The following is a 115,343-nucleotide window of genomic DNA, read 5'->3' as shown; positions in this document are numbered from 1 at the left end:
CTTCCTAAAGCTAATAACGAATCAGAATTTATATTTGTTAACCATACACCTTCAATATTTTGAATGATTTTATTAGAAATGAGATCGTAAATGGCTAAGTAAGGTTTGTCATCATTATAAAAAACAGCCAATTGATTATTATTAATTAATCTTATGTTTTTTATAGGAGTACTATTATTAAGATTCAAGGATTTAACAAACTCAAAGTTAATACTATTGTGGATTAGAATTTGTCCATAGGTGTCACAAGAAAAGAGTTCATCAGTTACATCGTTTATAATGACGTCTGTAATCGTTCCTTCATGATACTGTTTGAGTTTTAACTCATAATCTTTTATGTTTTGTGCAAAAGAAATAAATGAAAATAACAGGAAAATATAACTTATGTTTTTACTCATACTATTTTTTTTCGGAATTAGACTAACAAAATAAAGCTACTATTTATATCTATTTAAACAGCTAGCTAACAATTATAAAAAATCTCTTCTCTAAGAGGAGTTTAAAGTTAATTGTTATCAATTTTTATTCCAAGTAATCCTAACTAAAAAAATAAAGTTTGCAATAATAATTGGTAATACAGAAATAAAATAGACTTTATTGAATACTACAAATACATAAATAACTAACATCAACAGAATTAACCATTTTACTCTTTTGGCTTTAATTACATTATTTCTGTTGTGAAAATATAGAAAGACCAAATAAAAAGGATTGAAAAGTAACACATTGTAATTCCAAAGTACTTCTTCGTGGAAAGAATACAGTCCGATAAAAGTAAAGAATAATCCAAGTAATCCTAATAAGATAAAATAAATTGAAGTTACTTTTCTATTGTTTAGTAAAACGATAATTCCAAGCACTACAATTACTAAATAAATAGAATCAAAGAAATTAAAAGGAGCTTTTTCTTGTTGTGCTTCAAAAATGGTGGTTGTTTCTTTTACTAAAGGTTTTTCGTTGTATGTAATAGTTTTCAGCTCTTGCATCAAATCTAAAGGAAGAAACAGTTTAGAAGCCTCTTGATCTACTTTAGTGCCAAAAATAATATTGATGCCTAATTGTTGTAAAAAATGTTCGTTTGCATAAGGAAATAAAACACTTCTATAGGTCTTTTCTTGAGGCTTTTGAAAATCGATGACATTATCACCTAACGCTTCATTGACTTTATCAATAACCATTGTAGTACAATTTTTATCGATAAATTTATAGGTGTAAAAGCGTTCGTCTGATGTTAAAGAGTTATTTATTTCTGTATATAAAGTTCTGATTTTGTCAATGGGTAAATCAAGAACTTGTTCGTAAATACTTCGGTTTTCGTATCTGTAACTGTATTCAAATTCGGCATAAGTATTACTCGTTACAAAATATTGCAAATCACCTTTTACAAAACGCAACATGAAATTTGGAGTATCGAAGTCAAAAGCACCATAGTTGAAAACTACATCAAGATGGTTAGCATTATCTTTAAAACGAATGCCTGTATGCCCATACAAAGCATAAGAAGGAGCAGCAGTTCCAATGGTTATAATAGAAACTTTTGCATTTTCAGAAAGCTGTACACTTTGAGAAAATCCTTGAAAAAAAACAAGTAAAAATAAAAAAGAAAGTAATTTTTTACCCATAACAATTTACTATTTTAACAGATAACAGATAACAGATAACAGATAACAGACAACAGACAACAAAAAAGACTATCTACTAAAAATATCCAAGTCTACTTTCAAAGAAAAAATATTAGAATACAAAGCAGCACTTTGGTCACCTAAATCGGTCAAGGCATAATCCACTTGAATGCCTTTGTATTTAAAACCAACTCCAATATTGGGTTGAAAGCTCAATTTTTTTGAATCATCAATTTGGGTAATTTGTTGAAAGTTACCCACACCAGCTCGTAAGAAAACCAAATCCGTATAACCCCATTCAAAACCTAAGGCAGGATCAATACTCACGGCTTTTGTTGAGATAATATCATTAGTTTGTGCAAATTGCATATTCAGGTTTCCAGCAGCCAAAAGACTCATTTCGTTATGGAATTCAAACTTTTTAGAAAGTCCTAATTGTGCTTTAGGTAACGTAATTTCACTAGTTTCCGGTAACTCTTGATTTTCACCCGGAACAGCATCTTGAATTTTTTGATACTCTTCTTCGTTGATGGTCCAAGTGTTGTATGTAGTTGTAATATCTCTTAGCATCAATCCAATTTTCCATTCATTATCACTTTCAAATTGAATACCTAAATCAAAACCAAATCCCCATGAATTAGCAAAATCTCCAATAATTCTACGAACAACTTTAGCATTTACACCATAATTAAAACCTTCTATAGGTAAAGCTCTAGCATAAGAAACGGTTAAAGCATAATCAGCTGTTGAAAATAAAGAGATTCTATTGTAGTCTATGTTTCCTTGGCTGTCAATTAACTGGGTAGTGTTTAAAATGTCATCCACACCAAAACGAATTAATGAAATTCCGAAAGCACTTCGGTCATCAATAGGCATTCCGAAAGCTGCATAATCATACTGTGCAATATTTGCAAAATAACTAGCATGCATTACAGCTACTTGCTTACCTTCTAATTTCAATAAACCCGCTGGATTCCAATACCCAGAATTTACATCACTCGTACTTGCCACAACTGCATTACTCATCCCCAATGCAGCAGCGTCAACACCTATGCTCAAAAATTCATTTGAATATTTTCGCACAGCTTGACTCCATACCAATACTGGAAGTAATAGGAGGATAATTACAACTAACTTTTTCAATGCAATTGATTTTTTTACAAATATCGAATAAAATTCTTAATTACTAAACTCTAAAAGTATTAACTTATTGTATTACATTTGCTATAAATATGAGTAAACGATTATGGAAATTAAAAAACACCTACCTAATTTTATTACATTACTAAACTTATCGAGTGGTTTATTAGCCGTCATTGCCATTTTTAAAGGCTATTATGACGAAGCTTTTATCTTTGTTTGTTTAGGGATTTTCTTTGATTTTTGGGATGGCTTTTTTGCTAGAAAATTAGGGGTTTCAGGAGAGTTAGGACTTCAATTAGACTCTTTAGCCGATATGGTTACCAGTGGAGTGGTGCCAGGTTTGATGATGTTTCGCTTGATCGAAACCATCCAAATTTCACAACCCCAATATCAAGTAACGGAAGACACCATTTATATGGGAATGATTCCTTATTTTGGTTTTCTCATTACTATTGCTTCAGCGTATCGATTAGCTAAATTCAATATAGATAAACGTCAAATAGATTCATTTATTGGTTTGCCAACTCCAGCAAATGCTCTTTTTATCATGAGTATTCCCATGATTCAATATATAAATGCTTATGAATGGGTAACCAATTTACTGAGCAATCCCTTTGTATTGATGTTTCTAACAATTCTAAGTGCTTATTTTTTGAATGCCAATATTCCCTTGTTTTCGCTCAAACTGAAATCATTTGCATGGAAAGATGCTAAATTGCAGTATTTTTTCATGGGATTTGCAGTACTTTTATTTTTCTTACTTGATTTTATCTCTATTCCAATTATAGTGGTAACTTATGTACTTTTATCAGTACTAATTAATTCAAAATCGAAACCTGCAATTGGCTAAAAAGAGAACAACCACTAAGCGATCTAAAAAAAAGAAAGGAACATCACTACCCAAATTAGTGGTGTTTTCTGTTTTAGCGTTGTTAGTAGTGGTGGTTGCTGTATTTGTATATGAATATAGAGATGGCGTTTTGTATTATTTAGGATATAAATCAAAACATTCCCAAGTTTTATCTCCAAAAGATAGAGAAGTACACGATATTCGAATTTATGAAGTTTTATCAACGTATAAAGAAAAAACTATCGGAATAGATGTCTCTCAATATCAAGGTGTTATTGATTGGTCAGCATTGAAGAAGGTCAACAATGACTTTGTAGTTGATTTTGTAATTATTCGTTCCACAGCAGGAAAAGATAAAGTAGACGAAAAGTTTAAATACAATTGGAAAAATACCAAAGGGAAATACATTCGTGGAGCTTATCATTATTATCGTCCTAATGAAAATTCGTTACTACAAGCAGAAAATTTCATTAAAACGGTTAAGTTGTCTAAAGGAGATTTGCCACCTATTTTAGATATTGAAAAATTACCAGAAACTCAATCCATTGATAGCTTAAAAGTAGGATTAAAACGTTGGTTGACAAAAATTGAAAAACATTATAAAGTAAAACCCATTATTTATTCAGGAGAAAGTTATTATAATGATTTCTTGAAAGAGGAGTTTTTAGCATACACTTTTTGGATTGCCAATTATAACTTTTGGAGAAAAGAAATGGATAAGGATTGGCTTCTATGGCAATTTACAGAAAAAGCACAAGTCAACGGCATTAATGGTTTAGTTGATGTAAACGTTTTTGATGGAATAAAATTGGAACTAATGGATCAATGTGTTAAGTAAGATTTTTGGAACACAGATCTTAGAAATTAGAGAAATTAAAAAAATATTGTAACATCAAAAGCTAAATCGAAACCAATCCTATAACCTATAACCTATAACCTATAACCTATAACCTATAACCAAAAAACTAAAACTCCAACTTCTTCTTACGCAACTCAAAATTCTGTCCTAAATACACTCTCCTAACCATTTCGTCTTCCACTAATTCTTCTGGAATTCCAGCTTTTAGAATTCCTCCTTCAAACATCAAATAGGTTTTATCCGTAATTGCTAAAGTTTCTTGAACGTTGTGATCTGTAATTAAAATTCCGATATTCTTATTTTTTAATTGGGCTACAATTCTTTGAATATCTTCTACCGCAACAGGGTCAACCCCAGCAAAAGGTTCGTCTAAAAGAATGAATTTTGGATCAGTTGCCAAACATCTTGCAATTTCAGTACGACGACGTTCCCCACCAGACAGTAAATCCCCACGATTTGTTCTAATATGTTCCAAAGAAAACTCAGCAATCAACTCTTCCATTTTTGCTACTTGTTCCTCTTTGGTTTTATTGGTTAACTGAAGTACACTTAAAATGTTATCTTCAATACTTAATTTTCTAAAAACAGAAGCTTCTTGAGCCAAGTAACCGATTCCGTTTTGTGCACGTTTGTACATAGGGAAATCCGTAATATCCATATCATCAAGATAGATATTTCCACTATTTGGTTTTACTAAACCTACAATCATATAAAAAGAAGTTGTTTTTCCAGCACCATTGGGACCCAGAAGTCCTACAATTTCACCTTGATTCACTTCTACAGAAATCCCTTTTACAACACTTCTTTTCTTATAGGTTTTGACTAAATTTTCTGCTCTAAGTTTCATATTTAGGTTTTGCGTTTAAAAGGTTATGCGTTTAAAAGGCAATGAGCTACAAATAAACAAATAAACAATTTAAGAGTTAAACGAATTAACAATAATTTATTTTCTAGTCGACATAAAACCGCGACTGTGACTGCACATTATAAACTGATTACTGACCACTTTCTTCCAAAGCTTCCCAAAATTCATAAGCTCTTCTTAAATGAGGAATTACAATGGTTCCACCCACTAAAGTAGCAATTCCCATGGCTTCCATCATTTCTTCTTTGTTGATTCCGTTTTTATAAGCCGTTTCCAAGTGGTATTTGATACAATCATCACAACGCAAAACTGTTGAAGCTACTAAACCTAATAATTCTTTTGTTTTAACATCCAAAGCTCCTTCTGCGTAAGCATTCGTATCTAAATTAAAAATACGTTTTACGATTTTATTATTGTCTGCCAATAATTTTTCATTCATTTTAGAACGATACTCATTAAATTCTTGTACTACATTTGCCATTTCTATACTTGTTTAAGTTCTCTTTTTACTACCACACCACTAATCAAAATACTAATTTCATACAACAACATAATTGGAATAGCTACAATAATTTGGCTAATAATATCAGGAGGTGTAATAATTGCTGAAAGTATAAGTACAATAATTAAGGTGTATTTTCTATATTTTCGAAGAGATTCTGGTGTAACTAATCCTAACTTGGTTAAAAAGTAAATTAAAATAGGTAATTCAAAAATCAATCCACACGCTAGAACAGATGTTTTTATCATTCCAGTGTAGGATTCCAAATTAAATTCGTTGACAATTTCTGGACTGGCTGAAAAAGAACCAAAGAAATAAACCGATAAAGGGGTTATGACAAAGTAGCCAAATAAAACTCCTGCAAAGAATAATAATGAAGAAACTACAATGAAAAGAACAGCATATTTTTTCTCTTTTTCATACAAAGCTGGACTGATAAATTTCCATATTTCCCATAAAATGAAAGGAAATCCAACTATAAATCCAACAGTGATACAAGTCCAAATCATAAACGAAACTTGTCCACCCATATCTGTGTTTTGAATGATGAAAGGCATTTCTGCATTACAAATTCCAGAATCTTCAAATCCAAAAGAATTGGAAATTTTACAAAAAAATTGATAGGTAATAAATTTTGGGTTTTTTGGGCCAAATAATATTTCACTATAAATATAATCGATACAAAAGTAAGAAGCACCTGCAAATACTAAAATAGCAATGGTACTTCGTATCAATAACCATCTTAATTCTTCAAGATGATCTAAAAATGACATTTCTGCAATATTCTTTTTTGCCATTATACAATTCCTTCTTTAAGAATATCGTGTAAGTGAATAATTCCTTTATATTGACCTTCATCAATCACAACTAATTGCGTAATAGCATTGTTTTCCAAAACATTTAAAGCTTCACTCACTAAAATTGAAGATGAAATGTTTTTCGGATCTTTCGTCATAATATCTTTCGCAACTAAGTCGGCAAAAGTATCTCTATCATTCAACATTCTACGAATATCACCATCTGTTATAATGCCAATTACTTGACTGTTTTCTACAACAGCTGTGACACCCAATCGTTTTTCAGAAATTTCCATAATTACTTTCTTGATAGAAGCATCAGGGTTAACTTGTGGTGTATGGGTTGTGTCTAACATGTCTTTTACACGAAGTAATAATTTTTTACCTAATGCACCACCAGGATGATAAATAGCAAAATCTTCACTTTTAAAGTTTCGCATTTCCATCAAACAAACAGCTAACGCATCCCCTAAAACCAATTGAGCCGTGGTTGAATTTGTTGGTGCTAAATTATTTGGACAAGCTTCAGCATCAACATGAGCATGCAAAACATGATGCGATTCTTTACCTAAAAACGAATTTAAGTCGGCTGTCATTCCTATTAAAGTGTTGCCAAAACGTTTTAATAAAGGAACTAAAACTTTTATTTCTGGACTATTTCCGCTTTTAGAAATACATATAATGATATCATCTTTCAATAACATTCCCAAATCACCATGTACCGCTTCTGAGGCATGAAGAAACATTGAAGGAGTTCCTGTTGAATTTAAAGTGGCCACTATTTTTTGAGCAATAATAGCACTTTTGCCTATTCCTGTTATGATTACTCTACCTTTGCAATTAAAAATTTTCTCAACACTTTGAGCAAAATCATCAGTCAAATAATTTACTAATAATGCAATGCTTTCGCTTTCAGCTAGTATCGTTTTTTTTGCGTTAAATAAGATGGTTTCGGTTGTGTTCAAAATTTATTATTTAATTTTTTTTGGTTTTTTAAAGAAAGTTGTATATTTATAATTGCAAATTTAGGCAAAATCATATTAATACGTAAGAAATAGTTAGGTATAAAATTTACTTAATTTTTTTGCGAAAATCAATATGAGTGTCCTTCAAAAAATTAAATGCACATATAAGAATGAAATCAACCGAAATAGATTTGCATAAAGAATTAAAAAAGTATTTTGGATTTAATCAATTTAAAGGATTACAAGAAGGTGTTGTAAAAAGTATTATTACTGGAAACAATACGTTTGTAATAATGCCAACTGGTGGGGGAAAATCGTTATGTTATCAACTGCCTGCTTTGGTTTTAGAAGGAACTGCTATTGTGGTTTCTCCTTTGATTGCGTTGATGAAAAATCAAGTAGATGCCATGCGAAGTATAAGTTCAGAACATGGAATTGCACACGTTTTAAACTCTTCATTGACTAAAACAGAAATCAATCAAGTAAAAAGTGATATACGATCAGGTGTAACCAAATTATTATATGTTGCACCAGAATCTTTAGCTAAAGAAGACTACATTCAGTTTTTCAATGAGGTTCCTGTTTCATTTGTAGCTATTGATGAAGCGCACTGTATTTCGGAATGGGGACACGATTTTAGACCAGAATATAGAAATCTTAGAAATATAATTAAACTTTTAGGAGATATTCCTATCATAGGATTAACAGCAACTGCTACTCCAAAAGTACAAGAAGACATTTTGAAAAATCTTGAAATGTCTAATGCTAATGTTTTTAAAGCGTCATTTAATAGACCTAATCTATTTTATGAAATACGAACAAAAACAAAAAATGTTGAGTCAGACATTATTCGGTTCATCAAACAGCACAAAGGAAAATCAGGTGTAATTTATTGCTTAAGTCGAAAAAAAGTGGAAGAAATTGCACAAGTGCTACAAGTAAACGGAATTTCTGCTGTGCCTTATCATGCTGGTTTAGATGCTAAAACTAGAGCTAAACATCAAGACATGTTTTTGATGGAAGATGTTGAGGTTGTTGTAGCTACCATCGCTTTTGGAATGGGCATTGACAAACCCGATGTTCGATTTGTCATTCACCATGATATTCCGAAATCGTTAGAAAGTTACTACCAAGAAACAGGTCGTGCAGGTCGAGATGGAGGAGAAGGTCATTGTTTGGCTTACTATTCCTACAAAGACATTGAAAAATTAGAAAAATTCATGTCAGGTAAACCTGTTGCCGAACAAGAAGTTGGATTTGCTTTGTTACAAGAAGTTGTAGCTTATGCAGAAACATCCATGAGTCGTAGAAAATTCTTGTTGCATTATTTTGGAGAAGAATTTGACGATGTAAATGGAGAAGGAGCCGATATGGATGATAATGTTCGCAATCCAAAGAAAAAAGTAGAGGCACAAGACCAAGTGGTTATTTTACTAAATATGGTAAAAGATACCAAACAAATATTCAAATCAAAAGAATTGATTTTTGCTTTAGTCGGAAAAGTCAATGCAGTTATTAAAGCCCAAAAAATCGATGCACAATCTTATTTTGGAAAAGGAAAAGCCTTTGATGAAAAATATTGGATGGCATTAATTCGTCAAGTTTTAGTAGATGGATTATTGCATAAAGACATTGAGAGTTATGGAGTTTTAAAACTGAGTTCAAAAGGAGAAGCTTATTTGAAAAAACCAACTTCATTTATGATGTCAGAAGATCATGAATACAATGAAGTTGAAGACGATGCAATTGTAACGGCTTCAAAATCATCAGGAACAGCAGATGAAGCTTTAATGTCTATGTTAAAAGACCTTCGTAAAAAAGAAGCTAAAAAATTAGGTGTTCCACCATTTGTAATTTTTCAAGATCCTTCTTTGGAAGATATGGCTTTAAAATATCCAATTTCTATTGAAGAATTGAGTAATATTCATGGAGTTGGAGAAGGAAAAGCAAAAAAATACGGAAGTCCGTTTGTTTCTTTGATAAACCGATATGTTGAAGACAACGATATTATTCGTCCGGATGATTTAGTAGTGAAATCTACTGGAGCCAATTCAGGTTTAAAGCTTTATATTATTCAGAATGTCGATAGAAAGTTGGCTTTGGATGATATTGCAAAAGCCAAAGGATTATCGATGGATGATTTGCTGAAAGAAATGGAACAAATCGTCTATTCAGGAACCAAATTAAACATAAAATACTGGGTAGATGATATTTTAGATGACGAACAACAAGAGGAAATTCACGAATACTTTATGGAGTCAGAATCTGATAAAATCGATGCAGCCTTAAAAGAATTTGATGGTGATTACGATACCGAAGAATTACGTTTAATGCGAATTAAGTTTATAAGTGAGGTTGCTAATTAGCCTCTAATACTAATCATAAAATAAAAATCCTTGCAATTATATTTCAAGGATTTATTTATTTGGTATAATTTTTAAATAAATAAATCCATATTATTCGAGATAATTTGATGTTGAATCTTGTCAATGCAATAATTACAATTGCAATGATTGTAATTATTCTTAAGTCAAAGTTCTTATCAAAAAAAAGCGAAGCAATTAAGTATGTAATTATTGCTTCAGCAACTCCAATAGCATAACTTACGAACATAGCTCCAAAGAAAAAACCAGGTTCTTTTTCAAATTTAGTCTGACAATGGTTGCATTTTTTATGCATTTTAGGAAAGCTAAAACTAAAGTGAAATAAGTTGTGTTTGAAAATATCACCATTGTGACAATTCGGACATTTGTTTTTTAGAATATTTAAGGTATTGTTAAACATGTTGACTATTTTTATTGCAAAATTATTGTTTTGTATGTTCTTTAAAGTTTAGTATATTCGCTTATTATGGTATAATAAAGACATGGGTTGTGAGTAATGTTTATAAAATAAATAATTTTAAGGAAAATTCATTTCATAGTAATCTCTATGTTAACACTTTTAAAAAACATTTAGAGCAACATAGTTTTATTGAAAGTTTGCATCGTCATGATTTTTATGTTCTGGTTTTGTTTACTAAAGGATCAGGAACACATAAAATAGACTTTGATGCTTTTGAAATTAAAGCAGGAAGTCTGTTTTTAATGCAGCCTGGTCAAATTCATTCTTGGGAACTGTCTTTGGATATTGAAGGATATATTGTTTTTTACTCGCAAGAAATTTATAATCTTCATTTTGGAATGAAAAAAATTGAATCCTATTTGTTTTATCAATCTTCCAAAAATAATCCTGAAATTATTTTGAATGCATTAGATATGAAAAGCATTATTCCTTATTTTGAATTTATGATTGATGAAAATAAAACTAACAAAACACAAAAAAAGGACAAAATTCTAAATCTTTTGGATTGTATACATATTGAAATTTTGAGAATTTATAATCTTACAAACGAGCATAAAACACATGTTTACAATTATAAATTAAAAGAATTTGAACTGTTATTAGAGAAAAATTTTAGAACAGAAAAGGCACCTTCTTTCTATGCTACTAGCATGGCAATTTCACTAAAACATTTGAATAGAATTTCTAAAATAGTTTTAAATAAAACGATAACTGAATTAATAGCCAATCGAGTAATATTGGAAAGTAAGCGTATTTTAGTTGAACAGAAAAAAACAATAGCTCAAGTTGCTAATGAATTAGGTTATGATGATTATTCCTATTTTACAAAATTATTTAAAAAACATACGGGAATAACCCCTAAAGTATTTTTAAATCAAATTAAATAACATATACTTCTCCACGATGAGGTTTCAAAGCATCACGAACTATTATCTTAATAAAGAAAAATGTCCTTTTATAATTTTTCCATTCTCAAATTCTAAGAGATACCAATAATCAGTAGCTGGAAGTGTTTGCCCGTTGTATTTTCCATCCCAACCCTTGTTTTTGGGATTAAATTGATAAAGTAATTTGCCATATCTGTCAAAAATGGTTGTGTTAACAATTCTTCTGCTAGGGTCATAGTTTGTAATTGTCCAATAGTCATTTATTCCGTCTTGATTTGGAGTAAAGAATTTAGGAACTCCCATTACATAAATAGTTTGAAAAGCAACATCACATCCGTTCAAATCTTTTACAAATAGAGTATGAGCACCCACTGAAACATTTGTAAAAAGAGGAGAACTTTGATAATTTGTACCCTCCAAACTATACAGATAATCTCCTAATCCAGAAGCGTGAACATAGATTGTATTGTTATTAGAAAAGTCGTTTATTTCTACAGCATGAATTGTAGCACTATTTGATGCAATTACTTCAATTGTTCTTGTGCTAAAACACCCAGCATTTGATCTTACTTCTACAGTATATGTTCCTGCTGTATCAACAGTAAGGTTGTATTGTGATGCGTTATTAATTAAAGCACCATTCAAATACCAAGTATAGGTATAATTAGAACTATTAGATTCGTCTAACAAACCAGCATTAATATTTTCTGTAAAAATTAGGTTATTGCTGCAAATAATTATTTTAGCTGTATTAATAATTTCAGGCAATTCTTCTACCATTAATGTTATGTGATGACCAAAACCTAAACATTCATTGTTTACTTTATTTTCGACTCTTACATAAATATTTTGAGAATTTGGATAACCAATATTAGCATAATTTGAAGGATTTGTTATGGGATTGGATTCTGTTAAAGCATCTGTGATATTTTTATAGTAATTGATTTCTAATTGTTGTCCAGTTGGATATAAAGCTTCTATTTCTGCTGTGACACTGCTAAAATCAAAATTTGAAATTCCATCAGTTGTTGATCCTGAAGCATTATCATCACATGCTGTAAATAATCTTTGAAATGAAACAGGGATCAGCGTTGTAGAAACATATAAGTTTACTTGAACCACTTTAAAGCATCCATAACTGTTTTCAACTCTCACATAAATGATGTCGTTACTAACGATTTGATTTTCATAGTTAACAAAAGAATTAATTTTATTTGTATTGTTTTGAGCATCAAAATCCGTTTCAAAATAGCTAAAGTCTAAATTAGCAGTTGTTGAGATAAGCGCATTTGCTTCCGTTAAATTGAATGAACTGAAACCATCATTGTCATCATCACATTGACTTAAAATAACAGGATTATTTAATACTGGAAGACTGATAACTTCAATTTGGAATGAAGAAACTACAAAACAATCTGTATTTGAAATGGAAGAAATTTTCACATAAATAGTTTCTGAAGGATTTGTATTTATGTAAGATGATGGAGTTAGTATTTGATTTAAATAGCCACTATCTGAGTAATAATCAACTAAAAAGTCAGAAGTTGATTGTCCGTTTAAGATAGCAGCTTCATTTTGAGTCAAGTCAAAAATAATTTTTCCATCATCATCAGAACCAAAAGAAGTATTGTCACAAGCTTTTAAATCATCAATTGACGTTGGAGCAATTGGTACTTGCGAAATATGAATGTCAAAATTAACAATAGCATTGCAATCTGAATTTGATAAATTACTGACTTCAGCTATAATGTTTTGCGAATTAAAAGCCACTTCATTAACATAATTGCTTGGGTTTTCGATAGGTAGATTAGAGTCATAATCAGCTAGAGAAGCATAATAAAGAACTTGAAATTGACTTGTAGATTGACCATTTAAAACAGTATTATCTTGTTGGGTTAAATCAAAGCTTTCAAAACCATCGCTGTCTGTGTCACATAAAGAAATCGCATTAGGTTGTGTAGCATTAGGAACTTCAGAAATTGTTATCATTTTAGTTTTTGTAACAGTCCCAAAAGGGCTTGAGGCCGTAACAGTAACAGTAAAGTTTCCTAAAGCTGAATAGGTATGTGAAGGATTTAACAAGTTAGATGTTGAGCCATCTCCAAAATCCCAATTTGCACTTGTAGTTGATGAATCGTTTAATTGAAATGAAGTTAGTTCTCCAAGACATTCGTTTTCAACCAATATTAGAGGGTTATATGGAAGGCTTATAGTAAAGACAGGTAATCCAGTTCCGCAAATTTTACCTTCTAAATCTACTGCTTCATTTATAAATTCACTTCCAATCCCTAATAAATTAGGGTTTTTTATAGCACCAATATATTGTTTTCCTGGAATAGCAACATATATTTTTCCATCAGGTCCTAATTGTAATGCTCCAATGTTAATGGATAAATCAGATTCTTCATAAATGGTAATTTTGGAACTACCCATATTAGAGGCATTTAAATCATATTGATAAATTGCTGAATTATCATTTATAAAATTTACACTAATATATAGCATTAAACCATTAGGAGAAAATTCGATTCCATAAGGTTTATAATCAGAAGTGCTTATATTAATGTGATTTGATAAAATTCCTGTTGATTTATCAAAATCAAACATTTCAACATAACTATTAGAAGGAGTGCTCACTGAATGACACATAGCAATCTTTGAACCATCAGGTGAAAATTTCATAGAACCTATTGCGTAAAGATTTCCTATGAATGCTCCAATATTGTTTGTTACGGGTGAAGTGCTTAACCCAGTTGAAGTTAATAAATGACAATAAAAAGTATTTGAAAAAACTCCGTGAGAGACTATCCAGTAATCAACATTGTTAGCATGTTTAACTACTGAAACTTTTTCTGTGGAAGGAGTGTATATTAGCTGGTTTTTTGTTTGAGCAACTGCGCCTAAACCGTTATTTAAGTTTAAATCAACAATAGAATATCTAAATCCATTAGAGCCAGATTGCGCATCTAAAGTAAATATGTAATACAAATGATTAGAGCCAGGAAGCGGAACTATTGTTGCAGAAAGTGTCGTGGAAACGTGTCCCATTAATCCTGTACCATTGGGCATGATGTCATGGTTTTTGTTATAAACGGTTACTCCATTCGTATAAAACAATAATTGTCCACTTGCATCAGATAATGTAGCACAACCTTCTTGAGTAATCATTTCACTATCAGTTAATGCCTGAGGGCTACCATTATTAAATGTGATACCGGCCTTTGAACCAAAATACCAATTATTAGCCTCTCCTTGTGCAAAGACAGAAGCAGATAATATAATAAAGAAAAAAAATATTATTTTATTGCTAGTTTTCAAGGGGTGCTTTTTGGTTTAGATGTTTATTTAAATTTTTTATAAATATATGAAAAATAAACAACTAAATAATTGATAGTAAATTAGTAAACTTCTCCACGATGTGGTTTTAGAGCATCTCGAACAGCAATCATATCTTTTTCTTCTACAACCATAAAGGCTATTGAATGCATTTCGTTTTGAATTTCAAAACCTGTAAAATTTAAAGCTAATTTTTCAGCTTCTATAAATTCTTTCAAATGAATTTCATGATGTTCGGCAGTTTTAGCAGCCACTTCACCTCTAAAATCCCATATCAACTTTATTTTTCGCATACTTAAATTTTCAAAAACTCAAATTTACAAAGTCAAAAATCAAATCACTATTTTTGTAGCATTAATTTTCAATAAACTACTATTTGAAAATCCAAAAACGAAAAAAATGAAATTTACACCACTTTTTCTTTTCTTATTAGTTCAAACGCTTTTTGCACAAGAATTGACTATAGAACAAGCCAATCATTTGGCAACATTACCAATAAAATGCATGCAGCAAGAGTATCCTAATAAGCTAAATCAAATGTTGATTGACGAAACCGAAATTCAATCTCCAAAAGAGTTGCATCCTGCTTTTTATGGTTGTTTTGATTGGCATTCTTCTGTTCATGGACATTGGAGTTTACTTTATTTGTTGAATAATTTTAACGATCTAAATAATAAAGAAGAGATTATTCAGAAACTTAAGATCAATCTTTCTTCGGAAAATATTACACAAGAAATAGCATATTTCAACAAACCACATGAAAAATCTTATGAGCGTACTTATGGATGGAATTGGTTATTAAAATTACAACACGAATTAGAGCTTTCAAAAGAACCATTTGCTAAAGAATTAGCGGACAACCTACTTCCTCTATCTAATTTAATAATTGAAAGATATTTAGATTTTTTGCCTAAGCTGAGATATCCAATTCGTGCAGGAACCCATTCCAATACTGCATTTGGATTATCAAATGCTTGGGATTACGCAGTTTTTACCAAAAACATAGCGTTACAAGAAAGTATTAAAGAAAACGGCAAAAGAATGTTTTTTAATGATGAAAATTGCCCTTTTGCATGGGAGCCAAGTGGAACCGATTTTCTTTCTCCATGTATGGAAGAGTTGGGTTTAATGAGTAAAATATTAGATAAAAAAGAGTTTCTTGCATGGGCGACAAAATTTGCTCCAGTTTTATTTAAAAAATCTTATGATTGGGAAGTTGCACAAGTTTCTGATAGAACAGATGGGCATTTAGTGCATTTAGATGGGTTGAATTTTAGTCGTGCTTGGAATATGTATGCTTTGATTGCACAATATCCAAACGAACTTTCACATCTAATGAAATTGGCAGATACGCATTTGCAATTTTCATTACCTTCTATAGTTGATGGAAATTATGAAGGAGAGCATTGGTTGGCTTCTTTTGCTTTAAGAGCATTTGAAGAAAAAAGTAAAAACAAATAAGTACATTTGTACAAATATTTAAAAATATATAATTTCAAAATCTGACTGTCCACATAATGCCAAAAGAATTCCAATTTCAAGTTGCACCAGAAGTAGCGTCAAATGATAGTTTGTTGCAACAAGCAGTGGCTAAACAATTGCAAATTTCTGTAAAAGATATTCAGAAAGTAATCGTTCAAAAACGTTCCATCGATGCTCGTCAAAAAGCGATTAAATTTAATGTTAAAGGACAAGTTTATTTACAAAATGAATCTTTTGAAGAAGCTGAAATTCAGTTGCCTAATTATCCAAATGTTTCTAACAAGCAAGAAGTTGTTGTTGTAGGTGCAGGTCCAGCTGGTTTGTTTGCAGCTTTGCAATTGATTGAAATTGGGTTAAAACCAATTGTAATTGAAAGAGGAAAAGATGTGCGTGGTAGAAGGAGAGATTTGAGAGCCATAAATGTAGATGGAATTGTAAATGAAGATTCCAATTATTGTTTTGGAGAAGGTGGAGCAGGAACGTATTCTGACGGAAAACTATACACACGTTCTAAAAAACGTGGTGATGTTGACAGAATATTAAAACTTTTGGTAGCTTTTGGAGCAACACCAGAAATTTTAGTTGAAGCACATCCGCACATAGGAACCAATAAATTGCCACAAATCATTCAAGATATTCGTGAAAAAATTATAGCATGTGAAGGACAAGTTTTGTTTGAAAAAAGAGTCACAGATTTCACTATAAAAAACAATGAAATTCAAGGAGTAGTTTTGCATGATGGAACTACAATTGAAACGAATAAAGTCATTTTAGCAACAGGACATTCAGCCAGAGATATTTTTGAATTATTACATCAAAAAGAAATTTTTATTGAAGCGAAGCCTTTTGCATTAGGAGTGAGAGCTGAACATCCGCAAGAGTTGATTGATAAAATTCAATATTCCTGTGATTTTCGTGGTGAATTTTTGCCACCAGCACCTTATTCTATTGTAAAACAAGTGGCAGGTCGAGGCATGTATTCATTTTGCATGTGTCCAGGTGGTGTAATTGCTCCATGTGCTACAAGTCCAGGTGAAGTAGTTACTAACGGATGGTCACCATCCAAAAGAGATCAAGCCACTGCTAATTCAGGAATTGTGGTTGAATTAAAATTAGAAGATTTTCAACCTTATAAAAAATTTGGTGCTTTAGCAGGAATGGAATTTCAAAAAGCTATTGAACAAAAAGCTTGGCAATTGGCTGGAGAAACCCAAAAAGTTCCGGCTCAACGCATGATTGATTTTACACAAAAGAAAGTCTCATCGTCAATACCAAAAACATCTTACGTTCCTGGAACAACTGCAGTAGAACTAGGAGAAGTTTTTCCAAATTTCTTAACGCAAACTATGCGAGAAGGTTTTGCTCATTTTGGAAAATCTATGAAAGGTTATTTTACCAATGAAGCTATTTTGCATGCTCCGGAAAGCAGAACATCTTCACCGGTTCGTATTCCTAGAGACCATCAAACATTGGAACATGTGCAAATTAAAGGACTTTATCCATGTGGAGAGGGAGCAGGTTATGCTGGAGGAATTATTTCGGCAGCTATTGATGGTGAAAAATGTGCTTTAAAAATTGCTGAAACGTTACAGTTATAATTCAACAGCCGTTAAACTTTTACTAAAAAAAAATTCAAGCTTAAAAATGCGACTTTTTTCGTATTTTTGAAGGGAATTAAAAATTATGATTGAAGAAAAAGTAATATTAGTTGATACCAATGATGAACCTTTGGGGTTGATGGAAAAAATGGCTGCGCATGAACAAGCCTTATTGCATCGAGCATTTTCGGTTTTTGTTCTTAATGATAAAAATGAAGTCATGTTACAACAACGTGCATCAAACAAATACCATTCCCCACTTTTGTGGACAAATACCTGTTGTAGTCATCAACGTGCTGGAGAATCAAATATTCAAGCTGGAAAAAGACGTTTGAAAGAGGAAATGGGTTTTGAAACCGAATTGAAAGAACTGTTTCATTTTATCTATAAAGCACCTTTTGATAACGGTTTAACCGAACACGAATTAGATCATGTAATGATTGGTTATTCTAATAAAGCTCCAAAAATTAACAAAGAAGAAGTTGAAAATTGGAAATGGATGAAAATTGAAGATATCAAAAAAGATATGGAAATTCATCCTCAAATTTACACGGTTTGGTTCAAAATCATCTTTGATAAATTCTATCATTATTTAGAAGAGCATAAAATTTAAAACTTCAACAATCAAAAATCATAATGAGAGTAACCGTTTCTAGAAAAGCACATTTTAACGCAGCACATCGATTGTATCGAAAAGATTGGACTATGGAAAAAAACGATGCTGTTTTTGGAAAATGCAACAACCCTAATTTTCACGGACATAATTACGAATTAGTTGTTAGTGTTACAGGAGAAATTGATAATGAAACTGGTTTTGTTGTAGATGTCAAAATACTTTCAGACTTGATTAAAGAACATATTGAAAAAGCATTTGATCATAAAAATTTAAATATTGAAGTGTCAGAATTTCAAGATTTAAATCCAACAGCTGAAAATATTGCTGTTGTAATTTGGAATAAATTGCGACCTCATATTGAATCAAAAAATGATTTAGAAGTTGTTTTGTATGAAACACCACGAAACTTTGTAACCTATAAAGGAAATTAAAATGGGATTAAAAGAAGGAGATATAATTCCAAATTTCAAAGCAAAAACCCAATCTGGTGAAAAATTTGAGTTGTCAAATTATATTGGAAAGCCTTTAGTGATTTACTTTTATCCAAAAGACAACACTCCAGGTTGTACTACACAAGCTTGTAGTTTTAGAGATCAATATCAAGATTTTCAAGATTTAGGTGCAGAAGTAATAGGAATAAGCGGTGATTCTGAAGAATCGCATGAAAAATTTGCCCAAAAGCATAATTTACCATTTATTTTATTGTCAGATGGGAAAAGAAAATTGAGAACATTATTTGGTGTTCCAACGCATTTTTTTGGCTTATTACCAGGTAGGGTTACCTATATTATTGATAAAGAAGGAAAAGTTGTTTCTGTTTTTAATAGTGTAAAAGCAAATATTCATATTGAGCATGCGTTGAAGATTGTCCGTAATATGAAATAGTTAATCCTCATTAATACTTTATTCGTCTATTTAGCCAAGCTATTTGTCGAAGAATATATGACTACTAGGTAAGTTTTATAGATATTTGTATTGAAAATAAAAATCCACATGAAATTTTATCCCTTAACATTTGAACCCATTCTAAAGGAACGTATTTGGGGTGGTACAAAATTAAAAACCTATTTAAACAAACCTACCACTTCTGATTTCACAGGAGAAAGTTGGGAGTTATCAACCGTTCCAAACGACATTAGTATTGTCAAAAATGGTATTTTGAAAGGTAAAAATGTCAATGAGTTAATTGAACTATATCCAACTGAATTTTTAGGTTCAGAAACAATTGCTCGTTTTGGAACTGAATTTCCTTTATTGTTTAAATTTTTAGATGCCAAGCAAGACTTATCCATTCAATTGCATCCTAATGATGAATTAGCTAAAAAACGTCACAATTCTTTTGGGAAAACCGAAATGTGGTATGTAATGCAAGCTGATGAAAACGCTCGTTTGATTGTTGGCTTCAAAGAAAATTCAAATCCTGATGAATATAAAAATGCTTTAAATAATAAGAATTTAGTTTCTATTCTAAATGAAGTTAAAGTTAAGGCAGGTGATGTTTTCTTTTTAGAAACAGGAACAATTCACGCAATTGGAGCTGGAATTGTAATTGCAGAAATACAACAAACAAGTGATGTTACTTATAGGGTTTATGACTTTGACAGAGTAGATGCTAACGGGAATTATAGAGAGTTGCACACAGAACTAGCTTTAGATGCTTTAAATTATAACACTACAGAAGCTCAGGTTTCTTATGATACTACTATAAATTCAAGCAATAAGGTAGTGCATTGCGATTATTTTAAAACAAATATTATTCCATTAGTTGAAAAATATCAATGGAAGAAAACTAAAGAAGCTTTTACGGTTTTAATGTGTACTCAAGGTATGTTTGAAATTGAATTTGATGATAAAATAATTCAGTATAAAATGGGTGATACAGTTTTACTACCTGCTGTTTTAGATAAACTTACCATAACAGGAAATGCTACATTGTTAGAAATTTCTATTTAATTTGCTGTTTGACAAATATATTATGTAATTTTGCATCAAATTTTAAAATAAGAAAAAATGGCAAGCGTTAAAAACTTGAAAAAAGAAATCAACTACGTTTTAGGTGATATTGTAAACATCGTTTACGTTTGGGAAATGACTAATGGTGGAAAACCAACTGAAGAGTCAGATAAATTAATAGATAGTATCTATGAAAAATTTGACGGATTGATGTCTAAAGCTAATGTTAAGAACGTAGAAAACAAAAAAGCACATTTCAAACAAATTCGTTCAGAATACGAAGAAGCTGCAAATCAGTTTGTTGCTCAAGTAAACGAATTAAAATAAAAAAAAAATACAAAAAAAGTGTAATTTTTGTTTGGAAATTAAAAATACAAACCTATATTTGCACTCGAAATTTGAGTTGCCAGCGTAGCTCAGCTGGCTAGAGCAGCTGATTTGTAATCAGCAGGTCGTGGGTTCGAGTCCCTCCGCCGGCTCAAATGTAAAGAGGAAAACGAAAGTTTTCCTCTTTTTTGTTTTTGTGAAGTTTTGATTATTAGCTTTAGCTTTAAAAAATAAAAAAAGCACTTAAACTGAAAATAATTTAAGTGCTTTTCTTTACTGGGATTATTTTTTTAATCTTTAGTTTCTAACTTCTTTCTTTCTTCAATATATAATTTCAACATCTTTCCGTATTTAGATTTTGCAACTTCTGAATTCATTTTTGACCCAATAGTGTCTAAATATCTTATGTTGATATCAGCAATCTCTGAAAGTGCTAAATAAGGGGCGATTTCTTTATCTGCATGAGTAGTTGCAAAATTAGCTATGTATAAATATTTTTTACGAATCAGTTTGCTGTTAACATCCGCAATACTATCAGCGTTTTTATAAGTATTTGAAGAGAAATTTTCCAATTCTTTTTCAACTAGATCCATATTTTTTTCATTGAATTTGCTTTTCATAGTAGAAAATTCAACGTACAAATCATGGTTTTTAGAACCTGTAATTTTTGCATCAGCAAAAAACGATTCTAAAGTTGTTTCAATATTCATTTCACCTGGTTCAGCGAAGAAAGGTAAATTATTGTCAATAGAATTGGTTTGACCTCTATCTAAAAATAAATACAGCATTTCTGGACTCTCAATATTTAAATAAGTATCAAATTTTGAACCTCCTTTTATTATGATACTATCCAAAACAACTAAACTTGAATCTTGTACTTGTTGAATGTATAATTTTCCTTGGCTTAAGCCTTTAATATTTCCGGTTAAATGTAGATTTTTACCTTCATTGTCATTTTTATTACATGAAACAAGACTGATGATAACAAGAGCTAAAGCAATAATTTTTTTTGTCATTTTATGATTTGATTTAATTTTTCAAAAGTACTAGTTTTTTTTGATTTTAAGAGATGAGATTTTTAGACATATTAAGGTATTTATACATTTCCACAAATTCTTTTAACCTACTAAACTCATAACATTTTTAACCTATTTTTAAAATTATTTAGGAGATGCAACTTCCATTAAGTAAGCACAAAATATAGCTCCATAAGTCCCCACAACATATCCAAAAATAGCTAATAGAACTCCAACACTTGCTAATGAAGGATGGAAAGCGGAAGCAACAACTGGTGCAGAAGCCGCTCCACCAACATTAGCTTGACTTCCTACAGCGATAAAGAAATAAGGTGCTCTAATCAGTTTTGCTACTCCAAAAATGATGATGAAATGAATTAACATCCAAACAATTCCGACAACAATTAATCCTGGATTATCCATTACTGATCCTAAATCCATTTTCATTCCTATTGAAGCTACTAAAATATAGATGAATATACTTCCAATTTTTCCTGCTCCAGCTCCATCATAAGATTTTAAAGGTGTGAATGATAATGAAATCCCGATAATAGTAGCAATGGTAATCATCCAAAAGAATTCACCTCCAAAAGTTGAAGCAAAGCTTTTAATATCATTTACGCTTTCAAAATTATTTTTGAAGAATGTACTTAAAACTCCAGCTCCAAAGTGGGACAAGGCAACAGCAAAAAAAGCAATAGCTAGAATAATCATGTAATCGTTTAGAGATGGATTTCGTTTTACACTTTCTTGATAATTAGAAACTTTGTCTTGTAACTCTTGCACAGAAGAATTATCCGCTTTTAACCATTTATTGATGAATTCTTTTTTGCCAATTCCATATAATAAAAACGCCATTCCAAGATTTGCAACTACGATATCAACTAGAACCATAGCTCCATATTTTTGGGAATTATATTTAAAAATTTCCAACATAGCGGCTTGATTGGCTCCACCACCAATCCAACTTCCTGCAATCGTTGAAAGCCCTCTCCAAACTGCATCTGGGCCAGCTCCTCCAACAGTTTCTGGTGAAACGATTGATATTAAAAGAATTGCAATTGGACCACCCAAAACAATCCCAATGGTTCCTGCAAAAAAGATAGCTAAGGCTTTTGGTCCAAGATTTAATAAAGCTTTTAAATCAATGCTTAAAGTCATTAAAACTAAAGCAGCCGGCAATAAATAGCGACTAGCTATAAAATATACATTAGAACTTTTTTCAATTTCTTCACCAGTTTCGTTTATAGTTATCCATTCTGGTGAAATTATATTGAATGAATTTAAAATTGCAGGTAATAAATAGCACATTAAAAGAGCAGGGACAACTCCGTAGAATTTTTTCCAAAACCCTTCTTCTTTGGCAGATGTGTAAAACACCAAACCCAATAAAAGCATTAAAATTCCAAAAACTATAGTGTCATCTGTAAAAAAAGGTGCGTTTCTCATTTGTTTAATTTAAGTCACGAAAATAAACAAAAAATCCTCAAAATACGATGTAAATTGAGGATTTAGTGTGTAAAATAAATTTAGAATTTAGACTCTGAATTGAATTTACAGTGGCAAAAATTGAAGATTAACCTTTTAACCAAGCTTCGCGTAAAGCTTTTTTACTATCATCAGTTGCCATATAACCTTCCTTGATTTCTTTAGGCATAACTATTTTACCTTTGATGTCTATTTCTTTTCCATCACGTTTGATTTTCATTGTAATAGCATCACCATCTTTCCAATTAAAAGCTCCAATGACTGTTTGATTGATGTTTTCTAGGTTTTGTTTTTCTCCGTTTATTTCTAAGATGATATCATTATTTTTTAGTCCTAATTCTTTCATAAATGAATTGATTTCAATTTCTGGCAAAAAGAAAAACTCCTTAGTATCAGGGTTGTATGAAATAATAGGTTGGTTTCCACCTACTAAAAACGGATTTCCTGTAGCTTCCACTTTAGCTTCAGTAACACCCATTTTTGCAAAATAATCTGTGTAAGGAATTGGCGTTTCACCAGCAACATATTTGTTTAAAAAATCACCTACAGAAGGGTACGTCAATTCCGTTATTTTAGCAAACAATTCTTCATCTTTAAAGGCTTTTTTAGTTCCATATTCATTAGATAAATCTTGCATTAATTGTAAAATACCTTTTTGACCATTACTTTTTTCTCTAATTTCAATATCTAAACACATTGCAATTAAAGCTCCTTTTTGATACACATTGATGTATTGATCTTTATAAGGCTCTTCTAAAACGTTTTTACTCATTTTGGTAAAACTCATTTTATCATTCATGTTTGCAGCTTGAGCAATTTTATCAGCCATTCTTTCGTAAAAAGCATCTTCTTCAATTAGCCCTTGATTTACTTGAAATAAGTTGGCAAAGTATTCAGTTACACCTTCATACATCCATAAATGTTCTGACATTTGAGGTTTATTAAAATCAAAATATTGAATCTCGTTTGAGTGAACCGTTAAAGGAGTTACAATGTGAAAAAATTCGTGTGAAACCACATCTTTTAATTGCTCTTGAAGCATTTCTAATCCCATAACTTCTGGCATTACAACTGTTGTAGAAGTTGGGTGTTCTAGAGCTCCAAAACCTTTTGCATCTGTAGGAGACATGCTAGAAAGGTATAATAAGATTGCATATTTTTTTGTTGCGTCAAATTTTCCTAAAAATTTCTTCTGGGCACGCATCATGTTTTCCATATAAGGAGTTATTTCTTTAGCGGTATATTTTCCTGTTGGAGAATATACTGAAATGATGATTTCCATATCATCGACCATGAATGACGTAAAATCAGGTTTAGAATACATGATAGGCATTTCTACTAGTGTTGCATATTTAGAAGCCATGAAAACATCTTTACTGTCTGATGCATCTATATCATTCATTGCAGAAACTCCTAATAAAGTTGTAGGATGATTTACTGTAAGCTTATAAGGTGTTTCTTCTTTAGTGGTAAAGTAACCCACAAAGCCATGTAAATTTAGCATGAAGTTTTTTCCTGCATCAATGTTTGTACCAGCTGGAGAAAATACATCATCACTTTCGCCAAAACCACCACCTTTTTCTATATCATAAGTATCATTTACTAGATAAGTAATCTTATGAAGTTTAGTGGCATTTCCAATGGTGTATGAATTAACATCTAATTTGGCTACTGTTAAAGCATTACCTTTTGCGTCGAAAGCTTTTACGTCTTCAATATATTTTCCATAATCATCATCAGAATAAGTTCCTGGAACAATTTTAGGAATATTGAAAGTTGCTGTTTGAGTTGTAAAAGTTGGTGGCAAAATACTAACTAAAACTTTGTCGTTCTTTACGTTAATTAAGTCAATAGTTACATCTACTTCATTTTGTTTAGCAGTTGTTGTAGAAGCAGTTTTGCAACCGAATAGAAAACTTGCTAAAGCAAGCGTCAAAAATATTTTTTTCATTTTTAGTTAATTATGCAATTAAAAATTATTTGATTGTTTTTGGTTTATGAATATAAGTATGTGTAAGTCTTGAAATGTTACAAGTGGAATAAAAAAAAACGCTTGTGAAACAAGCGTTAAGGTTTAATCAAATTTATTTTTAATATAATATTTAGAATCTAAATCATCATCTTCAATAATGTTAAATTTCATGGGTTTTGGTTTTGGTTTTCCAGCAACAGCTTTCTTCTTCCACAACTCAAAATTTTCTTTGTTGAGTTTTTTACGCATTAATTCATTTACGTCATTTTCAACAATACCAAATTCTTCTTTTATGACTTCATAAGGTTTTTTTTCTTCTTGAGCCATACTAACAATTCTCTCTAAAGTTTCATTGTCTAATTCCGAAATCTTTCTTTTTTTCATTTTTATGAAAATTAATTCACATTTTATTAAAGGTTATCTATTACAATATTAACAAAAAATGTGCTAATTATTAAAAGTACTTTTATTTTTAACATTTTGATAAAGTATTTATAAGATATATCTTGATTATTGAAAATTTTTTAAAGAATTATTCGAAACGTTAAATTTATTCTAGGTTTTTTAGGGCTACTTGCTTTTGGAATTTGATGTTTGTAATGGATTTGACTGCCTTCTTTCATTAAAATTAAACTACCATGTTTTAAAATTAAGTTTTGTTTTGCTTCTTTTTTAAAATTGTGTTTCAATTGAAAAGTTCGTTCTTCACCCAAACTAATAGATGCAATAATAGGATTTCTTCCTAATTCTTTTTCATTATCAGCATGCCATCCGTTGCTGTCTTTTTCGTTTCTATATAAATTAGCCAAAACAGTTGTAAAGTTATGATTGGCTTTCTCTTCTACTAATTCTTTTATATAAATTAATGTGGCATTCCAAGCTTGAGGATACATAATTATATTAGAATATTTATAAGGTTTACCTTCATTACCATACAAAGCAGTTAACCTTGGTTGTAAGTGGTTTTTCCCATAAACTGTAATAATATCTTGCTTCCAAGGAGTATTTTCATATAATAAATTGTATAACTCGTCTGCTTTTTCTTTAGAAAAGAAGTTAGGATAATACTCAAAAATAGCATCTGGTAATTCTAAAATTATTTTTTCTTGTGGAAATAAGTTAAGCATGATTTTATAGATATTGATAAGCCCAATAAATTAATACAAACTGCAAAGGAAGTCTCAAAATCAAAGCCCATTTTGGCATTCCTAAACTTGCTTTTTTATTTTGTAACATATAGATATGTGTGGCAAAAAATCCAATTAATAAAACTATTATTCCAACAGCAGCAATTGGAGCTAATGATTTAAATAAAAACAAAATTCCAAATACAATTTCTAAAAACCCACTTACTTTATTCACTAATGAAGCATTAGGAATATATGGAGGAATTATTTTAAGATATAATTTTGGTACTCTAAAATGATTTATACCAGCAATGATATAAATAACTGCCATAACATATTGATGCCAAGGTAAATTCATGGTTTTTTTACGAATGTAAGAAAATCAATTATTTATTTCCTCTTTTTTTAAATTTTATATTCATAATGACAATTGCCAATACAATTAATATTACTCCTATCCATTGGGAAATAATTACCGTTTCGTTTAAGATAAAATAAGCCATCATTACAGAAACTGGCAATTCTAAAGAAGAAACAATACTACCTAATCCTAAACCAGTATGCGGAAAACCAGAGTTCATTAACATGGGAGGAATAATTGTTCCAAAAAGTGCTAAAACAATTCCCCACTTCATAAAAATTTCAAAGTTGAATGGTGTTGTTTGGGTAAATAAAGCAAATCCAGCTACGATAACTGCACCTCCTAAAAGCATGTATAAACTTCTTTGGGCAGATGAAATTCCTAAAGCCACTTTGTTTGCTGTAAACATTGTTGTTGTAAATGAGCAAGCCGCTAACATACCAAAAACTAAACCTCTCCAATCAATTTCTACTGTTGAGTTTAATAGATTTGTTGCTAATAATGTTCCAAAAAGAACTATTGCAACTGCAATTATTTTTTGCTTTGAAGGTGCTTTTTTATCTAAAAACCATTCCAATAAAACTCCAATCCAAACCGTTTGCATTAAGAGCACAATGGCAATAGAAACATCAATATATTTCACACATAAATAATAGAAAACACTAGTCATTCCTAATGAAGTTCCGGCTAACATTAGTTGAAAAATATTTTTTTTGGATGCTTTAATTACATCAGTTTTAGCTTGTTGTTTTTGAAATAAATTGATGATTAAAATTCCAATGATTCCATATATAAATTGCGCTGAAGTTACTTCTGCAGTAGTAAAATTTTCTTGATAAGCCAGTTTAACGAAAGTCGCTAACATACCATAACTTGTGGCACCTAATCCTACTAAAAAAACTCCTTTTACAATGTTGTTATTCGACATTTTCTAAATTTTAAAAAGCCTGCAAAGATAGGTTTTATAATTTAGTTTTTAGAACAACTCAGTTAAGGAATTGTTTTTTATTCCGATATTTTTCGGATCAAAACTTAATTTATTTTCTAATAACGAACTATAGACACTTCTAAAATCAATTTCGTATTTCAAGTCGCCATTGTCTAAATCTTCTAAATTAGGATTGTTTCCAATTATAGTTCCTTTGTTGTTTCCACCAATAATGAACATTGGCGCTGCTGTTCCATGATCGGTTCCGTTTCCGTTGTCTTTGACTCTTCTACCAAATTCGGAAAAAACTACAATGGTAATGTTTTGCAATAAATTAGCTTCTTTCAAATCTTGATAAAAACTGTAAACAGCATCATTTAATTCGCCTAAAACTCTAGCATGCGAATTGATTTGATTATCATGAGTGTCAAATCCGTTTAAGGAAGTGTAATATACTTTTGAGTTTAAATTGCCTTTAATTAAACGAGCCATCCATTCTAAATTCTTTGATAATCCCGATTTTGGATAAGTAATTTCAGATTTTGAATTTTTTAAAGCTTTCTGAATTTCATCGGAACCTTCAGTAACCGAATGGGCTATTTTTCTAACAAAATCTAACTGTGGATTTTCCGATAATTTTTGAGTTTCCTCTGAATCTTTTCGAACTTTAAAACGATTTGGGTCTTTAACAGTAATAGAATTAGGCTGTTTTCCTTTCAGTGATAAATTATCAATAGCATCCAAATTAATTCCTGCAGTTGGTTGATGTTCGTGGCAATGAATGTCTAAATATCTACCTAACCAACCTTCACTTAAATACTCATTTGTGTTTGAAGCGGTTTGCCAAATTTCTTGACTTCTAAAATGCGATCGATTTGGTTCAGGATAACCTACATTTTGAATTATAGACAAATGTCCGTTTTGTTGAATAGTTGCAAAATCTTTCAACGCAGGATTAAAGCCCATTCCTTTGGTTTTTCCAATGACATTGTCTTTTGCAATTCCAATATTTGGACGCAAATCATAATACAAAGGATTGTCAAACGGAATAAAGGTGTTTAAACCATCATTTCCACCATTTAATTGAATAAAAACCACACATTCTTCACCAGTTATAATTTGATTTGATGTTCCAAAAGCATGTAAAAAATTAGGTAACAATAAAGTTCCACCTGTAAATGTTCCTGTTAAGGATAAAAAATTTCTTCTATTCATTTTCTTCCGTTTTAGGTGTTAAATTAATTGATATTCAGGTGATTTTGTGATGTAATTAAACAATCGTAAAACTGCATTATCAGCACCTTCGCTTTTTAAATCAAAATCATATTTTAAAAGAGCTTCCATATCTTTTTGCATTTCATCACTAACTTCAAAAAGCAATCTATCAGTCAATTCTTTTATAATTGATAGGTTGTTTCCTGTTTTTTTCCAATTTAGTTTCGTGTTTAATTTTTCTAAATCTAATTTTGCATTTGCATTTTGATTTCCAATTTGATTCAATGATTTTCGACTTAAATTCAAACCATTACACCACAAATCAGATAAATTATTTCGATTTAAATAAATTTGAGAACTCAACCAAGAATTTCCTCCATCCCAACCTTTAACATTAGGCTGATTCATTAAATCCATTCCTTGTTGAATTAAAAAAAATGTGATTAAAGTTTTGTTTTCTTGCTCAATATTTAATTCATGCATCAATTGTAAAATATAAGTCAAAGGATCTTTTATTTTAGAACCAGCATTATCTTTTTGATATTCTTCAGTAAATATTTTAGTTAATAAAGGTTGGATTTCGAAGTTGACTTTTTTGAAATAATTTCCGTAATAAGTCACCAAATCTTCCGAAGGATTATCATAAATAAACCATTTTAGAATTTTTCGAGTAATTAAAAAAGCAATGTTTGGTTGCTCAAAAATGATATCAATTAAATCATCAACTTTAAAATTTCCTGTTTTTCCTAAATAGGTAATTGTGTCATTGTCTTGTTGAAATCTTCTGTAAACGGCTCCGTTTTCACCTAAATTTAATCCTGCTAAAGCTTTGGCACCATTCTTAATATCTTCTTCAGTATAATTTCCAATTTCAAGAGTAAAAAGCTCTAATAATTCTCGACTCAAATTTTCGTTTAATTTCCCTTTTTTATTGTCCACATTATCTAAATAACGAACCATTGCGTTGGTTTTGATGATTTCTTTAGTTAACGTTTTAAAGTTTCTAAAAGCGTTATTACGCAATATCATATTATGTTGGTAAATCCAATAATTGACTTTGACTTTTTTAGTTGTAGCAACAAAATGATTGTGCCAAAAACAAACCATTTTTTCCCTTAAAGGAAACTCTTCGTGTTGTATTTTAGCAATCCACCGGTTTTTTAAATCTACGGATTTTTTGACTTGCGATTTTATAATTTCAGTTTGTTCTTCTTGTGAAGCATTTTTGATTTTTTCTCTAGTAGCTTTTAAATCTTCAATAGTTTTGGGTTCGTCTTCTAAAAAATAAGGTAATTTAGAATCATAAGTTGCCTTGAAAGATTGGGTTAAAAATTTTTCTAAACCTAATTTTTCAATATCCAAAGCTTGTTGGTTTGAAAATCCCAAGCGCAACGACCAAAGTGATGCTTTATTCATAAAACTATTTATTAGAATAACGAAAAGTTATACTAATTAGATATAATTTTCTGAAAAAGGTTTAATTTTAAAAAAAAATCCATCACAATTAAGTAATGGATTTTGAGAATTTATAAGTTGAATTTCATTATAAAAAGTTTTTAAAAGGCATTTACAATAGCCAAGAAGTCATCAGCTTTTAAAGCAGCCCCCCCAATTAAACCACCATCTACATCTGGGTTTGAGAAAATCTCTTTTGCATTGTCTGGTTTTACACTTCCACCATACAGAATTGAAACATTTTCAGCTACTTCTTGTCCATATACTTTATCGATTAATGTTCGAATAAATTTATGCATTTCTTGTGCTTGAGCTGGAGAAGCCGTTTCTCCTGTTCCGATGGCCCAAACAGGTTCGTAAGCTAAAACGATTTTAGACCAATCACTTTTTTCTAAATGAAAAAGAGCATCACGCAGTTGATATTCAACTACATTAAAATGATTGTCTATTTGTCTGTCTTTTAATTCTTCACCAAAGCAAAAAATTATACGCATTTCATGTTTCAATGCTGTATCAACTTTAAGTGCTAATAAGGCATCATTTTCATGAAAATAAGCACGTCTTTCACTATGACCAAGAATCACAGTGTTTACACCAATTGATGTCAACATATTTGCCGAAATTTCACCTGTAAAAGCACCACCTTCTGCTTGATGCATGTTTTGAGCTGCAACCGTAATTCCTTTTCCATTTGTAGTTTCAACAGCCGTCAAAAGATTTACAAATGTTGGAGCAACTACTATTTCAGTATTATTTGTAGCTTTTTTTGATATAATTTCTTCAAGAAGAGCAGTTGTTTCTTGATTGTTTTTGTGCATTTTCCAGTTTCCTGCTACTATGTGTTTTCTCATTTTGAAATGGTTATAAGTTTATAAGGTTATAAGGTTAAAAGTGTTGATTGTTAAAAAGTTATCCGAAAATCTATTTTAGTTTCTCCAATGTTTCAATCAACTTCTCATCATCAGCTTCAATTACTTTGAATAAAGCAATTTTTCCTGTTTTATCAACTACCATGTATCTTGGAATCCAATCCAATTTTATAGATTTTCCAAAAACGCCTTTCATTCCGTCAGAAGTTAGATAATGTTCACCTTGTACGTCATATTTTTCAATTCCATTTATCCAAGCGTCAAAGTTTTTATCCATAGAGATGAATAAATAAGTCACATCAGGATATTTTTCTTGTAGAGCTTTTACTTTTGGCATTCCTTTGATACAATCGCTACACCAAGAAGCCCAAACGTCTATTACAATTGTTTTTCCTTCATGTTTTCTTATAATATCTTGAAAAGTTATATCTTGGTTTTCAATACTTTTCATTGTGTTTAGTAACGCTTCTTCTTTAAATTCTGTTTGTTGTGCTTGCGAACAAGAAGCAAAACAAATAGCGATTACAAGTAATGCAAATATTTTTTTCATAATTTATTTTTTAATTTTCGAATACGGAAGTTTCACCATTTTTTCTAATTCTTTACCGTTAAATTGATTGGCATCAATACCATCATACATTTTTATCTTATTTCCATTCCATAAGTATAAAACTCCTGGAGTATTTCTATTATCACCTAATTCATTCCAAAACGGAATAATTTCGATGACTTTATAAGGATAAGTAGCTTCAGCGATTTTAAAAAATTCAGGAATTTTAAAAGCTTCTTCATTCATGAAAATGATTTTTACTTCTGGAAAATTCTTGTCTTTTTTTCGCATAGCTGTTAATTCTTTTGCGGCATGTTGGCAATGATCACAACCTGGTGCAAAAAAAGCAAGTATTTTTTTGTCTTTATCTATATCCGGATAAAATTTGGCATAACCTGATTTTGTTGCTTTCGGTTCATCAACAACTTCTTTTATTTCTTCTGTTTTTTTAACCGAATCTTTCTTTATTTCAGACAAAACTGGATCAGAATTTATAAAAGTAGAATCTATTTCAATTGGAACAATAGCATTAATTTCATCTGTTGTTGGATTTTCAAGTATTGTTTCAACTGGTCGAATTGGAGCCAACATAAACAATCCTAAAATAGAAGCTAAAGTTATTGTAGTTGTAAACCACAAACGATTTTTAATAGTATCTGGAACTTTTAGCATTAATAACCATATCAATAATCCAATAGCAACGATATTTTTTATTATAGCTTCAATTGGAGTCATTGGTAATAAACTACCAAAACAACCACAATTTCCTGAATTTCCTCCGGTTTTAAAAGTTTCATAAGCCAAATGAATGGTAAAAACTGCTAATATTAATATAGAAGCTGGTGTAATTACTTTTCTAATTTTGACAGGCAAGAGAAATAATATTCCTAATGCTAATTCAATTCCGATTAAAAATCTAGAAAAATAAGGAGCTATGTTTTCAGAAAAACCTAATGGATAAAGCTGTTTTACTTCAAAAGTTGAGATTGCAAAATAAGGTGAAGGATAAAGTTTGGCAACAGCTGAAACAATAAAAAGTGCAGCAATTATTATTCTAATTATCCAAGAAAGTGCGTATTTGTTCATAAAAAATTAAATTCCAATTATTAAAAATTCCAAATTCCAACTGTAAAATTAAAGGATTTAAAATTAAATTTTGTTAATAGTATGTTATTGCGTTGTTATTGTAAATCTTTTCCCATTAAAATTAAGGCAAAAATAGAGTAGTTTATCATGTCTTGATAATTGGCATCAATTCCTTCAGAAACTAACGTTTTTCCTTTGTTGTCTTCGATTTGCTTAACGCGAAGTAATTTTTGAAGGATTAAATCGGTTAAACTGCTTACACGCATTTCTCTCCAAGCTTCCCCATAATCGTGGTTTTTGTTTTCCATCAATTCTTTGGTTAAAGCTACTTTTTCATCGTATAATTTCACACCTTCTTCAAAACCTAAATCAGGTTGATCGGCAATTCCTTTGTCGATTTGGATTAAAGCCATGATGCAATAATTGATGATTCCGATAAATTCAGACATTTCATCTTCATCTACTTTTCTGACTTCATTTTCTTGTAAACTTCTAATTCTTTGGGCTTTTATAAAAATTTGGTCAGTAAGTGATGGCAAACGTAAAATTCTCCAAGCACTTCCATAATCTTTCATTTTTTTAGAATATAATTCTCTGCAAATGGCTATAATTGAATCATATTGTTTTGAGGTATTCTTCATTAGAATTGTATCTTTGTGTATAATTTTCAAAAATAGAGAATATTATTTGATTTTTGGATTTTCAGATAACAGATTTTCAGACAAAAGATGAGAAATTTACAACATTCAACAATTAATTGCAAAGGTCAACTTATAGATTTATCGCTGCCTAAAGTAATGGGAATTCTAAATATTACTCCAAATTCATTTTATGATGGTGGAAAATATAAAGATGAATTGCAAATTGTAAATCAGGTTGAAAAAATGTTAAATGATGGAGCTACATTTATTGATGTTGGTGCTTATTCTAGTAAACCAAATGCAGAATTTGTTTCGGAAGAAGAAGAAATTAGTAGATTAATTCCGATTGTTGAATTATTGGTTGAAAAATTCCCTACTATCTTACTTTCTGTGGACACTTTTAGAAGTCAAGTTGCGAAAAAAGCTGTTGAAAATGGAGTTGCTGTTGTAAATGATATTTCAGCAGGAAAGTTAGACGAAAAGATTATTGAAACGGTTGCAAAACTAAATGTTCCTTATATAATGATGCACATGAAAGGCAATCCACAAACTATGCAAAGTCTTGCAAATTATGAAGATGTTGTTAAGGAAATGATTTATTATTTTTCAGAAAGAATTCAGTTAGCAAGAAGTTTTGGTATGAATGACATTATCATTGATCCAGGCTTTGGATTTGCAAAAACATTGGAACAAAATTATGAAGTGCTTCAAAAATTAGAGTTGTTTTCAATGTTAGATTTACCATTATTAGCAGGAATTTCGAGAAAATCTATGATATATAAAACATTAGAAAATACACCTGAAGAAGCTTTAAACGGAACAACCGTTTTAAATACAATAGCTTTACAAAAAGGAGCAAAAATTCTACGCGTTCACGATGTGAAAGAAGCTGTGGAATGTGTTAAATTAATGCAATTATTATAAATTAATCTTTATATTTGATAAAATTATTTGATATGATTTCAAAAGAAAAATTACAAGAAACAGTAAATCAATTGCCAGATTCTATAGATTTGGACGAGTTGATTGAACGTTTGGTGTTTTTAGACAAAATTGAAAAAGGAAATAATCAGTCTTTGTTAGATGATGTTGTTTCTGAAGAAAATTTAGACGAAAATATTGAAAAATGGTTCGAATAAATTGGACTAAACAAGCCGTTTCTGATTTGCAATCCATAGCAGAATACTTTTCAAAAGATTCTAAATTTTATGGCAAAAGAGAAATCCTAAAAATAAGAAACGCAACTACAATATTAAAAACATATCCGCTTTCAGGAAAAATAATATCTGAAATAACAAAATCCGATTTTAGAGAAGTTATTCAAGGAAATTATAGAATAATTTATAAAATTGTTACAAATCAACGTATTGATATAATCACTATTCATCATGCTTCACGAAGTCTTCCAAAAAGAAAAGATATATAAAATTATTGTATTCTTTTCAATATTTATTTTTTTTATCTCTTGTAAAAAACAAGATGTTCAATTGCCAAAATCAAACAAAACGGTTTTAAAAGATATTCAGGATCATTCACCTGTTTATATGTTTTTTAAAGTCACAGAAAAAGACACAATTGTTGATGTAAACCGTCAAAATACTATCAGTACAACCAATTGGGTTTTTAATATTGATAAGCGTTTGCCTTTAAAATTAGTCATTCCAGAAGTGATGAAATTACAAGAGAAGAAGAAAAATTCATCTCATAAAAAAGAAGATGCTATTGACGTTTTTTCTTATGCAGATTCTATTGGAAAGAATTTAGCTTTTTTGCCATTTACAAATGTGACTTATACATATGATGACGAGTTTTCAAAATTTTACATCATTGACAACAGTAAAATATACATAAGTTTTCAAAACTTTAGCATTAATTTTAACAAAGAAAATAAAATTACAGTAGATGGAAATGATGTGAATAGAGACGAGTTTGTAGATTTTATTAAAGACTATGTTCCTTTTGTAAGTCAAGGAAAAATGGCTTTATTACATGTAAATTTTGAGGTGAATTTGACATATGAGCAATACATTCAAAATAAAATCATGTTAAATGAAGTCATATCAGATGATATTGCTTTTTCACCAATTGAATTTATTTATGACACGAAAAAGTTGCCTGAATGTGGTTGTAAGTTATAGTTTCTAATATAACTAATTCTAACTTCTGAATTCTAAATTCTGCCTTCTAACTTCTCTTATTGATGATGATAAGGTTCGTTTTTTAAAATCGTAAAACCACGATAAAGCTGTTCAATTACAAATAAACGTACCATTTGATGAGAGAAAGTCATTTCCGATAAGGAAACTTTTCCATTGGCTTTTTGATACACTTTTTCACTAAAACCGTAAGGGCCACCAATTACAAAAACTAAGGTTTTAATTCCAGCATTCATTTTCTTTTGTAAAAATTCTGAAAATCCAACACTTGAAAAAGTCTTTCCGTTTTCGTCTAGTAAAATTAAGTTGTCAGTTGGAGTTATTTTAGATAAAATCAATTCACCTTCTTTTTCTTTTTGCTGTGATTCTGAAAGGTTTTTGACGTTTTTGATATCAGGAATAATTTCCAAATCAAACTTGATGTAAAACGATAAGCGCTTGGTATATTCTTCAATTAAAGTCTGAAGATTTTTATTATCTGTTTTGCCAATCGCAATTAGTTTGATGTTCATTTTATGATTTTTTTACAAAAGTAATTAAAATAAAATTCTTGGTTTTGAGTTTATCATTTATAACATTCTTCAATGAAAAATATTTTACTTTTTCTTTTTTTAGCTTTAATAAGTTGTAAAGATTCAACTACAACAATATTATTTTCTGATGTAATTCCAGTTGTGGAAATAGCAAAGGATTATTCAAAAATAAATCAAGAAGCTTTGACATATTGTCAAGCAAAGGGTTTTAATGAAGATTATTATTTCTTAGTTGATATGAGTATTCATTCAGGTAAAAATAGGTTTTTTATTTATGATTTTATTGCTGAAAAAATTACAGATAAAAATTTAGTTACTCATGGAAGTTGCGATAAATTTGAAGACAATGAAAGTAAATGGGAAAAAGCAAAATTTAGTAATAAACCAAATAGTCATTGTTCGTCTAAAGGAAAATATAAAATTGGAAAACGCGATTACAGCAGTTGGGGAATCAATGTAAAATATTGGTTACATGGTTTGGAAAACTCAAATAACAACGCAGTTGAAAGAGTAGTGGTACTTCATTCTTGGAAAGCTGTTCAAAACAAAGAAATTTATCCAAAATATTCACCTTTAAGTTGGGGTTGTCCAGCAGTTTCTGATGAGTTTATGAAAGTATTAGATGAAAAATTAAAAGCAACAGACAAACCTGTATTACTTTGGATTTTAGAATAACTTATTTCTTTTTTTCAACAATATCACTCAAATGAACTCGAAGTGCAGTTACAGAAATACTAATTTCCCAAAAAGATAATGCTAAAGAGACTAATAAACACAGTAGACTTGCACCAAAAAGGTAAATTCCAATCATTTGTTGTTCTATAAACAATAAAAGCATAGCAAAAACGGATAGAAATAAGCACATAACTCCAAATAATTGCATGTATCTTATTAAGGTAATTCGAAGATTTAAATTTTTTATCTGAATTAAAATACTTTTTGTGTGTTCTTGGTCATATGTTTTTTTTAAACCTCTAACAATTTGAGCAATAGTTAAAAACCTATTGGTGTAAGCTAGTAAAATTAAAGAAGTTGCAGAGAAAAGTAAAGCTGGTGTTTCTATAGATAAATTCATATTTTAATTTTCAAAATTGATAAAAATTTCTTCGGTATTGAGTCTAACTTTTAACCATTCTTTCATTTTTGTTTTATCAGTAGCGTTGAGTTTTTCAGTCGATTTTACATTTGAAATCCAAACATTTTTTTGAATGGAATCATTAGTTAAAATAGTAGGTTGCAATATTAAACTTTCTACTGAAGGGTGTTGTGCTTTTATTTCTTTATAGACTTGTTTGCTTAAATCTTTTTGCTTGTAAATACTATCTAATTTATAACTTAAAACCTCTATTTGTTTGGCTTTTTCATTCAAAGCACTTGAAAGTAAGTTATCTTGTTCACTATTTTTACTAGTTTCATTTAAATACGAGAATCCTTGTTGGATTTTCAAATTGCAGTCAGCTAAATCATACTTTCCAAGCTTAGAATTTAGATCTAAAATAGCACTATCTTTAATTAATAAGCCACCATAAGTCAAAATGATTTCTTTTGAATTGGCATCAACAACTTTTTTAAGCAAGAAATTATTAGGAAAAACAGCTTCATTTTCTACAAATTGATTAGCTTTTTTTTGAAAATTATTTTGTTTAACAATGTCATATCCAAAATAAATACTTGGCAATAAGGTAACCAAAGCAATTGCCCAAACAATTCGATTTACTCTAGTTTTTTCCTTATCATCAGGATGAACTTTAAAAGGGAATTTTAGCAAACGAGCTGTAATTAAAGTAGCTAATGCAATAAAAACGGTATTAATTAAAAACAAATAAAAAGCTCCTAAGAAATAATCTAATTGCCAAGTTGCCAAACCATAACCAGCCGTACACAAAGGAGGCATTAATGCTGTTGCAATAGCGACACCTGGAATAACATTTCCTTTTAATTTGCTTGAAGTTGCTAAAATTCCGGCTAAACCACCAAAGAAAGCAATTAATACATCATAAATATTAGGTGAAGTTCTAGCTAATATTTCTGAATGTGCATCATTAATTGGAGATACTGCAAAATATATAGTAGAAGTTACTAAACCAACACCAGCTGCAAAAAGATAATTATAACCTGCTTTTTTTAATAAAGTCAAATCATTTATAGCCATTCCTAAACCTAAACCCATAATTGGCCCCATCAATGGTGAAATTAACATGGCTCCAATTACTACAGCAGGAGAATTAACATTCAATCCGAGAGAGGCAATAAAAATGGCAAAAACTAAAACCCAAAGATTGGTTCCTTTAAATTCAACACCATTATAAATAGACTCAATTACATCTCTAAAATTTTCTTTCTCTCTATTGAGTTTAAAATTATCTAGTATATTCATTTGTATTCTTTTCTTAAACGTAAAAGTACATTTTCTTTTTTAATTTTTATATTAAAAAAAATCCGCTATTAAATTAACAGCGGATTTTAATATTTTAATCTTTTTTATGAATTAATCTTTTAAATATTTTTCTAAGAATTGATCTTGTTCCCACAACAAATGAAAGATGTTTTCTTGTGCCACATATCCATGACTTTCTTTAGGTAAAAGCACCATTCTAACTGGAGCACCTAAACCTTTTAAAGCTTGAAAATAACGTTCCGTTTGTAATGTGAAAGTTCCAGGATTATTATCAGCTTCACCATGAACTAATAACATTGGTGTTTTCATTTTCTCAGCATTCATAAAAGGAGACATGGTGTTATAAATATTAGGAACATCCCAATAATTACGTTGTTCACTTTGGAATCCAAAAGGAGTTAAGGTTCTATTGTAAGCACCACTTCTGGCAATTCCACAAGCAAATAAGTTTGAATGTGTCAACAAATTTGCTGTCATAAAAGCACCATAACTATGACCACCAACACCAACTTTTTTTCGGTTAATATATCCTAATTTATCAACAGCATCAATAGCAGCTTCAGCATTTCCAACTAATTGTTGAATAAAACTATCGTTTGGTTCTGTTGTTCCTTCACCAACAATTGGGAAAGCAGCATCGTCCAAAACAGCATAACCACGAGTTACCCAATAAACAAATGAACCATAATAAGGAAATGTAAATTCATTTGGGTTTTGAGTGCTTTGTCCAGCACTGTTTTTGTCTTTGTATTCTCTTGGGTAAGCCCAAATTAATAAGGGTAATTTTTCTTTTTTCTTCATATCATAACCGGCTGGTAAATATAAAGTTCCTGATAAATCTACTCCATCTTTTCTTTTGTAATTGATTACTTCTTTGTACACATTTTTGATACTTTCAAATGGATTTTCAAATTGAGTAATAGGTGTTACTTTTTTGTTTTTCAAATTACGCAAATAATAATTTGGATATTCATTTTTAGACTGAAGCATTATAATTACATCACCTTTTTTAATGTCTTCAATAGCTAATAAATCTTCTTTTTTGTCTTTGTAAGCAGATTGATATAAGCGTTTTGTAGCTAAATTTTTAAGACTAAATTCATCTATGAATGGAAATTGTCCTTCTTTAGTGTAACCATCACCAGTTAAATATAAATTATTGTTCTCTACTAATAAAACATTTTGTCCAAATTCATTTTTATGTGTTTCAAAATTACCAGGGTCAGCATATACATCTTGAGAATTTCTATCAAATATAATTTTAGGTGTTTCTGCAGGATTTGATGGGTCAAAAAGATAGGTTTTTGTATTTCGAGTATCATACCAGCTATCATAAGCTATAGCTATGTTCTTTGTTCCCCATGTTATTCCAGCGTAACGTTGTTTGGTTTTTAGTATTGATGTAGGAGACGAACTAAATGGAGCATCCCAAGAAAAAACTTCATCTCTAAATTCAACCTCTTTAGCTGGGTCACCTTCATCTAATGCTTCTACATATGATAAAGAAGCTGGCAAGTCATTTCTCCAGCCCATACTTCTTTTTCCTTTTCGTGTAGCCATAAAACCTTTTGGTCTAATTTCATCTAAAGGAACCTCATTTACGACTTTAATTAATTTTCCACTTTCATCATAAATAGTTGTAGTTATTGGAAAACGACTTACCGTAACTATATAAGAAAATGGTTTTTCAACTGTGTTTACCATTAAGTAATTTCCATCAGGAGAAAAACTCTCACCAGCATACATTGCAGCTTCTTTAAATAGTGTTTTTGTTCCGTTTAGCGAAACTTTATATAGTTCAGAAGTAATTAAACTCTCAAAATTGGCTTCATCAGTTTTGTTTTTTAACAAATCTTGATACGTTCTGTTTTGCGATTTTGAACCATCACTTGTTGAAACTGTTGGTCCTGTTGGAATATCTTTTAAAGTGTCTATTAAAGCGGGTTTGTTAGCAGGTAAAGTTCTTACTAGTATGTTTTCACTGTCTCTAAACCAACTTGATGGATTTCCAATATTTGCATTAATAATTCCTTCTGTAAGTTTTTTTGCTGAAGCAGAAGCTACATCAATAACCCATAGTTCGACTCCTTTTTGGGTAGTATTAGTGAATGATATTTTCTTATAATTTGGAGACCAAGAAATATTAGCAATTCTTGCGTTTTGTGGTAAGCCAGAAACTTGAGTTAAGTTTTTAGCTGAAAACTTTCTAATTTTTAAGTTGTTGATATAAGTAACTGTACTCGAAATATTTGTTACAGGATTGATTCTCAATCCACCTAATTTCATTTCGTCTTGATTTAGATCTTCAAGATTTTTGTATGTGTTTCGATAGCTAAATAAAATGTATTCTCGGTCTTTATCCATTGAAATTGAGGGGGCTCTTTCGTAATCAGCTAAAGCCAAAATTTCTTTTGGAGGCATTTGATAAGAAATGTTTTCCTGAGAGAAACCTAAGAATCCCGTAAACAGTAATAGGAAGTGTAAAAGTTTTAATTTCATAAATAGATTATTTTGTTTTTGAAGGCTCTAAAATACGGTGATTTTTTATATGAATTACATAAATAAATCTTAAAAATTGAATTAGAATTTTATTAATTTAAAAGTTATGGATGTAAAATCACTAATTAGTTTGATAATTTGATAAATTTGTAATCAAAAAAAATAATCTTGTAAAATATGTATCACTCTAAAATATCAGGTTTAGGCTTTTATGTGCCAGAAAACGTAGTAACAAATGATGATTTGTCAAAAGTAATGGACACAAATGACGAATGGATTCAAGAACGAACAGGAATTCAAGAAAGAAGACACATCATTCGTGGAGAAGACACCACAACTTCAATGGGTGTAAAAGCTGCCGAAATTGCTATTAAACGCTCTGGTGTTGCCAAAGAAGATATTGATTTTGTTGTTTTTGCAACTTTAAGTCCAGATTATTATTTTCCTGGACCTGGAGTTTTGGTTCAAAGAGATTTAGGTTTAAAAACAGTTGGAGCCTTAGATGTTCGTAACCAATGTTCCGGATTTGTTTATGCCATTTCAATAGCTGATCAGTACATTAAAACCGGAATGTATAAAAATATTTTAGTAATTGGTTCAGAATTACATTCTACAGGTTTAGATATGACAACCCGTGGAAGAGGAGTTTCAGTAATTTTTGGTGATGGAGCAGGAGCTGCTGTTTTATCAAGAGAAGAAGATCTATCTAAAGGAATTTTGTCAACTCATTTGCATTCAGAAGGACAACATGCAGAAGAGTTAGCCTTAATTGCACCAGGAATGGGAAAAAGATGGGTGACAGATATCATTGCCGATAACGATCCAGATGACGAAAGTTATTTTCCATATATGAACGGACAATTTGTGTTTAAAAATGCTGTAGTTCGTTTTAGTGAAGTTATAAATGAAGGATTACAAGCTAATAATTTACAAGTTTCAGATATCAATATGTTGGTTCCACATCAAGCAAATTTGAGAATTTCACAATTCATTCAAAGTAAATTTAAGTTGACGGCCGACCAAGTTTATAATAACATCCAAAAATACGGAAATACAACTGCAGCTTCCATTCCAATTGCTTTAACAGAAGCTTGGGAGCAAGGAAAAATAAAAGAAGGAGACTTGGTTGTTTTAGCGGCTTTTGGTAGTGGATTCACTTGGGGAAGTGTGATCATTAGATGGTAAACTTTAGAAAGAAAGTACTAAAAAGGTAAAAGAATAAGGTTTTTAAAACCTCAAAAAATGCGATTCATCCGAATTGCATTTTTTATGCTAAAAAATTTCAAAATCTATGACCTAAATTTACTACATTTGCACCTTTAAAAAACACATTAAATGACTTTACATCAAATTCTTACAGAACAGATCCAAGACGCAATTCGTCAACTTTTCAATTTAGATATTGAAACGATTGAATTTCAAGCGACTAGGAAAGAATTTGAAGGTGATGTAACTATGGTTGTTTTTCCATTCGTGAAAATTTTAAAAGGAAATCCAGTTGAAATAGGAACTAAAATTGGAACGTTTTTGACAGGTAAAAATGACTTTATTAGTCGTTTTAATGTAGTTGGTGGTTTTCTTAATTTGGTAATTTCAGATGATTTTTATGTAAAATTCTTCAATTCCATCAAAAATAATGAAGATTTTGGATTTGTAAAATCAGATGAAAATGCTAAAGCTATTATGGTTGAATATTCTTCACCAAATACAAATAAACCACTTCATTTAGGACATATTCGAAATAATTTATTGGGTTATTCTGTAGCTGAAATTATCAAAGCTTCGGGTAAAAAAGTGTATAAAACCCAAATCATAAACGATAGAGGAATTCACATTTGCAAATCCATGTTGGCTTGGCAAAAATATGGTGAAGGACAAACTCCAGAATCTACAGGTTTAAAAGGAGATAAATTAGTTGGGAATTTCTATGTTGAATTCGATAAGAACTACAAAAAAGAAATTTCGGAATTAATGTCTCAAGGAAAAACAGAAGATGAAGCTAAAAAATTAGCACCTTCAATTATTGAAGCGCAACAAATGTTACAAAAATGGGAAGCTGGTGATGAAGAAGTAGTTTCGCTGTGGGAAAAAATGAACCAATGGGTTTATGATGGTTTTGAGCAAACTTACAAGAATCTTGGTGTCAATTTTGATAGTTATTATTACGAAAGCAATACCTATTTATTAGGAAAAGAAGTTGTTCAATTTGGATTAGAAAAAGGAATTTTTGAAAAAGATCCAGATGGTTCTGTTTGGATTGATTTAACCGAAGATGGTTTGGATAGAAAAATCGTTTTACGTTCTGATGGAACTGCTGTATATATGACACAAGATATTGGAACTGCAATCCAACGTGTAAAAGACAATCCAGATGTTGGAGGAATGGTTTATACGGTTGGAAATGAGCAAGATTATCATTTTAAAGTACTGTTTTTAATCTTAAAAAAATTAGGTTTTGAATGGGCAGAAAGTTTATATCATTTATCGTATGGAATGGTTGAATTGCCTTCTGGAAAAATGAAATCTCGTGAAGGAACAGTGGTAGATGCTGACGATTTAATGGCAGAAATGACTGCAACGGCTCAAAAAATATCAGAAGATTTAGGGAAATTAGACGGTTATTCGGAAGAAGAAAAAGCTAGTTTGTACAAAACTATTGGATTGGGTGCTTTAAAATATTACATGTTAAAAGTTGACCCAAAGAAACAAATGCTATTCAATCCAGAAGAATCAGTTGATTTTGCGGGAAATACGGGACCTTTTATTCAATATACTTACGCTCGTATTCAATCTATTTTACGTAAAGCTGATTTTGATTATTCAAAAGATGTTTCGATTGATTTACACGAAAAAGAAAAAGAATTAATCAAGCAAGTTCAACTATATCCTGATGTTATTCAAAATGCTGCAAGTAATTATAGTCCAGCTTTGATTGCTAATTATACATATGAATTGGTAAAAGAATTTAATTCGTTTTATCAACAAGTATCTATTTTAGGAGAAACAGATTTGGATAAAAAAATATTCAGAGTACAATTGTCAAAAACAGTTGGAAATACTATAAAATCAGCTTTTAAATTATTAGGAATTCAGGTTCCTGAACGAATGTAATTCATTAAATTTCAAGTGGAAACCAATAAAAATTATTTTTTACAAGCTTTTTTGTTGCTGATAATTTCGGCTGGAGCTTTTATAGCTTTTAAAACCATTTTACCCAAAAAGTTAATGGAACAAACGAAGTTAGAATCCAAAAACGTTGTAATTGATAGTTTGTTATTAGATGCTCTTGATGAAGGTAAAAACGAAGAATTTGTTGATGCGAATGACACGTTAATTAAAAAAATAATTACTTATAAACCTAATCCAAAATTAGGAATAAAATATACTTCTGAAAAATTTGATAATTATAAAGGATATCAACATATAATTCCGTTTTATGAAAAATTACAGCAACTAGAAGCTACTAAAACAGGAAGTATTCGAATCGCATATTTTGGAGATTCCATGAACGATGGTGATATGATTGTGCAAGATGTTCGTAAACTTTTTCAAGAGCAATTTGGTGGTCAAGGAGTTGGTTTTGTCAATATTACATCAGAATCTGCAAGTTCAAGAGCAACAATTAAACATGAATTTTCTTCAAATTGGAAAACTCAATCGTATTTAAAAACTAAGAGCCCAACACGTTCTTTTGGAGTAAATGGTCACGTTTTCTTTGCAAATGATACGTTGCATCCAACTTGGGTTAAATTCAAAGCTAACAACTACAAGCATTTAACACAGTTGAATAATCCAACTTTATTTTATGGTAATTCAACCAATAAAGAGGCAATGATTTCTTATGTGGTTGGTAAAGATACGATTTACAAAAAACTAAATGGTGAAAATCAGTTAAACACTTTAAAATTAGCGGATAATTTAAAAAGTGTAAAAGTTAATTTCATTAATGCAGAAAATGTTCCTATTTATGGCTTCAATTTTGATGATGGAAAGGGAGTTCATGTAGATAATTTTTCTAATAGAGGAAATTCGGGTTTGCCTATTTCTATTTTTAATGTTGGCATGATGCAAGAGTTTAACAATAAACTAGATTACGATTTAGTGGTTTTGCATTATGGTACAAACGTATTAAATTATGGATCTTATGATTATTCTTGGTACGAAAAACGAATGACGAAAGTTGTAGCACATATTAAACAATGTTTTCCTGGTGTTGCCGTTTTAGTAATTTCAACAGCTGATAAGTCAACCAAATATGATTTAGAAATGAAAACCGATTCTGCAGTAGTTCCTTTGGCAATGGCTCAAAAAAAATATGCTGTAAAATCGGAAGCAGGTTTCGTAAATTTATATACTTTAATGGGTGGAGATGGTTCAATGGTTAAATGGGTTGAAGCTGTTCCATCGAAAGCCAATAAAGATTATACACATTTTAACTATACAGGTTCTAAGGAAATAGCTAAACTGATTTATAAAGAAATTTATGAAGGCTTTTTGCTTTTTAAAACTTTAAACAAAGGATACATTGTACCCAAAAGAAAAAATGATAGTGTTTACACCAAAATTGATAGTACAAATGAATAAATACCTAGTTTTTATTATGGTGTTGACTTTTCAATTTTGTTTTTCACAAGATGTGGATTCTTTATACACAAAAGTTGATTCTGTAGAAGTTGTATCGGATTCTATTATTTTTCCTGAATATTCCAATCGAATTTTAAACGACAAAGCTATTAGTAAATCGTTACAGATTTTAGAGGCAATTGAAGATAAACAATTCAAAAAATTACGAATTGTACATATTGGAGATTCTCATATTCAAGCTGATATCATGACCAATTATATGCGTCAGAATCTGCAAAACAAATTTGGAAATGCTGGTTTAGGATTTGCTTTTCCTTATAAAATGGCAAAAACCAATGGTTCACTTTTAGCAAAATTGACTTCAGATATTTCATTTGAAAATTATAGAAATATTAAACCTGCTGATACGTTACCTGTTGGATTAAGTGGAATTGCTTTTTATACGAAAGAGAAAGATTTTTCTATTGAATTAAATGTGAAAGATGAATATAAATTCAATTCGATAAAAATTATTACTCCAAACAATCAAAATTCGTTTTTTGTAGCCAGTTCTTTTGAAGAAAAAAGTGAAATTATTCAAACAGAAGTTCCAAAAGAAGTCCCAAAAAAAATCACAGGTTACTCCACTAAAAAAAGTAGTAAAACTATAAATCACAAAATCAAAAAAGGAGAAGTTTTATCTATAATTGCTAAAAAATATGATATAAGTATTTCGGAAATTAAAAAAGCAAACGGTTTAAAATCGGATAAAATTAATTATGGTAAAACATTAAAAATTCCTACTATAATTATAGAACGAATTCCAATTGAAGAGCCAGATACCAATGATATTGCTTCTGTTGAATATGAAATTATTACTAAACAAGTTATAACTAAAAAATTTCAACCTTTAAATCAAATATCATATCCAATGTCGCATGATTACTTTGATTTTACACCAATGGACAAAATTTTTATTGTTCCTAATAATGAATATTCAGAATTTGCTTTAAACGGAATTGCCTTAGAAAATACAAAACCAGGTGTTGTTTATAGTGCGATTGGAGTTAATGGTGCAAAATGTTCAGATTTCAATAAATATGACATGTTTTATCAGCAATTACCTGCTTTAGAACCTAATTTAATTGTTATTTCTTTTGGAACAAATGAAAGTTTTGACAAATTAGACAACGAAACTTTTATGATACGATTGAATGAACTAATTGATAAAATTAGATTGTTTAATTATGATGCTGAAATTTTAGTTACAACACCACAACCTTCTCAATTTGGAAGAAAATATAAAAATCATTTAGTGGAACAATATACTAAAAGTATAATTGATCAAGCAGAAATTAAAAATTATGCAGTTTGGGATATGTATAATGATTTGGGTGGCGCTAAAAATGTGAATTCTAACTATAAAAATGGTTTGATTTCTTCTGATAAAGTGCACTATACTTACAAAGGTTACAAAAAACAAGCAGACGATTTTTTTGAAGCGTTGATGCAATCTTATCAATTTTATAAATCAGCGAAATAATTCTTGAAAACTATTCAAAACATTAACGATTGGATTATTCAAAACATTGGTTTTTTGGATATTGAAACTGTTCAGAGTTGGTTTATTTATAATCCAGAAAGACCTTTGCTTTTTAACAGTGCATTGTTTTTAGGATTCTTTACTGTTTTTTATTTCATTTATATTTTAACGAAAAGAACACATTATTTTAGAATCACCTATGTAGTTTTATTTTCCTTATTTTTCTATTATAAATGCAGTGGAATTTACTTTGGATTGTTGATTTTTTCTTCCATTTTAGACTATAGTTTAGCAAAATTAATTTACGAAGAAAAGAGTAAAGCTTATAGGAAATTTTATTTGATTGTCAGTCTTTTAGTGAATTTAGGATTGTTAGGTTATTTTAAATACACCAACTTTTTTATAGATAATGTAAATACGCTTTTTGATAGAAATTTTGCTTTTTATGAAATTGTTTTGCCTGTTGGAATTTCATTTTATACGTTTCAAACCTTAAGTTATACAATTGATGTTTATCGAAAAGAATTAGAACCAACGAAGAGTTTTATTGACTTTGTCTTTTTCGTTTCTTTCTTTCCACAATTAGTTGCTGGACCAATTGTAAGAGCTAAAGATTTTATTCCACAGATTTATGAAAAATTAAAACTTTCAAAAGAAGAATTTAATACTGCTTTGTTCCTAATTATTGGTGGTTTATTAAAGAAAGCTGTGATTTCAGATTATATTTCTATCAATTTTGTAGACAGAGTTTTTGATGCACCAAACAGTTATTCAGCTTTTGAAAACTTGATGGCTTCTTATGGATATGCCATTCAAATTTATTGTGATTTCTCAGGATATTCAGACATTGCAATTGGTTTAGCATTGTTAATGGGCTTTTGGTTGCCACCGAATTTTAGAACACCCTATCAATCAGGTTCAATTACCGAATTTTGGAGACGTTGGCATATATCGTTATCGTCTTGGTTACGAGATTATTTATACATTTCATTAGGTGGAAACCGTAAAGGAAATTTCAGAACTTACATCAACTTATTCTTAACTATGTTATTAGGTGGATTATGGCATGGAGCAAGTTGGAAATTTGTTTTTTGGGGAGTTTTACACGGAAGTGCTTTAGTGGTAGAAAAGTTTTTTGGTAAATTTATAAAGTTGCCTAAAAATTATTTTGTTCGTTTTATTCAAGTGGTATTAACGTTTCACTTTGTGGTTTTTGCTTGGTTGTTTTTTAGAGCTAAAGATTTTACAACAGCCTTTCAAATTGCCGAGAATATTGGAAACTTAACCTTCGATTTAGAAAAATGGCAAACTATAATTTTAGGTTATAAGAATGTATTTATATTATTAGCTATTGGTTTTGTATGGCACTTTTTACCTATGAAAGTTATTGATGGATTAAGAATAGCTTTCAATAAAACGCCATTGCCTTTAAAAGCAGTTCTTTTCGGATTAATCTTTTGGTTGATTTATGCAACTGCTTCAGCCGGACCGCAACCCTTTATATATTTTCAATTTTAAAAATAAAAAAAATGGCAAGTATAATACTTGCCATTTTTAATTTTATATATTCTGTATTATTTTTTTAAAATGGAATTTAGTACTAAATTTTTGTCTAATTTTTTGGTACAGAAGAACCAATCTTTACAATCTAAGTTTTCAGTATCTTCCATTCTGTCTTGAGCCACTCCGCAAGAACCAGCTGTTGGAACTATTACTTCGTCACCTGGTTGCCAATCGGCTGGACAAGCTACTTGAAATGCATCAGCAGTCTGTAAAGCTAGCAAAGCTCTATATATTTCCTGAAAATTTCTTCCTATACTTAAAGGATAATATAAAATAGTTCTAATTATTCCTGTTGGATCTACAAAGAAAACAGCTCTAACAGCTTGCGTACTACTTTCACCAGGTTGAATCATACCATATTTATTAGATACTTTCATAGAAATATCTTCAATTAAAGGAAATTTGACTTCTATATTTTTCATTCCTTTATATTCAATTTTTTCTTTGATGGTTCTTAACCATGCAATGTGACTATATAGTCCATCGATTGATAAACCTAATAATTCACAATTTGCCTCATTAAATTGTTTTTCCATGTTTGCAAATGTCATAAATTCTGATGTACAAACAGGAGTGAAATCGGCAGGATGACTAAAGAAAATCACCCATTTTCCTTCATAATCTTTAGGGAAATTTATTGGTCCTTGTGTGCTTACAGCTGTAAATTCTGGAGCTTTATCTCCAATTCTCGGCATTGAATTTATTACTTGATCTTCCATAATTATATGTTTTTTAAATTGTTATTATTTCTAATACAAATTTCCTTAAATAAAATACTTAAATATGTTACGCATGTTCTTGTGTATTGTTTTAATTTATTGTAATTTAAAAAACGATAATATTTTGTTATATATGTATAATATTTCTTTATTTCAATCGATTATCGGTGTTTTTATTCGTTTAAAATCTTCTTTAGAACGGTATGGTTTTGATAATCAGATATTAACATTTAATATGCAAAATAGGTTAATAAAAAATTTTTGAAAAAAAGCATTGTCCAAAAAAAAATAATACTTTTGAAAAAAATAAAACTAATTAATTATGAGTACAGATAAAAAAATAACCAAAGTAGGAGGTTCAGATAAACCAAATACATCTAATTCAGATTATACATTTGTTCCTACAGCAGAAAACAAATCTAAAGCCAACCAATTTAGAATGTTTGCAGTCTTATTATGGCTTGGTGCAATTGTAGCACAAGTTTTTGCTATTAGAATGTTCTTAAGCGCTGTGAATTCTGGAGAATCTCCAATTAATGCTTGGGTAATTGGACTTATAGTTTTAGACTTAATTCTTGTTTTTGCAGGTTCAATCTTATGGAAAAAATCAAATAGACTAGATCCACCTTCAGAAAAGAATAAGTTTTTATTTTACGTCCAAAATCAATTAGGAGTAATTATGGCTTTTGTGGCATTTTTACCTTTAATTATTTTTATATTAACTAATAAAAAAGTAGACGGAAAAAGTAAAGCTATTTTAGGAAGTATAGCTGGGATAGCATTAGTAATTGCAGGAATTGGTGGTTTTGAATCCAATATGGCTTCAGTAGAAAAATACACAGAACAAACCAGAAAAGTTGAAGATTTAAATGATGGAAAGAATTATGTTTATTGGACAAAATTCGGAAAAAGTTATCACTTATATAAAGATTGTGGTTATATAAATGGAAAGAATACAGACGAAATATTTGAAGGAACTGTTGCTCAAGCTCACGAAATGAAAAACATAACTGACTTATGCGACAGATGTGAAAATCAAGCTAAAAAAGCTAATGATGAAATAGTTCAGCCAGATTTAGATGCTGAAAAAGCAGCAACTCTTTCTTTAGATTCGATACAATAATTTATATTTAGTATATAAAAAAAAGGGATAATTTTTAAGTTATCCCTTTTTTTTGTTATCATCTTTGAGTTATTAAAAACCATAACTTACATTTACAAACACATTTCTTCCCATTCTTGGTATATTGTTCCAATCGGCAAAAGTTGAATATTGACTATCTAATATGTTTTCAATACCGGCTTTAAGGTTTAATTTGTTTTTATTTAAATCAAAAGTATAGTTTGAGGCAAAGTTCAGAATTGCAAAATCTGCTTTTTTAATTTCACCATATTTTGGGGCATAATTAGATTGAATCAAATTACCTTGAAGCCCTAATTCAGAAGCAAACTTTCTTTTCTTAAATTGTAATTTAGAATTATACGCTAATGGACTAATGAAAGGCAAGTTTTCTTTATCACTTCCTTTTCCGTAGCTGTATGTAAATTGATTTACCCATTTTAAATCATTGGTCAAATAGGTTTCAAAATCAAAAACCGATTTTATTAAAGTAGCGTAATTTAACGCAGAATAAATCTTTACACCACTAGCTCCAATTGTCATAGGAAGTATTGAAGAATCAGGTGTTCCAATAATGTAATTTGAAATATGAAAATAAGAAGTAGTTAACGAAGTTTTAAATTTTGAAGGCTTATAACTGATAGCAAAAGAACCTTCAACTGATTGTTCGTTTTTTAAATCAGGATTCCCAACATAATCATATCTATCAAAACTATTGAATAAATAAAATCCATAAGCTTCAGAAATAGATGGAGCTCTTTCTCCATAAGCTAATCCGAAATTAAAGCCAAAGTTTTCTTTTTTCCAATTGTAATTAGAAGCTAAACTTTTAAGTATTCTACTTTTATCAGCTTCCATCTTTGGATAAAAAATCTGTAAACTTTCTAATCCGAAGGTACTTTTAATTTCATTAAAGTGATTTCCCAAACTTGCTGACACTTTTAAGCTTGAGTTATGATTAAATGCATACGTGTTATCTAAATAAATTCCGTTATAAAAGGTAACAACATCAGGCCAAGTCAACATAAACATTATATTTTCATTTGGGTCACTTGGATACATTGTCATTTCGGCAAGAGAACGATTATAAAACGAATTGAAAGTAGCTAAAAACGAATTTTTTTTCACTTTTCCATTCAAGTTCAAATACATTCCATACGTATCACTCCAACCAGGCATATCCATATGAATAGCAACGTTTGGGCGTTTTGTGTCATCCATTGTATGTGTAATTGTGTTGTAGTATACCTTAGTTTCTAATTTATTTATAATGCTATTTAAAGGTAAATATTCAAACTTTAAAGAAGTAATTAATGCTTCAGCCAAAGAAACATCCATTGGCAACGCTGGATAACCAACATCTGTTGCTTTGTCATAAATTACAGCGCCTTCAATATATTTGTTTTTATTGAACAAATAACCCGCTGTAGTTGACATGTTTAATTTTTTGAATTGAGAAAATAGAACTTCATTGTTATTGCCAGCTTTGTAATTTTCGGCATTTCTAAACATGATGTTGTTGTCAATAAAAAACGAATTACCTACATAATTTAATGCAGCACCAATAATTTTTTGTTGATTGTTAAACTCGTAACCCGAGTTGATATAACCGTTAATTCCTTTTTTAGCGAATGTACTTTTACTTCTTTTTAAATCTAAAGAACCACCAATTGTTGGACCGTGACAACTTCCACTTTGACCAGAAGAAATTTCAGCTTCAGAAAGATTTGAAACCTCTACATAAGAAGTAATGGGATCCATTTTGTCAGTACAAGCTCCAAAAATTCGCATTCCATCAATTGTGATTACAGTTCGTTCTGTACTCATATTATTGATATTTGGTTCCCAAGCATAACCACCTCTTTTTATCATTTCAACGGTTCCTGCTTGTTGTAGGTATTCGTCGATGGTTGCTAGAGGTTTAAATTGTTTTTGTTCTAATTGTGCTTGTTTACCAATAAGTATAACTTCTTTTAAATCAATTTTTTTTAAGGAATCAACTTCGATTTCTTGGGCAAAAAGAGAGGTCATGCTACTAAATAAAATAGCTATGAAATATAAATTTTTCATTTTTTTGTGATAAATATTTCCTTCCAATTGAAAATCAATTATTATGAGATTTGAAAAAATTAAAAAGGTTAAAAGTTGTTTTTTAACCTTTTTAAAGATATTTTATTAGAATTCCAGTTCCAAATAAATACTACTAGATTCAGTTGTTTCGGTAATAGCTTCTCCTTTTAAAATTTCGTCAAGACTATTTAAAAGTTGCAAATTAATTTTCCAATAACCTGTCATGGTTAACGACAATTTTCCTCTATATAATTTATCAGCTGATTGTGTTAAATCTACATTGTTTGGAGAACCATGATTTCCCATACTTGGCATTCTTGGGTCAATTTTAATTTTGTAATCATCAACCACAGGAAAACTCATCATATTTTCCATTTTGTATAAACCAAATGTTACATCATTGATAGCAACTTTTGGTGTTGTTGGGTTTACCATCGCAATAATATATCGTTTATTATCAGAACCCATAAAAGAAGTTACTCTTTGTTTTGCTGAAGCAGGAACATTTACTACAGCAGTTGCAGTATAAGCAACGTCAGCAATTGTATAATCTACTTGTAAATCCCAATACTCAGTATCATTTTGAGCCATTTGAAAAACGATATATCCATTGTATAATGTTTCTTTTGAAGCTGTTTTTGCAATTTCAGATGTTGGACAAGAATGATTCATCATAGCCATATGCATTACTGGCATCCAAGAAATAGTAGCGTTTTTTTCGTATTCGTTTGTGGTTTTATTTTTAATTCGAAGCGAAATAGCATTATAACCTTGTTCTAAAGTTCCAGTAGAACTATATAATTCGATAACATGTGTATCGTTAGTAATTTCTTGAACTTTATTTAATCCATCAAGTTCTGTAACAATTTGTTCTATTGTAGTATCATCATCATCAGAAGAGCAAGAGGTCATTATTCCTAATAAGAATAGGAAAGTATATTTTAAAATTTTCATTTTGGTTTAATTTATTTTAGACATAAGTTGAATGTATTGGCTATAAAATAACCAATGATTTGATAGAAATATCAATAAATGAGGATGTTTATGCTAAAATAGGAGGATGAAAAATAGAAGTACTATTTAATCGAAAGTATATGCAATTGTATAAAGGTTGAACCTTTTTATCGATATAAATTTTAGGGTTAAAAACAAAAGAAGTAATGTTTTCATAATACAAAATTTCAAAAATTATAGTATTACTTCTTTGTTCATTTGATTTTGAATTGTCTTTTTTAGCTTCATTAGCCAATTCTTTTTTCAAATGACATTTACCATTACATTTTAATGCTGGTTTGTCTATGTTTTCACATAATTGAGTTGAAATATAATCATAGTTAATTATGTAATCAACAACTGGTAAAACCGGCTTGATTAACATAAAAGTAACTACTATGAAGGTTATAATTTTCAATTTTAAAGTATGAAATAAATTACAGGACAAAACTAATACTTGAATTATAAAGCCAATATGATTATAATCATAAAAACCAATATTAATTTCTTCTAATTAGACGTAAAAAAAATAATTTGCTTGCAAAAATAGTTAAATTACAGTTCATAAAGAACTATAAATTTATTTAGTTAAAATAGTTTTTACCTTATGATTTGAATCATAAATGAAATGTTAAATAAATCTGAAATTTGTATCATAAATTAAAAACAAAGTTTATGAACAAATTATCTTTATTAGTAGTAGTATTTGTTTTATTCCTTTCTTGTGGAAAAAGCAAATCAGAATCAGGAGAAGATTTTTCAGCACCAGCAGCGTCTGAAGAATCAGCAGCAACTGACGCTTCTTCTTACGATCCAAACAGAGGAGAAGGAAAACACTCAAGTGTTGAATTAGGAGCAACCTTAGATGGAGCAATGGCTTCAAAAGGAGAAGAAGTATCTGGGGTAAAATGTACTTCATGTCACAAAATGACAGATGAACGTTTAGTTGGACCAGGCTGGAAAGGTGTTACTGAACGCAGAAAACCAGAATGGATTATGAACTTCATCACAAATCCAGATCCAATGATCGACAAAGACCCAGAATTGCAAGCACAATTAGAATTGTGTTTGGTACGTATGCCAAACCAATCATTAAGCGACACTGAAGCTCGTGAGATTTTGGAGTTTATGCGTAAAAATGATGGTGTAAAATAAATAAGTAACTTAAAATCGAAAGTATATGAAAAATAGATTTTTAAAAGCAACTTTTGCTATAGTTTTAGTAGCAGCCTTTTTTGCCTCATGTAAGCCTAAAAATTCAAGTAATGCAGTTAGTGGTGACGCAGCTTCAAAAGTATATGTTGCACCTGGAAAATATGACGAATTTTACAATTTCGTTTCAGGTGGATTTAGTGGACAAATGAGTGTTTACGGATTACCAAGTGGAAGAATGTTAAAAGTAATTCCAGTATTCTCTGTAGATCCAGAAAGTGGATGGGGTTTTAGTGAAGAAACAAAACCAATGTTAAACACTTCTCACGGATTTGTTCCATGGGATGATGCCCATCACCCAGAAATGTCTCAAACAAATGGTGAAGTAGATGGTCGTTGGGTATTTATCAACGGAAACAACACACCGCGTATTGCTCGTGTAGATTTAAAACGTTTTAAAACTGCAGAAATTATTGAGTTACCAAATAGTGCAGGAAATCACTCTTCTCCATTTATTACTGAAAATACAGAGTATGTAGTAGCAGGAACACGTTTTGGTGTACCAGGAGATTATGAAGATGGTGACGTGCCAATTAATACATACAAAGAAAATTACAAAGCTCACATTAGTTTTGTAAAAGTTGGTAAAGAAGGTGAAATGGATATTGCATTCCAATTAAGATTACCAGCAGTAAATTTCGATTTATCACATGCAGGTAAAGGAAAATCTCATGGATGGTTCTTCTTCTCATGCTATAATTCAGAACAGGCTAATACACTTTTAGAAGTAAATGCTTCACAAAAAGATAAAGATTTTATCATGGCTGTTAACTGGAAAAAAGCGGAAGAATATATCAAAGCTGGAAAAGGAAAAAGAGAAAAAGCTAGATATGCTCACAACTATTGGGACGAAAAAACTCATTCTGCAGTTTCAGAAATGAAAGAAGATGTATTAGTTCTTGATGCAATGGCATTAAAAGATATTTGCTATATGATTCCTTGTCCAAAATCTCCTCACGGTTGTGATGTTGATCCTTCAGGTGAATATATTGTAGGTTCAGGAAAATTAGCGGCTTTAATTCCAGTATTTAGTTATACTAAAATGTTAGATGCTATTAGCAAAAAAACATATGAAGGAGATTATAACGGAATTCCAGTTCTTAAATATGATGCAGTTCTTCATGGTGAAGTTCAAAAACCAGGTTTAGGACCATTACATACAGAATTTGACGGAAAAGGAAATGCTTATTCTACAATGTTTGTTTCTTCAGAAATTGTTAAATGGGATATTAAAACCTTAAAAGTTTTAGACAGAGTTCCAACTTATTATTCTGTAGGTCACTTAACAATTCCTGGTGGTGATAGTAGAAAACCATTTGGAAAATATATGGTTGCTTATAACAAAATTACTAAAGATAGATATTTACCAACTGGTCCAGAGTTAACGCAATCAGCTCAATTATATGATATTACTGGTGATAAAATGCAGTTGCTATTAGATTTTCCAACTATTGGTGAACCTCACTATGCACAAGCTGCACCTGCTGATTTAATTCGAAATAACGGACAGTATAAATTCTATAAAATTGAAGAAAATCAACATCCTTATGTAACCAAGGGTGAAAAAGAATCTAAAGTGGTTCGTAACGGAAATGTGGTTCATATTTATATGACTTCAACTCGTTCTCACTTTGCACCAGATAATATTGAAGGAATAAGAGTAGGTGATGAGGTTTATTTCCACATAACTAACTTAGAGCAAGATTGGGATGTGCCTCACGGATTCTCTGTTAAAGGAGCAAAAACAGCTGAATTATTAATAATGCCAGGAGAAACTTCTACTTTAAAATGGATTCCAGAAAGAGTTGGAACATCAGTATTTTATTGTACAGATTTCTGTAGTGCACTTCACCAAGAAATGCAAGGCTATATTAGAGTATCTCCAAAAGGAAGTAATACACCACTTACTTACAGCGTTGGAACAAATATGCCAGCAACAAAATAATTAAAATAAATTAAAATTCTTAAGGGGAACAGTAAAACAGTAGGTTAGCTGTTCCCTTTTTTTAAATCTCAAAGTTATGAACACCTCAAAAATTTCGTTGCTTTCAAAAGTGCTACTTTTGATTGCGAGTGTATTGTTTTTTGTTTCTCTTTTATTTCCCATGTGGCAAATTGAGTTAGAAGCTCCTCAATATCCTGAAGGTTTAGTTTTGAAATTACATGCTCATAAAATTGGTGGTGATGTTGAAATTATCAACGGATTAAATCACTATATTGGTATGGCAACTTTACATACTGAAAACTTTATTGAATTCAAGGTTTTACCTTATATTATGGGTTTCTTTGGAGTATTTGCTTTAGCAGTAATATTTCTAAAAAGCAGAAAAGGAACATTAATATTATTTGGAACATTTGTTTTATTTGTAATTTTAGCTGCTGTAGATTTTTACAGATGGAACTACGAATACGGACATAATTTAGATCCAAATGCAGCTATTATTGTTCCCGGAATGGCTTATCAACCACCATTAATTGGTTACAAACAATTATTGAATTTTGGAGCATATTCTATTCCAGATACTGGAGGTTGGCTATTAATTTTAGCTGGATTATTACTATTTGCAGTAGTATTTAAAGAATTTGATTTAATGAGTAAATTCAAAAAAAAAAATAGTTTAGTTGCCATTTTTATCTTAACTAGTGGATTTATTGTTTCTTGCCAAAATAAAGGGGTAGAACCTATTAAATTAAACGTAGATCAATGTGTTTTTTGTAAAATGAGTATTGCTGATGGAAAATTTGGTTCTGAAATTATTACAAATAAAGGAAGAGTTTATAAGTTTGATGACTTAAGATGTTTAACTAGTTATATTGAAGAAAATAAAACAGAAGTTAAATCTCATTTTGTTAATCAATTTAATGCTGATAATGTATTAATTCCTGCTGAAACGGCTTTCTATTTAAAAGGTGGTGATATTTCAAGTCCAATGCGAGGAAATATAGCTGCATTTTCAACACAAGAAGAAGTAGATATATTCAAAGAAAAATTAAATGCAGAATCCTTAATTTGGGAAGAAATTAGAAAATAAAATCAATGAAATATTTTAGTTATATAGTTTTCTTATTGTTTATTTCAAGTGCAATGCAAGCTCAAAAAATTGAAGTTGGTGCGAATAAAAACATCAAATCTATCAAACAAGCAATAGCATTGGCAAAAGCTGGTGATACAATTCTAATTCACAAAGGAACATACACAGAAGGAAATATAATAATTGATAAAAAAATCGTTCTTTTAGGAAAAGATTATCCTGTTTTAGACGGTCAAAAAAAGTTTGAAATCCTATCCATAAAAGCTGATAGTGTTGTGGTTAAAGGATTGAAAATTATTCGTTCGTCATTTGCTTCAATGGAAGATCCTGCGGCTATTAAAGTCTATAGTCACAACTTCATTCGCATTGAAAATAATATTTTAGACGATAATTTTTTCGGAATTTATATTCAAAACGGAAAAAACTGCATCATTAAAAACAATGTTTTAAAAGCTTACGGAAAAGAAGAACAAAAATTAGGAAACGGAATTCATTGTTGGAAAAGTAATGATATTCAAATAATTGCTAATAAAATTCAAGGTCATCGAGACGGAATTTATTTTGAATTTGTTTACGATTCTATTATTTGGAGAAACATCAGTCAAAACAATATTCGTTATGGTTTGCATTTTATGTTTTCGCATAGCGATTCCTATATTACCAATACTTTTAGAAGTAATGGAGCAGGAGTAGCTGTAATGTATAGCAATGATGTGAAAATGATTAATAATAAATTCGAGGAAAATTGGGGACAATCTGCTTATGGACTTTTATTGAAAGAACTAAATGATGGACATATTTTAGGAAATAAATTCATAAAAAATACGGCAGCCGTTTATATGGAAGGTTCAAACCGAATGAAATTTGAAAACAATTTGTTTCAAGAAAACGGTTGGGCAATGGTTGTTCAAGCAAGTTGTGATGATAATGTAATTGTGAATAATAATTTTTTAGGAAATACATTCGATATGGGAACCAATGGAAGTTTAGTATTGAACAATTTTGATTCTAATTATTGGGATAAATATGAAGGGTATGATTTAGACAAAAATGGTTTTGGTGATGTGCCTTATCATCCATTAAGTTTGTTTGCAGTTTTGGCCGAAAGTAATCCTTCAACAATGTTATTGTATCGAAGTTTTATGATTTCGCTTTTAGATAAATCCGAAAAAGTTTTGCCGAGCATTACACCTGATAATTTTATAGATAACAAGCCTTTAATGAAGTCTTTGCCAATATGATAAAAATAAAAAATATAAATAAAAAGTTTGGGAAATTAGAAGTGCTCAAAAACGTTGACCTTACTTGTAATAAAGGTGAATGTATTGCACTAATTGGACCAAATGGTTGTGGAAAAACAACTTTAATCAAAGCCGTTTTAGGAATGGTTTTACCTGATAATGGTACTATTCATTTCAACGAAAAATCCATTGCCAACGAATATTTGTATCGAAATGATATAGGATATATGCCACAAATTGGTCGTTATCCTGATACAATGACCATCGGACAAATTATTGAAATGATTAAAACCATTAGAAATTCTAATGAGGTTTTAGATGAAGATTTGATAAAAGCCTTTGAATTAGAAAAAATGTTCGATAAACAAATGAGAACTCTTTCTGGTGGAACAACTCAAAAAGTGAGTGCAACAATTGCTTTTTTATTCAATCCAAATGTTTTGATTTTAGATGAACCAACAGCAGGATTAGACCCTTTGGCTTCAGAAATTTTAAAAGAAAAAATCATCAAGGAAAAAGAAAAAGGGAAATTGATATTAATTACTTCACATTTATTGAGTGAATTAGATGATTTAATTACAGAAATTGTTTTTATGCAAGATGGTGAAGTTCATTTTCATAAAAAAGTTGCTAAACTTTTAGAAGAAACAAACGAAACTAAAATTTCAAAAGCAATTGCATCTGTTTTGAAAGCTAAAAAGTAAGAAAAAATTTAATACATAGAATCATAGATTAAATTGCTTCTAAAGAAATTCAATAGTATTTTATTTACACATAGCTATGAAATCTATATAATACAAAGCATCTCAACACAATAAAAGAACTATGTTTCTATGTGTTTAAAAATTTAAAAATAATGAACAGAATCATAAAAATCATATTATCCGATATTTTAAAGAACAAAATTATTTTGGCTTACACTTTAATTTTAGCCATTTTATCATGGAGTTCCTTTACTTTAGAAGACAATTCGTCAAAAGGGTTATTAACTATATTGAATGTAATATTATTTACAGTTCCGTTAGTTTCTATTCTTTTTGCAACCATATATTTATATAATAGTTCCGAATTTATTGAACTTTTATTAAGCCAACCCATTAAAAGGGTAAAAATCTGGATGAGTTTATTCTTCGGATTGTCTTCATCTATGGTAGTTGCCTTTTTTATTGGAGCTGGAATTCCATTATTGATTTATTCACCAAATTCAGTTGGATTTATGATGATATTAATTGGTTGTATTATTTCTGTAGTTTTTGTAGCATTGGCATTTTTGAGTTCAATTTTAACAAGAGACAAAGCCAAAGGAATCGGAATTGCTATTATGACTTGGTTGTATTTTGCTTTGTTATTTGACGGAATGGTTTTATTCTTGTTGTTTCAATTATCAGAATATCCAATAGAAAACGCAATGGTTGGAATTACAGCTTTAAGTCCAATCGATTTAGCTCGAATTCAAATTTTATTACACCTTGATGTTTCAGCGATGATGGGTTACACTGGAGCTATTTTTAAAGACTTTTTTGGAACAACTTCAGGATTAATTGTTTCCTTTTTACTCTTATGTTTATGGGCAATTATTCCTTTTTTCATTTCCTTAAAAAAGTTTAAAAGCAAAGATTTATAATCTTAAATTATTGAGTTATGAAGAAAGATATTCAAAATAGAGAAGACATTATCAAATTAGTGGATGCTTTTTATGAAAAAGTAAAAGCTGATGATACCATAGGATACATTTTTACTGAAGTTGCTCATGTTAATTGGGATTCTCATTTGCCAAGAATGTATGATTTTTGGGAAAACATTCTTTTTTGTACAGGTAATTTTGATGGAAACCCAATGATGACTCACAAAGTATTAAATCAAAAAATTCATATTGATTTTACACACTTTAATCGTTGGAATATATTATTTAATGAAACAGTAAATAGTTTATTCAAAGGAGAAAAAGCAGAAGAAATTAAAAATCGTGCTATGAATATTTCAAAAGCAATGATGGATAAAGTTTAAAGTTAAACTTTTATAAAGCCACCTTTGTTTTCAGTTCTATTTAATGAGTAATTGATAATTAATAATGAGGTTTCAATCAAGTTTTTAAGTTCATAATATTCTTTTGTTATTAATTGATTGTTTTCAATAGCTTCAATTGCTTTTTTCCATTTCAATAATTGAATTTCTGAATGCTGTAAACTTTCGTTGTTCCTAATGATTCCAGCATTTTTTTGCATTAAAACTTGCAACTTTATTCTAGTTTTTGAAATAAATTTAGCATCATTATTTCCTTTGTTTTCATTATTTGGAGTTGTTATTGCAACCGTTTGAATAGTTTTTTCACCTTTCAAATAAGTAAAAATTCTATCCGAAAAAACCAATGCTTCTAAAAGCGAATTTGAAGCTAATCTATTTGCTCCATGTAAACCTGTATAAGAACATTCACCACAAGCAAATAAATTTTCAATAGACGATTTTCCGTTTAAGTCTACTTCAATTCCACCACAAAGATAATGTTGCGCTGGAATTACAGGAATCCAATCTTTTTCTACCTGAATACCAAACTCTTTACAACGTTCATAAATCATAGGAAAATGTTGTTTAAATTCGGTCATGTCTATATGCGTGCAATCTAAATAAACACATTCATTTCCTGAAATTTTTAATTCTTTTTCAATGCTTTGAGAAACAATATCTCTTGAAGCAAGTTCTCCACGTTTATCATATTGCAACATAAATCGATTGCCTTCTTTATTTCGTAAATAAGCTCCAAAACCACGAACAGCTTCAGATATTAGAAAAGTAGTGGACAAATCTTGACTGAATAATGCCGTAGGGTGAAATTGGATAAATTCCATATCTTTTATTGAAGCATTGGCTCTTTTTGCCATTGCAATTCCGTCTCCAGTTGCAATTTCAGGATTTGTGGTATGTCCATAAACCTGACCAATTCCACCAGTTGCTAGTAACGTATAATCAGCTTGAAAAGTAATTAATTCCTTTGTTTTTTCATTTAAAACAGTAGCACCTATACAGGAACTCTTTTTCGTAATTAAGTCTAAAGCAAAATGGAAATCAAAAATTTCTATGTTTTTTAATAAGTGTGCTTTATATAGAATAGCTCTTTCAATTTCAAAACCTGTTTGATCTTTGTGATGTACCACCCGATTTTCAGAATGTCCACCTTCTTTTCCTAAATTAAGATTTCCATCGCTATTTTTGTCAAAATTGGTACCCCAATCCATTAGTTCTTTTATTCTTTTCGGACCTTCATAAACAACCAATTCAACTACTTTTTTATCGCATAAACCATCACCGCAAATTAAAGTGTCCTCAATGTGTTTTTGAAAATTATCTTTAATTTTATTCATAACAACAGCAATGCCACCTTGAGCATATTTGGTGTTTGATTCTGATTCATTAGATTTTGTAATAATCGTTACTTTTTTATCAGGAAAATGAGTTGCAATTTTAATAGCAAAAGTTAATCCAGCAACACCTGAACCTATAACTAAATAATTGGTTTGTATCATTTTAAGATAATTCTAGCATTCGATTAATTGGCATTAAAGCTTTTTCTTGTATATGCAATGGAACTATGATTTCAGGAGTTTCATTTAACAAACAATCATATACTTTTTGTAGCGTATTCATTTTCATAAAAGCACATTCGCTACAAGCACATGTATTATCTTCGTGAGAAGGAGCAGGAATAAGGGTTTTATCAGGAACTTGTTGCTGCATTTTATAAAGAATTCCGGCTTCAGTGGCAACAATAAACTTGTTAGAAGGAGATTTTTTTACATAATTAATCATTCCGGCTGTAGAACCAATATAACTGGCTGTTTTTAAAATATGAGTTTCAGATTCTGGATGTGCTATAATTTCAGCATCAGGATTTTTTTTATATAAATCGATCAATTTTTCTAATGAAAAAGCTTCGTGAACGATACACGAACCATCCCAAAGAACCATATCTCTACCTGTTTGTTCGATAATATATTTGCCCAAATTTTTATCGGGTGCGAAAATAATAGGAGTTTCTAAGGGTACAGAATTTACAATTTTTAGTGCGTTTGATGAGGTACAAACAATATCAGAAAGTGCTTTTATTTCGGCAGAACAATTCACATAAGTTATTACAATATGATCAGGATGTTGTTCTTTAAACTTCTTGAATAAATCGGGTGGACAAGAATCAGCTAACGAACAACCTGCTTTTAAATCGGGCAAAATCACTTTTTTAGTCGGATTCAATATTTTTGCCGTTTCTGCCATAAAATGAACTCCAGCAAACAAAATTATGTCAGCATCAGCTTTTGCCGCAACTTGTGATAACCCCAAACTATCTCCAACATAATCAGCAATTTCCTGAATGGCTTCTTCTTGATAATAGTGAGCTAAAATAACTGCGTTTTTTTCTTTTTTTAGTTGTAGAATTTTTTCTTTTAAATCTTGCATTTTTTCTTTTTTTAATTCCAATCTAATAATCGTTGTTCACCTTCAATTTTTTTAATATCAGTGATGTCTTGCGACATTTCAATAACACCTTTATAATTTTTATCATTATCTCTCACAGCAAAATATCTAATGTATATTAATCGTTCTTTGTAGTTAATCCAAAAGGAAGCCTCATTTTTAGCTCCTTTTTTAAATTCCTCTAAAATCTTCAAAACCGTATCAACACTTTTTGGTGGATGACAAAATTTCACTTCTCTACCAATAATTCCAGCACTTCTTGGAAATACTCTTTCTTCACCACGGTTATAAAAAATTACTTTATCATTTTCATCAACATACGTAAGGTCTAAAGGCAAGGTTCTAAAAAGTAAATTTACTTGTTCAACAGTCATATAACCTTCATCATAATGTGATGCGTCAGGAGATGTAAATCCCATATCACGTTGCGTAAAATCTTCAGATGGATGAATGTATTGATTTTCAGGATAATTTGATGGAGTTGTTGCTAACATCCAACCGATTTCGTCTTCACCTTTTCGCATTTCAATCCAATCTTTTTCTTCCAATAATTCTAATGCATTCGGAAATAAAACAGTTTCTTCAACATTTAGTAACCTAATGAATTCCTTCTAAAAGATATTCAATATTGTTTTTTACTTTCTCAATGTTTTTGTTTTCTAAATCAGCTCTAAGCAGTCTAATTTGTTCTCTAAGTGTATCATGAAATGACCACATTCCTTTTGAAGGACCATTCCAATTGTGTTTTTCTAAATACGGAAAAAATTGATTTTCTTTTCGAACAAATCTTTTTTCAATAGTAGATAAATTATTAAATATATTATAGAATTTTTGATATTCTATTTCAGGATCAGTTTCTATTAATTCGTTAATTAAATTTTGAATAACATTTTTTTCTTCAAGATAAATGCTAATGGGATGTCCTTTTTCTAGTGTTGTATAAGTAGAATCAACCATTATATGTATTTGTTTTAAATGATTTTATTTTGACTGCAAAATAACTTTCAATAAATCTTTTTATCTATGATTTAAGTCATATCTAAAAGGATAGATTATTCATAATATTGTTGAATTGAAAATTTAAATTATATCAATATGAATGTTTTAGAACAACCAACAATAGGCGAATATGTAGCCAAAGATTTCAGAACAGCATCAGTTTTTTCTAAATACGGAATCGATTTTTGTTGTAAAGGAAATAGAACTATCGAAGAAGCTTGTGAAAAAAAAGGAATGGATTTTTCTCAAGTTGAAAATGAAGTTACGCAACTTTTAGAAACAAAATCTGATGGAGCAATTGATTTTAAATCATGGCCAAGTGATTTGTTAATTGATTATATCGAAAAAACACATCATCGTTATGTAGAAGAAAAATCAATTGTTTTAGTCGCTTTTTTAGATAAATTATGTAAAGTTCATGGACACAATCATCCTGAATTATTTGCAATAAAAGAATTATTTGACGGATGTGCAGGAGAATTGGCTCAACACATGAAAAAAGAAGAATTGATTTTGTTTCCCTTCATCAAAAAAATGGAAAATGCCCTTAGAACTGGTGAAGCTATCGAAGAACCTCATTTTGGTACAGTAGAAAATCCAATTGCCATGATGAAACACGAACACGAAAATGAAGGAGATCGTTTTGTTAAAATTGCAGCATTAACTAACAATTACACACCACCAACTGATGCTTGTAACACTTATAAAGTAACGTTTTCTATGCTACAAGAATTTGAACAAGATTTGCACAAACACATTCATTTAGAAAACAACATTTTGTTTCCAAAAGCTCTTGAAATGCATAATCGATTTACAGAATAATCAACAACTACTTACAACACAACTACTATGGAGATTTACGTAATTAAGAGAAATGGAGCTTACAAACCTTTTGAGAGCTATAAAATCAAAGACGCTATTGAAAAAAGTTTTAAAAGCGTAACAGTACCATTTGATGATAGTGTTTATACAATTGTTTTAGATTTTTTAGAACAAAAGGAAGTTTGGTCAGTTGAAGAAATTCAAGATGTCATTGAAAAAACACTCTTTGAGAAAGATTATTTTTCGGTTATGCGTTCTTTTATGTTATTTAGACATACAAGAAAGTTGCAACGCGAACATATTGAAGGTTTAAATGATGATACAACTTACGTTGATAGTACACAAACCATAGAAGAATATATCTTACAAACCGATTGGCGTATTAATGCCAATGCCAATACATCCTATTCAAATGCTGGATTGGTTAACAATGTTGCTGGTAAAATTATAGCCAATTATTGGTTAGATAAAATCTACTCCAAAGAAGAAGGATATGCACATAGAAATGGCGACCTTCATATTCACGATTTAGACTGTTTAACAGGATATTGTGCCGGTTGGAGTTTACGTGTGTTGCTTAATGAGGGATTTAATGGTGTAAGAGGACGAGTTGAAAGTAAACCACCATCCCATTTTAGAGAAGCCTTGGGTCAAATGGCAAATTTTCTTGGAATTTTGCAAAGCGAATGGGCAGGAGCACAAGCTTTCAGTTCGTTTGATACTTATCTAGCTCCTTATGTGTTTAAAGATGATTTAGCTTTTGATGATGTTTTAAAAGCCGTTCGAAGTTTTGTTTACAACTTGAATGTTCCTGCACGTTGGGGACAATCACCATTTACGAACATTACTTTAGACTGGGTTGTTCCTGATGATTTAAAAGTGCAAGTTCCTACTAAAAATGATATTCATTTATTTAGAGGAATTGAAAATGAAAAAATGCTTGAAAGAGCAAAAAGTAGAGGTGTTTCTAATTTAGAAGAAATGCGTTACGAACATTTTCAAAAAGAAATGAACCTAATCAATAAAGCTTATTATACTGTAATGACTGAAGGTGACACAAATGGGCAACCGTTTACTTTTCCTATTCCTACAGTAAATATTACCGAAGATTTTGATTGGGATGGAGAAAATACCGATTTACTTTTCGAAAATACAGCAAAAATAGGGTCTTCCTATTTCCAGAATTTCATAGGAAGTCAATATATTTTAGATGAAAACGGAAATAAAATTGAAAATGAAGAAGCTTATAAGCCTAATGCAGTTAGAAGTATGTGCTGTCGTTTGCAACTCGATTTACGTGAATTATTAAAACGTGGAAACGGACTTTTCGGAAGTGCAGAAATGACAGGAAGTATTGGCGTTGTTACAATTAACATGGCTCGTTTAGGTTATGTATATGCAAATGATAAAGAAGCATTATACGAACAATTAGACAAATTACTAACCAATGCAAAATCTACTTTAGAGAAAAAAAGAGTCTTTATTCAAGAAATGTATGATAGAGGATTGTTTCCATATACCAAAAGATATTTACCGCATTTTAGAAACCATTTTTCTACAATTGGAGTTAACGGAATGAACGAAATGGTTCGTAATTACACGAATGATAAAGAAGATTTAACTTCTACATTTGGACACGAATTCTCGATTGAAATTTTGGATTATATTCGAAATAAAATGAAAGAATATCAAGAAGAAACAGGTAATCTATTTAATTTAGAAGCAACACCTGCGGAAGGAACAACCTATCGTTTTGCTAAAGAAGATTTAAAACGTTACCCATCAATTCTTCAAGCTGGAATAGATGAAAATGTATATTACACTAACAGTTCTCAAATTCCAGTTGATTTTACACAAGATCCATTTGAAGCTTTGATGTTACAAGATGAATTACAATGCAAATACACTGGTGGAACAGTTTTACATTTATACATGAATGAAAGAATTAGTTCTCCTGAAGCTTGTAAAAACTTTGTAAAAACGGTGCTTTCCAATTTTAGATTGCCTTATATAACAGTTACACCCGTTTTTAGTGTTTGTCCAATTCACGGTTATTTGAATGGCGAACATGAATATTGCCCAAAATGTGATGAAAACTTAATAGAAAACCATAAATCCAAACCTCATGAACACAAAAAATAACGAAGTACTAGAACAGAATCAAGAATTAAGAACTAAATGCTTAGTTTATACAAGAGTAATGGGTTATCATAGACCTGTTGAGAGCTTTAATATTGGTAAAAAAGGAGAGCACAAACAACGAGTTCACTTTAAAGAAAACGTGTGTTAGCTAAACCAATTTCTTATATAACACCTTTTACACTTTTAGATTATCCTCATAAATCAGCTTGCATACTTTGGTATGTAGGCTGTAATATGAGATGTTTGTATTGTTATAATCCTGAAATTGTTTTAGGTAAAGGAACTATTTCATTTGTTGAAGTGAAACAATTTCTCCATAAAAGAAAAGGATTGCTCGATGCTGTTGTTTTTAGTGGTGGTGAATGCTTAATTCATAAAAACATTGTCGAACATATAAGAGAGTTAAAAGAATTAGGATTCAAAATAAAAGTGGATACTAATGGTTCAAAACCTTTTGTTTTAAAACAATTATTACAAGAAAATTTGCTTGATTATGTCGCTTTAGATTTTAAATCGGTACCCAAAAAATTTGAAAACATCACAAAATCTAATTTATTTAAACCATTTGAAGAATCTTTTAGACTATTATTGGATAGTACTATTGATTTTGAAATAAGAACTACATATCATTCCGATTTAATTTCAGTTGAAGAAATAAATGAAATGATTGCCTATCTAACAACGAATCGTTACACAGGCAATTATTATATTCAACAGTTTAAAAATGATGTAAAAACTCTGGGAGACATACCTAATTCTTATTTTAAATTAAGTGGAAAATTGAAAAACTCAACTTCAATTCCAGTTATTTTTAGATAGTTTTTAATTCAACTCCAAATTCAATATTATTAATTTCTGTTTTATAGTCTTCTAATTTTTTTAGAATAATTGATTTTTCAGTATTAAAAAAAGTAGCGTTTAAGAACATAGTTTTGTAAAAACTTATTCCTTCATTAATATTATTTCGAAACGAATTCCATTTTTTTAACTGATTAGCAGAAACTTCATCTGTAAAAGTATTTATCTCATTTTTGAAATAATCCACATACATTTTTAGCTCTTTAATAAATAAATTTGGTCTGTCAGTTTCAAACATTACGTTTGTATTTCCATAAATATGTTGCATCATTTCTTTTAAAGAAACTTCTTTATCAAAATAAGCAAGATTTGGACCAGGACAAATAACAATACCTTGTTGTTGTCCTTTTATAGGGATATTATTTTCTAAATAAGAAGCATTGGCTAATCCAACACATAGACAAGCTTTTTCGGTAATTTTTTCATATTTTGAATTGAATTCCGAAGAAGAAATTTCCTCTTTTTGAGCTTCTAATTTTTCTATTTCAAAATCTTGATATTTTTTTGAAGCCGTACAAGTTCCTTTTTTATCATAAGCCTTATTTAAAGCTAAAAACTTTTTAGGACAAGAACTCCCTGCTTTTTTATCATTTATTCTTTTTTGTTTCCAATAATCGTTTGAAACTCCTTTAATTGAATTAAAAGGAACTCCTAGTGGTGAAATAGTACTCAAATAAAAATCATTTTCTTTTGCGTTTGCCATCAGTTTTCGAGTTTCTGTATCTACTGAAGTAGCTTCTGGAACCAAAAGAAAGGGTGAACCCCATCCTATAGAATCTAGCTGAAATTCTTCCAATAAAAAGGCATGTTCTGCTGCTGTTCCTACACCACCTTGAGCTGTAATTTTAATGGGTAATGGTTTCTTTGGAATAGGTAAGTTTTTTATTTCCAATGCTTTAATCATCAAATCATAAGTAGATTGAACTAAATCATTCCTTTTGTCTTTAAACTCTTGAAGAATTGGCCCTAATAAAAAACCATCTGTTGCAAAAGCATGACCACCACAATTTAAACCAGATTCAATTCGATATTCAGAAACCCAAAGTCCTTTTTTGGCTAAAAAATTTCCTTGAATTAAAGCTGAACGATAATCACTCACTTTTAGAATAATTTTCTTTTTTAGACAGGTATTTTCATCAGGAAAAAAATCAGAAAAATTTTCAAAATAGCTGTATAATCTCGGATTCATTCCAGCAGATAAAACTACAGAAGAATTAAGATTACTATTCGCAAACCCTCTTAAAGCAGCATGAGCATCGTTAAATTCAATAGGCAATTGAATATCACCCTCAAAGTTGTCTTTGTTTACTTTTGTCATAATATTGACATCTATTTCACCTAAAGAAATATTTTTTTCAATATAATTCACTAAATTATCTTTCATTGAAAATCCTTCTTCAACAAACTCTTGCAAGCCTTTTTTTAGATCAGATTTGTTAGGTAAAAGTGCAATGTAGTTTTCTAAAGCCGTTTTACTTTCTGTAATTTCGTGTTTAAATTTTTCGAATTTATCGTTTACAATAGTATCCATCAAGTTTAAATAATGCGTAATTCTTTCGGCACGATAATCACTAATTTTTAGAGTGATTTCTTGATAAGGAATGCTGAACTTTTCGCTATAAAAAGCCCTCATTTTTTCGATTAAATCATCATCAGTAATCGATACTGTCGAAGAAATTCCATATTGAGCTACACGGATTGGGCTATCAATAGTGAACGCCAATCCCATAACAGGAATATGAAAAGTATGATTGTTTTTTTTGTTAGACATATATTTTTTTTAAATTGTTTTCGTTTGTTTTCGTTGGTATGTTTTAATTAAATTATAGATAATTATTCCTAATCCTGCGATAATTCCAATTCCAAAAAACACAAAACTAATGTGCAAAACATCCTGTGACTCTTGAAATTTGCTAAATGTTTCGTTTGAATTTCCAAACAACCAAATGCTTTTTTTTAATCCCATTATTAAAAGTGTTATCCAGAATAGAATAAACGAAATATGAAAAAGTTGTATTCCTTTTTTAAGCTTTTTTATAGTGGCTTCTGAAAATGAAAATTCAGTATTAAATATATAAGTTATTGATGAAAATAATATTAAAGTATTTATTCCAATAGTTGTTCCCATTGAATGTGCTACTGTAATATGAGTTCCATGAGTAAATAAATTGATTGATGGAATTGATATTAATAGAGCCAAAATTATATTAAGAAACACCCATAAATCAGCTAAAATCATGAATTTATAAGCAATTGAAAATTTTGTTTTTTTCTCTTGAGACAGATTTTTTTTCCAATCGTATATAATTGAAAATAATATAATCCATTCGGTCATACTAATTATGTAAGCAAAATATCGAATCCATGAAGCTGTGGGAACCATATAAATATGATGAGCCCAACCAAACATTAAATTAGTTAGTCCCAAAAAGTAAAAAAAGAATGCTTTTTTAGAAGTTGCGTAACTATTTTCGCCACTTATTTTTTCCATTACAAAAAGTGCAGTTCCGTATACCAGCATATTCCAAGAACCAACATAAGAACCACCAGATTTCCATTGGATGGCAATGTTTTGAATGAAATTGTCTCTAAAATAGGGTAGTATCCATAAATGAGCTTCGGTAAAATGAAAAATCATCAATATAATTCCGGTTGACCACATGTAGTAATATACAGGCCAACTTTTAAACGTTGAACGCATTGATTTAAAATAATTTATGCCAAATAAAATCCAACCTAAAACTATTGGAAAATAAAAATAACTCGGAAATTCTAAATATTCTTTACCTGCAAAATTTTTAGACGCATATGAAAATGCAATGCCAATTCCGGTTAAAATGAATAGCCAGAAATGCCATTTTATAAGCTTATAATTATAGAATTTTATGGATGAATTTGTAGTGATATAGTAATAAATACCACCAACAGCAGCTAATAAAATCCAAGAAACCACAAATAAAGTATGTAAAGGACGAACAGCATTAAAAGGAAGTGTTTCTTTTATAAAATCTGGAATAATATATTGAAAACCTGCTAGTAAGCCGAAATTCATTCCTAAAAACAAAGAAATTAAGGCTATGATTATAAAATAAAAAAAATACTTATTTTTTGCCATCTTCTAAAGTCTTATTTTTTATGATTACCCAGCCATCCTTATTAATTGTAGCATTTACATCTGGATAATAACCTGTTTGATCAATTTCTTTAAAAAACTGGACTAATAAATCTTTTTCATCTTCCGAAAAATTGAATTTTGGCATTGAATTTATGCCACTATTTACAATGGTTTTTATGTATTCTTCTCCTTTTCCTTCTCTAGAGTATACATTAGTAATGTCGGGACCAAGGTAGCCGCCCAGACCATATATTTGATGGCATGAATTGCAGTTGTTTTTAAGCCAAATATTTTCACCTTTTATTGCGTTTTGTGATAAATGAACAGTATTGTAAGCAGATTTGGAAGTGTAAAGGATGTAGTTGTAAATAGAGAATACTCCAATTAATACAGAAAGAATAATAATAATGTATTTTGAATGATTATACATTGTTAAACCTAATTTTCTACATTTATTATTGCCCTTAGCTCAACTTCACTTTTAATAGAATTTGAAATTAAACAGGCAGCTTCAGATTTTTCTAAAATGCGTTTTGCTTTTTCTATTTTATCTTGATTGTCTATTATCAATTCGGGTGAAAGTATGATTTTAGTCATTAAATACTTACCATCAATTTTTTCTAAAATTCCTTGAGAATTGCATTTGAACGAAATAAAATCAAATTTAGAATATTCTGCAATGGCTAAAAAAGTTGTCATAAAACAACTTACAACAGATGCTGTAAATAAATGTTCTGGTGACCAAATATTTGGCATTCCTTTGTCAAATTCTGGTGGAGTTGCAACTTCAATGTTGATTGGTAATTCTGGAGATGACATTGTTCCTTTTCTGTCACTATTCCATTCTAAATTTACATTGTAAACGTGATTTTCCATTTGTATAAAAATTTAAATGATTTACAAATTGAATGATAATTAAGTGTTTAAATTATGACTTAAATCATATTTTATTTTTTCATGTTAAAATAAAAAAAAGCATAGGTTACGATAGCCTATGCTTTTTTCAATTAAAAAAGAACAATTTTGAATTAATAATTATCTTTTATTTTGGTAATAAAACGTCACCAATTACGTGAATTATTCCGTTTGATGTTGGTATTGAAGCTACAATTTCTGAACCGTTTACTAAAGTTTTTTCACCCTCTTTAGTGATTTTTACTTTTCCACCATAAACCATATCAAATTCTTGTCCATCTTGCATATATTCAGCTTTAAGAATTCCAACGTACGTATGGTAACCTAAAACATTTTCTAAGTCACCTTTTTTCTCTGGTTTTAATAATCCTTCTACTGTTCCAGCTGGTAATTTTTCAAAAGCAGCGTTTGTTGGAGCAAAAACGGTGAATGGTCCAGCATTACTTAACGAAGTTACTAGGCCTGCAGCTTTTACAGCTGTAACTAAAGTTGTGTGATCTTCACTTCCAGAAGCCACCTGAACAATGTTTGGATTAGAAACATCATCTTGAACACCTTCTTGTCCAACGCTTAAATCAACAGAATTTTCTGAAGCCGTAGCTTCTTGTGGAGTTTCATTATTTTCTTTGCAACTTCCTAAAAAGAATAAAGAAGCAATGGCTAAAAATGAGATTGTTTTTTTCATAATGGTTGTACTTTAATATTATACTACAAAGTACCAACATTACTAGATTAAATTTTATGAGTCAAATCATAAAACTATGTTTTTTTTAACTTTTTTTTGGTTTAAATAAAACATTCGGAATGCTCCAAAAAATAATAATATTGCTATTCCAAAAAGCATCTCGTTTGCATAAGGAATTAAAGTATAACTGAAAGAAGCAATTCCTTGAATGGCTAAAACCAATTCATTTAAAAAGATACCAATAATAAACAAACCTAAGGCTTTTTTGATTCTATTATTTTGAATTACTAGTTGATTTGTAAATAAGTAAACCAATAAAAATCCAGAAATTATTGCTAGTAAAACCAAATGTAAATAAGCAATAACTATTGGTCTAAAGCCAAAAGCTAATTTTCCTATCTCTGGGACAGTTGAACCTAATTGTAATAAGAATTTTATAGAAATGCAAACAACTATACTAATGTAAATCCATTTAAAAAAAGGAGCTAAAGAATAATTTTTGATGAAATTTGGAATTATTATTTTGATGAATTTCATCCAAGCAAAAACTTGTAGAATTGCACTTAATATAGCTAATCCATATATCCAAATAGGTAATTTTAACCATAAAACAGATAATAAATAAGCAGGAATGCAACTTATAAAAAACCAAGTAAATATAATTTTATTCGCTTTTTCTAGAACCAAATTTGATATAAGTTGATTTACAAATAAACCCATTATGCCAAACCAAAACCAGCCGTTATATTGAAAATGTAAATAATAATAAATAGATGACAAATAAAAGTCTTGATGTAAACTTTTTGTTGCCATCATATAAGCTAAAGCAAAAGTTCCTAAAGAAGAAATTACATTAAAAAATAAAGCTGCTTTAAACCAGTTTTTTGCTAAAGAATTATTAGAAACTAATTTCAAGTCTTTAAAATATAATATTGCAAACCAAAATGAGACAAAAATAGATAAGGTTGAAAATAAAATGGAAATCAATCCATAACCTTGAAAGATGAAGCTAAAAAGCATGATGTAGGCACAAACCAAATTAGCTATAAAAACCTTTTTGTATTTCTCAAGATTTATGGTAGTATTTTGTTTGGATAGGAAATGAACCATCAAAACAATTAAAGTTTGAGAAACCCAACCTGCAAAGGCAAAATGCGAATGTGAGTGTTGAATGTTTTTTTGATTCAGAAACGGAAACTCGAAGGCAATTTTATAACGCATTAAAAGGCCTAATGATGCGACTAACAATAAATTAAATAAGGAAAATTTAATCCAGTATGAAAAGTTTAATTTCATTAATAAAATAATTTGTGATTATTTATTTCTACCTTATTACATTTTTTCATTTGTGATAAAGTTCTAATTACAGTTTCTACTCTTAAACCTGTAAAATCAGCAATTTCTTGTCTAGTATAAGGAATTTGTGTTTTTTCTGATTCAGCAATTGCATTTTTTTGTTTGAAATCCCTCAAAAAAGCAATGATTCTGTGTTCAGGTTTTTGATTGATTATATTTTTATTGGTTAAAGATTTTCTATAAACACGTAAGGCTAAAAGTTGCATAAAACTTTTGTTAATTTCAGGATATTCATCAATAATTGTCAAAAATTTATCTTTTGAAATCTTTATAATAACACTTTCTTCAGTAGTAATTGCTGAACTGGGATAGATCCCATCAATAAACAAAGGTGGTTCACCAAAACTGCATCCTTTGTCAAAAACACCTTGAGTGAATTCTTTACCATCATCATTTGCACTAAACATTTTAATAGTTCCTTCAACAATTTGATAATAAAACAACGCACTTTCATCTTCATAAAAGATTACTTCATCTTTTTGATACTTTTTAGCTACTGCGCCCCAAGTGAATAAGATATCTACATCTATTTGCATAACACACCTAATTTATACCATACAAAAATGCTAATTATCAGGAAATTAAAATATGATAATTGTCATATTTGTAACATTCGTTACAATTAAAAAGCAATGAAGTACGTAAATTTGTTTTAAATACTATTCTTATGAAAAAGCTACTTTTACTTCTAATTTCAATTTTACTTTTTTCTTGCAATGAAAAGAAAGAAAAGTATAAGCCAATTGAAAGCGAAAAGGTTCAATTAGACACCATTGCTCATGACGGAAAAAAACTAATGGAAACGCATTGTTATTTGTGCCATAGTCCAAGTGCTAAAGAAAATGAAGGTAGAATTGCTCCACCAATGATTGCGATAAAAGCGAGATATTTAATGGATTATGATACTAAAGAAGACTTTGTAAAAGCTATTTCTAATTTTGTGGAAAATCCAACAGAAGATAATACTAAAATGCACGGTGCTGTTAAAAAATTTGGGGTAATGCCCAAACAAGTTTTTCCTGAGAATGCGGTTGCTCAAATTGCCTATTTTATGTTTGATTATCAAATTGAAGAACCCGCTTGGTTCAAAGAACATTGGCAAGGTCATGGAAACGACAATTGGACACAACCAGGAAAAAATGTAATAGTAGCTGAAAAACAAAAATCCTATGAAGAAATCGGATTGGAATATGCCCTTTCAACCAAAAAATTATTAGGTCAAAATTTAATGGGAACCATTCAAAAGAAAGGAACATTAGAAGCCTTAGCATTTTGTAACATTCAAGCGATGCCTTTAACCGATAGCATGTCCGTAAAACATAACACAACAATTAAACGAGTTTCCGACAAAAATAGAAACCCAAACAACAAGGCAAATGCAGAAGAGTTGGTTTACATAGCACAATTCAAAAAAGAGATTGCAGCAAATAAAGAAGCTAAACCTGTAGTTGTAGATAAAGGTGATAAAGTAAAATGGTACTATCCCATTCCAACCAACACAATGTGTCTGCAATGCCACGGAAAACCTGAAAATATCAAGCCAGAAGTTAGAGCTAAAACCTTAAAATTATATCCAAACGATTTAGCAATTGGTTATACAGAAAATGAAGTAAGAGGAATTTGGAGCATAACTTTTAATAAGAAACAATAATGACTAAAAAAGGATACATCATTACCGGAATTGGAATTGCTGTCGGATTAATTGCTGGCTACGCTTATTATTATTTTGTAGGTTGTGCATCAGGAACATGTGCAATAACTTCAAAGCCTTTAAATAGTACTTTGTATGGTGGTTTAATGGGTGGGCTATTATTTAATATATTTGTAAAATCACCTAAAAAATAATATACATTTGTCAAATGAAATTTAAAGTTTACATACTTTTTATCTACTTGATTGCTTTAACGGCATTGCCTTCTGTGCGTGCCATTAAACTTCAATTTGGGAGTAGCTGTGAACAATCATTTGATGATTCTCAAGAAAAAGAATGTGAGCATAGTAAATTTGTAATGGGTTTAAATTTTAGTCCCGTACAGGTGATACATGAAATTCATTATTCACTTAAGACTATAATTTCAGATTTTAAATTGAAAAAAGAAACTTCGTTTTATGAAGCTTTTTTTGTTTCAATTTATCAAACTACCATTTGGCATCCTCCAAAGTTTATGTTGTAATTACGTTTCAATTTTAATGCTGCTTTACTAGCAGTTAACATAACATATAACAAAATGAAAAAGTTTATATTTTTTCTTGTATTGGTTTTAACACAACTAATTCAAGGACAAAACAATTTTCCCTATGATGTAGTTTTGACACCTGTTACTGTTTCAGGGTTACCAGGTTTACATTCATACGCATTTGGACAACACAACGGAAAATGGTTGATAATAGGTGGAAGAAAAGATGGAATGCACGCTCGTCAGCCTTTTAATGCTTTTCCCGGAAGCCAGAATAATACGGATATTTATGTAGTTGATATTGCTTCACAACAAATCTGGTCTGCTTCTGTAACCACTTTAGCAACGGGAATTCAAGAGCAATTACAATCAACTAACATGAATTTTTATCAAGATGGAAATGCACTGTATATAATTGGTGGTTATGCTTTTGCAACTTCGGCCAATGATCATATTACACATGATAAATTAACGTCAATTGATGTTTCAGGTTTGATTACAGCGATTATGACTAATGCTAATATTACAAGTTATTTTAAGCAAATTACCAATGCAAATTTTGCTATTACTGGAGGTCAATTAGGTAAAATCGGTAATGAGTTTTATTTAATTGGTGGTCATCGTTTTGATGGACGATATAATCCTATGAATAATCCAACATTTACTCAAACCTATTCAAATTCAATTAGAAAGTTTGAAATTGATAATTCAGGAACACAATTGTCTATCAGTAATTATTCGACTATTACTGATGCTGTTCATTTACATAGAAGGGATTATAATTTATTACCACAAGTTTTCCCAAATGGTGAATTAGGGTACACTATTTCTTCTGGAGTATTTCAAATTAATGCAGATTTGCCATTTTTATATCCAGTTGATATTAAAACTAGTGGTTATTTTCCACAAACAGGTTTTAATCAATATTTGAGCAATTATCATTCAGGAAAAGCTTGTTTATATGATGCAACTAATAATAATATGCATAATCTGTTTTTTGGTGGAATTAGTCAATACTATTATAATAACGGCACTTTAATTCAAGATGATACAGTTCCTTTTGTAAAAACTATTAGTAGAACGACTAGAACTTCTAACGGCTCTTTAACCGAGTATCAATTGCCAGTTGAAATGCCTAATTTAAAAGGTGCTGGAGCAGAATTTATTCCGAATGAAACTTTGCCTCATTACACAAATGAAGTAATAAAACTTTCTGATATAATGGCAACGGAATTTGTAATTGGTCATCTTTTTGGTGGGATTCAAAGTAGTTCAACTTCTCCATTTACTAATAATCAAACCAGTACTACTAGCGCAGATCCAACAGTTTATGAAGTTAAGTTGGTTTATAATCCAGCCTTAAGTGTTGATAAAATTGATGGAAGAAATCCTTTTACATTTACGGTTTATCCAAATCCTGCTGAAAATGACACTATCAAAGTTGATTTGACAATTCCATATGTAGCCGAATTAGAATATATGATTTCGAGTTTAGATGGAAAAATTTTATCAGAAGGAACAATTGAAGATTTAAAAATAGGAATTAACCAAATGGATTTTAGTTTAGAAGACGCACAAACTAAAACGGTTATTTTAACATTTGTTTTTGACCATAAATTTTACGAATCAAAAAAAATCATAAAAAAATAAAAGAAATAAAAAAGTTAAACAAATATTTATATATTTGTGACTGAAACGATTAAAAATAATTAAAACGATACACATGAAAAAATTAGTAACAATAGTAGCAATTGCTGCATTTATGTTTTCTGTAGACGCTACAGCTCAAACTCAAAAAAAGAAAGAAGCTAAAAAAACTGAAAAAGGAGCATGTTGTTCTTCTGAAAAGAAAGAGGCAACTTCGGCTTCATCTGAGAAAAAAGCATGTGGAACAGAAGCTAAAAGTTCTTGTTGCTCTTCTAAAAAAGTAGAAGCTAAAAAAGAAGATTAATCACAAAATTAAAAGCATTTCTTTATTGAGATGCTTTTTTTTGTATATTTGTTAACCAAATGGTTGAACCGATTAGTTAAAATGGAGAAAACAGAATATAATACAGAAGAAATAATATTGAAAAGTGCGATAACCATTTTTCATAAAAAAGGAATGGCTGGTGCAAGAATGCAAGAAATTGCCGACGAAGCTGGAATTAATAAAGCAATGTTGCATTATTATTTTAGAAGTAAGCAATTGCTTTTTGAAGCCGTTTTTAAAAAAGCATTTATGCAATTGGCACCGCAAATTCATCAAGTGTTAAATTCTCAAGATTCGTTGTTTGATAAAATTGAAAATTTTGCAGGTAAGTATATTTCATTTGTTATGGAAAATAGGTTTTTACCCACATTCATTATTCAAGAATTAAACAATAATCCTGAATTTACGAATCAATTTTTTAGTCAAGCTGAATTTCCTAAACCAACGCATTTTCTATTGCAAATTGAAGAAGAAATCCAAAAGGGAACCTTAAGAAATGTAAATCCAAAACAAGTATTAATTGATATGTTTTCGTTATCTGTTTTTCCATTTGTTGGAGCACCTTTGCTTCAAAAAATAACAAACTCGAATGAAGAAGAATATAACAACTTGTTAATAGAACGTAAAACACACATAGCTTCAATGCTAATAAATAGTATTAAAAAATGAGAAATTTAATTATAATTTTATTCCTGTTTTTTGGATCTTTCCTTCAAGCTCAACAAAATATTACATTGAACGAATGTTATGATTTGGTAGAAAAAAATTATCCATTAGCTAAACAGACTAATTTACTGCAACAAAAATCTGCTTTAGAAATTGATGCATTAAACAAAGCAAAATTGCCCAAAATTGATATTAACGCTCAAGCAACCTATCAATCTGCCGTAACACAATTGCCTATTAGTTTGCCAAACGTAACAATTACACCTTTAAATAAAGATCAATATAGAGCTACTCTAGATGTTAATCAGTTAATTTATAATGGCGGAATGATTGAGGCTAATTCTAAATTAAAAGAAGTTCAAGCGCAAACGGTTCAACAACAAGTTGCGGTTAATTTGTATCAATTAAAATCGAGAATTAATTATTCTTATATGATGATTTTATTGTGGCAAGAACAAAATCGATTGTTGATTTCAAAGAAGAATTCAATTTTAGAAAAAATTAGCGAAGTTAAATCTGGAGTTAGAAATGGAGCTATTTTACCAGCATCAGAGCAAGTTTTAGAAGCTGAATTACTAAAGTTAGAGCAAGCTTTAACCGAAAATTCATTCCAAAGAATAAAGGAACTTCAAAATTTAGCGAGTTTAACATCTACTTCATTTGCTGAAAACACTATTCTAGAACAACCAATTTTAAATTTAGAAACTAACGGAACTAGACCGGAAATACAATTTTTCGAATTGCAACAAACTCAAATTGAGGCTTCTAAAGATGTAATTTCAAAATCAAATTTACCAAAACTAAACGCTTTTGGTCAAGCTGGTTATGGAAATCCTGGTTTGAATATGTTAAATAATTCGTTTGAGAGTTTTTATATAGTTGGTTTAAAATTAAATTGGAATGTGTTCGATTGGAATAAATCAAAAACAGAAAAAGAAGCTTTAGATGTTGCAAAAGAAATTATTTCAACTGAAAAAGAAACTTTTGAAACCAATAATCAAATGCAATTAAATGAGTTAAAATCAGAAATTTTAAAAATGGAAACTATCATTAAAACGGATGTGCAAATCATTCAATTGCGTGAAAAAGTGTTACAGTCGTATGATTCTCAATTGCGAAATGGTGTAATAACTTCTTCAGATTATATAACAGAGTTAAACAATCTTTTTGACGCAAAGACTAATCAAAAAATACATGAAACACAACTTCAATTAGCTAAAATAAATTATCAAACGATTAAAGGACAAAATTAAAATGAAAAATTTACTAACAATATTAATCGCATTAACTTTATTTTCTTGCAACAAGAATGATAATGAAGCAGATGCTTACGGAAATTTTGAAGCAACCGAAGTTACAATTTCAGCCGAAAGCAATGGGAAAATAGAATTTTTAAATCTTGACGAAGGATTGCAACTTGAGAAAGATGCAGTAGTTGGACAAATAGATACAGTTCAATTGTACTTAAACAAGCAACAATTAATAGCTTCAAAAAGCACAATTTATTCTAAATCAGCTAATGTTTTGTCGCAACGAAATGTGTTGAATGAGCAATTAAAAACCACTTTAATAGAGCAAAAACGTATTAAAAATATGTTTGATGAAAATGCAGCAACTAAACGTCAAGTTGATGAAATTACTGGAAAAGTAAAAGTGTTGCAACAACAAATAAATAGTGTAGAAACGCAAAATGCTCCAATTGTAAATGAAGTAAAATCAATTGAAGTTCAAATTGAAAAAATTAACGAACAACTTAAAAAATCAAAAATTATTAATCCTGTAAAAGGTACGGTTTTAGCTCAATATGCTGAACCAAATGAGATAACTGCTTTTGGAAAACCAATATATAAAATTGCTGATTTATCTGAAATGACTTTACGAGTTTATTTTAGTGAAACTCAATTATCATCAATAAAAGTTGGGCAAGAAGTAAATGTTTCAATTGATGAAAATGAAGGGACAAAACCATATAAAGGGAAAATTTCTTGGATTTCATCATCAGCTGAATTCACGCCAAAAATTATCCAAACCAAAGAAGAAAGAGTCAATTTGGTTTACGCAGTAAAAGTAATCGTTAAGAATGATGGCAGTTTGAAAATTGGAATGCCAGCAGAAGTTAAATTATAATTCAATAGCAATAGCAAAAATCAAAAACTATAAATTATGAACAAATTAAAAATTACAACTATTGCAATTTCTACATTTTTTCTTTTTTCGTGCAACGACAAAGCAAAAAATGAAATTACTGAAGTAAATCAAACAATTGAAACTGAAGTTCACAATCATTCAGCTGATGAAGCTATTCAATTAGATGGCGACAAAAAATGGAAAGTGGATGTTGAAATGATGAACCATATTCGCAACATGGAAAAAGATGTAGCTTCTTTTGACAAAGGAACACCCGAAAATTATCAATTATTAGCAGATAATTTAAAGAAAAATCTAGATTTATTAACGTCAAATTGCACCATGAAAGGTCAAGCACATGACGAATTACATAAATGGTTATTGCCATATCTTGATTTAGTTGATGATTTTTCAAAAGATAAATCTGACGAACAATTTACTGAAATTCAAAACTCATTTACAACATTTAATCAATACTTCGAATAATGAATTTACAAGACTTACATACAGAAGGAAAAGCAGTTCAAACGAATGTTTTATTTGAACCATCTCAAAATGTTATTTCCATACAAATTGCAAAAGGAGAACAATTAAAAGAGCATATTACAAAAATTCCAGCTTTACTAGTTTGTGTTTCTGGAGAAGCAATTTTTAGCGATGAAAATGCACAAAAAATCAGTTTAAAATCTGGTGATTATGTAAAAATCGAACCAAACGTAAAACATAGAGTTGATGCAATTGAAATGAGTAATTTCCTTTTAATTAAATAATTCATAACTCACAATTCATAATTAAATAATGAGTATTTCAGTCCAAAATATTTCCAAATCTTACAACAAAATCAAAGCTATTGATTCAATTTCTTTTGAAGTAAATTCTGGAGAATTATTTGGATTAATTGGTCCAGATGGTGCAGGTAAAACGACTATTTTTAGAATTTTAACTACACTTTTAATTGCTGATGAAGGAAAAGCAACGGTAGCAAATTTTGATGTTGTTGAGGATTATAAATCCATAAGAAATTCGGTTGGATATATGCCGGGCAAGTTTTCGTTGTACCAAGATTTAACGGTGGAAGAGAATCTAACTTTTTTTGCGACTATTTTTGGAACAACTATTGAAGAAAACTACGATTTAATCGAAGATATTTACGTTCAAATTGAACCGTTTAAAAAACGTAGAGCAGGAGCTTTATCTGGTGGAATGAAACAAAAATTAGCGTTGTGTTGTGCTTTAATTCATGCTCCAAAAGTCTTGTTTTTAGACGAGCCTACAACAGGAGTTGATCCTGTTTCTCGAAAAGAATTTTGGCAAATGCTAAAACGTTTACAACAAAAAGGAATCACCATTTTAGTTTCCACACCTTATATGGATGAAGCTGCCTTATGTGATAGAATTGCTTTAATTCAAAAAGGTAAAATCTTAAAAATTGATTCACCACAAGCTATAACAGCCAATTATGAAAAAGTAATTTATGATATTCAATCCAAAAACACACACGGATTAATTCACGATTTAAAAAACTATCCAAGTCATTATAGTGTTTATGCTTTTGGAGAATTCATTCATTATATCGATACAAATGCTGATTTCAATCCAAATGATTTAAAGGAATATTTAGAGCATAAGAATCATTTAGAAATTATAATAAAAAAAGCAATCACATCCATTGAAGATGTCTTTATGGATTTGTAATTATGGATAAAGAAAAAATCATACAAGTAGAAAACTTAACCAAACAATTTGGCGATTTTACAGCAGTGAAAGGAATCACTTTTGATGTCTACAAAGGAGAGATTTTTGGTTTTTTGGGAGCAAACGGAGCAGGAAAAACAACTGCAATGAAAATGCTCATTGGAATTTCAAATCCAACTTTGGGTAAAGCAAATGTAGCAGGTTTTGATGTATTGACTCAAGCAGAAATGGTTAAGAAAAGCATTGGTTATATGAGTCAAAAATTTTCTTTGTACGACGATTTAACCATTAAAGAAAATATTACTTTTTTTGGAGGAATTTACGGTTTATCGCGAAAGCTGATTAAAGAAAAAACAATCCAATTAGTTCAAGAATTAGAAATGCAAGACGTTGCTGATAATTTGGTCGGTTCATTACCATTAGGTTGGAAACAAAAATTATCATTTTCAGTTGCTTTATTACACGAACCAAAAATTGTGTTTTTAGATGAACCAACTGGTGGAGTTGACCCAATAACCAGAAGACAGTTTTGGGAAATGATATATACACAAGCGTATAAAGGCACAACCATATTCGTAACCACGCATTACATGGACGAAGCCGAATATTGCGACCGTGTTTCCATAATGGTTGACGGAGTTATTGAAGCACTTGACACGCCCAAAAAATTAAAAGAACAATTCAAAGTAGATTCTATGAATGATGTTTTTTTAAAATTGGCTCGAAATATCGAGTAAACTAATTACTAAAAAATGAAAAGATTCATCGGTTTTGTAAAAAAAGAATTTTATCACATTTTTCGTGATAAACGTTCTATGTTCATACTTTTCGGAATGCCAATTGCACAAATTATGTTGTTTGGTTTCGCTATCACAAACGAAATTAACAACGTAAAAATTGCTATTCTCGATAAATCAAAAGACACCGAAACCCAAAAAATAATTCAAAAAATAAGTAATTCCTCTTATTTTGATATCGAACAAGAAATTACAACCGAAGCACAAATAGAATCTGTTTTCAAGAAAGGAAAAGTTAAAGCCGTTTTGGTTTTTGAAAATGATTTCATCAAGCATTTACAAACCCAAAAAAACGGTAAAGTACAAGTAATTACAGATGCAACCGATCCAAATATGGCTAATACGATATCTAATTATATTACGTCGATTTTACAAAACTTTATTCAAGAAAAAAACAAAAACAATAAGCCAACTTATCAAATTCAAACGCAAACCCAATTGTTTTACAACCCAGAAATGAAAAGTGTTTTTACTTTCGTTCCCGGAGTAATGACGGTAATTTTAATGTTGGTTTCAGCAATGATGACTTCTATTTCCATTACACGAGAAAAAGAATTAGGCACCATGGAGATCCTATTAGTTTCTCCGCTAAAACCGTTTCAAGTCATCATCGGAAAAGTATTTCCTTACATCTTTTTATCAGTAATCAATGCAACAGTTATTCTGCTTTTAGGTTTTTTTGTGTTCAAAATGCCTATTGAAGGAAGTCTTTTTTTATTAGCTATAGAAAGCGTTTTGTTTATAGTTTGCGCATTAGCATTAGGAATTTTAATTTCCACTTTGTCTAATTCTCAACAAACCGCCATGATGATTTCGTTATTCGGATTAATGTTGCCTGTAATCTTATTGTCTGGATTTATTTTTCCCATTTCGAGCATGCCATTACCATTACAAGTCATCAGTAATATCATTCCAGCCAAATGGTTCATCATCATCATCAAAGCCATCATGTTAAAAGGTTCAAGTTTTGCTTTAATTTGGAAAGAAACTTTAATTATTATTACAATGACAATAATTTACACAGTAATCAGCATCAGAAAATATAAAATAAGATTAGAATAATCAATTTCAATAAAAAAAACTTTGTGACTTTGTGTCTTCGTGGCAAAAACTAAATAAAATGAAAACAATATTATTCATCATACAAAAAGAGTTCAAGCAAATTTTTAGAAATAAAAGTATGTTGCCTATTATTTTTATTTTACCATTAATGCAATTGGTTGTTCTGTCAAACGCAGCTAGTTTTGAAGTCAAAAATATTAAGTTTTCCTATGTTGATAATGATCATTCTTCAGCTTCACGCGAATTGATAAGCAAGTTTCAAGCATCCAATTATTTTAATATAATATCTCAATTTTCTTCAAAAAAAGAAGCCAATCTACAAATGCAGAAAGGAAATGTAGATGTAATTCTCGAAATACCAATTTATTTTGAACGTAATTTAATCAAGCAACAAAACACAAATCTTTCGGTAAGTATCAACGCTATAGATGGAGCAGCTGCTGGAGTTTCAAATGTTTATATTACGCAAATTATTTCGGGTTATAATCAATCTATACAAACACAGTTGCAAACCTACAATCAAGGAACTATTGTACAAGCCGAAAATATAACAACAATCCCATCATTTTGGTATAACAAAACCTTGAATTATAAAACATTTATGGTTCCAGGAATTTTAGTTTTATTAGTAACAATGCTTTCCTTATTCTTATCGTCCATGAATATTGTTCGTGAAAAAGAAGTCGGAACTTTAGAACAAATTAATGTAACACCCATTAAAAAGCACCAATTTATAATTGGAAAATTATTTCCGTTTTGGGTAATTGGTTTAATGGTCTTAACTGTCGGATTGACTATTGCAAAGCTAGTTTTCAACGTACCCATTTTAGGGAATATTTTCTTGATTTATGGATTCACTTCTATTTATTTAATTTTAATTCTCGGAATTGGACTATTTATTTCCAATCATACCGAAACCCAACAACAAGCTATGTTTATTGCTTGGTTTTTTACTGTAATATTCATTTTAATGAGCGGACTTTTCACTCCAATTGAAAGTATGCCAAATTGGGCTCAAAAAGTCACTTTATTGAATCCAATACGTTATTTTGTAGAGGTCATAAGAATGGTTATGCTAAAGGGAGCAGGTTTTAGTGATATAAAAAATCAAATTGCAATAATTACTATTTATGCTTTTGCAATTAATGGCTTTGCGGTTTGGAGTTATAAAAAAACAAATTAAATTTATTTGAACATTAGTTAAAGTTTTAGCTATGTAACGCTTGTTACTTTATAGTGTTTGAAGTTTAGTAAATTTGTTTAAAATTTTACATAATGGAAGAAATGTTATTTTATGATAGAATGCAATTTGCCTTTACTATCACGTTTCACTACTTGTTTCCACAATTAACGATGGGACTTTCGTTAATGATTGTTTACTTTAAGTGGAAATTCATTAAAACACAAACCGAACAGTATAATGATGCCGCCAAATTTTGGATGCGTATTTTTGCTTTAAATTTTGCAATGGGGGTTGTGACCGGAATTCCAATGGAGTTTCAGTTTGGAACTAATTGGGCAAAATTCTCTGAACTCACAGGAGGAATTATTGGTCAAACATTAGCAATGGAAGGAATGTTCTCCTTCTTTTTAGAATCTTCCTTTTTAGGTTTATTCTTGTTTGGTGAAAAATTACTAGGTCAAAAGTTGCATTTTTTAACTGGTTTTTTAGTCTTTTTAGGTTCTTGGGCAAGTGGCTATTTAATCATTGCAACCCATTCCTGGATGCAAAATCCTGTAGGATATGAAATTTTAGCAAACGGAAAATTTGTTCTGAATAATTTTGGAGCCTTATTTTCAAACCCTTGGCTTTTACCATCTTATTTTCATAATCAAGCTGCTTCTTTAGTAACCGCTTCTTTCGTGGTTGCCGGTGTTGGAGCTTTTTATATTTTAAATGATAAAAACGTTGAGTTTGGTAAATTATTCGTTAAAACAGGAGTAATATTTGGTTTAATTTCTTCTTTAATTGTAGCGATGCCAACAGGAGATTTATTAGCTAAAAATGTTGTGAAATATCAACCTGTAACTTTTGCAGCTATGGAAGGAATTTTTCATACTGAAAAAGGGGGTTCTGAAATAGTTCTAATTGGACAACCAGACGTAAAAAACAAAAAACTAGACAATAAAATTGCGGTACCAAATATCTTAAGCATCTTAACTTATGGAAATTGGGATCAAGAAGTAAAAGGTTTAGATCAATTTCCAGAAGATGTTCATCCTACAAATATTTCCGGCTTGTATTATGGTTACCATATTATGGTTGGTTTAGGTACATTATTTATTGGATTATTGGCTTTTGCTGTTTTTCAATTAATTAGAAAGAAATTATATGAAACGAAATGGGTTTTATGGTTATTGTTATTTTTTATTCCATTTCCATATATTGCCAATACAACGGGTTGGTACACGGCAGAATTAGGAAGACAACCTTGGTTGGTTTATAATTTATTAAGAACATCAGAAGGCGCTTCACCAACTGTTTCATCAGGAAATACATTATTCACTTTACTTGGATTTATCGGATTGTATCTTTTATTAGGAATGTTATTTCTTTTATTAGTGGGAAAAATTATTAACAAAGGTCCAAAACCTCAAACACATTAGATCATGGAATATTTTTGGTATATAGTTATAGTTATAATGTTAGCTACTTATGTCGTTTTAGATGGTTATGATTTTGGAGCAGGAATTATACATTTATTTTTTGGTAAAACAGAAAAAGATAAAAAAGCCATTACAAATGCTATTGGACCTTTTTGGGATGCAAACGAAGTTTGGTTGATTGCTGTTGGAGGTGTGTTGTTTTTTGCATTTCCAACATTATATGCTTCTTCATTTAGTGGGTTTTATTTGCCTTTAATTATGGTGCTTTGGTTGTTGATTTTTAGAGCTGTTGGTCTAGAATTACGTGGTCAAGTGCACCATCCAATGTGGGAATCTATTTGGGACAAAGCTTTTGGAATTGCCAGTTTGTTATTAGCTTTATTCTTTGGAGTAGCATTAGGAAATGTAGTTAGAGGTGTAAATCTTGGAATGGTTGAAAATGGAGTTTCTACAGTTGAAGCACATTATTTCTTTTTACCTTTATGGAATCCAGAATTTAGTCCAACTTCAGAAAATCTTGGTGTAATTGATTGGTTTACATTGTTATTAGGAATAATAAGTGTTGTAGCCTTAACCATTCATGGAGCCAATTGGATTATTTATAAAACAAATGCCGATATTAATGAAAAGCTAAAAACAGTAGTCTTTAAATTGAATTTTGCTCTGCTAGCATTGGTAGTTATTTCTTTATTAGTTTGGCACATTATTGAAGCAAATCCGTTTCATAATTTTATTCAATATCCTTTTTTATGGATTTTACCTTTAATTACTTTTACTGGAATTTTTGGCTTATTTAAAGTTAAATCGTTTAAAAAACACGGAATGGGATTTTTGTTTTCAACTCTGTTTTTAGTTGGGGGTTTAGCTTCAACAGTCGCTTCAATATTTCCTAAACTACTACCGTCTACCAATACTATAAACCCTTCGTTAACCATTGAAAATGTTGCCGCTCATGAATATGGATTGGCAACCGGAATGAAATGGTTTTTTATAGCTTTGGTTTTGGTAATTATTTACATGATAGTTCAATACAAAGTTTTTAGAGGGAAGATGGATGATGTAGGCTACGGTGATCATTAAATTATATAAAAAAGTGCCTTTTTGAGATACTTTTTTATGTAACAAATGTAACTGTAAGAGGTTGGTTTTTAAACTAAATTTGATGTATTAAACTAATTAAGATGTCAAAAATAGTAATATTAGGTGCAGGAATATCTGGTCATACAGCAGCTGCACATTTGAGAAGAAAACTAGGAAAAGAACATGAAGTTCTTGTAGTTTCTCCAAATCGAAATTACCAATGGGTTCCTTCCAATATTTGGGTAGGGATTGGTAGAATGAAAGCTGAACAATTAATTTTTCCATTAGAACCATTATATAAAAGAAAAGGAATTGGCTACAAACAAGCCAAAGTAGTTTCTTTTCATCCAGAAGGAAATAAAACTGAAAGCAAGCCATTCGTTTCTGTTGAATATGTTTTTGGAGAAAAGAAAGGCACACAAGAAAATGTTACTTATGATTATTTAATCAATGCAACCGGACCAAAATTAGCTTTCGATATGACAGAAGGTTTAAATCCTGGACATAACAAAGCTTATTCCGTTTGTACTTATGATCATGCAGAACATGCTTGGCACGGATTAAAAGAACTTATTGATCAACTAAAAACTTCCGATAAAAAAGCAAAAATTCTTATTGGAACGGGTCATGCTAAAGCAACTTGTCAAGGAGCCGCTTTTGAATATATTTTAAATGTTGAAAAAGAGTTGGTCAGACATGGTGTTAGAAACAAAGTAGAAATTACATGGATTTCCAATGAAAATGAATTAGGAGATTTCGGAATGGACGGTATGTTGATGGATTACAATGGTTTTAACATGAAATCCAAAGACATGATTGAAATGATTTTTGAAGACAGAGGCATCAAATGGATTTTAGGTGCTGGTGTCAACAAAATGGAAGATGGAATAGCACATTATGAAAATCTAGAAGGTGAATTCAAATCTGAAGAATTTGATTTTGCCATGTTAATTCCAGCTTTTTCAGGTCACGGATTCAAAGCTTATGATAAGAATGATGCAGATATTACCGATAAATTATTTAAAGGATTTATGATAGTGGATGCAGATTATACACCAAGACCTTACGAAGAATGGACGGTTCAAGATTGGCCAGAAACTTATCAAAACCCTTCATACAATAATATTTTCGCTCCTGGAATTGCCTTTGCTCCACCACATTCCATTTCAAAACCAAGAAAAAGTAAAAACGGAACCGAAATTTTTCCATCACCACCTAGAACAGGCATGCCATCAGGAATTACAGCAAAATTAGTTGCAGATAATATCATTGATTCCATTAAATCAGGTATAGAATCCTTACATCATAAAGGTTCTTTAGGAAATATGGGAGCAGCATGTATTGCTTCTGCAGGTTTTGGAATGACACAAGGTAGTGGTGTAAGTATCACTACGTATCCAATTGTTCCCGATTATAAAAAATATCCAGAAACAGGAGGAAGAGACATTAACAAAACTTTCGGAGACATAGGGTTAGCAGGACATTGGGTTAAATTATCCTTGCATTATGCTTTTCTTTATAAAGCAAAAATGCTTCCTTTTTGGTGGTTAATTCCTGAATAGAGTATTAAGGTTAGATTTTTAAGTATTAAGACTGATAAATGACAACAAAAAAATAAAAAAATGACACAAAGAATATCAAAATCACAGCGTTCTAAAATGCGAAATCCAATTTTACAGTTTTTTAAGTTCTTCTATTTAAATTTTAGAATTATTAAAATTGTAGCCGGAGGTCACGGTGGAACACGATAGTAAATCGTCTTAAATGATGATTGTTTTTAGTTTATTGGTTAGTATTTGAGGTTGTTTAAATTGAAGTAAACAACCTCTTTTCGTTTATAAAATGTAGTGTAACTCTTGTTACTGACTACGCTGTTTTCTGTATGTACATTTGCATAAATAAGTTTAAAACCATGAAGAATAAACTAATACTCACTTTAATTGGAATTTTTGCCTTAGCTTTTAATGCTTCAGCACAAGATACCATTACTATTTCTAAAAAAGATATTTTAGAAAAAGTAAACGATAACAATTTGCAAATCAAAATTGCAGAAAAAAATGCAGCTTCCGCAAAAGCAGATTATAACCAATCTAATTCATTGTTTTTGCCAAGTATTACAGCTTCACACACGGCAATTTCTACAACAAATCCTTTAATGGCTTTTGGTTCTAAATTGAATCAGGAAATTTTATCAGCATCAGATTTTAATCCAGCTTTGTTAAATGATCCAAACAAAACACAAAATTATGCTACTAAAATTGAAGTATTACAACCTATAATTAATGTTGATGGTTTTTACGGAAGACAAGCAGCTAAATCTAAATACGAAGCTTATCAACTACAAACCGAAAGAACAAAAGAATATTTACAACTTGAAGTAAACAAATCTTTCATGCAATTGCAACTAGCCTATAAAGCAGTTGAAGTTTTAGAAAAAGCTAATAAAACCGCTCAAGCTAACCTGAAATTAGTAGAAAATTATGCTAAACAAGGAATGCTTCAAAAAACAGATTTACTTTCCGTTCAAGTTCGTGTAAATGAAGTTGCCAATCAATTACAATATGCTAAATCAAATGTGCAAAATGCATCTGATTACTTAGCTTTTTTATTGAACGAAGACAATACAAACAAAGTTTTCAAACCAATTGAAGACATTGAAAATGTAATTGAAATTTCAGCTTTTGAACCAAAATTAATTTCTAATAGAAAAGACATTTTAGCTATGGATAAATCTGTTGAAGCTTATGGAAAAATGACACAGATGAGCAAAATGGGTTTCTTACCAAGATTAAATGCTTTTGGAAGTTATGAATTATATGATACGCAAATTTTTCAAACAGGAGCAAAAGGTTATACCATTGGTGCGCAATTATCATGGAGTCTTTTTGATGGTTATAAAACTATAGGTAAATACCAAAAAGCAAAAGCGGATTATGATAAAGCACAAACGGAAAGTCAACAATATAAAGCTCAAAGTCAATTGGAATTAAATAAAACCAATCGTCAATTGTTAGATGCTGAAAACAAAGTAAATCTTTCAAAATTAGCTTTAGAACAATCTCAAGAAGCTTATAGAATTAGAGAAAATCGTTTTAAAGAAGGTTTAGAAAAAACAACCGATTTATTAAATTCAGAAACTTTACAATTTCAAAAAGAACTAGAATATCTACAAGCCGTTTTTGAATATAATTTCACCCAAAAATATTTAGAATTCCTAACTCAATAAATAACTTAAGCAACACAGATCAGAGAAATTAGAGAAATTTTAAAAATTATTATAATTTCTTAAATCTGTGTTCCAAAAAATAAAATTTTAACAATGAAAAAAATAGCAATCCTAACACTTTCAACACTTTTCCTGATATCATGTGGTGGAGAAAAGAAAAACGAAATCGCAACGGAAACTCCATTCGCAGTAAAAGTTAGTGGAACAACCGAAAACGATAACAGTCCATTCGTCACAGCCAGTGGAAAAATTGAATCCCAAAACAGTGCCAATGTAAGTACAAGAATGATGGGTTATGTTACCAAAGTTCACGTGAAAATGGGTCAAAAAGTAAGTCAAGGTCAATTGTTGGTAAGCATCAATAACACAGATTTACAAGCCAAAAAAGCACAAGTTGACGCTTCGATTTTACAAGCAACTGCTGGTTATAATAATGCTAAAAAAGATTATGAGCGTTTCAAAACCTTATTTTCACAACAAAGTGCTTCTCAAAAAGAATTAGACGATATGACTTCGCGTTACGAAATGGCAAAAGCTGGTTTAGAAGGAGCCAAACAAATGCGTAACGAAGTTATGGCTCAATTTTCTTATGCGAATATCACAGCACCATTTTCAGGAGAAGTAACCAATACATTTGTAAAAGAAGGTGATATGGCAAATCCAGGAATGCCTTTAGTTAGTGTGGAAGGTAACGGTTTAATGCAAGTAATGGCAATGGTTTCTGAAGGAGATATTACTTCAATCAAAAACGGAATGCCAGTAACTGTTTTAGTAAAATCATCAAACCAAGAATTAAAAGGAAAAGTAAGCGAAGTAAGTGGTTCAGCAACAAATACAGGTGGACAATATTTAGTAAAAATCAATTTAGATAAAACGGATAATAAAGTACTTTCAGGAATGTTTGTAAACGTTCAATTTCCTATTGAAAAACCAAAAGTAAAAACGGAAACAAAAAAATCAGACAAGATTTTAGTACCAGAATCGGCATTAGTAAAACAAGGACAATTAACAGGTATTTACACGGTAAGTAACAATGTAGCCATTCTACGTTGGATTAGAACCGGAAAATCATTCGGAAATCAAGTAGAAGTTTTATCAGGATTATCAGCAGATGAAAAATATATCGTTTCAGCTGAAGGAAAATTATACAACGGAGTAAAAGTTAGTGTTCAGTAACCAGTAATTAGTCTTCAGTCAAAGGTTTCGGTTGAAAACTTGAAATCTGCAACTTTAAACTTTTAAACAAAAAATTATGCAAGAAGGTATATCAGGTAAAATAGCCCATTTTTTCATCAATTCTAAATTAACCATTTTATTGATGGTTGGTTTGATGATTATTGGTATATATAGTTCGTTCTTAATTCCTCGTGAAGAAGAACCACAAATTAATGTTCCCATGGCCGATGTAATGATTGGTTATCCAGGAGCAAGTCCAGCTGAAGTGGAAAGTAGAGTCATTAAACCACTTGAAAAAGTATTGTCAAACATCAAAGGAGTAGAGCATTTGCATAGTATGGCTATGAATGGTCAAGCGATGATAATCGTGCAATTCTATGTAGGTGAAGATTCAGAACGTTCGTATGTGAAATTATACGATGAGTTGATGAAAAACGAAAATATATTCCCAAAAGGAGTATATAAGCCTATGGTAAAAACACGTTCCATTGACGATGTTCCTATGTTAGGATTAACACTTTGGAGTGAAACATTGAATGATTTTGAAATCCGTCAAATTGCGGAAGAAGTTACCACTGAAATTGAAAAAGTAAAAGATGTTGCCATTACCAAAGAAATTGGTGGAAGAACTCGAGAACTTAAAGTAATTTTAGACAAAGATAAAATGGCTGAAAATGGAGTAGATGCTCTTGGAATTATGCAAATGATTCAAGCCAATAATGGAAGTTCACAATCAGGAAGCTTTGTGTCTAATGATACAGAATACTTAATCACAACAGGTGAGTTTCTAAAAAGTTCAGAAGATGTAGAAAATTTAGTTATTGGTGTAAATGCCAATATGCCTGTCTATTTAAAACAAGTAGCAAAAATTCAAGATGGACCAGCAACACCAAGAAGTTATGTGTCTTTTGGATATGGAAAAGCGAATGAGAAATACACCAAGAACAAATCAGAATATCCAGCTGTAACGATTTCAGTAGGGAAAGTTAAAGGTGCTGATGCGATGAAAATTGCAGATAAAATCCTTGAGAAAATAGAAAGTTTAAAGAAAACGTTAATCACGGATGATGTTCATGTAGAAGTATCTCGTAATTATGGTGAAACAGCTTCACACAAAGTAGGTGAGTTGTTGATGCATTTGGGTGTTGCTATTATTGCTGTAACACTTTTAGTTATGTTAGCCATGGGTTGGCGTGGTGGATTGGTAGTATTCTTTTCTGTTCCATTAACCTTTGCTTTGACATTGTTTGCCTATTATATGTTGGGTTATACGTTAAACAGAATTACACTTTTTGCTTTAGTTTTTGTGGTAGGAATTGTAGTTGATGACAGTATTATCATTGCCGAAAACATGCACCGTCATTTCAAAATGAAGCGATTGCCCTTCAAACAAGCCGCTATTTTTGCGATAAACGAAGTAGGGAATCCAACTATTTTAGCAACGTTTACCGTAATTGCTGCTATTCTTCCAATGGCTTTCGTGTCAGGAATGATGGGACCTTATATGAGTCCAATGCCAATAGGTGCTTCTATTGCCATGTTACTTTCGTTGTTTGTTGCTTTAACGGTGACACCTTATTTGGGCTATCATTTATTACACGAAAAAGAGGAACAAGAACACAAAGCTGAACAAGGATTAGAAACTTCATGGATTTATAGAATGTACAATAAATTGGAGCGTCCATTTTTGGATAATTCTACCAAACGTAGATTAATGTTAGGACTTACAGTTGTTTTATTAGCAGGTTCTGTACTGATGTTTTTCACGAAATCAGTTTTGGTTAAAATGTTGCCTTTTGATAACAAGAATGAATTTCAGGTTGTGATTGATATGCCTGAAGGAACAACCCTAGAAAGAACAGCTGCAGTAACTCAAGAAATTGCTCAATATTTGACTACAATTCCAGAAGTAATTGATTATCAAAATTACATTGGAACTTCTGCACCTATTACGTTTAACGGTTTGGTTCGTCATTATGATTTGCGTGGTGGAAGTAATATGGCAGATATTCAAGTAAATTTATTGCACAAAGAAGATAGAGATTTACAAAGTCATGATATTGCAAAAATTGTTCGTCCAGAAGTGCAAAAAATCGCTAAAAAATACGGTGCCAATGTCAAAATTATTGAAGTTCCACCTGGACCACCAGTTTTATCGACTTTAGTGGCCGAAATTTATGGACCAGATTACAAACAACAAATCGAAGTAGCTAATCAAGTTAAAGGAATTTTAGAAAAAACTACGGATATTGTGGATGTGGATTGGATGACCGAAGACAATCAAGTAGAATATACTTTGGAAGTAGATAAAGAAAAAGCCATGCTTAACGGAATTGCTCCTCAACAAGTAGTTGGAAATCTGACCTATTTACTAAAAGAATATCCAGTTTCTACTTTGTATGATGAAAATTCTAATAATAGTGTTGGAATTGTTCTTTCACTGGATGACAAAGATAAAACTTCATTGCAAGACATTCAAAACTTAAAAATAAAAGGTAGTCGTGGCAATGTAGTTCCAGTTTCTGATATTGTGAAAGTTGTAGAGGGTAATTTACAAAAAACGATTTATCGAAAAGACCAAAAAAGAGTAGTTTATGTAACGGCTGATATGGCTGGAAATCTAGAAAGTCCTGTGTATGCTATTTTAGGTATGAATGAAGAATTACAAAAAATGAAGTTGCCTGCAGGATATAAAGTAAACGAATTGTATATGGAACAACCATCTGATGAAAGTGATTTCACCGTAAAATGGGATGGAGAATGGCAAATTACTTTAGAAGTTTTCCGTGATTTAGGAATTGCTTTTGGAGTAGTAATCGTAATCATTTATATGTTGATTGTAGGATGGTTCCAAAACTTTAAAACACCAATGGTTATGATGATGGCTATTCCACTTTCATTAGTTGGAATTGTATTTGGTCACTGGTTATTAGGAGCTTATTTTACGGCTACTTCTTTTATCGGAATGATTGCTTTAGCAGGAGTAATGGTTCGAAATTCCGTCCTGCTGATTGACTTCATAGAAATTCGATTAAACGATGGAATTCCGTTAAAACAAGCTATTATTGAAGCTGGAGCAGTAAGAACAACCCCAATTTTATTAACGACAGGAGCTGTTGTTATTGGAGCGGTAATCATACTTTTTGATCCAATTTTTCAAGGATTAGCGATTTCGTTAGTTTTCGGAGCGATTGTTTCAACGATTTTAACATTGATTGTTGTACCGATAATTTACTATATCGTTGAACGAAAAAAATGGGAACATCAGCGAGTAGTTGAAGAAAACACAGATGATATTAAGGAACAAAAATCAACCTACAAGGTTTTCAAAACCTTGTAGGTTTAAATATGTATAAAAATGAAACTACTAATAATAACAGCTATTGCAGAGTTTGAAAAAGAAATTATTCAGCAATTGAAAAAAGCAGAAGTCGTAACTTTTTCTTATAAAAATGTGATTGGATATAGAGATAATACAGAAGATGCTATAGAATCCAATTGGTTTTCAAGCGAAATGAACAAATCAGAATCTATATTGTTTTATGCTTTTGTGAGAAAAGAAAATGTAGACAAGTTGTTTGAATCCATAAATGAATTTAATACAAAACAAGAAACACTTTCAAAAATTCATGTTGCAGTTTTAGCAATTGAAAAATCAAATTAAAAAATAAAAAAAATGGTAAATAAATTAATAACAAGAATAGCAGGAATATTTATAATTATAAGTGTTCTATTAGGAATGTATGTAAATCCAAACTTTTATTGGTTTACTTTATTTGTTGGAGCAAATTTGCTTCAATCATCATTCACCAATTGGTGCTTATTAGGAGATATACTTCGAAAAGTATTTAAAGTGAAAGATTAAAAACTTAATCGAACAAAAGCATTAGGCGTTCTTTCTAAAGAATAGGTGTTGACTTTTTCCACAACATTTGTATTATTATTAATGCGATAATGTTGGTTAATAGTTGATTGAGTATTTAAAAGATTTTGAATTGAAAAACCGATATCTATTTTAGAATTCTTGTTAAAAGATAAAGAATATGAACTAGAAAAATTTAATTGAAAATAGTCTTCTAAATTTAATGAATTAGGCTCTAGATACACTATTTCAGTATTTTGAGGAATTGATTGCATTATACCAGTAAAAGGTTTTCCGGTGAACCATAATGTTCCTAATGCAAATTTTAGATTTTTAAAATCTGAAATGATAGCTGATTTTAGAGTGTGCTTAATTTCAAAATTATTAGGAAAAGTTGAAGGAATTAAAGTATTAAAGTCATAATTGTTTTCAGAAAAAGTATAACTCAACCAAACTGTAAATGGGTCATACTTTTTTTGAATTAAAAATTCACTACCATAAACCGTATAGTTTCCAGAAGTTTTTATAAATTCAAATTGATTTTGAAATCCTTGACTTCTACTAGTTATTCCTTCAACTTTTTTGTAAAAATTATCGAGTGTAATTAACCAATTTCTTTTTGAAAATGAAAACCCTAAAGATGCTTGGTTGCTTTTTACAATAGGAATATTGTCGTTGTTGGATAATAACCATCTTCTTTTTTCTAAACCTAAAAAATCTTGTTGTAAATCTATTATTTGAGAAATAGTTTGATGTTTTCTTTCACCTAAAATTTCAAGATTTAATGAAGGTGAGATTCTATAATTAAATTGAAGTCTAGGTTCTATTAAAAAAGTAGTAAACGATTCTATATAAGTATTTCTTAAACCAACTTTAGAAGTTATTTTATCATTTTTTGAGTTGAATTTTAATTCTGCTATTAAAGAATGTTTTCTTATTACCTCTTTAATATTTCTGTAAAAAATAGGACTATTTACAGCATCTATATTTCTAACTCCAATTTCATTAAATTGATATCCGTTATAAAATGTGAAATTAGAATTTATTATATGGCTGTTTTCTATTTTTATGCCAGTATCTAAAACGGTATTTTGTTGATTAAAAATTTGGTTGCTTTCGATGGCTTCATTTTCTGAACTTATGTTGTAATACGAAGTGTAAAAAGAAATTTCACTGCTGTTTTTTGAATTCCATTTGGTTTTTAAAAGAGCATTTGCACCATAAGTTTGTTGTTCTAAGCAACTGTTTCGTGTTGTGATGTTATTGTTTTCTGTTTTTGATTGACTAATGTCTAAAACATTTGAGATGCTTAAAATATCAATGAATAAGTCTGAGTTGTTTTTAATTTTTTGATGATATTGAAGTGTAAAGTCATAAAAATAAAAATCTTCTTTAGCACTAAAAGGAATATTTTGATTATCTAAAGAATTAGTTACAATAGTGTTTTGAAAAATTTTATTATAATAATTTTTATAAGTTGGTGAACTAATAATATCGGTAAAAGAACGTCTACCACTAATTTCTAAATTCGATTTATCAGAGGTTTTTATTTTACTATAAAAATCTCCATTGATTAAATTTAAACCAATGGCACCACTAGTTTTTTCAATGGAATCTGTACGAGTTGAAATTAAAACTGTGCTGGAAACACTATTTCCAAAAAAGGCAGAAGTTCCATTTTTAGAAAATGTAATTTTGTGTGCTAGATTAGGATTTAAAGCTGATATTAGCCCAAAAAAATGTCCTGTTTGATAGAGTTGAATGCCATTCCAAAGAAATAAATTTTGGTCATGTGTTCCACCTCTTACACTAATATTCGAAATAATTTCATCACTAGTATTAATACCTGGAATTTGTTGTAAGGTTTGAAAAACATCAGGTTCAGTTAGACCTGGAAGCAATCCTTTCTTTTTCGGATTTATTTCAAAAGTTCCATCTTTTTTCTTTTCAATTCCTTTAGTCAAATATTCTTGTAAAACAATCGAATTTAAATCATTAATTATTCTTTCGATATAAATTTTGGGACAATTTTCAACATATAAACTTGCCGATTGAACGAGCGTTTTTTTGTAATTTAAATGAGAAATTTCTATATCATTTGCTGATTTTAATTTTAATTCAAAATAACCTGAAGCTTCAGATATGGCATAATTTTCTGTGTTTTTTATCAGTATAGTTGCATTTTCAATAGGTTCTTTCGTTTCATTATCATATAAAAATCCACATAAAGGTTTGTCTAGATTTTGGTTGTTGAATATAGAAATATACTTGTCAGAAATAAACTTAAATTTCAATTGAGTCTTATCACTAATATATTCTAATTTAGCTTTTAAACTTAAACCTGAAGCTGGTGGAATAATTTTGAAAACGGCAATTTCCTCTTCTATATAATTAAAAGTTACTGAATGTTGTTCGCTAATTATTGATAAAATGTCTTTTAATAAGATAGTCTTTTCTTTATTTTGAGCTTTTAAACTTAATATAAAGAAAAGACTGAAAAATAAACAATAATGTTTTTTAGTTAAGATCACTTTTTAGTGGAAATTAAATAACTTTTATTTAAATCTTTTTGAATTTCAAAATGGTAGGTAGCCGAAATAATTTGAAGGGCAACATCAATATTGTCTGTAGGGATTTTTCCAGTGAATAATTGATTAGTATCAATATTTTTATAGTTAAATGCTATGTTGTATTGTCTTTCTATTTCTGAAAGTACATTTAATAAATTTTCTTTTTCAAATGAAACTTCTTTATTTATCCAAGTAGGTTGAGCTTCTAAAATAGTTTTGGTAATAATTTTTCGATTATTTTCAAACGAAATTAATTCTCCTTTTGTCAATATAATCTCTTGAGAATTATACTTTACTTTTACTTTACCTTCAAAACAAGTTACATCAAATCGATTATTTCTTGCTTTTACATTAAATTGTGTTCCCAAAACAGTTACTTTTCCTAAGGAAGTATTGACTTCAAAAGTTTTACCTTTTGCTACTTTAAAATAAGCTTCACCATTTAAATCTAAAGTTCTATTATTTTCCCAATTCCATTTTTTAAATTCCATTTCAGAATCTGAGTTTAGTGCTACTTCAGAATTATCAGGTAATAAAAAATTAGTTTTATTTCCTTTTTCAGCTAATTGCGTAGTGGTTAGCATAGTTTGTGTTCCAAAATACAAACCCAAACCAATTACAAAAACGGCAGCAATTTTTACAAACCAATTTTGTAAAGAAATTACTTTTGAGTCTTTCTTTGATTTTAAAACGTTTTGTAAAATTCTATTTTCATCAAAAATAGGTGTTGATAGAAAAGCTGAATTTTCCTTAATTTTATTCCATAACTCATAGTCTGAATCCTTCTTGAATTCGACTAATTCGTCTTCTGACAATTCATTATTTAACCATTTCGCCAATTTGTAGTCTTCTTCCATAATTTTTGAATTACAGTATAGTAACAAGTAAACATAAATTTACCCTACCTAAAATTTTCAATTTCTTTTTTAATTTCGATTAATGCTATATGAATTCTCTTTTCAACAGCTTTAACACTAATGTTTAATTCTTCAGCTATTTCAGCATATTTTTTTCCATCAATTCGATGCATTAAAAACGCTATTCGTTGTGTTTCATTTATATTATTTATTGCTTTCAGGAGTTTGGCTCTAAATTCTTCTTGTTCTAATAGAAATTCTGGATTTTCATTTGTTCTATCTGAATTAGCATTGTTTTTTTCATACTTTAAAACCACTTTTTGATGAGCAATTATATTAAGACTAGAGTTATTAGCAATTGTATATATATAGGATTTTGCTTTTTCAATAGAGACATCTTTGCAATTTTGCCATAATTTGATAAAAGCATCTTGAGCCATATCTTCAGCTTGATTGCTATTGCCAAATTTGTAGTATAAATAATTTCTCAAACCTTGCACATTATTTTTTAAAAAAGCAGAAAAAATTTTTTCATCACAAGTATCTGATATTGAGTTGTTTTTCATTTTTTAAGATGCTATTACTAGTATAAAAGTAAAAAAATATTTCAAACTAGGTAGGGTATTTTAATTTAATATTGTTTTATTATCAAACCAAATAACTTAAACAATGAAAAATATAATTTTATTACTACTAGTTTCTTTATCTATTTTTTCATGTCAAACCGAAGAAGTTGTAATTATTGAAGATAATAACGAAAATTTATCTGCATCATCTCCTTTAGTTTCATTAGTAAGTAGAGTTTCTCAAAACACCACTTCTCAAGATAATATTTTAGACAGTTCAAGTTGTTTCGCGGTTCAACTTCCAGTAATTGTAATTGTAAATAATCAACAAATTACGGTTTCAACATCAGCAGATTACCAAATTGTTCAAGATGCAATTGATGCATTTTCAGACGATGATGATATTGTGAATTTTGTTTATCCAATTGCCATTATTTATCAAGATTTTTCAACTCAAGTAATTTCAAATTCAAATGCATTAGATGATGTTTTAGATGATTGTGGAGAAGATGATGGTTTTGACGAAATTGATTGCATAAGTTTTAATTATCCAATTGTAATTAATATATATAATTCAAATAATCAATTAGCAAATACAGTAACAATTTCAAATGACTCACAATTGTATATTTTTATTGAAAATCTAGATAATTTTGATTTAATAGCTATTAGTTATCCAATATCACTACAAAATTCAAATGGACAAACAATTGTAATTAATTCAAATAATGAATTAGAAAATTTTATAGAAGATGCCATTGATGATTGTGATGATTCTCCAGGAGGAAGTGGTGGAACAGCTACTTTGGCTAATACTATTACAAATGGTACTTGGTATATTTCATATTATTTTGATGATGTAGATGAAACTTCAAATTATAATGGTTATAATTTTACTTTCAATATGAATGGAACTTCAATAGCTATTAATAACTCAACTTCAATAAATGGAATTTGGTCAACTTATATAGATAGTGGTCAAGAAAAATTAGAACTTGCTTTTGATGGATTGACTTTAGATGAGTTAGAAGACGATTGGAAAGTAATAGAATTTTCTTCAAACATCATTAAATTGAAAGATGTAAGTGGAGGAAATGGAGGAACAGATTATTTATATTTCACAAAAAATTAATTAACAAATAAATATAAACTTAAATACTTAAAACATGAGAAAATTAAAATTAATTCCTTTATTAGCAATGATATTTATGCTAAATGTTGCTTCAATGTGTAGTAACGATGATGATTCACCAAATCCATCAAATAACTCAGATCCAACACCTATAATAAATACAGTTACCCAAGGAACTTGGAGAATAACTTTTTATGAAGATTCAGGTGATAATCATACAAATTATTTTACAGGATATAACTTCACTTTTGGCTCTTCTAATGTGCTAACTGCTTCAAATGGAACAAATACATACACTGGTTCTTGGTCTGTTACAAATAGTGATAGTAATGACGATAGTCCTAGTAATGACTTAGATTTCAATATTTTATTTTCGTCACCAGCTAATTTTGCAGATGAATTATCTGATGATTGGGATATTTTATCAAGAACAGATACTAAAATAGAGCTAGTTGATGTAAGTGGAGGAAATGGTGGAACTGACTATCTTACATTTGAAAAAAATTAACTTAAAACCTTTTTGCCTTTTTTAAAATCAGCCTTTTATCAGGCTGATTTTTTTATAAATTATTAACAATAATTCAGCTTTGCAACTTTACAACTTTATACTATCTTTGCAACTTATCAAAATCACAAACCATTATGTTTAATAATTTAACAGATAAATTAGATAAAGCGTTTCATATATTAAAAGGGCACGGAAAAATTACCGATGTAAATGTTGCCGATACCTTAAAAGAAGTACGTAGAGCTTTATTAGATGCCGATGTTAACTTCAAAATTGCGAAAGATTTTACGACTAAAGTTAAAGAAAAAGCAATTGGGCAAAATGTATTAACCAGCTTACAACCAGGTCAATTATTGGTAAAAGTTGTTAAAGACGAATTGACCGAATTAATGGGTGGTGAAGTAGAAGGTGTAAATTTATCTGGAAACCCTTCAGTGATTTTAATGTCAGGTTTACAAGGTTCTGGTAAAACAACTTTCTCTGGAAAGTTAGCCAATTACTTAAAAACTAAAAAAAATAAAAAACCTTTATTGGTTGCCTGTGATATTTATCGTCCAGCGGCAATCAATCAGTTGCATGTAGTTGGAGATCAAATTGGCGTTGAGGTTTATTCTGAACCAGAAAACAAAAATCCAGTTGAAATTGCTCAAAATGCAATCAAACATGCAAAATCAAACGGATTTAATGTTGTAATTGTTGATACAGCGGGTCGTTTAGCGATAGACGAACAAATGATGAACGAAATTGCTGAAGTTCACAAAGCAATTAAACCACAAGAAACTTTGTTTGTGGTGGATGCTATGACAGGTCAAGATGCTGTGAATACTGCAAAAGCTTTCAACGATAAATTAAATTTTGACGGAGTTATCCTTACGAAATTAGATGGTGATACTAGAGGTGGAGCTGCTATTTCTATTAAATCTGTAGTAGATAAGCCTATTAAATTCATCGGTACAGGTGAAAAAATGGATGCTATCGATGTGTTCTATCCTTCACGTATGGCTGATAGAATTTTAGGAATGGGTGATGTTGTTTCTCTTGTAGAAAGAGCTCAGGAGCAATATGATGAGGAAGAAGCAAGAAAAATTCAGAAGAAAATTGCTAAAAACGAATTTGGTTTTGATGATTTCTTATCTCAAATTCAACAAATCAAAAAAATGGGTAGCATGAAAGACTTGGTTGGAATGATACCAGGTGCAGGAAAAGCTATGAAAGATGTAGAAATTGAAGATGATGCTTTCAAACATATTGAAGCAATCATTCATTCTATGACTCCAGCAGAAAGAAGTAAACCTTCTTTAATTGACGTAAAAAGAAAAAATAGAATAGCAAAAGGTTCAGGTACAAAAATTGAACAAGTCAATCAATTGATGAAACAATTTGATCAAATGAGCAAAATGATGAAAATGATGCAAGGTGGTGGAGGCAAAAACATGATGCGAATGATGCAAGGCATGAAAGGGATGAGATAATATAAAGACGCGTTTTATCGCGTCTTTTTTTTAGAAATAAATATTTACTACAACTATACACAACACAAACAAAATGATTTTATTAGACGGTAAAAAAGCTTCAGAAGACATCAAAAATGAAATTGCTGCAGAAGTGAACAAAATGAAGGCTAACGATGAAAAAGTTCCTCATTTAGCTGCAGTAATTGTAGGAAATGATGGAGCAAGTTTAACTTATGTAGGCAGTAAAGTAAGAGCTTGCGAAAGAGTAGGTTTTGAATCTACTTTGATTAAAATGCCAAGCACCACTTCGGAAACTGAATTACTTAAAAAAATTAAAGAACTGAACCTTAATGATGATATTGATGGTTTTATTGTGCAATTACCGTTGCCCAAACAAATTGATACACAAGCCGTTTTAATGGCAATTGATCCAAGTAAAGATGTAGATGGATTTCACCCAGAAAACTTTGGAAAAATGGCATTGGATATGACTACATTTATTCCAGCTACACCTTTTGGAATTTTAGAATTGTTAGAAAGAAATAACGTAGACACTGCTGGAAAACATACCGTTGTAATTGGTCGTAGCCATATTGTAGGTCGTCCAATGAGTATTTTGATGGGAAGAAAAGGGTTTCCTGGAAATTCGACAGTGACATTAACTCACAGTCATACTAAAAACATCAACCAAATTACCAGTCAAGCAGATATTATCATCACGGCTTTAGGTGTTCCAAATTACTTGAAAGCCGAAATGGTAAAAGATGACGTAGTAGTTATTGATGTTGGTATAACAAGAGTAGCTGATGAAACTACCGAAAAAGGCTACCGAATTACTGGAGATGTTGATTTTGAAAATGTTTCTAAAAAAGCTTCTTATATTACACCAGTTCCTGGTGGAGTAGGACCAATGACTATTGCTATGTTGTTAAAAAACACACTTTTAGCTAGAGAACAAAAAAGAATGAAGAATTCATAAATTAGAAAACCTCAAATTACACAAATTTGCACCTACTAATTTGTGTAAATTTGTGTAATTCGTGGTTATATTATAATGAAAATAATCCAAGCTTCAGAATCTCAATTACCTATTGTTGCTGAATTAGCCTATAAAATTTGGCCATCGGCTTATGCTGAAATTCTATCTAAAGAACAACTGTCTTTTATGTTAGGTAAATTCTATAGTTTGGAAGCATTAACTGAACAATTAGAAAAACGCAATCATGTTTTTTTATTAGTAGAAGAAAATGGAAAGTATGTTGGATTTGCTTCTTACGAATCGAATATTGAAAATCACAAGACCAAGATTCATAAAATATATGTTTTGCCAGAAACACAAGGAAAAGGTTATGGAATTCAATTGTTAAATGATATTGAAAATAGAGCTAAAAATGCTAAAGACACAGTTCTTTTCTTAAATGTAAATCGTTTCAATAAGGCCCAATTCTTTTACAAAAAAGCAGGTTTTGAAATCGCTTATGAAGAAGATATTAAAATTGGAAACGGTTATTTGATGGAAGATTTGGTGATGGAGAAAAGTATTTAATTATCTAATTTCATTTTTTTTTTAATTTATACTGTTTTTTTCATAAAACTCTATCGGCAATTCATCTGGATCTCTAGTGAAAGTAAATCTTTTATTCGTAAGTTCATCAATTCTAATAGGTTCAACTTCAATTTTGAAGGAGTTTAAATGCGCAATAATTTTTTCAATATTATTAACTTCAAAAGCTAGATGTCTTAATCCTGTTGATTCTGGTCTTGATAGCCTAGCTGGAGGGTTTGGAAATGAAAATAATTCTAAACAATAAGTGCCTTGAAGTGCTAAATCTAGTTTGTATGATTCTCTTTCTTTTCTATAAATTTCATTTATAATTTCTAATCCAAGAATTTCAGTGTAAAATTTTTTAGAAACCTCATAATTTGAGCATATAATGGCAATATGATGAACTTTATTTAGCATTTTTTTGGTTTAATAATTACTTTACAATTTATTGTGATAGAATTTTTTTCGATCTTTCTTCTAAATCATTATAATCAAATGATTCTTTAATAGAATGTTTTCCAACGTTTAAAACCATTTTGGCATGTTTGATAACTGCTTTTTTATGACTTTTTTTTGTGGCAAATTCATTAATAGTTATTAAAGCTTCCATTAATTTAATGATAACAGCGGTACTGCCAGCAGAAAATTGACGAATTTGATTAAAAGAAGCATTCATTAAACCTTCAAAATCAGTAGTATTTGCTATTAATCTTAATTTTTTTTCTTCATCAACTCTATATTTAGAAGGAAAATCAATTTTTGTAAACAGACACAACGAAGCTGTTAAATTGTCTATACAAGTTATCGCAGTATAAGGATCATTAACTCCTGGTGAAAGTGCTCTTGATGCAATTTCAACCATTTGATGAATGGAAAACTCCACATCTTGATCACCAACTTTAGTTTTTCCAACAAGAAATTGATTACATATTTTTTTTATTTGCTTCTCTTCCAATGAATTATTAAAATACATTTTTCCAATTTCAACATTTTCTACTAAATGATCACCAGGTCTAAAATGCAATTCTAATAAAGTATCAGATTTAGAAGTTTCTTTTAAAAGATATTCACCATCAATATACTGAAGATAACCACTTTTTTGAGATTTAATAGCTATAGTATTTTGATATTTAGCTTTTATATTATCAACAATATTAATTTTTTCATGATCTAACGGTTCTCCAATTTCTTTTGGATATAAAATATGAATTTGATTATGAATATTTTCGGAAACATCAGAGATAACTTTATCTGCTTGAATGCTTGTTGCTATTTTATGTATAAATATTATTAGCAAAATAATATTGACTAATGCAGCTATTATTGCAACAAGAATAGAAATGATGGGCATAAAAGTATATGAATCATTTTCTTTTATAGCATTTAAAACAAAAAGACAATATAAATAAGTAGCAACATAAGAACCTAAAACCACTTGATTAAGTCTTACATACATGAAGTTTTTAATCAATCTTGGTCCAAATTGTGAGGAAGCTAAAGTTAAAGCAACAAGTGTAACTGAGAAAACTGTTCCAGCTACACCGATCATTGCACCAGAAATAGTAGATAAAATGCTTCGAGCAGAATCGGCACTATTTACAAAAAAATATTTGCCTAAACCATCTTGTGATAATTGTACTTCTTGATCTAAAATCACTAAGCCTACAGAAAGAAAAATTGAAAGTATGATTATCAATACTGGAATAAACCAAAATGTATCCATTAACTTATTATAAAAGAATAGTATTTTTTTCATATTAGAAATTAATTTTTCTGACTGTTTTTTGATGTTAAGTAAATTTAACACAAAACTTCTCTAATACAAAGAAAGTGGTTAACTTTTATAAAAATTGAATTTATTTCTTTTTGAAAATTTTTGTAGCTGTGGCTCTTTGACCGGGAATTTTTCTGTCTACTTTTGGCAAACTGGCTTCTTCGGTTTTACTTGAAGGTTCAATCAATTGGTTTAATTGAGTGATTTCAGCTTCTGTTAGATCTCTGTATTTTCCAACAGGAATGTCTAATGAAATATTAATGATTCGAGTTCGCTTTAAGGCAACAACTTCATAATCTAAATACTCACACATTCTTCGAATTTGACGGTTTAAACCTTGTGTCAATATAATTCGAAAAACAGTTTTGCTAATTTGTTCGACTTTACATTTTTTAGTTAATGTGTCTAAAATCGGAATTCCATTAGCCATTCTTTGGATGAAACGTTCCGTAATTGTTTTGTTTACAGTTACAATATATTCTTTTTCGTGATTGTTTCTAGCACGAAGAATTTTATTGACAATGTCACCATCGTTAGTCATGAAAATTAATCCTTCACTGGCTTTGTCTAGTCGTCCAATCGGGAAAATACGTTCTGGATAATTAATATAATCTACTATATTATCTCGAACATTTTGATTTGTTGTGCATTCAATTCCAACAGGTTTGTGGAAAGCTAAATAGATTCTTTTTTCAGTATTTTCATTAATTAAAACACCATCAACTCGAACTTCATCTTTAGAAGTGATTTTTGTGCCCATTTCTGGTACAATACCATTAATTGTTACTCTTCCTTGGTCAATTAATTTATCGGCTTCTCTACGCGAGCAGTAGCCAGATTCTGATAAAAATTTATTGATACGAGTTGCATTTTCTTCCATATGGCAAAGATATACAAAATTGAATTATGATTTTTATATTAGTAATTATGATTTACGTATAGACAATTACGAATTCTCGAAAATTTTACATAGAGAAACTATGTTAACTAAGTAAAGCGAAGCGACTTTTTCGACAAAGTAATTCTAACTAACTATGTGGTAAAAAAAAAACAGAAGATTAATCGAGTTTAGCTTGATAAGTTTGTACTTAAATTTAAAACAAAAAAAAATCCCGATTTTCATCGGGATTTGTATTACATTTTAGCGAAAAGCTTTTCCATTTTCTCTCTTTCTTCATCAGCTAACATACTGTCAACCAAAATTCGACCACTATGTTCGTCAGTGATAATTTTCTTTCTACCAGCAATTTCCATTTGAGTTTGCGGTGGAATTGTAAAGAAAGAACCTGCTGAAGCTCCACGTTCGATAGAAACCACTGCCATTCCGTTTCTTACACTAGATCTAATTCTGTTGTAAGCGTTTAACAATCTTTCTTCAATTTGTTTTTGGTATTCTTCTGATTTTTTTGTCAAGAAAGTTTCTTCTTTTTCAGTTTCAGATAAAATATCGTTTAATTCAGATTTCTTATGTTTTAAGTGAGTTTGTTTAGTTTCTAAACGCTCTTTGGATTGAGCTATAACTTCTTTTTTGTGCTCCATTGAAGCCTTCATCTCTTTAATGTGTTTTTCAGCTAACTGAATTTCTAATTCTTGAAATTCCATTTCTTTTGCTAAAGAGTTGAATTCTCTGTTGTTACGAACATTTTTTTGTTGCTCTAAATATTTTTTAATTGAAGATTTGTGTTCTTCAATCGCATTTTTCTTTTCTTTGATTTTTTCATCAATCCCTTCTAAGTCAGTTTTCAACTTATCTAAACGAGTAGTTAAACCTGCTACTTCGTCTTCTAAATCTTCCACTTCTAAAGGTAATTCACCTCTCACATTTCTGATTTCATCAATTTTAGAATCGATTAGTTGCAAAGCATATAATGCTCTTAATTTGTCTTCAACGCTTAATTCTTTTGTAGTTGCCATATTTTAAAAGTACTTAACTGGATTTGTATTTTCTTCTGATAAAATGATTGCAAAATTAGTGATTTTTTCTTTAAGATAATCAACAATATAGTTTTTTGTAAATCTTTCACTTTCAAAGTGACCAATATCAGCTAATAAAAGTTGGTTTTCAGCTTCGTAAAATTGATGGTATTTTAAATCTGCAGTAAGGTAAGCGTCTGCTCCAGAGCTGATTGCGTTTTTAATAGCATAGCTTCCCGAGCCACCTAGAACGGCTACCTTTTTAATTTTTTTTCCTGTTAAATTGCTATGTCGAATACCTTTGCAATCTAATTTTTCACGAACTAATTGTAAGAAATCTGTTTCTGAAAGTGCATTTTTAAGTAAACCAACTCTTCCTAAACCAATATTTTGATGTTCATTTTCGAGATTGTAAATTTCATAAGCAATCTCTTCATAAACGTGATTTGAAAACAAAGCTTTTAAGATTTTAGATTGTAGATGTTTCTCAAAAGTGACTTCAATTTTGATTTCTTTCGCCTCCACAAATTCAAATTGCGACCCTACTTCTGGGTTGCTATTTTCATTTCCCATATAAGTACCAATTCCTTGACTGTTGAAACTGCAATCTTCGTAATTACCAATGTTTCCAGCACCAGCTTCAAATAAAGCATTTCTTAATTGTTCAGCATTTTCTGGAACAGTATAAGTCACTAATTTTTGAATATAATTTTGTTTCGGAATCAATACTTTGGAATTTTCTACTCCTAAAGCATCACAAAAAATCTTGTTTACACCATCTTTATGATTGTCCAAAGCTGTATGAACTGCGTAAATCGCTATATCATTTTTAATGGCTTTTATAACGGCTCTTTCTACATAATTTTTCCCTGTAATTTTCTTTAAACCACTAAAAAGAATAGGGTGAAAACACACCACTAAATTACATTTGTTAGCAATAGCTTCTTCAATTACAGCTTCTAAAGCATCGTGACAAACTAAAATGCCAGTTAAATCTACATTTTTGTCACCAACTAATAATCCAACATTATCAAAACTTTCAGCATAACCTAATGGTGCCATTTCTTCAAGTATTGCAAGTGTATCTTTGATTTTCATTTGGAAATAATTTTTAGTTTAACAAAGTAACGAATAATCATTTCAAGATAAAAATTAGATGTAAAAAAATTGTATTTTCGTGCAATGAACATTTTTCGAAAACTACTTTTTCCGGTTGCACTGATTTATTGGTTGGTGACTTTTATTAGAAATTTTCTATATGATGTTGGGATTTTTAAAAGTGAAAGCTTTGATATTCCGATTATTGCAGTGGGAAATTTGAGTGTTGGTGGTACAGGAAAATCTCCTCAAATAGAATATTTAATTCGATTATTATCTGATCAATATCAAGTAGCAACTTTGAGTAGAGGTTACAAAAGAAGTACAACTGGTTTTGTTTTAGCTGATGAAAATGCTAACGCAAAAACACTTGGAGATGAACCATTTCAATTTTATTCAAAATACCCAAAAACGATTGTTGCTGTTGATGAAAATAGAGTAGAAGGTATTGAAATTTTGTTGGATTTACACAATAAGCCAAATGTTATTTTACTAGATGATGCTTTTCAACACAGGAAAGTTAAAGCAGGATGCTATGTTTTATTGACAGCTTATGATGATTTATTTTGTGATGATTTTATTTTGCCTTTTGGAAATTTACGCGAACCAAGTTTTGGAAAAAATCGGGCTGATATGATAATTGTCACTAAATGTCCGAATGATATTGACGAACTTGCACAACAGAAAATTAAAGAGAAACTGAACGTTTCACAACCTGTTTATTTTACTACAATTGCTTATGATGAAAATGTTTATAATGAATCAGGCAAACTTTCAGTAAATAAAATAAAAGAAGAAGAAAAAGTTGTAGTTGCTGGAATTGCAAAACCAAAACCATTTTTCGATTTTTTAGAAGCAAATTCAAGTGAAACACTGGTTTTTTCTGATCATCACAATTTTGAAGAAAAAGATATAGAAACAATTTTAAATAAAGCAAAAAATAATAAAATCATTACTACTGAAAAAGATTATGTGCGTTTGAAAGGACTTTTGCCAAAGGATAAATTATACTATTTACCTATTCAATCCCAATTTATAAATTCAGGTGCTGATTTTGATAAAAAAATAGTAGATTATGTGGGAAAAAGTTCTAGAAACAGTTAATTATATTCAATCGAAAACTAATAATTTTAAACCAGATTTTGGTGTGATTTTAGGTTCAGGTTTAGGAGGTTTTTCAGAAGATATTCAAATTGAATTTACTTTAGAATATAAAGATGTTCCTAATTTTCCTGTTTCAACAGTTCATGGGCATAAAGGAGCTTTGTTGTTTGGTACAATTGGTGTAAAAAAAGTAGTTGCTATGCAAGGAAGATTTCATTTTTATGAAGGTTATAATATGCAAGAAGTAACTTTTCCGGTTCGTGTGATGAAATATTTAGGCTTACAAAATTTAATAGTTTCCAATGCTTCTGGTGGTGTAAATCCAAAATATAAAGTTGGTGATGTTATATTAATCACTGATCATATTAATATGATGCCAGAACATCCTTTACGAGGAAAAAATGAGGAACGTTTTGGACCAAGATTTGTAAATATGAGCGAACCTTATTCAAGAAAAATGATTCAATCTGCAAAAGAAATTGCAAAAAACTTGAATATCGAAGTTAAAGAAGGGGTTTATGTAGGTTTACAAGGACCAACTTTTGAAACTTTAGCAGAATATAAAATGGTAAAAGCTATTGGTGGTGATTGTGTTGGAATGTCAACTGTACCTGAAGTTATTGTAGCTAAACATATGAATATGGATTGCTTTGGAATTTCTGTAATTACTGATATGGGTGATGCTGAAAGTATTGAAGAAGTAAATCACGAAGAAGTTTTAAAAGCAGCTCAAAAGGCTGAACCTCTTGTTAGAAATTTGATTAAAAACTTAATTAGTAGTAGTTAGTAAATTAATTATTTTTGTGTAAAATAATTTGGTATCGATAGGTTTATTGATGTAATCGTTCATTCCTTTTGATTTTATATTTTGAACGCATTCTTCACCTTCAATGACAATTGCAGTAAAAGCAATAATTGGAGTTATAATACCGAAATTTCTAATTTCTTCGGATACTTTATCACCATTAATATCCGGTAAATTAATATCCATAATTATAATGTCATACTTATTTTGCTTCGCCAATTTTAAAGCTTCTTTTCCATTGGAAGCAATTGTGCAATATGCATTGTGTTTTTCGATAAGTTTTTGTGTAATTACTTGAGTGATGCTATTATCTTCAACTAGTAGGAAATTTTTATCCTCTAAAATTGAATAATCTAAATCATCAGAATTTTGTTCAATATACTCTTTATCAGTTTTAAATTTTAGTTCGAAATTAAAATTACTTCCTACATTTTCCTCGCTATACAAATTTATAGAGCTACCTAAATGTTCTAATAATTTTTTTACAATGGTTAAACCTAAACCTGTTCCTCCAAATTTTCTGCTTATTTCTGAAGAACCTTGCGTAAAATTTTCAAAAATCAATTCTTGTTTTTCTTTTGGAATTCCCATTCCATTATCAATTACTTCAAATTTTACTGTTACTTCTTGATCTGTTTTTCTTATTAATTTTAAGTTGGTTGTTACCGTTCCATTTCCACTAAATTTTATAGCATTTGAAATTAAATTAATCAAAATTTGAGAAACTTTAGTTGGATCTCCAATTACTTTTTTAGGAATTTCTTCGTCAATATTGATATCACATTGTACATTATTGAGTTTTGCAATTTCATATAATGATTTGTCAATATTTTCAATTTTTTTTCGAAGATTGAATTCAATCTCTTCAGTAGAAAAATTAGGAGATTCTATTTTATTGATTTGAAGCACATCGTTAATTAAGTTCATCAAGTGATTTGTTGAAATTTGCAATGAGATTATATTCTCAACTTGACTTTCCTTTGGATCTTCATTCATTAATATTTCAGAAATAATATTAATGGCATTTAAAGGAGTTCTTAATTCGTGACTAATTGTAGCTAAAAAATCACTTTTGGCTTTAATGGCTTTTTCAGACCTTTCTTTTTCTCGTTCTAATTCTTTATTTTTCTCCTTTAGAAGATTATTGCTTTTATTTTCAATAGTATTGTTTTTGTATAAAGCTAAACTCAATAATGATAAAATTGCTACTAAAGCAATACTTAACAAGTTTACTAATTTACTAAAATGTTTGGTTTTGTCTATTTCGGAATTAATAACTTGAGAAGTATTAATAGGATTAACTTGTGTTTGATTATTGTGTTTTATTTCTTTTAAATTTGTTGAAAGAGTAATAATTTCAGAAAAATAACCAGAGGTAATAATAGATTTTGCGTTAGCATAAATGCTAAAAAAAAGAAAAATTAAAAAAATCAATCTTTTCATACACAATTGTTTATATAGTAAAAGTAATAATTATTTTTCTATGTAGGATATTAAATCGATTATTCTCGACGAATAACCAATTTCATTGTCATACCAACCCACTATCTTAACCATATTGTCAATTACAGAAGTTAATTGAGCATCAAAAAGACACGAATTTGTATTACCAATAATATCGACAGAAACAATTGGATCTTCTGTATAATCTAAAAACCCTTTTAAAGTAGTTTCAGATGCTTTTTTGAATGCGTTGTTAATTTCTTCAATAGTTACTTTTCGTTTGACATTTAAAGTAATATCAGTCAAAGAACCATCAGGAACAGGAACACGAATGCCACAACCACCAATTTTACCTTCTAATTCAGGAAAAATTTTAGTTAAAGCTTTCGCTGCACCTGTTGTTGTTGGAACAATGGATTGTGATGCGCCTCTTGCTCTTCGTAAATCTTTATGAGGTTGATCGTGTAAACTTTGATCAGTAGTGTAGGAGTGAACCGTTGTAATGTAAGCTTGTTCAATTCCACACAATTCTTGCATAATTTTTAGCATTGGAGCAGCATTGTTTGTCGTGCAACTTGCATTTGAAATTATAGTTTCAGAACCCTCTAAAATATGTTCATTTACACCTAAAACAACCGTTTTGATTTTTTCATCTTCTGGTGGAACAGAAAGAATGACTTTTTTTGCACCAGCACTTAAATGTTGATTAAGTAACTCTGTAGTTTTGAATTTACCTGTTGCTTCAATTACAACATCAATATTTAAGGATTTCCAATCTAAATTTTTGATTTCTTTTTCATTAAAAAATAAATAGGATTTATCATCTATAATAATTGTATCTGAAGTATGAGAAACTTTTTCTTTCAAAACTCCATGAATGCTATCGTATTTGATAAGGTGACTCATGGTTTTAGTATCAGCAATATCATTTATAGCAATCACTTCAATCGTAGGATGATTTAAAAGTAAGCGAAATAAATTGCGACCAATTCTTCCAAAACCATTAATTGCAATTCGAGTTTTTATCATTTTATTCTTTGGAATTTGGAATTTTAATATTGGAATTTTTTACAAGATATGTTTTTCAGCATGGTAAGATGAACGTACCAAAGCACCACTTTCAACATGTCTAAAACCAAGTTCTTTACCAATTTTTTCGTATTTTTCGAATTGTTCTGGAGTGATAAATTCTTTAACAGGTAAATGTTTTTTTGAAGGTTGAAGGTATTGTCCGATTGTTACAATGTCAACTTTAGCATTTGCTAAATCGTGTAAAACTTCAATAACTTCTTCTTCCGTTTCTCCTAAACCTAGCATGATTCCAGATTTAGTTCTTTTGATTCCTTGTTCCTTTAAGTAACGCAAAACTTCTAAACTTCTTTCATATTTTGCTTGAATACGAACTTCACGTGTTAAACGTTTTACGGTTTCCATATTGTGCGAAACTACTTCTGGAGCAACTTCAACAATTCGATCAATGTTTCTAGTATTTCCTTGAAAATCAGGAATAAGTGTTTCTAAAGTTGTAGTAGGATTCATTCTTCGAATGGCTTTTACGGTTTCAGCCCAAATAATGGAGCCCATATCTTTAATATCATCTCTGTCAACACTTGTAATAACAGCATGTTTGATACTCATTAATTTGATAGAACGCGCTACTTTTTCCGGTTCATCCCAATCCACATCTTCTGGACGACCCGTTTTTACACCACAAAAACCACAAGAACGCGTACAAATATTTCCTAAAATCATAAATGTTGCAGTTCCTTC

The 115,343-nt window shown here is 30.0% G+C and carries 114 protein-coding genes, 1 tRNA gene and 1 pseudogene (1 of these 116 running past the window's edge); 64 read left to right on the top strand and 52 right to left on the bottom strand.

Going from position 1 to position 115,343, the window contains the following annotated elements; genetic code table 11:
- The 3 genes from AABJ49_RS09000 to AABJ49_RS08990 form a co-directional block, all read right to left on the bottom strand.
- A protein-coding gene (locus tag AABJ49_RS09000; RefSeq protein WP_338377952.1) for a caspase family protein crosses the window boundary here: on the bottom strand, positions 1 to 398 show its start. The gene continues 4,105 nt to the left of window position 1, outside the view; the window shows 398 of its 4,503 coding nt (coding positions 1–398); its start codon is at positions 396 to 398; the stop codon falls past the left edge of the window.
- A 117-nt stretch (positions 399 to 515) separates the two neighbouring features.
- Positions 516 to 1,622, bottom strand: coding sequence for a DUF4105 domain-containing protein (locus AABJ49_RS08995; RefSeq protein WP_338377951.1), 1,107 nt, complete (start codon positions 1,620 to 1,622; stop codon positions 516 to 518).
- Between the two features lie 69 nt (positions 1,623 to 1,691).
- On the bottom strand, positions 1,692 to 2,765 hold the full coding sequence (locus tag AABJ49_RS08990) for a PorV/PorQ family protein (protein ID WP_338377950.1): 1,074 nt from the start codon (positions 2,763 to 2,765) through the stop codon (positions 1,692 to 1,694).
- Between the two features lie 103 nt (positions 2,766 to 2,868).
- On the opposite strand from AABJ49_RS08990, the gene AABJ49_RS08985 reads away from it, so the two are divergent.
- Positions 2,869 to 3,615, top strand: coding sequence for a CDP-alcohol phosphatidyltransferase family protein (locus AABJ49_RS08985; RefSeq protein ID WP_338377949.1), 747 nt, complete (start codon positions 2,869 to 2,871; stop codon positions 3,613 to 3,615).
- Positions 3,608 to 4,453 carry a GH25 family lysozyme gene (locus AABJ49_RS08980; RefSeq protein WP_338377948.1) on the top strand — a complete coding sequence of 282 codons (846 nt, stop codon included), beginning with the start codon at positions 3,608 to 3,610 and terminating at the stop codon, positions 4,451 to 4,453. Before AABJ49_RS08985 ends, AABJ49_RS08980 begins: the two co-directional genes overlap by 8 nt.
- 127 nt (positions 4,454 to 4,580) lie before the next feature.
- Here AABJ49_RS08980 and lptB read toward each other — a convergent pair whose 3' ends face one another.
- The 4 genes from lptB to AABJ49_RS08960 all read right to left on the bottom strand — a co-directional run bounded on the left by lptB (position 4,581) and on the right by AABJ49_RS08960 (position 7,603).
- The gene (gene lptB / locus AABJ49_RS08975) at positions 4,581 to 5,321 is read right to left on the bottom strand and encodes an LPS export ABC transporter ATP-binding protein (protein WP_338377947.1); all 741 of its coding nucleotides are present in this window, start codon (positions 5,319 to 5,321) and stop codon (positions 4,581 to 4,583) included.
- 148 nt (positions 5,322 to 5,469) lie between these two features.
- The gene (locus AABJ49_RS08970) at positions 5,470 to 5,820 is read right to left on the bottom strand and encodes a carboxymuconolactone decarboxylase family protein (RefSeq protein ID WP_338377946.1); all 351 of its coding nucleotides are present in this window, start codon (positions 5,818 to 5,820) and stop codon (positions 5,470 to 5,472) included.
- A gap of 2 nt (positions 5,821 to 5,822) precedes the next feature.
- Positions 5,823 to 6,638 carry a twin-arginine translocase subunit TatC gene (tatC, locus tag AABJ49_RS08965; RefSeq protein ID WP_338377945.1) on the bottom strand — a complete coding sequence of 272 codons (816 nt, stop codon included), beginning with the start codon at positions 6,636 to 6,638 and terminating at the stop codon, positions 5,823 to 5,825.
- Complete coding sequence (locus AABJ49_RS08960) at positions 6,638 to 7,603, bottom strand: KpsF/GutQ family sugar-phosphate isomerase (protein WP_338377944.1); 966 nt, start codon at positions 7,601 to 7,603, stop codon at positions 6,638 to 6,640. Before AABJ49_RS08960 ends, tatC begins: the two co-directional genes overlap by 1 nt.
- A gap of 170 nt (positions 7,604 to 7,773) precedes the next feature.
- Here AABJ49_RS08960 and recQ point away from each other — a divergent pair, with 170 nt between their 5' ends.
- Positions 7,774 to 9,969 (top strand): DNA helicase RecQ, encoded by a 2,196-nt coding sequence (gene recQ, locus AABJ49_RS08955; RefSeq protein WP_338377943.1) that lies wholly within the window; start codon positions 7,774 to 7,776, stop codon positions 9,967 to 9,969.
- A 55-nt stretch (positions 9,970 to 10,024) separates the two neighbouring features.
- On the opposite strand, the gene AABJ49_RS08950 is transcribed toward recQ, so the two are convergent.
- Positions 10,025 to 10,387 carry a DUF983 domain-containing protein gene (locus tag AABJ49_RS08950; protein ID WP_338377942.1) on the bottom strand — a complete coding sequence of 121 codons (363 nt, stop codon included), beginning with the start codon at positions 10,385 to 10,387 and terminating at the stop codon, positions 10,025 to 10,027.
- Between the two features lie 89 nt (positions 10,388 to 10,476).
- On the opposite strand from AABJ49_RS08950, the gene AABJ49_RS08945 reads away from it, so the two are divergent.
- Entirely contained in the window at positions 10,477 to 11,334 is an 858-nt protein-coding gene (locus tag AABJ49_RS08945; RefSeq protein WP_338377941.1) for an AraC family transcriptional regulator, read from the top strand.
- Between the two features lie 42 nt (positions 11,335 to 11,376).
- Here the strand turns inward: AABJ49_RS08945 and AABJ49_RS08940 are convergent, their stop codons facing one another.
- Together AABJ49_RS08940 and AABJ49_RS08935 are read right to left on the bottom strand one after the other, a co-directional pair.
- The gene (locus AABJ49_RS08940) at positions 11,377 to 14,652 is read right to left on the bottom strand and encodes a T9SS type B sorting domain-containing protein (protein ID WP_338377940.1); all 3,276 of its coding nucleotides are present in this window, start codon (positions 14,650 to 14,652) and stop codon (positions 11,377 to 11,379) included.
- Positions 14,653 to 14,732: 80 nt separating this feature from the next.
- Positions 14,733 to 14,963: a hypothetical protein gene (locus AABJ49_RS08935; RefSeq protein WP_338377939.1), complete on the bottom strand. Its 231-nt coding sequence runs from the start codon at positions 14,961 to 14,963 to the stop codon at positions 14,733 to 14,735.
- A 106-nt stretch (positions 14,964 to 15,069) separates the two neighbouring features.
- On the opposite strand from AABJ49_RS08935, the gene AABJ49_RS08930 reads away from it, so the two are divergent.
- The 8 genes from AABJ49_RS08930 (at position 15,070) to AABJ49_RS08895 (ending at position 20,798) form a co-directional block, all read left to right on the top strand.
- On the top strand, positions 15,070 to 16,131 hold the full coding sequence (locus AABJ49_RS08930; RefSeq protein ID WP_338377938.1) for a DUF2891 domain-containing protein: 1,062 nt from the start codon (positions 15,070 to 15,072) through the stop codon (positions 16,129 to 16,131).
- Between the two features lie 56 nt (positions 16,132 to 16,187).
- On the top strand, positions 16,188 to 17,750 hold the full coding sequence (locus AABJ49_RS08925; protein ID WP_338377937.1) for an FAD-dependent protein: 1,563 nt from the start codon (positions 16,188 to 16,190) through the stop codon (positions 17,748 to 17,750).
- A gap of 85 nt (positions 17,751 to 17,835) precedes the next feature.
- The gene (gene idi, locus AABJ49_RS08920; RefSeq protein WP_338377936.1) at positions 17,836 to 18,363 is read left to right on the top strand and encodes an isopentenyl-diphosphate Delta-isomerase; all 528 of its coding nucleotides are present in this window, start codon (positions 17,836 to 17,838) and stop codon (positions 18,361 to 18,363) included.
- Between the two features lie 23 nt (positions 18,364 to 18,386).
- Complete coding sequence (locus tag AABJ49_RS08915; protein WP_338377935.1) at positions 18,387 to 18,797, top strand: 6-carboxytetrahydropterin synthase; 411 nt, start codon at positions 18,387 to 18,389, stop codon at positions 18,795 to 18,797.
- A gap of 1 nt (position 18,798) precedes the next feature.
- A complete protein-coding gene (locus tag AABJ49_RS08910) occupies positions 18,799 to 19,251 on the top strand; it encodes a peroxiredoxin (RefSeq protein WP_338377934.1) in 453 nt (150 codons plus the stop codon).
- 108 nt (positions 19,252 to 19,359) lie between these two features.
- A complete protein-coding gene (locus AABJ49_RS08905) occupies positions 19,360 to 20,319 on the top strand; it encodes a type I phosphomannose isomerase catalytic subunit (protein WP_338377933.1) in 960 nt (319 codons plus the stop codon).
- A 57-nt stretch (positions 20,320 to 20,376) separates the two neighbouring features.
- On the top strand, positions 20,377 to 20,646 hold the full coding sequence (locus AABJ49_RS08900) for a hypothetical protein (protein ID WP_338377932.1): 270 nt from the start codon (positions 20,377 to 20,379) through the stop codon (positions 20,644 to 20,646).
- A 78-nt stretch (positions 20,647 to 20,724) separates the two neighbouring features.
- Positions 20,725 to 20,798 (top strand) — tRNA-Thr (locus AABJ49_RS08895).
- A gap of 138 nt (positions 20,799 to 20,936) precedes the next feature.
- On the opposite strand, the gene AABJ49_RS08890 is transcribed toward AABJ49_RS08895, so the two are convergent.
- From AABJ49_RS08890 to AABJ49_RS08830, 13 genes are all read right to left on the bottom strand, one after another.
- A complete protein-coding gene (locus AABJ49_RS08890) occupies positions 20,937 to 21,662 on the bottom strand; it encodes a DUF4369 domain-containing protein (RefSeq protein WP_338377931.1) in 726 nt (241 codons plus the stop codon).
- Between the two features lie 144 nt (positions 21,663 to 21,806).
- Positions 21,807 to 23,111, bottom strand: coding sequence for a DUF819 family protein (locus AABJ49_RS08885; protein ID WP_338377930.1), 1,305 nt, complete (start codon positions 23,109 to 23,111; stop codon positions 21,807 to 21,809).
- A gap of 127 nt (positions 23,112 to 23,238) precedes the next feature.
- Positions 23,239 to 25,101, bottom strand: coding sequence for a peptidase M61 (locus tag AABJ49_RS08880; protein WP_338377929.1), 1,863 nt, complete (start codon positions 25,099 to 25,101; stop codon positions 23,239 to 23,241).
- Between the two features lie 123 nt (positions 25,102 to 25,224).
- Positions 25,225 to 25,506, bottom strand: coding sequence for a DUF2805 domain-containing protein (locus AABJ49_RS08875; RefSeq protein WP_338377928.1), 282 nt, complete (start codon positions 25,504 to 25,506; stop codon positions 25,225 to 25,227).
- A 140-nt stretch (positions 25,507 to 25,646) separates the two neighbouring features.
- The gene (locus AABJ49_RS08870; RefSeq protein WP_338377927.1) at positions 25,647 to 26,249 is read right to left on the bottom strand and encodes an alpha-ketoglutarate-dependent dioxygenase AlkB; all 603 of its coding nucleotides are present in this window, start codon (positions 26,247 to 26,249) and stop codon (positions 25,647 to 25,649) included.
- Positions 26,250 to 26,253: 4 nt separating this feature from the next.
- On the bottom strand, positions 26,254 to 26,607 hold the full coding sequence (locus AABJ49_RS08865; protein ID WP_338377926.1) for a hypothetical protein: 354 nt from the start codon (positions 26,605 to 26,607) through the stop codon (positions 26,254 to 26,256).
- Between the two features lie 28 nt (positions 26,608 to 26,635).
- Positions 26,636 to 27,538 carry a DMT family transporter gene (locus AABJ49_RS08860; RefSeq protein WP_338377925.1) on the bottom strand — a complete coding sequence of 301 codons (903 nt, stop codon included), beginning with the start codon at positions 27,536 to 27,538 and terminating at the stop codon, positions 26,636 to 26,638.
- A gap of 48 nt (positions 27,539 to 27,586) precedes the next feature.
- Complete coding sequence (locus tag AABJ49_RS08855; RefSeq protein WP_338377924.1) at positions 27,587 to 28,753, bottom strand: DUF1501 domain-containing protein; 1,167 nt, start codon at positions 28,751 to 28,753, stop codon at positions 27,587 to 27,589.
- An 18-nt stretch (positions 28,754 to 28,771) separates the two neighbouring features.
- Complete coding sequence (locus AABJ49_RS08850) at positions 28,772 to 30,169, bottom strand: DUF1800 domain-containing protein (RefSeq protein ID WP_338377923.1); 1,398 nt, start codon at positions 30,167 to 30,169, stop codon at positions 28,772 to 28,774.
- Between the two features lie 140 nt (positions 30,170 to 30,309).
- On the bottom strand, positions 30,310 to 31,059 hold the full coding sequence (tpiA, locus tag AABJ49_RS08845) for a triose-phosphate isomerase (protein ID WP_338377922.1): 750 nt from the start codon (positions 31,057 to 31,059) through the stop codon (positions 30,310 to 30,312).
- A gap of 70 nt (positions 31,060 to 31,129) precedes the next feature.
- The gene (locus AABJ49_RS08840) at positions 31,130 to 31,627 is read right to left on the bottom strand and encodes a TlpA disulfide reductase family protein (protein WP_338377921.1); all 498 of its coding nucleotides are present in this window, start codon (positions 31,625 to 31,627) and stop codon (positions 31,130 to 31,132) included.
- 3 nt (positions 31,628 to 31,630) lie between these two features.
- Complete coding sequence (locus AABJ49_RS08835; RefSeq protein WP_338377920.1) at positions 31,631 to 32,713, bottom strand: MauE/DoxX family redox-associated membrane protein; 1,083 nt, start codon at positions 32,711 to 32,713, stop codon at positions 31,631 to 31,633.
- A 95-nt stretch (positions 32,714 to 32,808) separates the two neighbouring features.
- A complete protein-coding gene (locus tag AABJ49_RS08830) occupies positions 32,809 to 33,354 on the bottom strand; it encodes a DUF1599 domain-containing protein (protein WP_338377919.1) in 546 nt (181 codons plus the stop codon).
- A gap of 87 nt (positions 33,355 to 33,441) precedes the next feature.
- On the opposite strand from AABJ49_RS08830, the gene folP reads away from it, so the two are divergent.
- From folP to AABJ49_RS08810, 4 genes are all read left to right on the top strand, one after another.
- A complete protein-coding gene (folP, locus tag AABJ49_RS08825) occupies positions 33,442 to 34,278 on the top strand; it encodes a dihydropteroate synthase (RefSeq protein WP_338377918.1) in 837 nt (278 codons plus the stop codon).
- Between the two features lie 32 nt (positions 34,279 to 34,310).
- On the top strand, positions 34,311 to 34,493 hold the full coding sequence (locus tag AABJ49_RS08820) for a hypothetical protein (protein ID WP_338377917.1): 183 nt from the start codon (positions 34,311 to 34,313) through the stop codon (positions 34,491 to 34,493).
- On the top strand, positions 34,481 to 34,780 hold the full coding sequence (locus AABJ49_RS08815) for a type II toxin-antitoxin system RelE/ParE family toxin (RefSeq protein ID WP_338377916.1): 300 nt from the start codon (positions 34,481 to 34,483) through the stop codon (positions 34,778 to 34,780). The genes AABJ49_RS08820 and AABJ49_RS08815 overlap by 13 nt, the downstream gene beginning before the upstream one ends.
- A 61-nt stretch (positions 34,781 to 34,841) precedes the next feature.
- Complete coding sequence (locus AABJ49_RS08810) at positions 34,842 to 35,492, top strand: hypothetical protein (protein WP_338377915.1); 651 nt, start codon at positions 34,842 to 34,844, stop codon at positions 35,490 to 35,492.
- Positions 35,493 to 35,548: 56 nt separating this feature from the next.
- Here AABJ49_RS08810 and rlmH read toward each other — a convergent pair whose 3' ends face one another.
- Positions 35,549 to 36,022, bottom strand: coding sequence for a 23S rRNA (pseudouridine(1915)-N(3))-methyltransferase RlmH (gene rlmH, locus AABJ49_RS08805; protein WP_338377914.1), 474 nt, complete (start codon positions 36,020 to 36,022; stop codon positions 35,549 to 35,551).
- 72 nt (positions 36,023 to 36,094) lie between these two features.
- Between rlmH and AABJ49_RS08800 the strand changes: the two genes are divergently transcribed.
- Positions 36,095 to 36,718, top strand: a complete 624-nt coding sequence (locus AABJ49_RS08800; protein ID WP_338377913.1) for a murein L,D-transpeptidase catalytic domain-containing protein — start codon at positions 36,095 to 36,097, stop codon at positions 36,716 to 36,718.
- 1 nt (position 36,719) lies between these two features.
- Here AABJ49_RS08800 and AABJ49_RS08795 read toward each other — a convergent pair whose 3' ends face one another.
- The 3 genes from AABJ49_RS08795 to AABJ49_RS08785 form a co-directional block, all read right to left on the bottom strand.
- Complete coding sequence (locus AABJ49_RS08795) at positions 36,720 to 37,118, bottom strand: DUF2721 domain-containing protein (protein ID WP_338377912.1); 399 nt, start codon at positions 37,116 to 37,118, stop codon at positions 36,720 to 36,722.
- Between the two features lie 3 nt (positions 37,119 to 37,121).
- A complete protein-coding gene (locus tag AABJ49_RS08790; RefSeq protein WP_338377911.1) occupies positions 37,122 to 38,420 on the bottom strand; it encodes a TIGR00341 family protein in 1,299 nt (432 codons plus the stop codon).
- A gap of 111 nt (positions 38,421 to 38,531) precedes the next feature.
- Complete coding sequence (locus AABJ49_RS08785) at positions 38,532 to 40,940, bottom strand: prolyl oligopeptidase family serine peptidase (protein WP_338377910.1); 2,409 nt, start codon at positions 40,938 to 40,940, stop codon at positions 38,532 to 38,534.
- Positions 40,941 to 41,117: 177 nt separating this feature from the next.
- Between AABJ49_RS08785 and AABJ49_RS08780 the strand changes: the two genes are divergently transcribed.
- The 5 genes from AABJ49_RS08780 (at position 41,118) to AABJ49_RS08760 (ending at position 48,564) form a co-directional block, all read left to right on the top strand.
- A complete protein-coding gene (locus tag AABJ49_RS08780) occupies positions 41,118 to 42,125 on the top strand; it encodes a beta-ketoacyl-ACP synthase III (RefSeq protein WP_338377909.1) in 1,008 nt (335 codons plus the stop codon).
- Positions 42,126 to 42,275: 150 nt separating this feature from the next.
- Complete coding sequence (gene argS, locus AABJ49_RS08775) at positions 42,276 to 44,051, top strand: arginine--tRNA ligase (RefSeq protein WP_338377908.1); 1,776 nt, start codon at positions 42,276 to 42,278, stop codon at positions 44,049 to 44,051.
- A gap of 15 nt (positions 44,052 to 44,066) precedes the next feature.
- Complete coding sequence (locus AABJ49_RS08770) at positions 44,067 to 45,524, top strand: hypothetical protein (RefSeq protein ID WP_338377907.1); 1,458 nt, start codon at positions 44,067 to 44,069, stop codon at positions 45,522 to 45,524.
- Positions 45,517 to 47,046: a LysM peptidoglycan-binding domain-containing protein gene (locus AABJ49_RS08765; RefSeq protein WP_338377906.1), complete on the top strand. Its 1,530-nt coding sequence runs from the start codon at positions 45,517 to 45,519 to the stop codon at positions 47,044 to 47,046. The genes AABJ49_RS08770 and AABJ49_RS08765 overlap by 8 nt, the downstream gene beginning before the upstream one ends.
- A gap of 3 nt (positions 47,047 to 47,049) precedes the next feature.
- A complete protein-coding gene (locus AABJ49_RS08760; protein ID WP_338377905.1) occupies positions 47,050 to 48,564 on the top strand; it encodes an MBOAT family protein in 1,515 nt (504 codons plus the stop codon).
- 56 nt (positions 48,565 to 48,620) lie between these two features.
- Here the strand turns inward: AABJ49_RS08760 and AABJ49_RS08755 are convergent, their stop codons facing one another.
- Positions 48,621 to 49,328: a peroxiredoxin gene (locus AABJ49_RS08755; protein WP_338377904.1), complete on the bottom strand. Its 708-nt coding sequence runs from the start codon at positions 49,326 to 49,328 to the stop codon at positions 48,621 to 48,623.
- A gap of 322 nt (positions 49,329 to 49,650) precedes the next feature.
- On the opposite strand from AABJ49_RS08755, the gene AABJ49_RS08750 reads away from it, so the two are divergent.
- Entirely contained in the window at positions 49,651 to 50,451 is an 801-nt protein-coding gene (locus tag AABJ49_RS08750) for a hypothetical protein (RefSeq protein ID WP_338377903.1), read from the top strand.
- A 72-nt stretch (positions 50,452 to 50,523) separates the two neighbouring features.
- Here AABJ49_RS08750 and AABJ49_RS08745 read toward each other — a convergent pair whose 3' ends face one another.
- From AABJ49_RS08745 to AABJ49_RS08735, 3 genes are all read right to left on the bottom strand, one after another.
- Positions 50,524 to 52,518 (bottom strand): TonB-dependent receptor, encoded by a 1,995-nt coding sequence (locus tag AABJ49_RS08745; RefSeq protein ID WP_338377902.1) that lies wholly within the window; start codon positions 52,516 to 52,518, stop codon positions 50,524 to 50,526.
- Positions 52,519 to 52,623: 105 nt separating this feature from the next.
- Entirely contained in the window at positions 52,624 to 53,472 is an 849-nt protein-coding gene (locus AABJ49_RS08740) for a hypothetical protein (RefSeq protein ID WP_338377901.1), read from the bottom strand.
- 88 nt (positions 53,473 to 53,560) lie between these two features.
- Positions 53,561 to 53,929 carry a hypothetical protein gene (locus AABJ49_RS08735; protein ID WP_338377900.1) on the bottom strand — a complete coding sequence of 123 codons (369 nt, stop codon included), beginning with the start codon at positions 53,927 to 53,929 and terminating at the stop codon, positions 53,561 to 53,563.
- Between the two features lie 257 nt (positions 53,930 to 54,186).
- Between AABJ49_RS08735 and AABJ49_RS08730 the strand changes: the two genes are divergently transcribed.
- The 7 genes from AABJ49_RS08730 to AABJ49_RS08700 all read left to right on the top strand — a co-directional run bounded on the left by AABJ49_RS08730 (position 54,187) and on the right by AABJ49_RS08700 (position 61,003).
- Positions 54,187 to 54,666, top strand: coding sequence for a c-type cytochrome (locus AABJ49_RS08730; protein WP_338377899.1), 480 nt, complete (start codon positions 54,187 to 54,189; stop codon positions 54,664 to 54,666).
- A 25-nt stretch (positions 54,667 to 54,691) separates the two neighbouring features.
- The gene (gene nosZ / locus AABJ49_RS08725) at positions 54,692 to 56,668 is read left to right on the top strand and encodes a Sec-dependent nitrous-oxide reductase (protein WP_338377898.1); all 1,977 of its coding nucleotides are present in this window, start codon (positions 54,692 to 54,694) and stop codon (positions 56,666 to 56,668) included.
- A 76-nt stretch (positions 56,669 to 56,744) separates the two neighbouring features.
- Positions 56,745 to 57,755: a nitrous oxide reductase accessory protein NosL gene (locus AABJ49_RS08720; protein ID WP_338377897.1), complete on the top strand. Its 1,011-nt coding sequence runs from the start codon at positions 56,745 to 56,747 to the stop codon at positions 57,753 to 57,755.
- A gap of 5 nt (positions 57,756 to 57,760) precedes the next feature.
- Positions 57,761 to 58,996 (top strand): nitrous oxide reductase family maturation protein NosD, encoded by a 1,236-nt coding sequence (locus tag AABJ49_RS08715; RefSeq protein WP_338377896.1) that lies wholly within the window; start codon positions 57,761 to 57,763, stop codon positions 58,994 to 58,996.
- Entirely contained in the window at positions 58,993 to 59,700 is a 708-nt protein-coding gene (locus tag AABJ49_RS08710; RefSeq protein ID WP_338377895.1) for an ABC transporter ATP-binding protein, read from the top strand. Before AABJ49_RS08715 ends, AABJ49_RS08710 begins: the two co-directional genes overlap by 4 nt.
- A gap of 152 nt (positions 59,701 to 59,852) precedes the next feature.
- A complete protein-coding gene (locus AABJ49_RS08705; RefSeq protein WP_338377894.1) occupies positions 59,853 to 60,620 on the top strand; it encodes an ABC transporter permease subunit in 768 nt (255 codons plus the stop codon).
- A gap of 17 nt (positions 60,621 to 60,637) precedes the next feature.
- Positions 60,638 to 61,003: a group III truncated hemoglobin gene (locus AABJ49_RS08700; RefSeq protein WP_338377893.1), complete on the top strand. Its 366-nt coding sequence runs from the start codon at positions 60,638 to 60,640 to the stop codon at positions 61,001 to 61,003.
- A 2-nt stretch (positions 61,004 to 61,005) separates the two neighbouring features.
- Here AABJ49_RS08700 and nadB read toward each other — a convergent pair whose 3' ends face one another.
- The 3 genes and pseudogenes from nadB to AABJ49_RS08685 form a co-directional block, all read right to left on the bottom strand.
- Positions 61,006 to 62,517: an L-aspartate oxidase gene (gene nadB / locus AABJ49_RS08695; RefSeq protein ID WP_338377892.1), complete on the bottom strand. Its 1,512-nt coding sequence runs from the start codon at positions 62,515 to 62,517 to the stop codon at positions 61,006 to 61,008.
- A gap of 1 nt (position 62,518) precedes the next feature.
- Positions 62,519 to 63,445, bottom strand: a complete 927-nt coding sequence (gene nadA / locus AABJ49_RS08690) for a quinolinate synthase NadA (protein WP_338377891.1) — start codon at positions 63,443 to 63,445, stop codon at positions 62,519 to 62,521.
- 11 nt (positions 63,446 to 63,456) lie between these two features.
- Positions 63,457 to 64,420: pseudogene (locus AABJ49_RS08685) on the bottom strand (PAS domain-containing protein).
- Positions 64,421 to 64,558: 138 nt separating this feature from the next.
- On the opposite strand from AABJ49_RS08685, the gene ric reads away from it, so the two are divergent.
- From ric to AABJ49_RS08665, 4 genes are read left to right on the top strand one after another with little or no spacing between them, the layout of a single operon-like run.
- Positions 64,559 to 65,284, top strand: a complete 726-nt coding sequence (ric, locus tag AABJ49_RS08680; protein ID WP_338377890.1) for an iron-sulfur cluster repair di-iron protein — start codon at positions 64,559 to 64,561, stop codon at positions 65,282 to 65,284.
- A gap of 27 nt (positions 65,285 to 65,311) precedes the next feature.
- Positions 65,312 to 67,426: a ribonucleoside triphosphate reductase gene (locus AABJ49_RS08675; RefSeq protein ID WP_338377889.1), complete on the top strand. Its 2,115-nt coding sequence runs from the start codon at positions 65,312 to 65,314 to the stop codon at positions 67,424 to 67,426.
- Positions 67,410 to 67,574 (top strand): anaerobic ribonucleoside-triphosphate reductase, encoded by a 165-nt coding sequence (nrdD, locus tag AABJ49_RS08670; protein WP_338377888.1) that lies wholly within the window; start codon positions 67,410 to 67,412, stop codon positions 67,572 to 67,574. Before AABJ49_RS08675 ends, nrdD begins: the two co-directional genes overlap by 17 nt.
- Positions 67,568 to 68,245 carry an anaerobic ribonucleoside-triphosphate reductase activating protein gene (locus AABJ49_RS08665; protein WP_338377887.1) on the top strand — a complete coding sequence of 226 codons (678 nt, stop codon included), beginning with the start codon at positions 67,568 to 67,570 and terminating at the stop codon, positions 68,243 to 68,245. The genes nrdD and AABJ49_RS08665 overlap by 7 nt, the downstream gene beginning before the upstream one ends.
- On the opposite strand, the gene AABJ49_RS08660 is transcribed toward AABJ49_RS08665, so the two are convergent.
- From AABJ49_RS08660 to AABJ49_RS08630, 7 genes are all read right to left on the bottom strand, one after another.
- Entirely contained in the window at positions 68,238 to 70,055 is a 1,818-nt protein-coding gene (locus tag AABJ49_RS08660; RefSeq protein ID WP_338377886.1) for a hypothetical protein, read from the bottom strand. The two genes, AABJ49_RS08665 and AABJ49_RS08660, sit on opposite strands and share 8 nt — an antisense overlap.
- Before the next feature lie 9 nt (positions 70,056 to 70,064).
- The gene (locus AABJ49_RS08655; RefSeq protein ID WP_338377885.1) at positions 70,065 to 71,399 is read right to left on the bottom strand and encodes a cbb3-type cytochrome c oxidase subunit I; all 1,335 of its coding nucleotides are present in this window, start codon (positions 71,397 to 71,399) and stop codon (positions 70,065 to 70,067) included.
- Positions 71,386 to 71,829 carry a cytochrome c gene (locus tag AABJ49_RS08650; RefSeq protein WP_338377884.1) on the bottom strand — a complete coding sequence of 148 codons (444 nt, stop codon included), beginning with the start codon at positions 71,827 to 71,829 and terminating at the stop codon, positions 71,386 to 71,388. The genes AABJ49_RS08655 and AABJ49_RS08650 overlap by 14 nt, the downstream gene beginning before the upstream one ends.
- A gap of 8 nt (positions 71,830 to 71,837) precedes the next feature.
- Positions 71,838 to 72,275 (bottom strand): OsmC family protein, encoded by a 438-nt coding sequence (locus AABJ49_RS08645; protein WP_338377883.1) that lies wholly within the window; start codon positions 72,273 to 72,275, stop codon positions 71,838 to 71,840.
- A gap of 166 nt (positions 72,276 to 72,441) precedes the next feature.
- The gene (locus tag AABJ49_RS08640; RefSeq protein WP_338377882.1) at positions 72,442 to 72,999 is read right to left on the bottom strand and encodes a fasciclin domain-containing protein; all 558 of its coding nucleotides are present in this window, start codon (positions 72,997 to 72,999) and stop codon (positions 72,442 to 72,444) included.
- Between the two features lie 66 nt (positions 73,000 to 73,065).
- Positions 73,066 to 74,295, bottom strand: a complete 1,230-nt coding sequence (locus tag AABJ49_RS08635; protein ID WP_338377881.1) for a hypothetical protein — start codon at positions 74,293 to 74,295, stop codon at positions 73,066 to 73,068.
- The gene (locus AABJ49_RS08630) at positions 74,295 to 74,891 is read right to left on the bottom strand and encodes a Crp/Fnr family transcriptional regulator (RefSeq protein WP_338377880.1); all 597 of its coding nucleotides are present in this window, start codon (positions 74,889 to 74,891) and stop codon (positions 74,295 to 74,297) included. Before AABJ49_RS08630 ends, AABJ49_RS08635 begins: the two co-directional genes overlap by 1 nt.
- A 131-nt stretch (positions 74,892 to 75,022) precedes the next feature.
- On the opposite strand from AABJ49_RS08630, the gene AABJ49_RS08625 reads away from it, so the two are divergent.
- From AABJ49_RS08625 to AABJ49_RS08515, 23 genes are all read left to right on the top strand, one after another.
- A complete protein-coding gene (locus AABJ49_RS08625; RefSeq protein ID WP_338377879.1) occupies positions 75,023 to 76,006 on the top strand; it encodes a DUF3365 domain-containing protein in 984 nt (327 codons plus the stop codon).
- Positions 76,006 to 76,200: a DUF6132 family protein gene (locus AABJ49_RS08620; protein WP_338377878.1), complete on the top strand. Its 195-nt coding sequence runs from the start codon at positions 76,006 to 76,008 to the stop codon at positions 76,198 to 76,200. Before AABJ49_RS08625 ends, AABJ49_RS08620 begins: the two co-directional genes overlap by 1 nt.
- A 14-nt stretch (positions 76,201 to 76,214) precedes the next feature.
- On the top strand, positions 76,215 to 76,529 hold the full coding sequence (locus AABJ49_RS08615) for a hypothetical protein (protein ID WP_338377877.1): 315 nt from the start codon (positions 76,215 to 76,217) through the stop codon (positions 76,527 to 76,529).
- Positions 76,530 to 76,583: 54 nt separating this feature from the next.
- Positions 76,584 to 78,182, top strand: coding sequence for a hypothetical protein (locus AABJ49_RS08610; protein ID WP_338377876.1), 1,599 nt, complete (start codon positions 76,584 to 76,586; stop codon positions 78,180 to 78,182).
- Between the two features lie 73 nt (positions 78,183 to 78,255).
- Positions 78,256 to 78,483, top strand: coding sequence for a hypothetical protein (locus AABJ49_RS08605; RefSeq protein WP_338377875.1), 228 nt, complete (start codon positions 78,256 to 78,258; stop codon positions 78,481 to 78,483).
- 81 nt (positions 78,484 to 78,564) lie between these two features.
- Complete coding sequence (locus tag AABJ49_RS08600) at positions 78,565 to 79,173, top strand: TetR/AcrR family transcriptional regulator (protein ID WP_338377874.1); 609 nt, start codon at positions 78,565 to 78,567, stop codon at positions 79,171 to 79,173.
- The gene (locus AABJ49_RS08595) at positions 79,170 to 80,423 is read left to right on the top strand and encodes a TolC family protein (protein WP_338377873.1); all 1,254 of its coding nucleotides are present in this window, start codon (positions 79,170 to 79,172) and stop codon (positions 80,421 to 80,423) included. The genes AABJ49_RS08600 and AABJ49_RS08595 overlap by 4 nt, the downstream gene beginning before the upstream one ends.
- 1 nt (position 80,424) lies before the next feature.
- Positions 80,425 to 81,297 carry an HlyD family efflux transporter periplasmic adaptor subunit gene (locus AABJ49_RS08590; protein WP_338377872.1) on the top strand — a complete coding sequence of 291 codons (873 nt, stop codon included), beginning with the start codon at positions 80,425 to 80,427 and terminating at the stop codon, positions 81,295 to 81,297.
- 36 nt (positions 81,298 to 81,333) lie between these two features.
- Complete coding sequence (locus tag AABJ49_RS08585; RefSeq protein WP_338377871.1) at positions 81,334 to 81,783, top strand: hypothetical protein; 450 nt, start codon at positions 81,334 to 81,336, stop codon at positions 81,781 to 81,783.
- Positions 81,783 to 82,067 carry a hypothetical protein gene (locus AABJ49_RS08580; protein WP_338377870.1) on the top strand — a complete coding sequence of 95 codons (285 nt, stop codon included), beginning with the start codon at positions 81,783 to 81,785 and terminating at the stop codon, positions 82,065 to 82,067. Before AABJ49_RS08585 ends, AABJ49_RS08580 begins: the two co-directional genes overlap by 1 nt.
- A gap of 28 nt (positions 82,068 to 82,095) precedes the next feature.
- On the top strand, positions 82,096 to 82,992 hold the full coding sequence (locus tag AABJ49_RS08575; protein ID WP_338377869.1) for an ABC transporter ATP-binding protein: 897 nt from the start codon (positions 82,096 to 82,098) through the stop codon (positions 82,990 to 82,992).
- Between the two features lie 2 nt (positions 82,993 to 82,994).
- A complete protein-coding gene (locus tag AABJ49_RS08570) occupies positions 82,995 to 83,729 on the top strand; it encodes an ABC transporter ATP-binding protein (RefSeq protein WP_338377868.1) in 735 nt (244 codons plus the stop codon).
- Between the two features lie 15 nt (positions 83,730 to 83,744).
- On the top strand, positions 83,745 to 84,851 hold the full coding sequence (locus AABJ49_RS08565; protein WP_264559405.1) for an ABC transporter permease: 1,107 nt from the start codon (positions 83,745 to 83,747) through the stop codon (positions 84,849 to 84,851).
- A gap of 58 nt (positions 84,852 to 84,909) precedes the next feature.
- Positions 84,910 to 86,034 carry an ABC transporter permease gene (locus AABJ49_RS08560; RefSeq protein WP_338377867.1) on the top strand — a complete coding sequence of 375 codons (1,125 nt, stop codon included), beginning with the start codon at positions 84,910 to 84,912 and terminating at the stop codon, positions 86,032 to 86,034.
- Between the two features lie 92 nt (positions 86,035 to 86,126).
- Positions 86,127 to 87,458, top strand: coding sequence for a cytochrome ubiquinol oxidase subunit I (locus AABJ49_RS08555; RefSeq protein ID WP_338377866.1), 1,332 nt, complete (start codon positions 86,127 to 86,129; stop codon positions 87,456 to 87,458).
- 3 nt (positions 87,459 to 87,461) lie between these two features.
- On the top strand, positions 87,462 to 88,538 hold the full coding sequence (cydB, locus tag AABJ49_RS08550) for a cytochrome d ubiquinol oxidase subunit II (protein WP_338377865.1): 1,077 nt from the start codon (positions 87,462 to 87,464) through the stop codon (positions 88,536 to 88,538).
- Positions 88,539 to 88,639: 101 nt separating this feature from the next.
- Positions 88,640 to 90,100 (top strand): FAD/NAD(P)-binding oxidoreductase, encoded by a 1,461-nt coding sequence (locus tag AABJ49_RS08545; RefSeq protein ID WP_338377864.1) that lies wholly within the window; start codon positions 88,640 to 88,642, stop codon positions 90,098 to 90,100.
- Between the two features lie 60 nt (positions 90,101 to 90,160).
- Positions 90,161 to 90,289, top strand: coding sequence for a hypothetical protein (locus AABJ49_RS08540; RefSeq protein ID WP_338377863.1), 129 nt, complete (start codon positions 90,161 to 90,163; stop codon positions 90,287 to 90,289).
- Between the two features lie 161 nt (positions 90,290 to 90,450).
- Positions 90,451 to 91,764: a TolC family protein gene (locus tag AABJ49_RS08535; protein ID WP_338377862.1), complete on the top strand. Its 1,314-nt coding sequence runs from the start codon at positions 90,451 to 90,453 to the stop codon at positions 91,762 to 91,764.
- A gap of 93 nt (positions 91,765 to 91,857) precedes the next feature.
- A complete protein-coding gene (locus AABJ49_RS08530) occupies positions 91,858 to 92,940 on the top strand; it encodes an efflux RND transporter periplasmic adaptor subunit (protein ID WP_338377861.1) in 1,083 nt (360 codons plus the stop codon).
- 76 nt (positions 92,941 to 93,016) lie between these two features.
- On the top strand, positions 93,017 to 96,280 hold the full coding sequence (locus tag AABJ49_RS08525; protein WP_338377860.1) for an efflux RND transporter permease subunit: 3,264 nt from the start codon (positions 93,017 to 93,019) through the stop codon (positions 96,278 to 96,280).
- A gap of 18 nt (positions 96,281 to 96,298) precedes the next feature.
- Positions 96,299 to 96,604 carry a hypothetical protein gene (locus tag AABJ49_RS08520; protein WP_338377859.1) on the top strand — a complete coding sequence of 102 codons (306 nt, stop codon included), beginning with the start codon at positions 96,299 to 96,301 and terminating at the stop codon, positions 96,602 to 96,604.
- A gap of 12 nt (positions 96,605 to 96,616) precedes the next feature.
- A complete protein-coding gene (locus AABJ49_RS08515) occupies positions 96,617 to 96,805 on the top strand; it encodes a DUF2892 domain-containing protein (protein ID WP_338377858.1) in 189 nt (62 codons plus the stop codon).
- On the opposite strand, the gene AABJ49_RS08510 is transcribed toward AABJ49_RS08515, so the two are convergent.
- Genes AABJ49_RS08510 through AABJ49_RS08500 form a run of 3 tightly spaced genes read right to left on the bottom strand, consistent with a single transcriptional unit; the run spans position 96,802 to position 100,795 of the window.
- Positions 96,802 to 99,333 carry a carboxypeptidase-like regulatory domain-containing protein gene (locus AABJ49_RS08510; protein ID WP_338377857.1) on the bottom strand — a complete coding sequence of 844 codons (2,532 nt, stop codon included), beginning with the start codon at positions 99,331 to 99,333 and terminating at the stop codon, positions 96,802 to 96,804. The two genes, AABJ49_RS08515 and AABJ49_RS08510, sit on opposite strands and share 4 nt — an antisense overlap.
- The gene (locus tag AABJ49_RS08505; RefSeq protein ID WP_338377856.1) at positions 99,330 to 100,229 is read right to left on the bottom strand and encodes a FecR family protein; all 900 of its coding nucleotides are present in this window, start codon (positions 100,227 to 100,229) and stop codon (positions 99,330 to 99,332) included. The genes AABJ49_RS08510 and AABJ49_RS08505 overlap by 4 nt, the downstream gene beginning before the upstream one ends.
- A 44-nt stretch (positions 100,230 to 100,273) precedes the next feature.
- Complete coding sequence (locus tag AABJ49_RS08500) at positions 100,274 to 100,795, bottom strand: sigma-70 family RNA polymerase sigma factor (protein WP_338377855.1); 522 nt, start codon at positions 100,793 to 100,795, stop codon at positions 100,274 to 100,276.
- A gap of 103 nt (positions 100,796 to 100,898) precedes the next feature.
- On the opposite strand from AABJ49_RS08500, the gene AABJ49_RS08495 reads away from it, so the two are divergent.
- The 5 genes from AABJ49_RS08495 to AABJ49_RS08475 all read left to right on the top strand — a co-directional run bounded on the left by AABJ49_RS08495 (position 100,899) and on the right by AABJ49_RS08475 (position 105,435).
- Positions 100,899 to 101,927 (top strand): hypothetical protein, encoded by a 1,029-nt coding sequence (locus AABJ49_RS08495; RefSeq protein WP_338377854.1) that lies wholly within the window; start codon positions 100,899 to 100,901, stop codon positions 101,925 to 101,927.
- Positions 101,928 to 101,961: 34 nt separating this feature from the next.
- Entirely contained in the window at positions 101,962 to 102,435 is a 474-nt protein-coding gene (locus tag AABJ49_RS08490) for a hypothetical protein (RefSeq protein ID WP_338377853.1), read from the top strand.
- A gap of 134 nt (positions 102,436 to 102,569) precedes the next feature.
- On the top strand, positions 102,570 to 103,907 hold the full coding sequence (gene ffh / locus AABJ49_RS08485; RefSeq protein ID WP_338377852.1) for a signal recognition particle protein: 1,338 nt from the start codon (positions 102,570 to 102,572) through the stop codon (positions 103,905 to 103,907).
- A 73-nt stretch (positions 103,908 to 103,980) separates the two neighbouring features.
- Positions 103,981 to 104,868 (top strand): tetrahydrofolate dehydrogenase/cyclohydrolase catalytic domain-containing protein, encoded by an 888-nt coding sequence (locus AABJ49_RS08480; protein ID WP_338377851.1) that lies wholly within the window; start codon positions 103,981 to 103,983, stop codon positions 104,866 to 104,868.
- A 75-nt stretch (positions 104,869 to 104,943) separates the two neighbouring features.
- On the top strand, positions 104,944 to 105,435 hold the full coding sequence (locus AABJ49_RS08475) for a GNAT family N-acetyltransferase (protein WP_338377850.1): 492 nt from the start codon (positions 104,944 to 104,946) through the stop codon (positions 105,433 to 105,435).
- A gap of 21 nt (positions 105,436 to 105,456) precedes the next feature.
- Here the strand turns inward: AABJ49_RS08475 and AABJ49_RS08470 are convergent, their stop codons facing one another.
- The 5 genes from AABJ49_RS08470 to AABJ49_RS08450 all read right to left on the bottom strand — a co-directional run bounded on the left by AABJ49_RS08470 (position 105,457) and on the right by AABJ49_RS08450 (position 110,221).
- Entirely contained in the window at positions 105,457 to 105,852 is a 396-nt protein-coding gene (locus tag AABJ49_RS08470; RefSeq protein ID WP_338377849.1) for a VOC family protein, read from the bottom strand.
- Positions 105,853 to 105,880: 28 nt separating this feature from the next.
- Complete coding sequence (locus tag AABJ49_RS08465; RefSeq protein ID WP_338377848.1) at positions 105,881 to 107,191, bottom strand: DUF2254 domain-containing protein; 1,311 nt, start codon at positions 107,189 to 107,191, stop codon at positions 105,881 to 105,883.
- Positions 107,192 to 107,291: 100 nt separating this feature from the next.
- Entirely contained in the window at positions 107,292 to 108,089 is a 798-nt protein-coding gene (gene rluF / locus AABJ49_RS08460) for a 23S rRNA pseudouridine(2604) synthase RluF (protein ID WP_338377847.1), read from the bottom strand.
- Between the two features lie 254 nt (positions 108,090 to 108,343).
- Entirely contained in the window at positions 108,344 to 109,123 is a 780-nt protein-coding gene (locus tag AABJ49_RS08455) for a C4-type zinc ribbon domain-containing protein (RefSeq protein ID WP_338377846.1), read from the bottom strand.
- Positions 109,124 to 109,126: 3 nt separating this feature from the next.
- A complete protein-coding gene (locus AABJ49_RS08450; protein WP_338377845.1) occupies positions 109,127 to 110,221 on the bottom strand; it encodes a Nif3-like dinuclear metal center hexameric protein in 1,095 nt (364 codons plus the stop codon).
- An 84-nt stretch (positions 110,222 to 110,305) separates the two neighbouring features.
- Between AABJ49_RS08450 and lpxK the strand changes: the two genes are divergently transcribed.
- Together lpxK and AABJ49_RS08440 are read left to right on the top strand one after the other, a co-directional pair.
- The gene (lpxK, locus tag AABJ49_RS08445; RefSeq protein ID WP_338377844.1) at positions 110,306 to 111,325 is read left to right on the top strand and encodes a tetraacyldisaccharide 4'-kinase; all 1,020 of its coding nucleotides are present in this window, start codon (positions 110,306 to 110,308) and stop codon (positions 111,323 to 111,325) included.
- Positions 111,297 to 112,112 carry a purine-nucleoside phosphorylase gene (locus AABJ49_RS08440; RefSeq protein ID WP_338377843.1) on the top strand — a complete coding sequence of 272 codons (816 nt, stop codon included), beginning with the start codon at positions 111,297 to 111,299 and terminating at the stop codon, positions 112,110 to 112,112. The genes lpxK and AABJ49_RS08440 overlap by 29 nt, the downstream gene beginning before the upstream one ends.
- On the opposite strand, the gene AABJ49_RS08435 is transcribed toward AABJ49_RS08440, so the two are convergent.
- The 3 genes from AABJ49_RS08435 to AABJ49_RS08425 form a co-directional block, all read right to left on the bottom strand.
- Complete coding sequence (locus tag AABJ49_RS08435; RefSeq protein WP_338377842.1) at positions 112,095 to 113,573, bottom strand: ATP-binding protein; 1,479 nt, start codon at positions 113,571 to 113,573, stop codon at positions 112,095 to 112,097. The genes AABJ49_RS08440 and AABJ49_RS08435 overlap by 18 nt on opposite strands.
- A 30-nt stretch (positions 113,574 to 113,603) precedes the next feature.
- Positions 113,604 to 114,602, bottom strand: coding sequence for a type I glyceraldehyde-3-phosphate dehydrogenase (gene gap / locus AABJ49_RS08430; protein WP_338377841.1), 999 nt, complete (start codon positions 114,600 to 114,602; stop codon positions 113,604 to 113,606).
- Positions 114,603 to 114,641: 39 nt separating this feature from the next.
- Positions 114,642 to 115,343: lipoyl synthase (locus AABJ49_RS08425; RefSeq protein WP_338377840.1), on the bottom strand; the 702-nt coding region annotated here is incomplete at its 5' end.

Origin of the sequence: uncultured Flavobacterium sp. (assembly GCF_963922255.1) — a bacterium.
GTDB lineage: Bacteria > Bacteroidota > Bacteroidia > Flavobacteriales > Flavobacteriaceae > Flavobacterium.
The sequence above is the reverse complement of the archived record's forward strand: the minus strand, read 5'-3'. Positions and strand labels throughout refer to the sequence as shown.

What these genes read in the sequence shown, in the direction of transcription:
- AABJ49_RS08900 (WP_338377932.1), top strand. Translation starts at nt 20,377, where the DNA reads ATGGCAAGCGTTAAAAACTTGAAAAAAGAAATCAACTACGTTTTAGGT.
- AABJ49_RS08870 (WP_338377927.1), bottom strand. Translation starts at nt 26,249, where the DNA reads ATGCTTAACTTATTTCCACAAGAAAAAATAATTTTAGAATTACCAGAT.
- AABJ49_RS08950 (WP_338377942.1), bottom strand. Translation starts at nt 10,387, where the DNA reads ATGTTTAACAATACCTTAAATATTCTAAAAAACAAATGTCCGAATTGT.
- AABJ49_RS08890 (WP_338377931.1), bottom strand. Translation starts at nt 21,662, where the DNA reads ATGACAAAAAAAATTATTGCTTTAGCTCTTGTTATCATCAGTCTTGTT.
- AABJ49_RS08795 (WP_338377912.1), bottom strand. Translation starts at nt 37,118, where the DNA reads ATGAATTTATCTATAGAAACACCAGCTTTACTTTTCTCTGCAACTTCT.
- AABJ49_RS08790 (WP_338377911.1), bottom strand. Translation starts at nt 38,420, where the DNA reads ATGAATATACTAGATAATTTTAAACTCAATAGAGAGAAAGAAAATTTT.
- AABJ49_RS08800 (WP_338377913.1), top strand. Translation starts at nt 36,095, where the DNA reads ATGAAAAATATTTTACTTTTTCTTTTTTTAGCTTTAATAAGTTGTAAA.
- nadA (WP_338377891.1), bottom strand. Translation starts at nt 63,445, where the DNA reads ATGCAAGATTTAAAAGAAAAAATTCTACAACTAAAAAAAGAAAAAAAC.
- argS (WP_338377908.1), top strand. Translation starts at nt 42,276, where the DNA reads ATGACTTTACATCAAATTCTTACAGAACAGATCCAAGACGCAATTCGT.
- AABJ49_RS08500 (WP_338377855.1), bottom strand. Translation starts at nt 100,795, where the DNA reads ATGAAAAACAACTCAATATCAGATACTTGTGATGAAAAAATTTTTTCT.
- AABJ49_RS08480 (WP_338377851.1), top strand. Translation starts at nt 103,981, where the DNA reads ATGATTTTATTAGACGGTAAAAAAGCTTCAGAAGACATCAAAAATGAA.
- AABJ49_RS08575 (WP_338377869.1), top strand. Translation starts at nt 82,096, where the DNA reads ATGAGTATTTCAGTCCAAAATATTTCCAAATCTTACAACAAAATCAAA.
- AABJ49_RS08995 (WP_338377951.1), bottom strand. Translation starts at nt 1,622, where the DNA reads ATGGGTAAAAAATTACTTTCTTTTTTATTTTTACTTGTTTTTTTTCAA.
- AABJ49_RS08855 (WP_338377924.1), bottom strand. Translation starts at nt 28,753, where the DNA reads ATGAATAGAAGAAATTTTTTATCCTTAACAGGAACATTTACAGGTGGA.
- AABJ49_RS08515 (WP_338377858.1), top strand. Translation starts at nt 96,617, where the DNA reads ATGGTAAATAAATTAATAACAAGAATAGCAGGAATATTTATAATTATA.
- AABJ49_RS08705 (WP_338377894.1), top strand. Translation starts at nt 59,853, where the DNA reads ATGAACAGAATCATAAAAATCATATTATCCGATATTTTAAAGAACAAA.
- AABJ49_RS08600 (WP_338377874.1), top strand. Translation starts at nt 78,565, where the DNA reads ATGGAGAAAACAGAATATAATACAGAAGAAATAATATTGAAAAGTGCG.
- AABJ49_RS08985 (WP_338377949.1), top strand. Translation starts at nt 2,869, where the DNA reads ATGGAAATTAAAAAACACCTACCTAATTTTATTACATTACTAAACTTA.
- AABJ49_RS08730 (WP_338377899.1), top strand. Translation starts at nt 54,187, where the DNA reads ATGAACAAATTATCTTTATTAGTAGTAGTATTTGTTTTATTCCTTTCT.
- AABJ49_RS08495 (WP_338377854.1), top strand. Translation starts at nt 100,899, where the DNA reads ATGAAAAATATAATTTTATTACTACTAGTTTCTTTATCTATTTTTTCA.
- rluF (WP_338377847.1), bottom strand. Translation starts at nt 108,089, where the DNA reads ATGGAAGAAAATGCAACTCGTATCAATAAATTTTTATCAGAATCTGGC.
- AABJ49_RS08560 (WP_338377867.1), top strand. Translation starts at nt 84,910, where the DNA reads ATGAAAACAATATTATTCATCATACAAAAAGAGTTCAAGCAAATTTTT.
- AABJ49_RS08710 (WP_338377895.1), top strand. Translation starts at nt 58,993, where the DNA reads ATGATAAAAATAAAAAATATAAATAAAAAGTTTGGGAAATTAGAAGTG.
- AABJ49_RS08860 (WP_338377925.1), bottom strand. Translation starts at nt 27,538, where the DNA reads ATGTCGAATAACAACATTGTAAAAGGAGTTTTTTTAGTAGGATTAGGT.
- AABJ49_RS08835 (WP_338377920.1), bottom strand. Translation starts at nt 32,713, where the DNA reads ATGAACAAATACGCACTTTCTTGGATAATTAGAATAATAATTGCTGCA.
- ric (WP_338377890.1), top strand. Translation starts at nt 64,559, where the DNA reads ATGAATGTTTTAGAACAACCAACAATAGGCGAATATGTAGCCAAAGAT.
- AABJ49_RS08785 (WP_338377910.1), bottom strand. Translation starts at nt 40,940, where the DNA reads ATGAAATTAAAACTTTTACACTTCCTATTACTGTTTACGGGATTCTTA.
- AABJ49_RS08455 (WP_338377846.1), bottom strand. Translation starts at nt 109,123, where the DNA reads ATGGCAACTACAAAAGAATTAAGCGTTGAAGACAAATTAAGAGCATTA.
- ffh (WP_338377852.1), top strand. Translation starts at nt 102,570, where the DNA reads ATGTTTAATAATTTAACAGATAAATTAGATAAAGCGTTTCATATATTA.
- lptB (WP_338377947.1), bottom strand. Translation starts at nt 5,321, where the DNA reads ATGAAACTTAGAGCAGAAAATTTAGTCAAAACCTATAAGAAAAGAAGT.
- AABJ49_RS08650 (WP_338377884.1), bottom strand. Translation starts at nt 71,829, where the DNA reads ATGTATAATCATTCAAAATACATTATTATTATTCTTTCTGTATTAATT.
- AABJ49_RS08925 (WP_338377937.1), top strand. Translation starts at nt 16,188, where the DNA reads ATGCCAAAAGAATTCCAATTTCAAGTTGCACCAGAAGTAGCGTCAAAT.
- AABJ49_RS08720 (WP_338377897.1), top strand. Translation starts at nt 56,745, where the DNA reads ATGAACACCTCAAAAATTTCGTTGCTTTCAAAAGTGCTACTTTTGATT.
- AABJ49_RS08885 (WP_338377930.1), bottom strand. Translation starts at nt 23,111, where the DNA reads ATGAGAAACGCACCTTTTTTTACAGATGACACTATAGTTTTTGGAATT.
- recQ (WP_338377943.1), top strand. Translation starts at nt 7,774, where the DNA reads ATGAAATCAACCGAAATAGATTTGCATAAAGAATTAAAAAAGTATTTT.
- AABJ49_RS08815 (WP_338377916.1), top strand. Translation starts at nt 34,481, where the DNA reads ATGGTTCGAATAAATTGGACTAAACAAGCCGTTTCTGATTTGCAATCC.
- AABJ49_RS08655 (WP_338377885.1), bottom strand. Translation starts at nt 71,399, where the DNA reads ATGGCAAAAAATAAGTATTTTTTTTATTTTATAATCATAGCCTTAATT.
- AABJ49_RS08905 (WP_338377933.1), top strand. Translation starts at nt 19,360, where the DNA reads ATGAAATTTTATCCCTTAACATTTGAACCCATTCTAAAGGAACGTATT.
- AABJ49_RS08470 (WP_338377849.1), bottom strand. Translation starts at nt 105,852, where the DNA reads ATGCTAAATAAAGTTCATCATATTGCCATTATATGCTCAAATTATGAG.
- AABJ49_RS08840 (WP_338377921.1), bottom strand. Translation starts at nt 31,627, where the DNA reads ATGAAAAAAATATTTGCATTACTTGTAATCGCTATTTGTTTTGCTTCT.
- AABJ49_RS08930 (WP_338377938.1), top strand. Translation starts at nt 15,070, where the DNA reads ATGAAATTTACACCACTTTTTCTTTTCTTATTAGTTCAAACGCTTTTT.
- AABJ49_RS08525 (WP_338377860.1), top strand. Translation starts at nt 93,017, where the DNA reads ATGCAAGAAGGTATATCAGGTAAAATAGCCCATTTTTTCATCAATTCT.
- AABJ49_RS08850 (WP_338377923.1), bottom strand. Translation starts at nt 30,169, where the DNA reads ATGAATAAAGCATCACTTTGGTCGTTGCGCTTGGGATTTTCAAACCAA.
- AABJ49_RS08475 (WP_338377850.1), top strand. Translation starts at nt 104,944, where the DNA reads ATGAAAATAATCCAAGCTTCAGAATCTCAATTACCTATTGTTGCTGAA.
- AABJ49_RS08440 (WP_338377843.1), top strand. Translation starts at nt 111,297, where the DNA reads ATGTGGGAAAAAGTTCTAGAAACAGTTAATTATATTCAATCGAAAACT.
- AABJ49_RS08505 (WP_338377856.1), bottom strand. Translation starts at nt 100,229, where the DNA reads ATGGAAGAAGACTACAAATTGGCGAAATGGTTAAATAATGAATTGTCA.
- AABJ49_RS08530 (WP_338377861.1), top strand. Translation starts at nt 91,858, where the DNA reads ATGAAAAAAATAGCAATCCTAACACTTTCAACACTTTTCCTGATATCA.
- AABJ49_RS08640 (WP_338377882.1), bottom strand. Translation starts at nt 72,999, where the DNA reads ATGAAAAAAACAATCTCATTTTTAGCCATTGCTTCTTTATTCTTTTTA.
- AABJ49_RS08910 (WP_338377934.1), top strand. Translation starts at nt 18,799, where the DNA reads ATGGGATTAAAAGAAGGAGATATAATTCCAAATTTCAAAGCAAAAACC.
- AABJ49_RS08565 (WP_264559405.1), top strand. Translation starts at nt 83,745, where the DNA reads ATGAAAAGATTCATCGGTTTTGTAAAAAAAGAATTTTATCACATTTTT.
- folP (WP_338377918.1), top strand. Translation starts at nt 33,442, where the DNA reads ATGAGAAATTTACAACATTCAACAATTAATTGCAAAGGTCAACTTATA.
- rlmH (WP_338377914.1), bottom strand. Translation starts at nt 36,022, where the DNA reads ATGAACATCAAACTAATTGCGATTGGCAAAACAGATAATAAAAATCTT.
- AABJ49_RS08435 (WP_338377842.1), bottom strand. Translation starts at nt 113,573, where the DNA reads ATGAAAAGATTGATTTTTTTAATTTTTCTTTTTTTTAGCATTTATGCT.
- AABJ49_RS08715 (WP_338377896.1), top strand. Translation starts at nt 57,761, where the DNA reads ATGAAATATTTTAGTTATATAGTTTTCTTATTGTTTATTTCAAGTGCA.
- lpxK (WP_338377844.1), top strand. Translation starts at nt 110,306, where the DNA reads ATGAACATTTTTCGAAAACTACTTTTTCCGGTTGCACTGATTTATTGG.
- AABJ49_RS08820 (WP_338377917.1), top strand. Translation starts at nt 34,311, where the DNA reads ATGATTTCAAAAGAAAAATTACAAGAAACAGTAAATCAATTGCCAGAT.
- AABJ49_RS08780 (WP_338377909.1), top strand. Translation starts at nt 41,118, where the DNA reads ATGTATCACTCTAAAATATCAGGTTTAGGCTTTTATGTGCCAGAAAAC.
- AABJ49_RS08935 (WP_338377939.1), bottom strand. Translation starts at nt 14,963, where the DNA reads ATGCGAAAAATAAAGTTGATATGGGATTTTAGAGGTGAAGTGGCTGCT.
- AABJ49_RS08700 (WP_338377893.1), top strand. Translation starts at nt 60,638, where the DNA reads ATGAAGAAAGATATTCAAAATAGAGAAGACATTATCAAATTAGTGGAT.
- tatC (WP_338377945.1), bottom strand. Translation starts at nt 6,638, where the DNA reads ATGGCAAAAAAGAATATTGCAGAAATGTCATTTTTAGATCATCTTGAA.
- AABJ49_RS08880 (WP_338377929.1), bottom strand. Translation starts at nt 25,101, where the DNA reads ATGAAAAAAATATTTTTGACGCTTGCTTTAGCAAGTTTTCTATTCGGT.
- AABJ49_RS08605 (WP_338377875.1), top strand. Translation starts at nt 78,256, where the DNA reads ATGAAAAAATTAGTAACAATAGTAGCAATTGCTGCATTTATGTTTTCT.
- AABJ49_RS08535 (WP_338377862.1), top strand. Translation starts at nt 90,451, where the DNA reads ATGAAGAATAAACTAATACTCACTTTAATTGGAATTTTTGCCTTAGCT.
- AABJ49_RS08745 (WP_338377902.1), bottom strand. Translation starts at nt 52,518, where the DNA reads ATGAAAAATTTATATTTCATAGCTATTTTATTTAGTAGCATGACCTCT.
- AABJ49_RS08450 (WP_338377845.1), bottom strand. Translation starts at nt 110,221, where the DNA reads ATGAAAATCAAAGATACACTTGCAATACTTGAAGAAATGGCACCATTA.
- AABJ49_RS08580 (WP_338377870.1), top strand. Translation starts at nt 81,783, where the DNA reads ATGAATTTACAAGACTTACATACAGAAGGAAAAGCAGTTCAAACGAAT.
- AABJ49_RS08635 (WP_338377881.1), bottom strand. Translation starts at nt 74,295, where the DNA reads ATGAAATTAAACTTTTCATACTGGATTAAATTTTCCTTATTTAATTTA.
- AABJ49_RS08830 (WP_338377919.1), bottom strand. Translation starts at nt 33,354, where the DNA reads ATGAAGAATACCTCAAAACAATATGATTCAATTATAGCCATTTGCAGA.
- AABJ49_RS08465 (WP_338377848.1), bottom strand. Translation starts at nt 107,191, where the DNA reads ATGAAAAAAATACTATTCTTTTATAATAAGTTAATGGATACATTTTGG.
- AABJ49_RS08490 (WP_338377853.1), top strand. Translation starts at nt 101,962, where the DNA reads ATGAGAAAATTAAAATTAATTCCTTTATTAGCAATGATATTTATGCTA.
- AABJ49_RS08750 (WP_338377903.1), top strand. Translation starts at nt 49,651, where the DNA reads ATGAGTACAGATAAAAAAATAACCAAAGTAGGAGGTTCAGATAAACCA.
- AABJ49_RS08595 (WP_338377873.1), top strand. Translation starts at nt 79,170, where the DNA reads ATGAGAAATTTAATTATAATTTTATTCCTGTTTTTTGGATCTTTCCTT.
- AABJ49_RS08590 (WP_338377872.1), top strand. Translation starts at nt 80,425, where the DNA reads ATGAAAAATTTACTAACAATATTAATCGCATTAACTTTATTTTCTTGC.
- AABJ49_RS08625 (WP_338377879.1), top strand. Translation starts at nt 75,023, where the DNA reads ATGAAAAAGCTACTTTTACTTCTAATTTCAATTTTACTTTTTTCTTGC.
- AABJ49_RS08540 (WP_338377863.1), top strand. Translation starts at nt 90,161, where the DNA reads ATGACACAAAGAATATCAAAATCACAGCGTTCTAAAATGCGAAATCCA.
- AABJ49_RS08675 (WP_338377889.1), top strand. Translation starts at nt 65,312, where the DNA reads ATGGAGATTTACGTAATTAAGAGAAATGGAGCTTACAAACCTTTTGAG.
- cydB (WP_338377865.1), top strand. Translation starts at nt 87,462, where the DNA reads ATGGAATATTTTTGGTATATAGTTATAGTTATAATGTTAGCTACTTAT.
- AABJ49_RS08645 (WP_338377883.1), bottom strand. Translation starts at nt 72,275, where the DNA reads ATGGAAAATCACGTTTACAATGTAAATTTAGAATGGAATAGTGACAGA.
- AABJ49_RS08610 (WP_338377876.1), top strand. Translation starts at nt 76,584, where the DNA reads ATGAAAAAGTTTATATTTTTTCTTGTATTGGTTTTAACACAACTAATT.
- AABJ49_RS08620 (WP_338377878.1), top strand. Translation starts at nt 76,006, where the DNA reads ATGACTAAAAAAGGATACATCATTACCGGAATTGGAATTGCTGTCGGA.
- AABJ49_RS08555 (WP_338377866.1), top strand. Translation starts at nt 86,127, where the DNA reads ATGGAAGAAATGTTATTTTATGATAGAATGCAATTTGCCTTTACTATC.
- AABJ49_RS08615 (WP_338377877.1), top strand. Translation starts at nt 76,215, where the DNA reads ATGAAATTTAAAGTTTACATACTTTTTATCTACTTGATTGCTTTAACG.
- AABJ49_RS08970 (WP_338377946.1), bottom strand. Translation starts at nt 5,820, where the DNA reads ATGGCAAATGTAGTACAAGAATTTAATGAGTATCGTTCTAAAATGAAT.
- nosZ (WP_338377898.1), top strand. Translation starts at nt 54,692, where the DNA reads ATGAAAAATAGATTTTTAAAAGCAACTTTTGCTATAGTTTTAGTAGCA.
- AABJ49_RS08520 (WP_338377859.1), top strand. Translation starts at nt 96,299, where the DNA reads ATGAAACTACTAATAATAACAGCTATTGCAGAGTTTGAAAAAGAAATT.
- idi (WP_338377936.1), top strand. Translation starts at nt 17,836, where the DNA reads ATGATTGAAGAAAAAGTAATATTAGTTGATACCAATGATGAACCTTTG.
- AABJ49_RS08765 (WP_338377906.1), top strand. Translation starts at nt 45,517, where the DNA reads ATGAATAAATACCTAGTTTTTATTATGGTGTTGACTTTTCAATTTTGT.
- AABJ49_RS08660 (WP_338377886.1), bottom strand. Translation starts at nt 70,055, where the DNA reads ATGTCTAACAAAAAAAACAATCATACTTTTCATATTCCTGTTATGGGA.
- AABJ49_RS08570 (WP_338377868.1), top strand. Translation starts at nt 82,995, where the DNA reads ATGGATAAAGAAAAAATCATACAAGTAGAAAACTTAACCAAACAATTT.
- nadB (WP_338377892.1), bottom strand. Translation starts at nt 62,517, where the DNA reads ATGATACAAACCAATTATTTAGTTATAGGTTCAGGTGTTGCTGGATTA.
- AABJ49_RS08585 (WP_338377871.1), top strand. Translation starts at nt 81,334, where the DNA reads ATGAACAAATTAAAAATTACAACTATTGCAATTTCTACATTTTTTCTT.
- gap (WP_338377841.1), bottom strand. Translation starts at nt 114,602, where the DNA reads ATGATAAAAACTCGAATTGCAATTAATGGTTTTGGAAGAATTGGTCGC.
- nrdD (WP_338377888.1), top strand. Translation starts at nt 67,410, where the DNA reads ATGAACACAAAAAATAACGAAGTACTAGAACAGAATCAAGAATTAAGA.
- AABJ49_RS08545 (WP_338377864.1), top strand. Translation starts at nt 88,640, where the DNA reads ATGTCAAAAATAGTAATATTAGGTGCAGGAATATCTGGTCATACAGCA.
- tpiA (WP_338377922.1), bottom strand. Translation starts at nt 31,059, where the DNA reads ATGAGAAAACACATAGTAGCAGGAAACTGGAAAATGCACAAAAACAAT.
- AABJ49_RS08755 (WP_338377904.1), bottom strand. Translation starts at nt 49,328, where the DNA reads ATGGAAGATCAAGTAATAAATTCAATGCCGAGAATTGGAGATAAAGCT.
- AABJ49_RS08915 (WP_338377935.1), top strand. Translation starts at nt 18,387, where the DNA reads ATGAGAGTAACCGTTTCTAGAAAAGCACATTTTAACGCAGCACATCGA.
- AABJ49_RS08630 (WP_338377880.1), bottom strand. Translation starts at nt 74,891, where the DNA reads ATGCAAATAGATGTAGATATCTTATTCACTTGGGGCGCAGTAGCTAAA.
- AABJ49_RS08875 (WP_338377928.1), bottom strand. Translation starts at nt 25,506, where the DNA reads ATGAAAAAAAGAAAGATTTCGGAATTAGACAATGAAACTTTAGAGAGA.
- AABJ49_RS08740 (WP_338377901.1), bottom strand. Translation starts at nt 53,472, where the DNA reads ATGAAAATTTTAAAATATACTTTCCTATTCTTATTAGGAATAATGACC.
- AABJ49_RS08865 (WP_338377926.1), bottom strand. Translation starts at nt 26,607, where the DNA reads ATGAATTTACCTTGGCATCAATATGTTATGGCAGTTATTTATATCATT.